The following is a 113,629-nucleotide window of genomic DNA, read 5'->3' as shown; positions in this document are numbered from 1 at the left end:
TGCCCGTCCCGCGGGGGTCCATGCTCTACCTCGGCTGCGGTCGAACCGAACTCCCCCTGCGCGCCGACGCGGACGCGGGCCTGATGCTCCTCGGCGGGGAGCCCTTCGAGGAGGAGATCGTGATGTGGTGGAACTTCATCGGCCGGACCGACGAGGAGATCCGCCAGGCGAGGGAGGACTGGACGACCGGCTCCCGCTTCGGCGACGTGGTCGGCTACGACGGCGCCCGCCTCGACGCACCGGAGGTGCCGACCGCCCGGCTCCGGGCCCGGGGGAGGACACGCTGATCCCGGACCTTCTCCTCGGTGCGACAGCAGGAGCCGGTGCGCTCGGCCGTGCCGTTGACTCTCGTGGGGTCCGCCGCTTGATCGGGTGACACCCGAAGCGGGCGCCGTCTGACACCATCTCCCGGCATCCGCACCGACAACCGTGCGGCGCGGGCTTGACGGAGGCGCGTCCCGGACACGACGCAGGCCGACGAGCGACATGCGGCCTTCGCCGAGAGCGGGCGGCGGCACGTGATCGTGGCGAGCCTGCCGGACCGCCACGATTGCTTTCGGCCAACGTCCCGCGATCCTCGATGACGACCGCGAAGGCGGCGTACAACTCGTGGGTCCGATGTGCACCGGTGTGGGCGTGATGGGAAGGCGACACGTGCTGTCCGACGAAGTCTGGCGCGAACTGCGCGATCAAGGCGTGACCCGGAGGTTTCCGGAGCGGAGCGTGATGCTGCGGCAAGGCGCTCCCGGCACCCATCTCCTCGCTCTCACCTCGGGGTTGGCCAAGGTGGTGTGCCGAGAGCCCAGTGGCGCCAAGACCTGGCTTGCGTTCAGGGGGCCGGGTGACCTGCTCGGGGAGGTCTCGGTCTTCAACGGAACGTCACGCACGGCCGACGTGGTCGCCCTGACCCCCTGTGTTGCGGTTGTCCTGGATGCCCAGCGTTTCGTGAGGTTCGTCGAGGAGCGCGGTCTGGTCATCCAGTTGATGCGTCAGGCACTGGCCAGAATGCGCGAGTCGGACCTCTACCGGGGTGAGTTGCAGAGCTTGCCCCTGGTCGTGCGGTTGGCGCGAACCCTGCTGAGGCTGGCGGTGCTCACCGACAGGGGGACGGAGGGCAACTCCGTCCGGCTGACGGGTCTGAACCAGGAGGAGGTCGCTCAGGCGATCGGCGTGACGCGCAACGCGGTCATCAGCGGGCTGCGGCAACTGCGGGCCGTCGGGCTGGTCGAGACGGCGCGGCGGGTCATCGTCATCAAGGACGTGAAAGCCCTGGAGTGCTGGGCGGCGGCCGACTGAGGACGGCGACAGCGACATGTGATCCGGAACACGCTCCATGCGCCCAGTGGTGTGCACTCGGCGGCGCGTGGCGGATGGAACCTCGAGGCAGCCCGGTTCCGGCTGCCTGCCGGACCATCCAGAAGGGGAATCCGCATGTCTGTCCCTATGCCCGTTCCGTATGCCGACAGCCGTCCGCTGCCGCCGTACCGCGCTCTGTTCGCTGTCGACGCCAAGGACTTCACCGGCCTGCCGGCCGCCCAGCACGGCCCGGTCAGCCAGCTCATCCCTCGCCTGGTGGACCAGGCCCTTGAGCGGGCCGGCCTGCATGAACTGCGTGATGCCCAGCGGTTCCCCGCCAATACGGGGGACGGCGTGGTCTTCGGGTTCGATCCCGTGCACCTGCCCTTCGTCCTCTGGCCCTTCCTGGGCGTTCTGGACGGTGTGCTCGGCACGTACAACCGGCAGGCCGTCGGCCCGCGGATCAGGCTCCGGGCCAGTGTGCACGTCGGCCCGCTGCCCGACGGGGGCGATCCGGGAGACGGCAACGGCACGGCCCGCAACGACACGCACCGGCTCCTGGACTCGCGTCCGGTCAAGGCGATCCTCTCCGCGGCGAGCGAGGAGGTGACCCACATCGTCGCGATCATCTCGGAGAGGGTCTACGAAGACGTCGTACTGGGCGCCTACGCGGGGCTTCATCCGGATCGGTGTGTCGAAGTGCCGGCAACCGTCGAGGGCAAGGGCTTCGCACAGCGGGCCTGGCTCTACGTTCCCTCACCTTCCGGCAACCTCGTGCGCGCGGGCGTTCAGCGGAGCGAGGAGCCCGCGGGCGCGGTCCCGACGGTCCGTGCGGGGGAGCCGGACGACGTGCCCGGAACGGATTGCAGCGGAAGCTCCCAGAGCGTCGGTGAAGGAGCCGCGGTGATGGGCAACGTCGGTCGTGACTTCACCTACACCGCACGCGCGACCACGTACCGCGGAACCAACCAGCACTGGGGCGGCGGAGACAACGTGGCGGGTGACAAGCGGACTGCCGACAGGGACCACCGGTGAACGCCGGACCCGTTCCCGCTGCGGGACCCGACGTCCAGCCGGGTCCCCACGCGCCTGACACGTCGGCGCGACCTGGAGCCGGTCAGCGCAGCGCTCACCGTGAGAGCCACCAGCGGGTGGACAGCGGGGTCGCGTTGATGGGCAACGTCGGAGGCGACTTCACGTACCTGAACATCAGTGCGTGGAACGACGAGGCCACCGAGCAGATTCTCAAGCCTCGCCTGCGTGAGGGCCCCTACCCGGCGCAGGATGTGCGCAGGCGACTCTACGGATTCGTCGAACCCCCCTCGCACGGCCGCTGCCGGAAGGCGCTGGACAGCCGGATCGTGCTGCTCAGGTCGAGGTCCGGAACGGGTGCCGGCACGGCGGCCTTCGCCCTTCTCGCCGAAAGGCACGGGGAGAGGGGAGTGACAGGCCTGGACGCGATGGTGGATCTGTCCTCGTGGCGGCCGGGGTCCGGCCGTGGCTACCTCCTTCAGGGACTGCCTGCGGCATCCGCCCGGTCGCTCGACGACGTGCGGTTGGCGGGCCTGGCCGAGGCCCTGCACGGCGCAGGGGCGCACCTGGTCGTCACCATGGCGCAGGATGCCCGGCTGCCGCCGGACGCCGGCAGGTGGGAAGTGGTGCATGACGCACCGGATCCACACGAGGTCGCGGAGCGGCGGCTACGGCTCGTGGCTGCTGAAGAGCTGCTTGACGGCTCACAACTGGACACGGCACTGGCCGTACTGGCCTCCTCCGCGTTCACCGACTACCTCTCCGCACATCCGCTGCCCGGAGACGCCGTCGAACTTGCGCACGGGGTGGGTCGGGCCGTCGGGACGTCCGCACCCACCGGGCCTGTGCTCAGCGGCCTGCTGACGGGCACCGAGGAGGCAGCCCGGTCCGCGCTCGTTCAGGCTCGGCACAGTGCCGACAAGGTCTCCCTGATGGCGGCCGTGGCTCTTCTCCCGGGACAGGACCGAACGGTGATCGAGCAGTTCGCCGCTGCGATGCGGCCTCTGCTCGGTGAGCGTGCTGCCGGGTCAGGGGAGGCCGGGCCCCAGGAGGACCGGTCGCCAGACCTCCTCGGCGCCTCGCTCGCGGATCGACTGGAAGCCATCGGCGCCCGCCTGCTGGCACCTCGTAGTTCTCCCGCCGACCGGTACCGCTACCCCGTACAGCCGATCGACTTCTTCGGCAGGCACCGCTCGGTCACCCTCCTGCGTCATCTGTGGCTGGACTTCGAAGGCATGCCCGAAGCACTGTGGGGAGCGCTGGAGCAGTTGCGCTACCAGCCGGGGCTCGATGTGGCCGCCGGAGAGGCGATCGGCCGCGTCCTCGCTCACGCCACCGGCCCCGGCGCGCTGACCCAGCTGCACCGCTTCGCTTCCTCCGGGGAGCGCTGGCGCCGACGGCTGGTGGCGGTGGCGCTCGGGGAGATCGTCCAGCACCCTCTGGTGTCCGGTGCGGTCAAGGAGCAGATGCGCCGGTGGAGCCGGTCATCGGTCGTTCTCCGCTGCACGGTCGCGGAGACCTGTGCGGGGAGTTACGGCCTCGCCCGGCCTGCCGCGGCCCTCAAGCTCCTGGACGCCGTCCTCGACGGCTCCTCAACGGAGTTGGACGCGAAGCTGCGCGCTGCCGTCTCCTTCGCGCTGGGCGCCCTCCTCACCGAGGAGGACAACCATGCGGAGGTCCTGGAGGCGGTGACGACGTGGCTGGAAGCCGGACGGGGAACCCCCCGTCACACCCTGGCAGTGCACGTGATCCACTCCCTGTGCCTCTCGACGTTCCCCCGGCCGGGTACCCACGGTGCCGTTCGCATCAGCCTGGCCCGGACTCTGGAACGCCACCCCGCGCAGGGCTTGACCCTCGTCGTGCGGGGTCTCGACGACCCGGCCACGTACGAAGCCGTGGCCGAGGGGCTTGCGCGGGTCGAAGCCGACCCCGACATGTTCCGCAGGACTGCCTTCGGCCAGGTACTGAGCGAACTCTCCCGTACCGCCCGCCACCGTCGGGGAGTCATCCGCTTCCTGCTGGGGCGCCACCGGGATCACACGAACGCGTCAGACAGGAGCGATGTGTCATGAGCAAGCCATTGCTGGTACCGGCCGGGTCGTCACCGGTTCGGCAGCTGCTGCGGCAGCGGTTCAGGCCGTCCGCGGCGCACGCGCTGGTCTTCCTCTCGGACCGGGAGGCGGACCGCCTCGAACCACCCCGAGGGGGAGACAGCCGGGGCTACCTCCGGCCGTCGCTCGGGGAGGCACTGCGCCGGGAGTTCGACGCGATCGGGTGGGTCTCCCTGGCGGAACGCCGGACGGCGGTGGACGTGCCGCGCCGGAGCCCTGCGGAGTCGACCCCTTCACTTGCGCGCTACGAACTCGCCTGGAGCATCAGCGACCCGGTGGTCGCGGCGCGTAGCGGCCTCACCGAGGACACCGTGTGCCGACTGATCGAGCAGGACATCCGCGGAACCGCCGCACGGCCGCCTGGCTCGCATCCCCTTCGACAGCCGCCGACCCTGTACGGGACCGCTCAGGTGGAGCCACCCGGTCAGCCACGGGGCATCGAGGGGACAGGCGTGACCTACCGGTTTCTGGACCCGCCGGCCGGCCTGCTGCCGGCTTCGAGCCGTCCTGCCGAGGTCCTCCTTCCGTCGAGCTTCGGCGAGCCCCACCGCGAGGCGTACCGCTTCTACCGTGAGGTGGTGGCCGGGGGGCCGGTAGGTCTCGCGGCGCTCTGGCTGCTCCACCATCCCGACCAGGCCAGAGAGGTGCTCGACTGGACGGTTGCGCACGGCGAGCTGCTCACCGAGAGGGACGGATGGGAGCGCACACTGGCTGCCACGCTGCAAGGGCTGACGAAGGAGGACCGGAGCTTCGTCGGGGTGAACCTGGCACGTCTTCTCGGCGAGGTCGGTGTGCCCCAGGGCGACGAGGTCCTGCGCAGGATCGGTGACGCGGGTGGATCGCGCGGGGACCTGAACGGCCATCACGGAGGTGCTCCGTGATGCACGCCCTGGCATCCCTGCTGACAACACGGTCCGGACGACGGTCCTCGGGCACGGACGACGCGCTGATTCTGTCACGTGAGCTCATCGCGCAGAACTACATGGAGATCGGACGCGCTGACGGCAAGGCAGCCGTCCTCCTCGCCACGGGCGGAACACTCTTCGGGCTCCTCCTCCTACGGCGTCCCCCCGATGCCGTCGGTGCCATCCCCTTGTGGTGGACGGCAACCGCCGCGACCACCGGGGCGTTGGTCTTCCTCCTCCTGGCTCTTGCGCCGCGCCGCGGGCCGGCCACCGGGGAGCGGCACGGCCTCCTCGCGTACTACGAAGACGTCGTTCGCACGGAGACCCGCTCCGAACTGTCGGCCGGACTCAGGAGGGACGGCGCCGATCCCCAGCCCCGGCTGCTTCGTGCGCTGCGGGAGACGAGCAGGATCGCCCGTGCCAAGAACCGGTGCGTGCGGTATGCCATCGTCATGCTGCTGCCGGCGATCACCACGGCGTTCTTGGCCGTTGCGCTCGGTCGGTGAACCGTCGGTCCGTGAAGCTCGTCAGGGCGGGTCGGCTTCCGGGCAGCGGATCCGCGGTGTGCCATGGACGGGAACCCGACGGCGCTGTGCGCCTTCGCCGCGTGCCGCCACCCTGATGAGGCCGGAACGCGCCGGCGCACTCTCCCGACGGGGTCCCCGGGGCCGGGGCGGTCCGGTCCTGCCCGCCTGCTCCCCGGGGGATGCCGGATCCCGGCGGCGTTCCGGCCGGAATGGCGCCCATCGGACGGCGCCCGCCTCGACGCACCGGAGGTGCCGACCGCCCGGCTCCGGGCCCGGGGGAGGACACGCTGATCCCGGGTCCCGCCCGAGGGCCCGGTGGGCCCGCACCCCCCGGAGGGGGAGCGGGCCGGGCGGGGTCAGAAGCGGCGGATCACCCGCAGTGTGTCCGTGTACAGGTCACTCGGCGTGCCGTCGAGGACCGACCTGCCGCCCAGGTCCGCCATGGTCGGGCCGTCGGGCGTCTTGCGGCTGGAGACGAAGCGCTTCCTGCCGTGCTGGTCCACGCCCAGGTAGATGCCGGTGTGGGAGACGGCGCCGTCGTCGGGGTCGTTCCAGAAGAGCACGTCGCCCACCCGCAGGCCGTCGAGCGGCGGCGGCGCGTCGTCGGCCCGGGCGACGACGACGCCGGGGCTGGAGGCGGCCTGGCGCTGCGAGGTCCGGGGCAGGTACCGGCGCTCGGCGTCCGCCGCGATCCCCAGGGGGATGCCCAGGTGGTGGCCGTAGACCATCCGGACGAAGCCCGAGCAGTCGAGGTTCCCCCGCCACTTCGGGTCCGGGACGGCCGTGACGCTCTCCCCGCTGGGGAAGGTCCAGGGGAGCCCCATGTACTCGTGGAAGTCGGCCCCGACCTCCCGCAGCCCGGCGTCGTTCGGCGCGCTGTACCCGGACTCGCCGAGCACCTGGGCGCCGTCGAGCGCGGGGTCGGTGACGGCAGGGGCGAACGGCCGGTACATGGAGGAGTAGGCGAGGGCGTCCGGTGAGGTGTCGCCGGCCCACGCGCGGACGCGCTGCTCCACCGCGGGCGTCCATGTGCCGTCGAAGGGCTCCGGAAGGACCCGGACCCAGGTGGAGTGGGTCACGACCGGTGGGTCGGCCCAGGCCGCCGCGTCGATCCGGAAGTCGTAGATCCTCGCCTGCGGGACCACGGTGGCCCCGGTGGAGGCGAGGCCCCGCACACCGACCCGCCCGGGGCCGAGGACCGCCTCCGGTGCGTCCCCGGGGTCGCGCAGACGGTGGTGCCACAGGTCCACGGGCTCGTCGTCCACGCCCGTCGTGGCGTGGCGCCAGGCACGGGCGCGCAGGAGGTCCCCGGTCCGGTCCACCCGGACCCACCAGTGGTCGAAGGGCCGGAAGCCGGTACCGACCGTGACGGACTCGCCGAGCGCCGTCGCGGTGTCGGCGAGTTCCTTCTCCAGGACGAGCTGCACCTCTCCCGCGGGGGTGACGATCAGGCGTGCCCGGTAGTGGTTGTTGACGTCCTCGGCGGCGAAGACGAGGCCGAGGGAGGCGGGAGCACCGGACGGCAGCCTGTCGAAGGAGAACCGCGCGGCGGCGTGGACGTCGCCGATCGCGCGGTCGGGGAGGAGGGCGTAGCGGCTCCTGCCGGGGGCGAGGGTGATGGCCGCCCGGCCGCTCTCGACGAAGTAGTCCGCGTCCGCGCCGTTGTGGTGGGACCAGCCTCCGCCCCCGGGGGACATGCCCCAGCCGGTGCCGGGCGGGGTCCGGTCGAAGGCGTCCAGGACCGGCTTCTTCTGCTCGGTGAACCAGCGCCGCGGCCCGCGCAGTGCCACCGTCCTCGCCCCCGTGGTCAGGGTGGCGAGCACTCCCGCGTCGTCCGAGACCTCCAGACCGCCCGGGACCGCACGGGTGGTCAGCGCGCCCGCCGGGTGGGCGGTGAAGTGCCAGGGGTCCGTCGGGTCGACGAGCATCGGGAGCCGGGTGCCGGGAACCCCCGGGCCGGGTGCGGCCGGCGGAGCCGCGGGTGCCGACGCGCGTGCGGCCGGTGCCGACGCGAGCGGCAGGGCGGTGCCCGCCGCCGCTCCCGCCAGGGCGCTCAGGGCGGCGCGGCGGCTCAGAGGGAGTCTCGGGGTGGACATGGTGGGCTTCTCCCGGTGCGGACGGCGCATGATCGAACAATCAGGCCAGGTGGGACCCTATCCGACTCCGCCGCCCGGCCCGTTGCCGGTATCAGGCCGTTCCACCGCCTCCCGTGACACCCCCGTCCCCCCGGCCGAGCAGACTGGTGCCGCGGCCGGCCGACCGGGCGCCCCGCGCGGGGCGCACGCTCGGCCCGGGCGTGAAGCAGCCGCCGCACAGCGCCCTTTCGAGGGCGAGGGGCCGTCCGGCGGTCCTGGACCATGTCCCGCCCGGGCTGCGCCGGGCAGGGGACGAACGGAGGGTGAACAGTGATCGGCACCGTGTTCCGCAGTGCGGACGTCCCGGCGGACGAGAGGCTCGACCGCTGGCGGGAACTGATCGACCGGACCCGGGCCACCGACGCGTCCACCGACCATGCCGTCGACTTCAGCGCCGAGTTGCACCTCATGGAACTGGGCGCGGTGAGCGCCTGGCGGACCTCCTTCCCGCCCGCGCGCCTGCGCCGGACGGCCAGGAGCGTCCGCCGGGCGGAACCCGAGCGCTACCACCTGACCCTGGTGCTCGACGGACGCCTCTCGCTCGTCCGTGACACCGGGGAGACGGCCGCCACCGGTCCCCGCGGTCTCCTCGTCGACGACAACTCCCGGCCGTGCGAGGTGCACGCCCGGGCCGCGGGGAGCGCCGCGGACGGGCAACCGGGTGTCGTCGCCGGAGTGGGGGTGGACATCCCCAAGGCCCTGCTGCCGGCGCCTCCCGCCGACGTGCAGCGGCTGCTGGGACGCGGGCTGCCCATCCGCCACGGCCCGGGGGCGCTGCTGGCCGACTTCCTCACCGGCCTGGACCGCCAGGCCGAGCACCTGCGGCCCGCCGACGCCCCCCGGCTCGGCGCGGTCCTGCTCGACCTGGTGTCGGCCTTGTTCGCCCACACCCTGGAGGCCGAGGCCGGCCTTCCCCCGGAGACGCGGCACGCGGTCCTGGTCCGGCAGGTCCGCGGCTTCGTGCAACGGAACCTGCACGACCCGGAGCTGACACCGGGGGCGATCGCCGCGGCGCACCACGTCTCCCTCAGCCATCTGCACCGCGTCTTCAGCGGGCAGTCGCAGGGCGAGACGCTCGCCGCCTGGGTACGCGCCCAGCGCTTGGAGCGGGCGCGTCACGACCTCGCCGACCCCGCACAGCGCACCGTGCCCATCCACGAGGTCGCCGCCCGGTGGGGCATCCACCGGGCCTCCGACTTCACCCGCTCGTTCCGCGCCGCCTACGGGGTCTCGCCCAGCGAGCACCGGAACCGGTCGCTGGCCGGGAGGGCATGAGACGCGCTGCCAACCGACCGGGCACGCAACGGCAACACGGGGCACCGCCCGCGGGGCATCCTCGGTGGTGCGCAGGGCCGGGGGATCCGGTCACGAGGTTTCAGGCAACCGCACCACGTGCCCTACCCCGGACCGTTTCCCTCGGAAGGCAGTGCACGACGTGACGCAGAGCGACCCCCCGCGCTGCCACGTCGGACCCGCGGTGGCGGGGCCTGCCCGGCGGAGCCGCGGCGCCGCAGCGGCCGCGGCCTCCGCCGCCCTGCGGGGCTCCTCGCGCCCGTGCGGCGCGAGGGGACCGCGGCCCGTGCCCCGGGGGCCCGCCGCCCTGAGGGCGGGGGCTCCTCCCCTTCGGGGGCGGCGGGCACCCGGCGCCCCCGAGGCGCCCCGGCCCGGGGGAGGACGACGGGAGGGGAGTCCCGTCCCCTCGACCGGTGGGATGCGTCCCACCGCCCCGGGGCCGGGGCGGACCGGTCCTCGGCGCCGCGCGGATGCGTGCCACGGGGGTGCACGCACACGCGCGGCCCGAGGACCGTCGCCCGCGTCCGGCGGCCGTGCCCGCCGGCCCGCGGTGCGGCGCGGCGCCGGGTCAGGACCCGGTGGCCGCCGGGGTCTGACGGTCCGTCCCGTCCGCGCCGCCGGTCTCCCCGGCCGGGGCCTCCCCGGCTGCCCCGGGACGGTCCACCCGGCGCAGTCCCCTGATCGCGGGCACGCACAGCATGGCGGCGAGGAGGACGAAGGAGACGGCGGACGAGAAGAGCAGCACCCGGTCCGCGCCGAAGTGGTCCGCCGCCGGGCCCGCGAGCGCCCGGCCGAGCGGGATCACCATGATCGAGCCGGCCACGTCGTAGGCCGAGACCCGGCTGAGGACCGCCAGCGGAATGTGCGACTGCACGCTGGTCGCCCACATCACCCCCCAGAAGGCGAAGCCGCACCCGGCGATCACCCCGGTCACGGCCGTGAGCGTGAAGTTCCAGCCCAGCGCGGGGGCCAGCGGGTTGAGGGCGAAGAAGAACATGGCGCAGGCCCCGGCCACGAGCGGGCGGCGCGGGCGGACCCGCATGCCCAGCAGGCCGCCGACGATGGTGCCCGCCCCGTCCGCCGACGCGATCCAGCCGTAGCCGGTCGCACCGTGCTGCTCCGTGAGCAGTGCCGCTCCGAGCGGCAGCGCGGGACCGAAGACGAACAGGCCGTACACGGCCCACAGCACGATCACGCCCCAGAGCCAGGTGCGGGACCGGAACTCCTGCCATCCGGTGGCGAGCCGCCGCCACATCGGGTCGTCGCTCTCGTCCCGGACGGTGGCCAGCCGGCGCAGGGGCAGCAGCCCGAGGGCGCTGAGCGCGTACGCGGCGGCGATCACCACATAGGACCCGGCCACGTGCCAGTAGGCCACCAGGAAGCCGGCCAGACCCGGGCCGATCAGGGCGCTCATCGCCTCGGAGACCCGCAGCAGCGCGTTCGCCCGCTGGATGTCCTCGGCCACCTGCGGCACGATGCTCGCGAGCCCCGGCTGGAACATCGCGGTCGCGGCGCCGCTGACGGCCATCAGGGCCATGATCTGCCACAGTGCCACGTCGCCGGAGGCCAGCAGGGCAGCCATCGCGAGCATCGCCAGCATGCGGACCACGTCGGCCCCGACCATCATCACCTGGGGGGTGAAGCGGTCGGCCAGCACGCCGCCGAAGAGGACCAGCAAGACGATCGGCGTCATCCACGCGGCGAGGGCGTAGCCGACGCCCCCGGCGCCGTAGCCCGCGCCGAGGACCGCCGTGGTCAGGGAGACCATGAGCATGCCGTCGGCGAGCAGGGAGGTGCTGCGCGCGGTGAAGAAGAAGCGGAAGCGGGCGGACCGCCACGGGCTGGGCAGTGTCCGGGCCCCGCCCCCGCCGGGCGCGTCGTGGGTCGTCATGTCACATCTCCCGGTCGCGGCCGGTTCCTTCCCTGAGAATCGGCCCCGCCGAGGCGGGCTGCTGCGGTGGGCCCTGCACGATCACGTAGCGGTGCGGGGCGAGCACCCCGGGGCGGCCCGGCAGGGCGGCCATCAGCGCCGCATGGGCCCGGGCGGGCGTCAGGCCGCCGTCCTCGCAGGCGATGCGCGCCGTGAGGAGCGGCGCAGCGGGGGCGGCGTCCTCCGCCTCGCACGCCCCGGTGACCTCGACCTCGACGGGGAGCCCCCCGAGAGCCGCGCTCAGCGTCCGGGCCACCGCCTCCGGTTCGACCCAGCAGCCGTCCACCCGCGTCCACCCCGGACCGCGCTCGACCGGACGCACACCGGTGACCTCGGTGAGGTCCGCCAGCGGCACGTCGCCCTCGGCCGCCGCCTCCAGCAGCCGCACCAGGCCGGTCGCGAAGTCCTCCGCGGCACGCCCCGGGAAGAGCGCCGGGTCGGCCCACAGGGCGAGGCGCAGCACCGGGTCCGTCTCGTAGACGAAGCCGAGCAGCCGCGTCGGCAGCGCCTGCTCCGGCCCCCGGACCAGTTCGAGTTCCGGGGTGTCCCCGTCGGGTGCCGCGGCCCCGGCGAGCGTCGCGGGCAGGGCGCTGATGTCGTTGAGGACCACGTCCCGCGCGAAGTGGCTGCCCCGTTCGCCGGTGACCCGGCGGATCATGTCCCACAGGGCGAGCGCGTCGAAGCGGCTGTGCCGGTAGGCGTTCAGGGCCGCTCCCCAGGCGGCGGCGAGGACCGCGTCGAAGGACGGCTTGCGCACGTCGAGGGCGAGCAGCGCGTCCTGGGAGAGGGTGCTCACCGAGCGGGCGAGGGCGGGCCGGAAGCGGTTGGAGGTCGGTACGGCGGTGACGCACTCCTGCTGGCCGGCCCGGTGGGCGGTCAGCAGGCACCAGGCCGTCAGCAGCACCGTGTTGGGCAGTGCCCGGGTGCGCCGGGCGGCGCCGGCCAGCGCCCGGGCGCCTCGGGCGGAGCGCAGGGTCAGGCCCTGTGCGGAGATCTCGGTGCCCACCGCGCCGGGTTCGGCGAACACGGCCTGCGGCCCCGTGCGCAGGATCCGCTCCCAGTGCCGCAGCGCGTCCGCCGACCTGCGCCGCCCGGCCGGGCTCGCCTCCTCGGCGGCCAGGTCGAGCGGGGTGAGCGCGGTGGCCTCGGGCAGTGTCCCGCCGGACAGCAGGGTCAGCCACTCCTCGCGCAGGATGCCGAGTGCGCTGCCGTCCGTCAGGGCGTGGCTGGCCGCCAGGGCCAGGAACACGGGCCGCCCGGCGTGGGTGAGCAGGACGGGGCGCAAGGGGAAGTCGCTCTCCAGCCGGAAGCGCTCCGACCGGGCGTCACGGGCCACCGACTCGGCGTACTCGGCGGCGGGGGCGGGGAGTTCGCCGTGCTCCAGCACGGTGACGGTGAACCGCCCCGCGCCGGCCACGACCTGCTCGCCCGGCACGGTCCCGGGTTCGTGCGGGAAGGTGGTCCGCAGCGCCTCGTGCCTCACGGCGAGGGCGCGCAGCGCGTCGAGGACGGCGTCCTCGGAGGCACCCTCGGGCACCGGCCAGACGTCGTGGATGTTGATGGCGTCCGGCTCGTCCCGCAGGATGCAGCGGATCATGTTCGCCTGGCCCATGGTGACGGGGCCCCGGCGGGCACCGCCGCCGTGGTAGGCGCAGGTCGCGGTCCGCCGGGTGGGTGCGGTGCCGGGCGCGGGGGCGGTACCGCGCGGCGGCGGGGCGCTCACAGCAGGGCCGCCGGTGCTGCGGTCCCGTGGGAGGGGGGCTCGGGGAGGGTCACTGCGGTTCCTTTCGCGTGCGCGGCCAGCAGCGGCCAGGCGTCCAGGAGCAGGGCGAAGTCCGCCATGTCCGCGCGCACCTCGGCGAGCAGGCCGTCCCTGCGGGCGGCGAACCGCTCGGCCGCCGCGGTGTACCGGCCCCCCAGGGAGCGGTAGCAGCGGTCGAGGACGTCCAGCCGGGCGGCGTTGCCGTCGGGACCGCTGCGGGCGGCCTCCCGGACCAGGCGCGCGACGGCGCCGGTGCGCACGCGTCCGGCAGGGTCGAGCAGCGCGTCCCCGGCCGCCGCCATCCGCGCGTGGACCTCGCCCATGGGGCCCGAGGCGAGCAGGAACTTGGCGAAGCGCTCCTGGTAGGCGAGGAACCCGGCGTCGGAGCGCCGTTCCGGGGTGTGGAAGTTGACGATGTGCCGGTTGTGCAGGACACCCGGCAGCCGGGCGCTGCGGACGAGGTGCAGGAGGAAGTAGTCGCTGCCGATGGTGTCCGTCGCGGGCGGCAGCGGCACGGCGCCGTACACCTCCCGGGAGAGGGCGATGTTGCACATGTCGACCCGTGTGGGGCTGACGAGGGTCAGGGTGGTGCGGTCGGCGGTGAACGGCTCGGTCCCGGCGCCCCGGAACGCCTCCTCGACCAGGTTGCGGCGCCAGGGCGGAGGACAGTCCGCGGGCACCGACAGGCCCACGACCTCGTGGTAGACCTCCGGGTCCAGGCGTGCGATCTCGGCCACGTCCACGGACAGCTCGCCGATGAAGGACCCGCCGGCCAGGGCCACCGGCCGCCCGGCGCAGGCGGGGTCGAGCCGCGTGCGGTCGACCCGGCCCGTGACCTCGGCGGCCGGGCGCCCCAGCGTGGCGAGCTCGTGGTGGATCGGGTACACGGGCTCGCCGTGGAGGTGCTGGTAGCGGCTGTCGGAGTCCCTGCGGTGCACCGAGGCGCAACCGAGGGCCTCGGCGAGGAGGAAGGCCCGGTTGGTGCAGGCGCCGTAGCTCACCCCGGTGGGCAGCATCAGGGGGAGCAGCCGCTCCGGCGCGGGGGCGCCGGAGGCGGCGATCACCCGTCGCAGGAAGGCCCGCTGGGCGTCCTCGTCGAGGTGGTGCACCACCACCCCGGGCGACTGCGGCAGCGCGTCGACGGCCCGCCGGTGCGCGGCGCGCACCGGCGGTGCGGACGAGTCCAGCACCAGCAGATGCACCTCTGCCCCGAACTCCCGTGCCCCGTAGGCGGCCTCGGCCGCCATGGCGGTGATCGCCGCAGTGCACTCCCGGTCGGTCGGCAGGGTCAGGCAGACGCGGTGCACACCGGCTCCCCGTTCCGGCCGTCCGCGGTGTCCCGGGCCTCCGTGCCGTGCCAGGAGGCCAGGCCGAGCAGCCGTTCGCCGAGCGGGGTGAGCTCGGCCGTCGGGTAGCGCAGGGACTCGTGGCGCACCATGTCGCCCACGAGGGTGCGGTTCCACCGCGGGGTGCGCAGATGGCGCCAGGACTCCACGCGGGACCTGCGCAGCTTCTCGTGCTCCTCCAGCGCGGGCATCATCGACAGGTACTGCACCGCGCGGACCCCGTTGCGGGAGGTGTTGCGGGCGACCCCGTGGGCGAGCAGCCCGTTCCAGATCAGCAGGTCGCCCGGGCCCAGGTCGGGGCGGACGACGGGGAACCGGGAGCGGTCCACGTCGGGCCTGATCGGGTCGCGGTCGGCGCTCTGGGCGGCGCGCCAGCGCTCGAAGCCGCGGAAGAGCTCGGGGCAGCACTGGAACCCGCCGGTCTCGGGGGCGGTGTCGTTGAGGGCGATGATTCCCTGGACCCGCTGGGGAGGCACGCCCAGCGTGGTGTCGATGTCCCAGTGCAGTTCGATGTCGAAGCCGCGCTCGGTGGGCTCGATGAGTGCCCGGTCGCGGTTGCCGGTGTTGGGCGGGTTGAGGTTCAGCCGGTCCAGGGTGACCCACAGCTCCTCGCAGTCCCAGACGTCGACGAAGGCGTCGTAGACGCGCTGGGCCTGGCGGCTGTCCCACAGCAGCTGGTGGTGGTAGGCCTCGACGAAGCCGTAGACGTGCAGCTGCCGGTCCAGCTGGGACCGGAAGGGGCGGTCCTCGTACCAGCCGTCCGGGCGGTCGGGGTCGAGACCCTGGAAGTCCCAGGTGAAGTCGAGCAGGCGGCGCGCCGCCTCGGCGGGGATCGCCTCGCGGACGACGACGTAGCCGTAGGTCTGCCAGTGGGCGAAGTCCTCCTCGGACAGCACCCTCAGGGGCCGTTCCTTCCTGAGCTCCCGCAGCGTGGTCTGGGCGAGGTAGGACTCGCCGTCCGCGCTGAGGTACGCGCGGTCGCTGGCCGCCCGGTGGAGGCGTGCGCGGCGGGGGGCGGGGGGCGTCGTCAAGGGGTCCCTCCAGGCGGTGGGGCGGCGGGTCGGTTCTGCGGGGGGGACGCCGGGCGGCGGCGTCGGGTGGCGGGGAGGGGACGGCGGGGCCCCCGGCGGCCGTGAAGGAAACGCGGGGACCGGGAACAGAATTGGTGTAGACCAACAGGGATGTCAAGTGCCGTTTCGCGGTTCCGCGGTGGGTCTGATTCCGCTTCCCTGTAAGGGTGTTGACGTTTCCTTTTGGTCTAGACAACCACCCTGCGGCTCGCCTACTGTCCCCATGCGCAGCCCCGGATCCGCCCCCGGCCCGAGCACGGCAGGACGGCCGGCCGCGGCCCTGTGCTGCGCGCCGGTCGACGGCGACCACGGGCGGTACCGGGCATGCCACCGCGTCGCCGACGCCGGTGCGGAGGCCGGGTGCGCCCGTACGACCGACGCCCCGACCGACCGCACACGCCGAGAGGGAACGGTTTCATGAGCACAACCAGCGCCACGGCCCTGCCCGACGGCGGCCTGAAGAACCCCGGCGCGGGACTGGTCACCCTGGACCCGGTGCACACCGCCCTGCTCCGGGGCCTCGACGACCTCCTCGCCGGACTCGCCGCACGGCACGGTGCCCCCGAGGTGACCGGCCCCCCGCTGCTCGCCGCCGAGGGCCTCGCCCGGCTCGACTACTTCCGCAACTTCCCCCATCTCGGCGTCGGAGCCGGGACGTTCGCCCCCGAGTCGCTGGACGGCCTGGCGGGCGGCGAGCCCCCCGCCGGGCTGCCCCTGAGGCCCACCGGCCATCTGCTCCCCTCGGCCACCTGCTACGGACTGCTGCTGTCCCTGGAGGACCGGGACGTCGGCGAGGACGGACTGCGGCTCTCCGCCACCGGCCGCTGCTTCCGCAACGAGACCCACTACGACGGGCTGCGCCGCCTGTGGGGCTTCCACATGCGCGAGGTGCTCTACCTCGGCACCAAGGAGGGCGCCCTGGAGCACCTGGAGCAGGGAGCGGCGTTCGTCCGGGAGACCGCCGGACGGCTCGGGCTGGACCTGACCCGCGCCACCGCCGACGACCCCTTCTACGACCGGGGCGGCTCCCGGGCCCGCCTGATGGCCCTCGACCCCGTCAAGCACGAGTTCAGCGCCCCCGACGGCACCGCGATCGCCTCCGTCAACCGCCACCGCAACTTCTTCGGGGAGCGCCTGGGCATCCGCGCGGGCTCCCACGGCCCCGCCTACAGCGCCTGCGTGGCCTTCGGCGTCGAACGCTGGGTGCACGCCATGATCCTCGCCCACGGCTCCGCCGAGCGGGCACTCGACCGGCTCCGGGCAGCCGCCCGGCCCGCCTGACCGACCCCACCGCACCACGAGGAGTGGAACCGCACCATGGACCGTGTCGCCGCCTGGCTCCACGAGAAGAACCCCGGACTCGACGGGCCGATCGACGCCGACGAGGACCTCGTCGAGGCCCGGCTCATCGACTCCATGGACTTCCTGGAGTTCGTCGACCTCCTGGAGGAGATCTCCGGCACCTCCATCGACCTCCAGGAGGCCACCATCGACGACTTCCGCACCCTCGCCCGCGTCCGGGAGCGCTTCCTCAGCGCCGCCGGCTGAACCGGACCGTGGCGGCGGCGCCCGGCCCCGCCCTCGCCGGGGTGGGCGCCACCCGGGAGGTGCTGGCCCTCCCCGGCCTGAGCGAGGACCTGCTCGCCCCCTGGGAGGCCCGCCGCCTGGCCGCGATCCGCCTGCCGGCGCGCCGGGACGACGTGCTGGCCTCCCGGCTCCTGCTCCGGCTGTGCGTCTCCCGCCTGACCGGGCGCCCGCCCGGGGACACGGAACTCGCCCAGCGCTGCCCCGACTGCGGAAAGCTCGGCCACGGCCGCCCCTACCTGCCCGGCCACCCGGGCCTCGGGGTCAGCCTCAGCCACGCGGACGGGGTGGTCGCCGCCGCGGCGGGGCCCGGACCCACGGGGGTCGACGTCGAGCCGGCCGTCCGCCGCCCGGCGTCCGCCCGGACGCTGCGCCGGCTGCTGACCGAGGCCGAACTGCGGGCGGCGGGCCCCGGGGACGCCGGCAGGCTGCGCGCCTGGGTCCGCTTCGAGGCCCTCCTCAAGGCAGGAGGGCAGGCGCCCGGCGTGCGGGTGTGGAGCGACGCCCGCACCGGCGCGGTCGCCGCCGTCGCCACGGGCGCGCCGGCCGTGGTCTTCTCCCTGCGGCCGCCCCGGGCCCCCCGGGGACCCGAAGAGCCGCGTACGTCCGGTGATCCGCCGCCTCACTCCCCGTGACGGGTGAGGTTCGCGCCGGTCGCCGGATCGAAGACGTGCATGCCCGAGGTGTCCACGTACAGCTCGGCCTCGCGGCCCTCGCGCACCCCCGTCGCCGTACTGAGACGGGTCACGATCTGGTGCCCGTCGCCCCCCGACTCCGCGACCCCCGAGTCCGCCGCCAGCTCGGCCAGTTCGGCGGAGACCGCCGGCTCCCAGCCCTCCTCGGTGAAGTGCGCGAAGACGTCCGAGCCGAGCGACTCGACCACGTCCACGGTGGCCGTGAAGCGGGCCCCCTCCCGGTCCGGGTCCACCAGCGCGGCGTCCTCGAACGCCTCCGGACGCAGCCCCACGATCAGGTCGCGCGGCGCGTCCTGCTCCTCCAGGCGCCGCAGCACCTCCGGCGCCAGGGGCAGGTCGCCCACCGCGGTCCGCAGGACGCCCTCCTCCAGCACGGCGTGCAGGAAGTTCATCGCGGGGGAGCCGATGAAGCCCGCCACGAACAGGTTGTGCGGCTGGTCGTAGAGGTGCTGCGGAGTGCCGACCTGCTGGACCACCCCGCCGCGCATCACCACCACCCGGTCCCCGAGCGTCATGGCCTCCGTCTGGTCGTGCGTCACGTACACGGTCGTCGTGCCGAGCCGCTGCTGGAGGCGGGAGATCTGGGTGCGCATCTGCACCCGCAGCTTGGCGTCGAGGTTGGACAGCGGCTCGTCCATCAGGAACGCCTTGGGGCTGCGCACGATCGCCCGGCCCATGGCGACCCGCTGGCGCTGGCCGCCGGAGAGGTTGGCGGGCTTGCGGTCGAGGTGGTCGGTCAGGTCCAGGATCCGCGCCGCCTCCTCGACCTTGCGCTTCACGGTCTCCTTGTCGGTCCTGGCCAGCCGCAGGGCGAACCCCATGTTCTCGCGCACGCTCATGTGCGGGTACAGGGCGTAGCTCTGGAAGACCATGGCGATGTCGCGGTCCTTGGGCGAACGGTCGTTGACCACCTCGCCCCCGATGCGCAGCGTCCCCTCGGTGATGTCCTCCAGGCCCGCGATCATGTTGAGGGTGGTGGACTTGCCGCACCCGGAGGGCCCCACGAGGATGACGAACTCCCCGTCCGCCACGGTGAGGTCGACGTCCTTCACGGCCAGGGCGCCGTCGGGGTACCTCTTCGTGATGCCCTCGAGAACGATCTCGGCCACAGTGGGTGCTCCTTGCAGAGGGGGGTGTCGCGGGCGGCTGGGGGCGGGGCGTCGGCCGGACCGTGGGCCGGTCAGCCCTTGACGGCTCCGGAGGTCAGTCCGGCGACGATCCGGCGCTGGAACAGCAGGACGAAGACGATGATCGGCACGGTGATGACGGTGGCGGCTGCGGCGATCGAGCCGGTCGGCTGCTGGAACTGGCTGCTGCCGGTGAAGAACGCGATCGCCGCCGGCACCGTGCGCGCCGCCTCCGTCGAGGTCAGCGAGATCGCGAACAGGAAGTCGTTCCAGCAGAAGATGAACACCAGGATCGCCGTCGTGAACACCCCGGGCGCGGCGAGCGGCGCGATCACCAGGCGGAACGCCTGCGCGGGCGTCGCCCCGTCGACCTTCGCGGCCTTCTCCAGGTCCCAGGGGATCTCCCGGAAGAAGGCCGACAGCGTGTAGATGGCCAGCGGGAGCGAGAAGGTCATGTAGGGCAGGATCAGCCCCGGCCAGGTGTCGAAGATCCCGAGCACCCGTTCGATGTTGAACAGCGGGGAGACCAGCGAGATCGGCGGGAACATCGCGATCAGCAGGGACAGCCCGATCAGCAGCCGCTTCCCGGGGAAGCGCAGCCGGGCCACCGCGTAGGCCGCCATGGTGCCGAGGACGACCGCGATGAACGTCGCGATCAGCGCGATGCCGATCGAGTTGACCAGCGCCCGGGTGAACTCCGAGGTCTGGAAGATCCCCCGGTAGTTCTCCCAGGTCCACTTGGTCGGGATGAAGTTCCCGTCGGTCAGCGTGGAGGGGTCCTTGAAGGACAGGGACACGATCCACCACACGGGGAACAGCGCGTACGCCACGACGAGGACGTTGACGACGGTCCACCGGGTGAGGTGCCGCTTTCCTGCGCCGGCCATCAGCGGCCCCCCTGCTCTGATCCGGGGGCAGCCGCCCCGAAGAGTCTGACGAAGACGAAGGCGATCACCGCGACGCAGACGAAGACGAGCACCGAGATCGCCGACCCGATTCCCAGGTTCAGCGCGGTGAACAGGTTGTCGTAGCCGAGGATCGACACCGAGCCGGTCCCGTGCGCGCCCGCGGTCAGGATGAAGATCGAGTCGAAGACCCGGAAGGCGTCGAGGGTGCGGAACAGCAGCGCCACCAGGATCGCCGGCTTCATCAGCGGCAGGGTGACCCGCCAGAACCGCTGCCAGGCACCGGCTCCGTCGACCATCGCGGCACGCAGCGTCTCCTCCGGCACCAGGGCGAGCCCGGCCAGCAGCAGCAGCGCCATGAACGGGGTCGTCTTCCACACCTCCGCCAGGATGATCAGCCCGAGGGCGGGCCACTGCTCCGTCAGCGGCGCGTCCCCCTCCGGCAGCAGCGCGGCGAGATAGCCCGTGTCGGGGGTCCAGGCGTACTGCCAGGAGAAGGCCGCGACGACCGTGACGATGCCGTACGGCACCAGGATGGCGGTGCGCACCGTCCCGCGGCCCACGATGGTGCGGTGCATCACCAGCGCCAGCGCCATGCCGAGCACCAGCTCGACGGTGACCGAGACCACGGTGATGAACAGGGTGACCCAGAACGCCTCCCACCAGAACGGGGAGGAGAGCACCGCGCCGTAGTTGCTCAGGCCCACGAACTCGGCCTGGTCCGGGAAGCGGAGGTCGTAGCGCTGGAGCGAGAGGTAGACCGCGTAGCCGATCGGATAGGCGGTGACCGCGACCATCACCAGGACCGCGGGCGCGCACAGCAGCCAGCCCAGCCGCCGCTCCTGCCGCGCGCCCTCCGACAGGCGTCCCGCCTCGGCGGGGGCCTTCGCGCCCGCCGCAGCGGCCCGGGCGCCCTCTTCCGTACCCGTCCGTCTCACGGGACCAGCCCCTTCGACTCGAGGGCATCCTGGATCTGGGTGGACATGGTCTCGACGGAGCTCTCGGGGTCGATCGCCGAGGGCGGGGAGAGCGTGTGCGAGATGACGATGGACACGTTCTGGTACGCGGGCGTCTGGGGCCGGACACTGGCGTTCTCCAGGGACCGGAAGATGGCGTCCGCGAACGGATAGCTCTTCACGAACTCCTCGTCGAAGTAGAGCTCGCGCAGGGTCGGCGGCAGACCGCCCTTCACCGCGGCGTTGATCTGGTTCTCCTTGTTGCGCAGGCAGAGTGCGGCCTCGAAGGCGAGGTCCGGGTGCCGGGAGTAGGCGCCCACGGCGAGGTCGATGCCGCCGATGGTGGGCCGGGCGGGCCGGGAGGCGTCCACCCGGGGGTAGGGCGCCCAGCGGAAGTGCTCGAACAGCTCCGGGTTGTTGGCCTGCATCGCCGGGTACACGAAGGGGTAGTTCAGCTCGAAGGCCGCCGTGCCCGCCTCCATCGCGAGCCGGTTCTGATCCTCCATCTGGTTCGGCAGCGAGGGGTCGGCCGCCGGGGAGCGCGCCAGGTCCCGCATGATGCCGGCGGCCCGGACGGCCGGCGGGCCGAGGGAGGGGGCGGTGGCTTCGGCGTTGAGGACGGACCCCCCGGCGCTCGCCACCAGGGTGTTGAACCAGACGGTCAGCCCCTCGTACTGGGCGCCCTGGATCTCGACGTAGTGGGGTTTGCCCTCCCCGGCGAGGCGCCGTGCCTCGTCCAGCATCGCGGACCAGGTCTCCGGCGGATCCGCCACGAGGTCGCTGCGGTACCACAGCAGCTGCGTGTTGGTGTTGTACGGGACCGCGTAGAGGCGGTCGTTCCAGGTGCCGGTCCGCAGCGGCACCTTCAGGGTGCCCTCCTCGGCCCTCGTCCGGTCCTCGCCGCTCCACGGCAGGATCCAGCCTGCCTCGGCGAACTCCGGGGTCCAGGTGACGTCCAGGCCCATGATGTCGATCGACCGGTCCTCGGCCGCCAGCCGGCGCACCAGCTGCTGGCGCTGCCCGTCGGCCGTGCGCGGCAGCTTGTTGTATGCGATCCGGTAGCGGCCGCCGGAGCCGCGCGTGCAGTTCTGCGCCGCCTCGGCCAGGGCGCCGGAGTCGTCGGGGAAGTTGTACCAGTTCAGCGTCGGCGGACCGCCGGAACCCCCCGAGCCGCAGGCCGTCAGCAACGACGCCACCAGCGGCAGGACGATCAGACGGCGCAGCCGCTCCACGACCGCCCTCCACAGCTCCGCACCACGGCCCTCACCCGACATGGCACGACCGTAGGGCCCGGGCCGCGGCCGGGGGCGCAGCGCCGGGGCCCGGGGCGGCAAGCTCACCCGGGCGGCGCAGGGCCCGTCAGGAGCCGGTGCCCCAGGCTGCCGTGAGCCCCTCCAGCCAGGCCGGGGGCAGCTCGCCCGCGTCCCATGCCTCCCAGAGTTCCCCCGGGGCGGCCGCGAGCCGCTCCAGGACGGCGATGCTGGTGGGGGAGTGGACCAGCGAGTAGCGGCCGTGGATGGCGATGCCGCTGCCCGGCCCGTAGCGGGCGAACAACCGCTCCAGCTGCTCCCGGTGCTCCGCCGCGAAGCCCGCCAGCCGCCCCGCGTACCCGGCCCGCTCCCGGGCTCCCATGGTGGCGAGGACGGCCGTGAGCACCTGCTCCGACACCTCGGGGTCGAAGTCCGAGACCGTGGTGAACGACAGGTACAGCGGGGTGGCCGCCACCCTCGCCCGCTCCACCTCCATCCGGCGCACCGGGGGCCGCTCCCCGGCGGGGGCGTCCGCGGCGTCGTGGACCAGGGCCGCGCGCACCGCCCGCTCCGCGAGTTCGCCGAGGTCCGCCGTCGCCGCCTGGACACCGTCGAGCCAGCCCGCCCGGTAGAGCGTCTCCTTACCTGCCGGGGCGCCGCGCTGCGCTCCGGCGAGCTCGCGGTGCGCCAGGGAGACGGCCCCGGCCTCGACGAGGCCGATCAGCTCCTCCGCGTCGCCGGGGCCGACCCCGGCCCTGCCCAGGAGTTGCAGGAGGGTGCGCCTGGCGTTGAGGACGCCGACCGCGTCCGGCTGCTGCCGCCCCTCTTCGGCGGATGCCATGGATCTCCTCCGTGCGGTCCGCCCGGTGGTTCGGCGGACCACCGGAAACCACCTCCGCGGGCGCGGGGACGACACTGCTCGGCCTGCGGCGATGGTAGCAGCGGGAGTGATCTCCCCGGGGCAGCTTGCGGGAAGGGGGCGGCCCCCGCGCGCCGCCGGCCCTCGGGCCCCGCGGACCGCCCGCACCACCAGCCGCTCGGCGTGCTCGTCGCCGGGGCGGCCGTCGAAGCCGCCGACCACCTCCACCTCCCCGAACCCGGCCTGCCCGACCGGCCCGCGCGGCTCCACGGCGCTGTGGACGAACCACTCCGGCCCGGCCCGCACGACCCGGTCGCCGCGGACCCGCACCCGGTCGCCGCGCAGCCTCGCCCGGTCGGGCGCGGCCGGGGCGGGTCGGGTGCCGGAGCGCCCGGCCGGGTGCGCTCCACGCCGCTGCGCCGGACACGGGCGGGGCGGGCCCGCGCGGCCGCCGGACCGTGCCTGCCCCGGGCGCCTCGATGCGCCCGGCGGCCGCGCGTGGGGTATCGGTCAGATCCGGGGAGCCGCGGTCGGGCCCCGGCACCTCCTCGGCGCCCTCGCCCGCGTGTGACGTGGGCACGTGCGGCACCGGGCCGGAGCGCCCGGTGCGGGGCGGTCCGGCACACCGTCGATTTTGCGCACTTCGGATGGTCCCGGCAGGTCAACGGGCCCGCAATGCGCCCCCCTGTGCCCCCGCGCGCGGTGTTGCGACCGTGTGGAGTGGGGCAATTGGGAGGAGTGGGCACATGCCTGCGGCGTGCCCGGCGCTGTCGCCGGCGACTCAGGGGGTTGAGGATGGTCCGGGTGCTGGTCGTGCACGATGCGGGGCTGCTCCGCTCGGCTCTGGTGGAACTGCTGCGTACCGACCCGGCGCTGGAGGTGACCTCCACGACGCCCTCCGACTGCCTGCGGCGGACGGGCCACCACCCGGCCGCCGGCTCCGGTGACCCGTCCGTGGACGTCCGCGTGGTGGACGGGGACTGCATGGCCTCCTGCAACCAGTGCGAGGCGGTCCCCGGTGCACAGGGCGGTCCCGGGGGGCGGGAGCCGGGGCTCGTCGTCCTGGCCACACCCGAGCAGCCCGGCCTGCTGCGCCGGGCCCTGGACGCCGGAGCCCTCGGCCTGGTCGACAAGAACGCCTCCCGGCGGCATCTGATCACGGCCGTGCACGCGGTCGCCAAGGGGGAGCGCCATCTCGACGCCTCCCTGGCCTTCGCGCTGCTGGACGCCACCGCCCCGCCGCTCACCCACCGGGAGCTGAGGGTCGTCACGCTCGCGGGCCAGGGCGCGCCGATGGACGAGATCGCGGCGCTGCTGCACCTGTCGCGGGGCACCGTGCGCAACTACATGGCCAGCGCGATACGCAAGGTGGGCGCCCGCAACCGGATGGACGCCATACGGATCGTCCGCGACGCCGGCTGGGCGTGACACCCGCCCGCCCGGGGCGCGGACGGCTCCCGCGCCCCGCCCGCGCCCGCTCCACGGGGCCGTTCCACCGGCTCGACCGCCCCCGCCCAACCCGCCCTTCGCGCGCCCGGCGAGCGGGGTCTTCCGGCCCCGGGTGCGGTGGCCGGACCAGGACTCCTCCCTCCCGGCACGGGGGCGAGTCCCGGCATGCGGGGTGAGCGCCGGTCGCGAGCACATGCGGGCCGCGCGGCGACCCGATCCCGCGACTCGGCGCGAGGGCCCGTCCCGCCGCCTCGGCAGCCCTTCGCCGCACCGGCTCGCCCCACGGCCCCGGTCTCCCACGCGGAGCCCGGGAAGGCTCGGGCGCACGGGAGAGGTCACCGTGGGGCGGGCACGCACCACCGGCACCGACGTGGGATCCGGGTGGCGGTGTCGACGGGTGAGGGCGTCGGGTGGCGCCGGTCCGCCCGGAGACCTCACCGGTCCTGGCGTCAGCAGGCGTCCTTGCGGCCCCCGCACCCGCCGACGCCCGTCAGGCCACCGCGGCCGGGCCGCGAGGCGCGCCGGGCGCCCCCGTCCCGCAGGAGGCTCAGGCCCGGATATGCCGAAGGCGTCCGCCCGGCGCGCCTCGCAGCCGCCACCGCCGCGAGCACCGGCCCTGCCGACCGCTCCACGGGCGGGCGTCGCAGCCCGGGTGGAGCGGGTCGTGCCAGCCCTGGCGCCCGGTGGCAGCCCACGCGGTTCCCGACCGGCCGGCTCCCGACCACGGTTCCCGACCTCGGTTCCGGGCGTCAGTCCGGCGGGCGGCGCTGCGGGTGCGCGGACGGCGGGTGGTCCGCTGCCACGGCCGGTCCAGGAGGGCGGGGCGGCTGCCGCATGCGGCTCGCGCGCTGACCGGCCGCTGGAACCGCGGACACGCCGTCAGCTCGGTCGACGTCATGGCCACCCACTCGTGGTCCGGCACCGGACGGACGCCTCTCGCGCGCCGACGTGCCGGATCACCGCGGGAACCGAACCGGGGAAGCCCGGAACCGAGGAACAGGCGGCACGCTCGGGCCTTCGGCGGGGGTCCGCAAGCGGCAGCGGCTCGGACCTTCCGGGTCGTCCCACTGCCCCGACCGGGCTCACACCGGCCCGTACCGCTCGACGCCCCCGTCCACCATCTGTGGCGGTGCGGCTCGACGCGCGGCTCGCGGCCGCCCGCCCGGGCGGCCGCGACCCGCGCGGTCGGGGTCACTCGGGGCGGCTGAAGCGCCGGGTGGCGTACAGCAGGGCGAGGACGCCCGCGGTGAGGAGGACCCCGGCTTCCAACAGGAGCGGGGGCTGGTGGCCGAACCACTCGATGCCGACCGTGGTCGCCTCGTGGGGCACGCTCAGGCTGATGGAGCGTCGCAGCAGGTCCACGCCGTAGGCGAGGGGGTTCAGGGCGGCCAGTCCGCGTGCCCAGTCGGGGAGGTTGTCGAGGGGGAAGAAGCCGCCGGAGAGGAAGAGCAGCGGCATCATCACCAGGCCGAGGAGCATGTGGAAGAGCTCGGCGCGGCCGAGGCTGACGGCCAGGGCGAGCGCCAGGGCGGTGATGGTGAAGGAGGCCAGGATCATGCCGGTGAGGAGCAGGGCCAGCAGCAGCGGGTCGTAGGGCAGGCCGACCGCGCCGGCCAGGGCGAGCAGGACGGCGCCCTGGACGGTGGCGACCACGGTGCCGCCCGCGCAGTTGCCCAGGAGCAGGGTCGCGCGGCTGACCGGGGCCATCAGGAGTTCCCGCAGGTACCCGGTCTGCTTGTCGGTGATGAGGCGGATGCCCACCATGATGGCGGGGCTCTGGACGGTCATCATCAGCATGCCGGGGAAGAGGTACAGCTGGTAGCCCACACCGAGCGCGGCGGTGGGGATCAGGGCGGCCAGACCGCCTCCGAGGATGAAGAGGTAGAGCACCGGCTGGATCAGCATCAGCGCGGTGTGGGTGCGCTGCAGGGACAGGCGCAGCAGGTCGCGGTGGACCAGGGCGTGGACCGCGCGCAGTTCCCGCCTCAGGCGGCTCGGGGGTGCCGGATGCGGGCCGGCGTGGCCGTCGGGGTTTCCCGGCGCGGTGACGGCGGGGGCGGTCACAGGCCCTCACCCGCCGCCTTGGGTCCCGCGGTGTGGATGCTGCGGCCGGTGTGGTGGAAGAAGACGTCGTCGAGGGTCGGCGGGGTCGCGGAGGCGGCCCGGACGGGGATGCCCTCCGCGGCGAGAGCCGCGCACAGGCGGGGGATCCAGGAACTGCCGTCGGGCAGGCGCAGGCTGATCCCGTCCGGGCCGGGGGTGGTAAGGGTGCCCGGCGGGGCGGCGCGGCGCACGACGCGGTCGGCGGCAGGGTCGTCGTGGGTGCGCAGGACCACCCGGTCGTTGCCGATGGCGGCCTTGAGGGCGGCGGGCGGACCCTGCGCGACCAGGCGCCCGCCGTCGATGATGGCGAGGCGGTCGCAGTTCTCGGCCTCGTCCAGGTAGTGGGTGGTGATGAAGAGGGTGGTCCCCTGCCGCTCGCGCAACTGGCGCAGGTAGTCCCAGACCTGGGCGCGCGCGTGGGGGTCGAGCCCGGTGGTGGGCTCGTCGAGGAAGAGGACCCGCGGCTCGTGGAGGAGGCCGCGGGCGAGTTCGAGGCGGCGGCGCATGCCGCCGGAGAGGGTGCGGACCGGGGCCCGCCGCCGGTCGCCGAGGCCGATGGCGTCGAGGGTCTCGGTGGTGCGCCGGTGGGCGTCGCGGCGGCTCATGCCGTAGAGCCGGGCGTGGACGCGCAGGTTCTGCTGCACCGTCAGCTCCATGTCGAGTGCGCTGTGCTGGAAGAGCATGCCGACCTGGCGGCGGACCTGGCCCGGGTGGGTGAGGACGTCGACGCCTGCCACCGTGGCCGTTCCGGCGGTGGGGCGGGCCAGGGCGCACAGGAGGGAGATCGTGGTGGACTTCCCCGCGCCGTTGGGGCCGAGGAACGCGAAGGTCTCGCCCTGGTGCACGTCGAGGTCCAGGCCGTGCACGGCGGGAGTGACGCCGCCGTCCGGGCCGGGGTAGCTCTTGACCAGGCCGCGGGTGCTGATGGCGTACGGCCCCCGCGCTTCGGGCCGCGCACCCTCCGGGGCCGTGGCGGAGGTCGGGAGGGGCGCCCGTTCGGGGGCATCGGCACCGGCGTGGGGCTGCATGGTCACTCAGGTCCTCGTCTGCTGGGTGGCGTCCACGGACTTGGGCGTGCGGTACGTCGGAGGGGCGGTGTGGTGCTCGGGGGCGGGTGCTTTCGTGCCCCCGCCAGGGCGGGGGCACGATGCTCCGGCCGGTGGCTGCCACGGGGGCGGCCACCGGCCGGAGGCCGGCCGGCTCCCTCGTGCTGCCCTGATCGGCTGGCGATGCGGGTGCACGGGGTGTTGCCGGCCTACGGGTGCCCGGCGTTCAGTGCCTCGTCAACAGCGGAGCGGTCGGCGGGGCCGCCGGGTGGGATCGGATCCGCGCGGGCTGCGGCCTGGTCAGGCGCAGCTGATGCCCACGCAGACGGTGTTGAGGAGCGTGAGCAGGCCGACGCAGGCACACGTGTCGGCGAACGCGGCTCCGTCGGCGCCGATCGGGTCGGTCTCCGGAAGGGCGTGCAGGTGAGCCAGCAGTTCGAGGTCGCGGTTCTCCATGACTATCTCCTTCTCTTCGTGGTGTCGACAGGGGGTCCCTGTCAGCCCGGCTGCTGGATCATCCAGAGCCGGGAGTCCGTGTGGCGGGTCCGCAGGAGGAACGCGAGGATTCCTGCGGACCCGTCGCTCCAGCCCGTCGAGACGTCCCCGTACTCGTTGGGGAAGACGACGTGGCCGTCGCGGTGGATCTGTTCGGCGGTGATGAGGCGGGCCAGGGCCTCGGCCGACGCGCCGTGGGCGGCGTCCCCCGTGGCGGCGGCCATGTCGAGGAGGAAGTCGCCGTTGCCCGCGAGTCCGTGGCACTGGGCGAGGGGGGCCCGGGAGGCACGCTCCACGACGGCCCTGGTCGCACCCCGGGCGAGCTCGCCGTACCGATCGTCGCCGGTGGCCTGCCACAGCCGGAGCAGGAAGGAGCCGATTCCTGCCGAACCGTGGCACCAGTACGGGGCGGTGGGCACGTCACCGGCTCGGGAGGGCCACTGCGCCGCCCCGCCGACCGTCAGCGCGGCGGCGGCCAGCGCGTCTCCCGCCGCCAGGGCCAGGTCCCGGTGCTCCTGACGGCCCGTGACGGCGGAAGCGGCGAGCAGGAAGCATCCGATGCCGGCCGTCCCGTGGGCGAAGCCGAGGTAGCGTTCACCGACGCTCCCGGTGACCACCTCGGGAGGCGCGGGCCAGCTGACGCCGGACGGCTCGGGTGTCGCGGCGGCGACCAGCGCGTCGGCCGCCTCGACGACGCGTTCGGCGAAACGCTGGTCCCCCGTGCGGTGCCAGAGGTGGGCGGCGGCCAGTCCGCTCCCCGCCCGGCCGTGGGTGATGTCGTGGTGGGGCGCCGGTTCCTGGGGGGCCAGGGCCAGGGCCGTCGCATGCTCGACGAGCACGCGGTCGTCGAGGACACGGCCGGCTTCGTACAGCGCCCACGCGGTTCCCCGGCCGCCGAAGTGCAGGCCGGCCCGTGTGGAGCGGGTGTCCGTCCGCGCCGCCATCCAGTGCCCCGCGGTGGAGAGCACCTCCGGCAGGCGCTGGTCGCCGGTCAACTCGAAGTACCGGGTCAGGACCGCGAGGACACCGGCGGCACCCTGCTGCACCGTGCAGGGGTCGGTCTCCCCCGCTCTGACGGACACCGGCCACAGGCGGCGTTCGTCCTGCGGGGTCATCGAGTCGATGAGGTGGTCCACCATCCCCGCCACCGCGCCCTGCGTCGCGTCGGACCGCGGGGTCCGGTCGGCCGGGACCGCGGCGGCCCGGCCCGGACGTCCCCGTGCCGCCCGGCGAAGGGCGGCGCCGGCCCGGTCGGGGTCCCAGCGCTCGGCGGGTTCGTCCGCCATCAGCCCGAGGATCATCTCGATCAGGCCCTCGGGCAGCCGCAGCACGTCGTCGCAGGCGGCCAGCCACCCGGCGAGCCGCTCGTGCGCGGTCCTGGTCGCGGGCTCCTCGGCCTGCAGACCGGGGACCTTGCCCGTGAGGACGAAGCACACGGCGGCACCCAGGCTGTAGTAGTCGGCCGTCGGCGAGACCGGCGCGCCCGCCAGCCGCTCGGGGGCACTGAAGCCGGGAGTCCCCACCGTGGTCGGAAGCGGGACGTCGTCCTTGAGGACGGCGAGCTCCAGGTCGATGAGGCGCAGTTCACCGTCGGGCCGGACCATGATGTTGCCGGGCGTGAAGTCCCGCAGGACGCAGCCCAGGCCGTGGGCCGCGGCGAGGAGGTCCACCAGACGCCCCGCCATGGCCAGGGCTTCGGCGCGGTAGCGCTCGCCGCCCACGTCGCGGAAGCGCTCGGCGACCCAGTTGCGCAGCGGGACGCCCTCGATCTCCTCCTCGGCCAGGAAGAGGTGTCCGCCGTGCTCGAACATCGCCAGGAGCCGCGGCGCCAGCCCCGAGCCGTCGAGGAACTCCAGCACCCGGGCCTCGACGCGCAGCCAGTCCCGCACGTCGGATCCGGAGGCGTCGGCTTCCACGTGCGGCCGGGCCTCCTTGATGACCACCGGCACGCCCGCGGTGACGTCCGTCCCCCGGTAGACGCCGCCCTTGTTCGTGTGGCGGATCGCCTCCCGCACCGAGAAGCGGCCGCCCAGCAGCACCGGGTCCGCCGTGGCCCGCTCCGCGGCCGGCGGGGCGGGCACGGAGGCCGGGAACGGGCTCACAGCCCACGCCGGCGGCGAGTAGCGGCCGGTGCGGACGTCCTCCACGGGGTTGCCGTCCGGGTCCTCCATGTACCACACCAGCAGGCCCGACTCGGAGAGCCGCTGACGGCCGACGAACGCCCCGTAGCGGTAGTGCACCAGGCTGTTCACGGCGTACGGCTGGTCGGACAGGATCCGCGGGCCGGCGAGTCCCGCCGTGGCCCGGTGGAGCTCCAGCGCGATCGCGGCCGCGTCGGCGTCCGAGCGGGGGTAGACGGTGATGAACTTGCCCGAGTTGCCCCTCGGCGTGGCACGGGAGTTGAGCGCGCTCACCTGCTCCAGGGACCGGGCGAACTTGAACATGGATTCCCGGGGCAGCAGCACCTCCAGGCAACGCGCCAGCACCGCGGGAGCGGAAGCGGGCGTGGCCGACACGTGGAGCTTCCAGCCCTGCTCGGGCGGCGCCGCGGAGGCGGGTGTCAGACGGCACCACATCGCGTCCGTGTCCACGGTCCACCGCACGGCCTGCCCCGTGGCGTCCAGCGACCGGTCCAGCAGGTCCTGGAGTTCGACTTCGCTTGCCTGGCTCGTCATGCCCATCCCTCTCCACCGCGAGGACCGCAGATTGGACTATGCCTTCGGAACATGTGGACCGTGCGCGCCCGGCATCACCCGCCGCAGCGGGCGCACGGTGTCGTCGACGCTGCCGAATGGTTTCGACCGGCGCGGAGAACGGAGTGCACGGGAGTGCCTCCGGCGTCGGGTCCCGGGTTCTCCGGACGGTGCGTCGTAGAAGTGGCGGTCCGCGTCTCAGACTCCGGCAAGGCCCTGGTTCCCGCCCGTTTCCCTTCCGGTCGGTGACAGGAGAAACGGTGTCACGGGGCGGACGGGCCGGAACAGTCACCGCTGTCACCACTGCGCCGTGCGGAACGCACGGGTAACCGGTGCACCGGGGAAGCGTGTGCGGCGCGCCGCACACACGGGGCCGCCGACTTCCCCGGCGCGGCACGGGACCGCGGCGCGGGCGGACGGGCCTCCGCCTCCGCGGCGCCCGGACCCCCGGCGGGCGGTGGGGGAGGCGGCGGCCGGGGGCGGTGCGGGCAGGGCGCCGCCGCCCGTGTGCACCGGGGGGAGCACCCCGGACCGGTCCGGTGAGGCGGCGACGGGCCGCCCCGACCGCGCTCCCGCGCGGTGCCCCGGAGGGCCGTCGGCAGCCCCGCGCAGACCTCCGGCGGGCCGCGCCCGCGGCGCGGCCGGGAGCACGCCCCGGGGCTGAGGCGTCGTCACCGCTGCCTGCATGCGGGGCTCCCGCACCGGGCGCCCCCGGCCGCCACCGTCGCACGCGCAGGAGGGCGCCGGCACTGCGGCCACCGGGAGCCGGTGCCCGGGAGGCCCCCGGCTCCCGGCCGTCCCGGCGGCGGAGCCGGGGAGCTGCGGCGCCTTCGGCGGCCGACCGGGCGGTCGATCCGCACGGGTGGGACGCCCGGGGTGCGGGAGCGGCGCCGCTGGGGACTGTCTCTCGGATCCGTCCGTGAGATCGTCGTGCTCGTGATCGAGTCTTGGGTGATCAATGACGACAGCCCTGTCCCCGTATCGTCGGCGGGGGTGGTGGAGGCTCTTCGGTCGAGGATCGACAGCGGGCGGCTTGAGACGTGGCTGACCAGTTCGTCTGGACGTTTGCTGGCCTTCGTGACGAATGCCGAGCGAGCGATGGTGGTGCTGCTCGAAGGCGAGGGTGATCCCGGCGAGCATGCCGTGGACCCCGGAACTGCGGGGGCGAGCGACGGGTTCGTCCTCTCCAACGGGCAGGGCGACGAGTATCCGGATGAGGACACCGTCCCCATCCGTGAGGCATGCAAGCTCGTGGAGCACATCGTTGGCACGGGCTCTCGGCCTGCGGACGCACGGTGGGTGGTCGATCGCTGAGCGGGCTACCGCCGTGCCCGGATGAGGGTCGCGGCGAGGTGGAGTGCGGCCTGGTAGGCGATGGCGAGCTTGTCGGTCCCCATGGCCAGGCCGCGCCATTCCTTGAGCCGGTTGATACAGCGTTCGATTGAGTAGCGCTGCTTGTATGCCTCGGCGTCGAAAGCGGGCGGTCGGCCTCCGGCACTGCCTCTGTCACCCGCTCGTGCGGCAGACCCTTCGCCTTGGCCGGTCGCGACCTACCAGGCCGTCGGGGTGTGCCACCGTACGTCCGCCACCGCGAGCAAGCCGAGCACTGCCGACAGTGCCACCGCGACCATGCCGAGTGAGGGCGTGCGCCGAGCACGCCTGCACCCTGTTGGGTTCCTGGCGGTTACTCCGCTGGGCCAGATGCTCCGCCCGACACGTCAGCGCCATCGTCCAGGCCAATCTGTTCCCCTGCTGACCTGCAACTATTCAGAATGGAATCGACTCAGCGGCAGTACTTCGCAAGCCGTAGTTTCAAGCTCCAGCAAGCCTAATCGCGGCCGTTCCGGTTAATCAGCACGCCTGGATGGCGGATGGGTTCTACCCCATTCGGCCATTTTGAAATTGCAGGCGACAGTGTCGTTCACTCTCTTGGGGCGATTACTTTATCCCGGAGGCGGCTCAGCACTCGCCCTGTTGCCTGCGACTGGAGACCGGGTTAGCTTCGCATTGCTCCTGTGAATCGCTTCGGCCAGCCTGGCTTTCCATGCTCCGAGTTAGGTCACGGGACGTAATTTCGCGAGCGAAGGGAGACTTCTGTGCGTCTGCTATTGACTGCACTTTCCGTAATATCCATGGCTTTACTTGGCCTGCCCTCTGTGGGCGTCGCCGAGGCCGCTCCGCCGAATGCTGCGGTAACTCTGGTTAGCCTCACGCCGTCTCGCGCGGTGGCGGCGAGTCCGACCGCTGCCACGCTCACCGTGCGGGCATCGCGATGTACCACCGTTCGACGCCTGGGAGTGGCGGTCCGCGATCAACGCGGAAGGAACCTGGATTTCCCGGGCGCGAGAGAAAACGTCCGCATATGCCGAAACGGCGTGACGATCACCACTGGAAGGCGAAGCTTTGAGCCCGGTGAATACGTCATGTTCGGCTTCTACGAGATCGCCGGACGATTCTACAACCTGCCGCACGTAAAGCTCTCCGTCACGTCTACACAAGGAGGGCTTCCGCCGAGCGCAGGAAAATCACTGGCCTTCGGAGAGGAATTCGGTCGCATTTCATGGGGGAAGCGATGGAATGGTAGCCGAACGAGCGCGTACGAGTACGGCGACCATAACCCGAAGGACAACAAGCTCGATTGGCTGAGCCCATCCGCGGTGTCGACGCATGCGGGCGTCGCGACTTTCACAGCCAGGCCCTCTCGGCGGATTCTAGAGAACGGTCGGTTGGCATGGGAAACAGGTCTGCTGACGACCGAAAACACCGACGAGGACTTCATGGTCCGCCCAGGCGACTACGCAGAGACGCGAGTTCGCCTGCCCGACGCCCATGGGGCATGGCCGGCGCTGTGGACGTGGAAGGACGGAAACGGCGAAGTCGATGTGTTCGAGTATCACCCGAACAACTTCGACCTACTCGAACTCACCAACCGAGTGAGACCCGCTGGCACCTACTACCGCGACCCCGAGAGCATAGGCCCGGGGCGGTGGATCACGATCGGGGTGCACTTCGGGGCCCACTCTTCCGACTGGTACCTCAACGGGCGCAGGATCTACTCCGACCACACCGGCGTCGGCAACAACTGGTCCGCGCACCTCATCCTGAACCTATCGGTGTGCGCTGGCGCCTACCATCCCCCGCCCGAAGGCCGCACTCCCTTCTCCTTCGCCGTGGACTACCTCCGTGTCTGGAGGTAGAGGGCGAGGCTTCACCTGAACTCCTTCTTGCCGTGGGCCTTGGAGAAGCGGCGTATGGCGCCCCGTGGGTCAACTCGGCAGTGAAGGCGACGAGTTCAGTGCAGCGGTCGGCCATGGCGAGGAAACCTCCCCGACGTGTGCTGCCGGGGAAGAAGACACACAGCGGCTGTGCCGCGTCCAGGAGGTCTCCCTGTCCCGTTCTACCGGTAGCTGAAGGCCGACGGTCCACCCGGTGCGAGTACAGGTGTCGGTCTCGCCCGGCGGACCGGGGAACGCACCTCCACCCACGTCCCTGCCGCACTCGCAGCGGAGGCAGCGGCGCCCCACAGCTGACGGATTCTGGAGATCGCCACAACCCATGATCACTGCCGTGTGACGACGAGCGGTCTACGCAGGCGCTCGGCTGGGGTTTCCCAGCCGAGCGTTTCGCTTGGCCAGCCTTTGCGTTCGGTGGTGACCGTGTTCAGGTGCTCGCGGGTGTTGCCCGTGAGGTCGGTCCTGGGGGAGGGCAGGTCCCAGGAGTCCGGGGCCGCCCGTAGTCGTCCCCGCCGCACCACCCGCAATCGAAGGCGAACTCCACCCGAATCCCTCCCCGCGCCTGCCGGATCGAGGATGCCCGGCGCGCCGGTGCGGTCACCACCCACCCGCCAGCACCCCACAGAAACGGCACTCATAGCCGTTCAAGGAGACAGGCCCTAAGCGTCCTCGACGAGTACGACGGCCCCGACCGGGCAGGCCCGCGCGGCCTCGCGCACGAGCGGGCTGCCCGCGCCGTCCTCGTGGCCCGGTGCCACGGTGCCGAAGCCGTCCTCGTCCTGGGTGAAGACCTCCGGGCAGGTCAGGGCGCACTGCCCCGCGCCGATGCAGGCCCCTCCGTCGACGGTCACACGCACGGGCTGCCCGCCTCCCCTCACCAGGTGACGGGGAGTTCGAGCATCCCCTGGATCGTGTCGCCGGGCTTGAAGGGAACCTCCTGCGGGGGCACCGCGAGCCGCAGCCCGGGCAGCCGGCGCAGCAGCGTGCCCAGCGCGATCTCCAGCTCCGCCCGGGCGAGGTTCTGTCCCAGGCACTGGTGGATGCCGTGGCCGAAGGCCAGGTGGTGACGGGCCGGGCGGGCCCAGTCCAGCAAGTCGGGGGCGGCGTAGACCTCGGTGTCCCGGTTGATGGCGGAGGTGGCGAACACCACGCCCTCACCGGCGCGGATCAGCACTCCGGCGACCTCCGTGTCCTCGCGTGCCACGCGCAGCAGGCCGTCGGCGACGGACAGGAACCTCAGCAGTTCCTCCACGGCGGCCGGGACGAGCGCGGGGTTCGCTCGCAGCTCCGCCATCCGCCGGGGGTGCCGCAGCAGTGTGAAGGCGCCCAGGGAGATCATGTTGGCCGTGGTCTCGTGCCCTGCGACCAGCAGGATCGTGGCCAGCTGGACCAGTTCCTCCCGCTGCGGTGCGCCCGTTTCCAGCTGACGTGCCACCAGGTCGTCGAGCACCCCCTCGCCGGGGTGCGCCCGCTTGCGGTCGACCAGGTCGCCCAGGTACGCCTCCAGTCGCGCGAGGGCGTCCTCGACGTCCGCCCCCGTGGGACCGCGCAGCAGACGGCGCGACTGCGTCTCGAAGAACTCGTGGTCCGCGTAGGGCACCCCGAGCAGCTCGCAGATCACCATGGACGGCACGGGCAGCGCGAAGGAGGCGACCAGCTCGGCGGGAGGACCCTGCGCCTCCACCGCATCCAGCAGCCCGTCGACCACGGTCCGGATGCGGGGCCGCATCCGCTCCGCGCGCTGGAGGGTGAAGCCGCGGATCAGCATCCGCCGCTGTGCGTGGTGCTCGGGGTCGTCGAGCCCGAGCAGCGCCGGGCGACGGCGCCGCCGGAGCGCCGCCCGCTCGGTGGGCACGGGGAAGTCGCGGTGGGTGGAGTCGCTGGACAGCCGCTGGTCCGCGAGGAGCGCCCGGGCGGCGGCGTGCCCGGTCACCAGCCACACGGAGCGTCCGTCCCACAGGGTCACCCGGGAGAGCGGGTGCGTGCGGCGTGACGAGGTGTAGGCGCCGGGCGGGTGGTAGGGGCAGGTGCGGTCCTGGGGGAAGGCTGCGGCTTCGGTCATGGGGGCCTCGCAGACGGTGGCATCGGCGGCTCGGACGAAGGTGGCTCCACGGACAACTACATGCCTCAGGCATCCATCTGGTCAACGCGAGGATCGGCCAACCCCCCGGGCTGGCGCGTTCCCCGCCCCTCGCGCCCTGTGCTCACCTCGCGTGCCGCCCCCTCCGGCCCGCGGTGCGGGGGCCGGAGGGGGCGGCGGCGGTGGCAGGAGCGGTGGGGCTCAGGCGTTGGTCAGGGTGGCGACCGATGTCCCGCGCCGCTGCGCCCAGGTGTCGAGCGTGGTGGCGCAGGCGTGGTCGAGGTGGCGGACCCCGGTGAGGTCCAGCTCGACCGGCCGGTCCTGCGGGATCGCCTCCAGCGCCTCCAGCAGCCGCGGCAGGCGCAGGAAGGTCGCCGAGCCGGTGATGGAGACGATGAGCCGGCCGTCGGTCAGCTCGTGCACGCCGACCTGCACCTGGGAGGTCTCCCAGGCGCACTTGACCACGGCCAGCAGCAGGCCGAGGAGCACGCCCTCGAACATCCCGACGGCGACGATGGCCAGCGCCGTGGCGGCCAGGACCAGCGCCTCGCCCCGGTGCCTGCGCCACAGCGGAAGGAACTCCCCGGTGGGGACGAGCTTGCAGCCGGCGTGGAGCAGGACTCCGGCGAGCGCGGCGAGCGGGATGATCCCGATGGCCGCGGGTAGCAGTGCCGCGAACAGCACCAGCCACAGCCCGTGCAGGACGCGCGAGAGCTTCGTCCTGGCACCCGCCTGGACATTGGCGGAGCTGCGGACGATGACGGCGGTCAGCGGCAGGGCGCCGAGCGCGCCGCACAGCGTGTTGCCCACTCCCTGCGCCATCAGCTCCTTGTCGTACTCGGTGCCCTTGCCGTTGTGCATCCTGTCGACGGCGGCGGCGCTGAACAGGCTCTCGGCCGAGGCGATCAGCGCGAAGGCGAGCACGGTGCCGACCGCGGCGAGGCTTGCCAGGGCGGCGAAGGCCGAAGCGCCGGGGGGCTGTACGGCCGACAGCAGCCCCTGTACCTCGACCCGCGGGACGGACAGGCCCCCGGCGGCGGCCACGGCCGTGGCCAGGGCCACCGCGGCGAGGGGAGCGGGGAGTACCCGGACGCGGGCCGGCAGTCTCTTCCAGAGGACCAGGACGGCGATGGTCCCCAGGCCGAGTGCCGAGGCGGTCAGTGCCTGCCGGGAGGTGAGCACGTCGGCCACCAGCCCGGGCACACCGATGATCTTCTCGAAGCCGGAGCGGGGCTGCTCCAGCCCGGCCATCGTGTAGAGCTGCCCGAAGAGCAGCACCAGGCCGATGCCCGCGAGCATCCCGTGGACGACGGAGACGGAGATGGCGCGGAAGACACGGCCGAACCGCAGGGCTCCCAGGCCGATCTGGAGGAGTCCGGAGACCAGCACGAGGGCGCCCAGTGCGGCGAGGCCGAAGGTCTGCACGGCCTCGTAGACCAGGACCGTCAGTCCCGCGGCCGGGCCGCTGACCTGGAGGCTGCTGCCGGGCAGGGCACCGACCACGAGCCCGCCGACGATGCCGGTGATCAGGCCCAGCTCGGCGGGGACGCCGGAGGCCACGGCGACGCCGACACACAGGGGCAGGGCGACCAGGAACACGACCAGCGACGCCAGGACGTCCCGTCGGACGTCGGAGGTGTTGCCGAGGGGGGATAACATCAGCGGCCTTCCTCGATGTGTGGGGTTGGTGGGGGTTGCGGCCGAAGGGCACGGGCGGTGTGGTTCACAGCGGCCTGAAGGATCCGCTGCCGGTGTCGTAGGTCCGCACGGCGCCCGTGTGGACCTCGTAGTACCAGGCGTGCAGGGACAGGGCTCCCTCCGCGACCCGCCTCGCCACGCTGGGGTGCGCGTGGAGGCGCTGCAGCTGGGTGAGCGCATGGTCCTGCACGGACTCGGCGAGGTCGGGGCGGACTCCCGGGCCGCCCGCGGGGCGCGGGGTCGACCGCTCCAGCCACCCCTGTACGGAGGGGACGGCGGAGAGGTCGTCGGAGCGGACCAGGGCGCCCACCGCGCCGCAGTGCGAGTGGCCGCAGACGACGACGTCGCGCACGCCGAGCACCTCCACCGCGTACTCGACGGTGGCGGCCTCCGCGCAGGGCCGGTCGGCACCGTACTCCGGCACGACGTTTCCGGCGGTGCGGAGTTCGAAGAGCTCCCCGGGCCGCGCGCCGGTGATGAGGGCGGGCACCACCCGGGAGTCGGAGCAGGTGATGAAGAGCACCTCGGGGCGCTGGCCGGCCTCCAGGGCGCGGAACTCCTCGGAATGCTCGGCCACATGGGCCGTGAAGGAGCGTGCCCGGTCGATCAGGGGCTTCATGGGGGGCCTCTCTGGGGAAGGGAGGGAAAGGCGCGGGGGAGGATTCCCCCGGCACCGGGCAGCGGCATATTCACTCGGCAATGGCGTGGAGCGGAGCGGACCGCCCTGTGCGGAGGCGGTGCGCCGGGGCGGCCGGGCGGGGCGCGCATTGCCGTGCTCCGAATACGGGTGGAGTGTTCGGAATTCCCTCGGGATGCGGATGCACGGATTCGATGGATGTCCGAAAACCGCAGGTGTCCGTCGGGTTTCAGCGGGTGCGCGCCAGAGTCGGGCCGAAAAGCATCGCCATCCTCGTGCTTGTGGCCGAATGGAGATGGTGGTGGTACTGCCGGGAGAACGGGAAGTCCGCTTTACCCGCGGATTACCTTGCAGTCCAGGTCAAGGGATCGTCAAGTGCGGAGCGGGCGCCGGGGACTGGTGCCGGGTGTGCGGGCTCCGGCGGGAGGTCCGGCCGTCCGGCTCGCGGGGCCCGCCGCCGACCCCTGCGGCCGCCCCCGTGCCCCGGTGGCGGGCTCTTGGGGTGCGCGCGGTTGCGCCGCTCCTCCCGTGTCGGGGCGGTTTGGCGACGGCGGGGTGAACGGGGGGTTCCGTTGACCTGGGTCGACCCGGGTGCTGTCTCGAATTGCCGCGTGAGAGCGCTCTCGTGTCCTGATAGCGCCATCCGGATTGCCCTTCATTGACAGTGACTTGGTCTGGGCTTTACGGTCTGTCACCGCGCCACAATCAATGGCCGTCGTTCCTATGTTCCTATTCGGAGGGTCGCATGGAAAAGCTGATCGCGAAGATGTCGCAGGACGCCGTCTGGCAGAAGTGGGTGGCCGTCAACTCGGCCCAGGGTTCGGCCAAGTCCGGCTGCATCAGCGCGGCTCCGAAGTCCGGCTGCATCAGCGCCGCCGGAAAGTCGGGCTGCATCTCCTGAACCGCGGCTGACGGGGGAGCGGGATGGGCCGGGCGTGCCTCCAGGGCCCCCGGCCCCTTTCCCGGCAGGGATTCCGCAAGGGACCCCGGCCCTCGCCGGCAGTGAATCCGCAATCCGCCAACCGGTCCACAGGGGGTGCTCGCGTGCACGGTCAACCGCCGGCAGAGTTCGTCGAACAGGTGAGGGACATACCGATCTACCGCGCGTCGGTTGCCGCGGGCAGCTTCCCCGTCCTGGAGAAGCCCGAGATCGCCCGGGGGTTCCCCGGCAACTGGATGACGCCGCGACTGGCTGCCGCGCTCGCCGAGGGCGAGGCGGAGTTCGTGCTCTCCACCGGCACCAACCACGCCAGGATGCAGATCATCCGGCCCCCGTACTTCCTGCTGCACTCCTACTACAGGCTCTGGAGCGAGCACCCGGACATCGCCTTCACCTGGGAGCAGGGCTGCGAGCGCGTCTCCCTGACCACCGTGCTGGCGACGGAGCACGTCGCACGCACCAACGCCGGGAAACGCGGTGCCACGCCCGAACCGGTGCCGTCGCTGCGCGACCGCAGGCTCGACGACCGCACCGTGTACCTCAACCTGCGCCTGGACCCGGCGCAGTGGGAGCGCTCCGACGTCGAACGGATGGTGGCGGAGATCCACGAGGCCCGCCGGGCGCACCCCCGCGGCTGGTACCACCTCGACTGCTCCGGCTACCACCTGGCCCATCTGGTCCTCAAGGCCCGCCGGTGGGGCCTGTGGGAGGACCTCCCGCGGCCCGCCAGCATCGTCCACGCCTACGAGTACACCCCCACCAACGTCCGGCGCTTCCTGACGCGGCACTTCGCCTGCCCGGTCGTCGACCTCTTCGGCAGCACCGAACTCGGCTACCTCTACTACAGCGACCGCCACGGCCGGTACCACCCCCACCTCGACCGGATGAGCGTCGAACTCCTGCCCGTCACCCCGGGAAGCGACATCTACAGCCTGATCGTCTCCAGCGTCCGCAACCCCTACATGCCGCTGATCCGCTACCGCTCGGGCGACTGCGTGCGGACCCTCGACGGCACCCCGGACCCGGAGCGGATCGAGCGCTTCTGCGGACGGGAGAAGGAACTGCTGCCCGCAGGAGCGCTGCGCACCGGCCGCCGGGGCCCGATCGCCCAGGGGGACCTGGACGACTGCGTCGCCGGGATCTCCCCCGCCGTCTTCGTCCACCGGCTCCGCGTCGACGGCGACCGGGACGCCCGTCTGTCGTACACCACCTTCGACGGAGCCCCGCTGGCACCGCCCGTGGCCGGGGAACTGGCAGGGGCCGTCGGCGCCCTCGTCGGACGCCGCTGCGCGCTGGAGCACCGCGACCACGTCCCCATCGGCCGATCCGGCAAGTACGCCTGGCTCGACACGAGCCGCTGACCGCGCCGGGAAACCGGCACCCCACCGCGAGGCCCCGGCGCCGACGCGCCGGCGGCACCGCACCGCACCTCGAGGGAGAGACGTGAGCGCACCACCGCAGACGACGGCCGAGGACCTGCGCACCCTCCTCGGCCACGACCTCCACGAGGAGGTCGTGGCCCACTTCTCCGCCGGGGACGGCCCCCCGAAGGCGTTCGTCGAACGGCAGGTACTCGAATGCCTCCGCTACCTGTACCTGGTCTCGCTCCACCGCGAGCGGCTCTCCGGACTGTTCCTCCCGGTCGAGCAGGCCGTGGACGAGATCTGGCACTACCTGATCCTCCAGACCCGCGAGTACCGGGCCCTCTGCGAGGAGCGGCTTCCCGGCGGCTACCTCATCGAGCACCGCAGCATCGCCTACCAGGACTACCAGCGCGAGCCCGGGCGCGAGGAGGTCGTGGAGGAGGCGCTGCGCTGGATCCCCCTGTACTGCCGGGCGTTCGGGCCGTTCGAGGAGGAGGCGCTGCCGCACTGGACGATCGTCCGCTTCCTCCACCGGCAACTGGACATGTCCCTGGAGGAGATCGCGGAGATCGACCTCCCGGACGGGCCGTAGGCCCCGCGGTTTCACCCCCCGTGGCCGAGGGAAGCGTCCAGGCACCCGGCCCGCCGCGGCGCAGTGCCTCCCTCCGGGCCGGCACCGCACCGCCCGCGTCCGACGCCACCCGACCGCCCCGACCGGAAGGCACCCCGTGCAGCAACCGCCGCCCGCGGCCCGTCTCTTCGACGCGATCGCGGAGGAGTACGAGAGCGCCTTCGCCGCCTCCGAGGGGCGCAGGCAGAGCGTGGCCTGGCTCCTGGGCGAACTGCCGCCCGGGAGCCGGGTCCTCGACATCGGGTCCGGCACCGGCAGGCCCGTCGCCGCCGCCCTCGCCGGATCCGGGCACCGGGTGACGGGCGTCGACGTGTCACCGGTCATGGTCGAGCTGGCCTCGCGCCATGTGCCCGACGCCCGCTTCCTCCTCGCCGACATCCGCACCCACGAGCCGGAGCCGGGCCACTACGACGGCGTCTGCTCCTACTTCAGCCTGCTCCAGATGACCCGCGCCGAGCAGCGCGCCGTCCTTGCCAGGGCGGCCGCCGCGCTGGTGCCCGGCGGCGTCTGCGCTCTCGCCACCGTCCCCCTCGACCTCGACGGAGTCGAGGGCCGCTGGATGGGCCACGAGGTGACCCTCACCAGCTTCTCCACCGAGGCGTTCGTGCACCTGGTGGAGGAGGCGGGGCTGAGCGTGGCCGAGGTCCGGGAGGAGGAGTTCACCCCGGCGACGGAGCTCGCCACGCCCGAACCCCAGCTCTACGTGCACTGCCGCCGCCCGCGCTGACCGGCCCGGATCCGGCCCGCCGGGCCCCGGCGGCGGTCCCGCCCCCCGGCGAGGCACCGCCGCCCGCCCTCCCGCCGCGCCTGCCGCGTCCCCTCGGCCCTTCTGGGCCATTCTGGGACGACGTGCGATGCCGAGCGGGAGGCGGACCGGAGATGACCGAGCACAGTTCCCAGGGAGTGGGCCGGGGCCGGGTCGTGCGGCCCCTGGTGCGGATGACCTCCCGGCGCCCCGACGAGGCGCACCGGGCCGCCACTCCGCTGGAGCTGCTGTTCGACCTGTGCTTCGTGGTGGCCGTCGCCCGCGCCGGGGCCCGGCTCGTCCACGCCGTCGCGGAGGGCGATCCGGCCCACGGCATCGGCGGGTACCTCCTGGTGTTCTTCGCGCTGTGGTGGGCCTGGGTGAACTTCACCTGGTTCGCCTCCGCCTACGACTGCGACGACGTCCCCTACCGGGTGGCCACCCTGGTCCAGATGGCCGGGGTGCTGGTCCTGGCGGCCGGGATCCCCGAGGCCTTCGACGAAGGCGACTACACGGTGGCCGTCGTCGGCTACCTGATCATGCGCGTGGCCCTCACCGCCCAGTGGCTGCGCGCCTCCCGCGGGGAGACCGGCGCGGGGCGGACGACCGCCCTGCGGTACGCCGGGGGCCTGGTCCTGGTGCAGCTCGGCTGGGTGGTGCTGGTGCTGCTGCCCGATGCCGCATGGCTGTGGGGCATCGCGCCGCTGATCGTCGCGGAGCTGGCCGTCCCCGCCTTCGCCGAGCACAGCCGGCGCACCCCCTGGCATCCGCACCACATCTCGGAGCGCTACGGGCTGTTCACCATCATCATGCTCGGCGAGAGCATCGCGGCCACCAGCGTCGCCGTGCAGGCCGGGCTGGACGAGCACGCGCTCGGCGACCTGCTGCCGGTCGCCGCGGGCGGCCTGGTGATCGTGTTCGCGGCCTTCTGGATCTACTTCTCCGTTCCCATCCACGAGTACCTGGTCTCCAGCCGCCAGGCGTTCCTGTGGGGCTACGCCCACTACGTCGTCCTCGGCTCCGCGGCCGCGATCGGGGCCGGCCTGGAGGTGGCGGTGGAGCAGGTCACCCACCACGCCCACGTGTCCGCGACCGGGGCCGCGTTCGCCGTGACCCTTCCCACCGCGCTGTTCATGGTCTCCGTGTGGGCCGTCCACGCACGCCACTTCAAGCGGGACATCGCCGAGCACCTGGTGCTGCCCTGCGGCGCCTTCCTGGTGCTGCTCGCCACCCTGGCCGGGCACTGGGCCGTCCCCCTGGCGGGCCTCGCGGCGGCCGCGACCGTCGCCGCGGGCATCGCCCTGGGCGCTCGCAGCCGCGGCTGAGGCCCGCCGGGCCGCCTCCCTCGCGCCACGGCGCCCCGCACGAGACCCGCACAGGGCGCCGCACCCGGACCGCGGTCCCGGCCTCCGTCCTCTCAGCAGGGGTCGCGCCACACGTCCAGATCCAGGCGCTTGCGCATCGACGACAGCCCCAGGTCCCGGGAGTCCGCACAGAACTCCTCGGTCCGCTCCTCGTACTCCACGTGGAACACCGCCTTCCCCGCCGCGACGAACGGCTCCAGCCGCTCGCACTCGTCGAACTCCGCACACTCCTCGTTCACCGCGAAGTCGAAGTGGTCCACCAGCACCGGGACATGCGCCAGGTCGTTCTTCAGGCCGACCGCCAGGCCGCGGTCGTGCGCGATCTCGGCGATCATCAGGTTGTAGCGCAGCTGGTCGTCGGCGGAGAGCGGGAACCCGGTGTCGTTGGCGTACCCCTCCAGCAGGTCCGGCTCGACGGCGTCGAAGCCCTTGTCCCGGCACATGTCGAAGCGGCGCTCCATCAGCGGCCGCAGGACGTCCGTCCGCCTGATGTCCAGCCACCGCTCGCCGTGCCACCCGTTGGGCGAGCCCAGCAGGGAGCGGGGGAAGTCCTCCTGGTCGGGCCGGTAGTCCTCCCAGGCACCCGCGTTGATGTAGCAGATGACCCGGCGCCCGTCCCGCTTCAGGCGGGCCACGTCGGCCGCGGAGTTCTCAAAGCCGTCGATGTCGTAGACCGGCACGTCCACCGAGGGGTCGACCCGCCCGTCCAACTGCCACTGCCAGGCGAGCCCGGGCCGGGGCTGCCAGCGCCCGCCCGGTCCCGAGGACGCCCCCGGACCGGGCGTACCGGACGTGCGCCCCGGCGACGGTGCGGAGGCCGAGGCGGACGGCGGCGTCCCCGGCGAGGCCGTGCCCGCCGGCGGCCCGGTGGAGGCCGGGGGCCGCGGGGCGGGGGAGGAGCGGTCCGGACCGCGGGCACCCGGTTCGCCGCCGTCCGAGGAGCATCCCGCGGCCGCCAGCACCAGCAGCGCCACGAGCGCGTGGCGCGCCCCGCGCCTCATCGCTCGGCTCCCGCGAGCGCGGGGGTGAGGTCCGCCCAGGGGTTGGGCAGGTCGCCGGTGACCGGACCGGTGACGGCCGCCCCCCGGGTGCGCGCCGTGCGCACCGCCAGCGGCACCAGGGCCTCCGGCACGCCGTACACCAGGTGGCAGAAGCGCTCCGGTGCCTGACGGACGGTCCAGTCGGGTCGGCTGAAAGCGGACACGTAGGTGCTCCAGTGGCCCTCGAAGGTGACGGTGAGGTCGGCGGCCCGCGCGTACCCGGGCGCCGGGTGCACACCCGGGTTGATCACGACCGGCGACGCGCCGAGCCTGCGGACCCTGCGGACCAGGCGCCGGCAGGCCGGGAGTTCCGCCGCGCCCGAGGTCACCTGGTCGAGGAAGCAGCCGTCCGCGGCGTACCACTCGCGGTAGCGGGCGACCTCCTCCGCGACCGTGTCCTCCGTGCGGCGGCCGTAGCCGCTGTCCACGTAGCCGAGGACCCGGGCCCCGCGCGCACGCAGCGCCCTGGCGGCCGCCGCGTACGCCGGATCGGGCTCATCGCCCGGCCCGCTCGCGGGGTTCAGGATCACGGCCCAGGTGCGGCGTGCAGCGGTGATGAGCCGGTGCCAGGCGCCCGGATCGTCGGCCGGGTGGACGTAGAGGGGTATCAGGAGGCTCACGGCGTGCCGTCCGGGACGGCACCGGCGGCCACCGCGGTGCCGTCCTCCCGCCACAGGGCGGCCACCGAGTCCCGAAGGGTGTGCGCGGGCCGCCAGCCGAGCGCCTTCTCGGCGGCGGCGATGTCGGAGCACTGCCAGGACACCCCGCCGGAGCGGGCCGATCCGCCGTTCTGCTCCACCACCCGGCCCCGGAACCCGGCCGCCCGCGCCAGCCCCTGCACCAGGTCCCGCACGGGGACCGCCCCGCCGCCGCCGACGTTCAGCACGCCCGGGAGCGGTCCGGGGACCGTCGCCGCGAGCAGTGAGGCCCGGGCGACGTCGCGCACGTCCACGAAGTCCCGGTACGGGGAGAGGTCCCCGAGCCGGAGCTCCGCATCGGGGCCCCCGCCGGCCGACCGCAGCAGCCGGACCACCCGCCCCGGAAGACCCGCGGCCGGAGCCCCCGGGCCGACCGGATTGCCCACCCTCAGCACGACCGCGTCCAGTCCCGACGCGGTCACCGCCGCCGTGCCGGCGAGCTTCGTGGCGCCGTACGGGGTGGCGGGAGCGGCCTGGGCCGTCTCCGCCACCCGTACCCCCTCGGTGCCCGGGCCGTACTCGGCCGCGGAACCGAGGTGGACCAGCCGGGCCCCGGGGGCCGCGGACCGCAGGGCCGCGGCCAGCACGGCCGGGCCCCGGGCGTTCACCTCCGCCAGGGTGACGGCGTCGCCGCCCACCGCCCCGGCGCAGTTGACCACCGCGTCGGGTGCGACGTCGGCGAGTGTCCCCGCCAGGCGGTCGGGGGAGACGGTGGCGAGGTCGACGCCGACGTCGGCGGCGGGCGAGCGCCCGCCGCCGATCACGGCCACGTCCGGCGTGCGGCGCAGCAGGCCGGTGACGTGTCCGCCCAGATATCCGGTGAAGCCCAGGACGAGGATGCGCATGACGGGGGTTCAGGCTCCCTTGAGCAGCAGTGACTTGCGGCTGGTGAACTCGGCGTTGGCCCGGTCGTAGTCGTCGGGGCGGCCTATGTCGAGCCAGTAGCCGTCGAACTCGTACGCGTGCGGGGGGTTCTCCTCCTTCAGCAGGTCCAGCACCAGCTCGTCGAAGCCGAGCGGGAGGCCGGGCGTGTAGCTGTCGAGTGTGGCCCGGGAGAGGCCGTAGACCCCCATGGAGACCCGGTAGTCCAGGCTCGGCTTCTCGGTGAACCCGACGACCCGCCGGTCGTCGGTGGTGAGCACACCGAAGTCGATGCGGACCTGGCGGCTGTAGGTGGCGATGGTCAGCGGTGCACCGGAGTCGGTGTGCCGGCCCAGCACGTCCGCGTAGTCGAGGTCGGTGAGGACGTCGCCGTTCATGACGAGGAACTGCTCGGGCAGGCGGTCGCGCAGGTTCAGCAGCGGACCCATGGTGCCCAGCGGGCTCTCCTCGGTGGCGTAGTCGATGGCCATGCCCCACTGGGACCCGTCGCCGACGTAGGCCCGGATGATCTCCCCCAGGTGCCCGATGGCGAGGGTGCAGCTGCGGAATCCGGCCGCGGCGAGCTGGCGCAGCACGATCTCCAGGATCGCGTGCTGGTCGCCGATGGGGACCAGCGGCTTCGGCAGCGCGGTGGTGTACGGCCGCAGCCGGACACCCTTGCCTCCCGCCAGGATCACTGCATGCACAGGCTTCTCCTTCGTGGTGTCCGAACGGTCAGATGTTGTAGATGTCGGTCTTGTAGCGGGCGAGGTTCGCCGGGTCGCGGAAGAACTCCACGGTGTGGGCGAGCCCCTGCTCCAGGTCGTGAGCCGGGGCCCAGCCGGTGGTCTCGCGCAGCCGCGTGGCGTCGGCCACCAGGCGCATCACCTCGGAGTCGGCCGGGCGTACGCGCTCGGCGTCCGTGCGGACGTCGACCGGGGTGTCCATGACCTTCCCGATGAGCGACACCAGGTCGCCGACGGAGATCTCGCCCCCGGTGCCGGCGTTGAAGGTCCGGCCGACGACCCGCTCGGCCTCGGCCGTGCCGACCGCGAGGAAGGCCTGCGCCGTGTCCCGGACGAAGGTGAAGTCGCGGGTGGGACGGAGGTCGCCGAGCGTGATGGTCCGCGCGCCCGCGGCGAGCTGGCCGATCACCGTGGGGATCACGGCCCGCATCGACTGCCGGGGGCCGAAGGTGTTGAAGGGGCGGAGCGTGACCACCGGGGTGCCGAAGCTCGCGTGGTAGCTGTCCGCGAGCCGGTCGCCGCCCGCCTTCGAGGCCGCGTACGGGGACTGGGTGTTGATCGGGTGGTCCTCGGTGATGGGGACCGTCTGCGCGGTGCCGTAGGTCTCGCTGGTCGAGGTGTGCACCAGGCGGGGCGTACCGAGGGCGCGCACCGCCTCCAGCACGTTCAGCGTGCCGGTGACGTTGGTGTCCACGTAGCTGTGCGGCGCCTGGTACGAGTACGGGATCGCGATGAGCGCGGCGAGGTGGTAGACGCACTCCGCCCCTTCGGTGAGGGCGCGGACCGAGCCCGGGTCCCGCACGTCTCCCAGGACGATCTCCACCTCCGCGAGCACATCGGCGGAGAGGGTCTCCAGCCAGCCGTAGGAGGAGAAGGAGTTGTACTGCGCCATGGCTCTGACGCGGTAGCCCGCGGCGACGAGCGCCTCGGTCAGATGGGAGCCGATGAATCCTTCGGCTCCGGTGACGGCGGCGAGCGGTGCGGAGGTCAACACGTGTCCTTTCGGTCGGTGGTTCGCGGAACGGTCGTGAGGGTGCGGTGCGGGCCGCGGCCCGCCGGTGCGGGGACCGCCGCGTCGGTGCCGGCGGTCCCGGTGCGCGGGTCAGGTGTGGGCGGCCGGTCGGCCGAGGCGGCTCAGTACCCAGGCGGCCAGCACGAGCGAGGCCGCCCCGCAGCTCGCGGGGAGCAGCAGCGGGTGCGGAGGCGCCGAGGCCAGGGCAGGGACCGCCACCGCGGACGCCGCCGCCAGGCACACCAGGGCCGGTGGCCAGGCGATCCCGAACGCCTGCAGGAGCAGGGCGCACCACAGCGTGGCGCCGAGCGCCAGCAGGGTGGCCGGGTCGGCGCCCACCAGCAGGGCGCCCGGGAGCAGGGGCAGCAGGTAGCCGGCCAGGCAGAGCATCAGGATGCCCGCCGAGCGGCGGCGGAACCCGGACGGCGTGGCGGCCGACCGCAGCGCCGCGACGGACAGCCCGCGGTAGCGGTAGAGCAGCCACTCCGCCGGGCCCATGCTCACGGTGAGCACGATCACCGCGAAGGGCTCCGCGCGGCCTTCGCTCAGCACCAGGGCGCCCGCGGCGAGACCGAACAGGCCGTAGGGGACCGACAGCAGGGCCCGGGGCCGTGCCGCGTGCGCGGCCGCCGGTGCCGCCAGTGCACGGGACAGCGCGAACCCCGCGGCGGCGACCGTGGCGGCCACCGTCGCCAGGGGCACCGCGATCCGCACGGCGGCGCCGGCGTCCCACCACACCAGGGCTGCGGCTCCGGCGATCAGCGGGGCGAGGGCGGCCAGGAGCAGCTTCTCCCGGCCCAGGACGAGGAGCACGCCCGCGCAGGCGAGGTAGACCGACTGCGCGGCCGCGAAGGCGGCGGCCGGTCCCGGCCCGGCGACCGCGAGCCCCGCCGCGGTGGCCAGGGCCGCCCCGGCCAGCGCCCCGAGCAGCAGTGTCCGGCCGGCCTCCCGGCGGCCGTCGGCGAGCCGCAGGTAGGCGCGGTGGCCCAGGGCCTGGCCGAAGGCCCAGGACACGAGCCCGGCCGTGACCAGCGCGGGGACGGCGTCGGTGCCCTGCCACAGCGGGGCGGTCAGCAGGTGCGCGAGGCCCGGCAGCGCGAACAGCGCACCGCGCAGGGCGCAGCGCAGATGGTCCGGGCGCCACGGGTCCCCCGGCGCCTGCGGTTCCGGGAAGGCCCGCGGCACCCGCTGGTAGAGGGCGTCCGCGAGCGCGAACAGGTCCTTCTTGCCGTACCGTTCGCGGATCACGTCCGCCGTGAGTCCTTCGGACTCCAGCATCGCCGCGATCTCGTAGGAGTGGACGGCGGGGCCCAGCGCCTCGGTCATCTCGGCGGCGAGGCGGTCTATCTCCTGCTCGCGCCCCCGCATCCGGGGCAGGCGCAGGGCCAGGGTGCGCTGGTCGCCCAGGCGCAGGGCCAGGGTGTCCTCCCCGGTGCGGGGCTCCAGGGGCAGCGGTCCGCTCATCCGGCCATGCCCGCCGTTCCGGCGGCGGGTATCCGCTCCCGCCCGACGGCCGCGAGCAGCGCGACGGGCTCCGCCGCGGTGCGCTGGCGTGGCAGGAGCCCGCGGCGGTCGGCGAGTTCCTGGTAGATGTCCCGGAAGGCGTCGATCGTCTGGCGCAGGGTGAACTGCTCGATGACGCGCAGCCGTGCCGCCTCGCCCATGCGCCGTCGGCGCCCGGGATCGCCGAGGAGCTCCAGTGCCGCGTCCGCCATCGCCCGCGGATCGCGCGGGGGGACGACGAGCCCGGCCTCCCCGACGGCCTCGCGCACGCCGCCCACGTCGGTGGAGACCGTGGCGCGGCCGCAGGACATCGCCTCGATCAGGGTGAAGGGGAAGCCCTCGCTGATGCTGGACAGCATCACGACAGAGCCGGCGGCGTAGGCGTCGGTGATGTCCTCCACCCGGCCCTCGAACCGGACGGCCTCGGCGTGTCCGAGTGAGGCGGCGAGCGCCTCGCAGCGCTCGCGGTAGGCCTCGCCGCCGCGGGGAGTCCCCCCGAAGAGCCGCAGGGTCACCTCCGGCTGCTTCTCCCGGACGAGGGCGAAGGCGCGGATCAGGGTCTCCAGGTCCTTGATCGGGTCGACCCGGCCCGCCCAGCTGAGCACCGGGCCGTCGGGTTCCGGCCCGGCCGGCGGGAAGGCCGAGGGGTCCACGCCGTTGTAGACGGTGCGGATCAGGCGCGGGTCGGCACCGCCCTGCTCCTCCCACAGCCGGTTGTACCGGTTGCCCGGGGTGATGAGTGCCGCCCGGCGGTAGGTCTCCTCCGCGAGCAGCCGGAAGAAGCCGAGCACCACGGCCTTGACCGGCCAGCGGTAGGGGGCCGTGCGGTACCCGAGGTAGCGCTCGCGGAGGTAGACGCCGTGCTCGGTGAGCAGAAGCGGCACACCGTGGCGTTCGAGCCCGGCGAGACCGGGCAGCACGGCGACCCCGCCGCTGACGGCGTGCGACACGCCGTGCCGGGGCGCCTCGGCCGCCAGCGGCCGAAGGGCGTGCTCCAGCAGGCTGGTGGCGGTCAGCGCGTCGTGCAGGTTGGGGCGCGCCTCGCGGACTATCAGGCCGGGGCGGTTCCAGACGGAGGCCAGGACGCCGATGGCGCGGTCGCTCCGGAGGAAGGGGCTGAGCAGCCCGTCCGCCGCGGCGTCCGCCAGGGTGTAGAGCGCCGGGGCGAACCCGTCCTCCGCGCAGGGGTCGAGCAGCGCGGTGGCGAAGCGCTCGTAGGCCTGGGCGATCCGGCGCTCGCGCCGTCCCGAGGGGGGCCGACCACCGGGGGCCGGGCCCCACATGGGTGCCGAGCGGACCCGGGTGACGTGCGGGGGCAGCTCCCACACCACCGGTTCGCGGCCGGTGCCGGTGACGGCCAGGACGTCGAAGGCGACGTCCGGCATGCCGGTGACGATCTGGTCGCACCAGACGCTCACACCGCCGTGGCTGTGCGGGTAGGTACCTTCGGTGAGCAGGGTGACGTGCGTCGCGCCGGAGTGGCGCGCGCCGTGGATAGCGTGCATGGGTGTGCTCCGCCGTCGAGGGCTGGACAGAGGCGTGCAGGTGGCGCGGGCGCCCCCGAGGGGCGCCCGCGGCACGCTCAGCTCTCGGGCGAGTAGGGCACCTGCCGGGTGACGCCGGCGGGTACGGGGACGTCCGGCGCGGTGCCGGAGGGCTCCGGGGAGGAACCGCTCTCGGGGGCGGCGGCCGGGGCGGCCGCCCCGGGGACGTCCAGGGTGAGGGACCCGGCCGTGCCGGTGGCCCAGCCGGAGACCTGCCCGGCGTAGGGACTGCCGAAGGCGGCGGTCCCGCTCTGCGTCCCGGCGGGCATGGTCGCGGTGACCGCGAGGCCCGCGGGGGTCTCCACGGTGACGGTGTCGCCGGTCCGGTAGGCGCTGACCTGCCCGGCGGCGACGGCCGCGCGCCATGCGGCACGGCGCTGCTGCTCGATGCCGATGTCCTTCATCCGCAGGTTGACGACCGGGGCGCTGTCCGCGAACAGGCCCGCGTAGGTGTCGAGCACGCCGTCGAGCACGGGGTAGGCGATGCGGTCCTCGGCGAGGTTCGACTGGTGGATGAAGTGGGGCTTGGGGTCGTTGGCGATCACGTGGCCGAGGGCGATCCGGGTCTCCAGCGGGACGATGTAGTCGCCGTAGCCCGTGGAGAGGTCGAGCGGAGCCGGGAGGCAGGTGGTCGTCTCGGGGTAGTCCTCGCAGATGCCGCTGCCGCCCTGGGCGCGGCTGGTGTAGATCCAGTTGTACTCGTCGACCTGCTCGGCGGCGCGGCCCGCGTTGTAGAAGACGTTCATCGGGTAGCGCGCGACGGTGAGCGCCGGGCCGACCTGGCGCAGCTGCGGGTCGCGCGAGTTGTCGGACGCGAGCCAGGTGACGGCGTTGTCGCCGAGGGCGGGGGCCAGGTTCGGGTTGTCCTGCGGCTGCTGCGGCGTCACCTTCAGGCCGGAGTGCTCGCCCGTGACCAGCTCGTCGTCCTCCAGCGGAAGGCCGGCGACGTCGCCCCAGACGCGGTTGGTGGCGATCTCGTCGGAGATGTCGTTGCGGCTCACCCAGACGGTGTCGCCGCCCGGAGTGGTCTCGCACCGCCACGGGACCACGGTGGTGTCCTGCACGCAGCCGAGGAAGGCGTGGGTGTAGGTGTGGTTGATCCACCGGAACTCGTCGCGCTCGGCGATCAGGCGGTCGGCCAGGGCGTCCTCGCCGTTGTTGTCCTCGCGGTGGTCGACGCTGCCGGCGCCGTTGTAGGCGAGGTCGAGGGTGAACTGCTTGGCGTCCTGCCACGCGGTGGCGTGGTCGACGTCGGCGGCGGTCATCCGGATCGGGTCCGGCTGCACGCTGCTGTCGGTGCAGTCCACGTCTCCGGGAGTGCAGTTGAGCTCGGAGTTCCAGCGGTCGTCCGCGGCGAACACGTCGTCGACGTGGACGGCGAAGTAGTTGCGGGAGGCGCCCAGGTGCACGCCGTCGGTCATCCATTCCACGATGCCGCGGGCGAGCAGGCGGAACTGCTGCTGGTACTGGTTGTAGACGAAGGTGACGACCAGTTCGCGCCGCCCGTCGTGGCGGTACTCCCCGACCAGGGAGCCGCGGGTGGCCCGGCCCGGGATCGGTGCGTCGACGTAGGTGGTGAAGTCGGCGCCGGCGACGGGGGTGGAAAGGAAGGCGTAGCTCTCGCCGACGTCGGGCGAGTTGTCCTCGAAGGGCACCGCGCCGTCGAGGTAGGCGAAGGGGCCGGTCGCGCCCGCCGGCGTGACCTGCGCCTCGACGCCGTCCATGCTGCCGGAGTAGCCGCCGAAGACGGGGTACTGGAGCCCGGCCTCGGGCCGGGCGTAGGTGTAGGCGTCCACCTGCGGGATGTCGTAGGTGCGCTCGTAGTCGGCGAGGGCCGTCATCTCGGCGGAGCCCGCCGGGAAGGGGTTGTCGTTCGGCAGGACGACGGCCTGGAACCTGGCGCGCGGAACACCGGCCACGGTGTCCGCCAGGAAGGCCGCGTCGATGACGGGTCGGCCCGCCTGCTGGAGGTCCACCTCCGTGTAGGGGGTGCCCGCGGTCTCGAGTTCCGCGGCGATGGCGTCCACCGCGGGCCCGCCGTCGGAGACCACGAGGACCCGTAGGTCGATGCGTACCGGGTCGTCGGCGTGTGCCGTGCTCACGGGCAGGCACAGAGAGGCCAGCAGGGCGCCGGCCGTGCACAGAGTCGTGCGAATACTCCGCTTCATGCGGTTATGTCCCCTCCCCAAGGACGGGATGAAGACAGCCCCGTGCGGAGCGGACGTCACCCCCGTGCGGACGCCGCCGCCCCCTCGGGCGGCTGGTCGCTCACATCCGTCTCGTCACATAGTGATGCGTGTGTGGACCTTTTGTGTTCCCACCGCGAAAGCTGGCGGAAAACGACAGGTGACGAACTGTGCTCTGTTGGGGGCGTGTTGTGGGGGCGCGAAAGCGCCTCCAGGATGTGCGCTCCCCTGCTCAGCAGGCGGTTGCGGCCTTCTCGGGAGGGGGTCCGGAACGTCGGTGCCCGGATCGCCGCCATTGGTCTAGACCGATGTAGCTATCGTCAAACGTCGATTTTCAGCCAACGTGTGTCGCCGCCGCGCCGCCGGGTCGGCAGGGGCGCGGCGGCGACCGTCATACGGGCTCGCCCGGGTGTGCGGTCAGGCGCACAGGACGCGGGTCTCGGGCGTGTAGACCGGGCCCCCGCTGAGGTTGCTGCTGTCGCTGAACTCGGCGTAGAAGTAGGAGTAGAAGCCGATGTTGCCGTTGCAGCCGGAGTCGGCCGCGACCTGGAGCGTCAGGGTCACGGTGCGGCTCTGGCCGGGCGGGATGGTCGTGCCGTAGTTGCCGCCGAGGTCCGCGGGGCCGGTGCCCGAGCACGGCACGCTGCCGCCGGTGGTGGCCAGCGCGCAGCCGGTGAAGCTGTACTTGAGGTCGGGGCGCTGCGTCGTCAGCCAGGTCGGGTCGATGGTCTGGTAGATGAACCAGATGTCGTAGGTCTGGTTGTTGGTCATGGTCATCGACAGGTTCACCGTGCCGCCGGGGGTGGTGGTGGCGGCGTCGGTGCTGAAGGTCAGCTCGGCCGGCGCGGGATCGGCCGCGTGCGCGGCGGGCGCCAGGCCGAAGACGGCGAGGAAGAGGGCGAAGACGGAAGCGAGGCCCATGCGCCTCATCTGAGTACGTCGCATGGAGCGGAACGCTACGAGAGCGGGGTGCCCGCCGTCCGTCACTCCGGGTCAGCGCTCGTACACGCGACCGAAAGTGCGCTGCGTGTGAAGCGCTTGTGACGCCGTCTTCACCGTGTGACGGTGGGGTCGTTTCCGCACGGCAGGGGCCCCCGGGGCGGTTCGGGGGGCGGCTCGCCGCCCCGCGCGGACGCAGCGCCGCCGCGCGTCCGCCAATGGCCTGTACCGGTCACCGGGGAAGCCGGTGGGCAGGGCGCGGCGCGTCCGGAGTGCGGACGGCCCCGTGGGCCGCGCACCGGAACCGGGTGGGGGCGGCTCCCGGGGGTCTCACCGGCCCGCCTGCCGCCGGGGGGTTCGGCCCTCCCGTGACCGCGGGTTCCCCCGGATCCTCCTCGCACACCCGTGCACCGCAACGGACGGGTGATGGCGGGTGAACGGTTCCCGACGGGCCGGGAGGGCCGACGCGGGCCGCGGCGGGTTCCCGGCCCGGACGCGGACGGGGGTCCCGGCGCCGGTCCCACCGGTCCGGGGCCGCTCGGGCGCGGCACCCGGACGGCGGTGCCGTCCCGCCCCCGTGGCCCCCGCCCGTCGGGATCAGCCCTCGGGGTCCATCCCGCTGGCGCGGGCGATGCCCTCCAGCGCGTCGTCGACCGCCTGCCGCTCGGTCATCCAGGTGTGCACCTGGTCCCGGATCTCCGCGAGCGCCTCGGGGTCGCCCGCGACCTCGGGGGTGACGACCGCGTAGCCGGCGCTCCCGTCGGGGCCCGGCATGTCGACCACCTCGTGGTCCATCCGCCCGGTCGAGACGATCGCCATCACGACGAGGAACTCGCGCTGGACGTCCCCGGCGAAGTTCTTGGCCGACCCCGCTTCGAGGAAGCCCTCGTTGCCCTCCGCCATCAGCCGGGTCATCTCCTCCACGGCCGTATGGAGCGTCGAGAAGTCCTCCGGGTCCATGCGCGCCTTGACGGACTCCAGGTACAGGGCGGCCATGGCCATCCGGTCCTGCGGGCTGTCGTCTGGTGTGTGGTCGTCCATCACCACCTGCTACCCGCGAACGCCCTCCCCGCACACCCCCGTCCAGGGCCATCCGGGCTACTGCCGCCCGCCGGCCCACCGCGGGCGCGGGGCGTCGCCCGTGCCGGGAGCCCGGGTGCGGGCCCTCCGTCAGGAGCCCCCACCGTGCTCCGGTGCGGGCGGGGGCTGCTGCGCCGGGCCGCGCTCCGCGGCGATCCGCCGCAGGCGCTCGGCGTCGCCGGTGCGCGGGCACGTACCGCACGCCTCCGCGGGGCGCAGTGTGTAGTAGAGGCAGCATCCGGCCCGGTCGCGCGTCGGACGGCGCCGGCCGTCCGCGTCCTCCAGCCACCGGAACGCGGCGCCCGCCGGGAACGGCGCCATCGGCCCCGGCAGGAGCCGTTCGGCCTCTCCCACGGCCCGCTCCTCCTCGCCCAGCATCCGGCCCAGGTACCAGATGCCCGAGACGAGGTCGTCCTCGACCATGCCCCACAGGGCGCGCGGCCCCCGGCGCAGCCGCGGGGAGAGGGCGCCGCACAGGGGCCGGGCCAGGGTGGCGACGGCGTGCAGCAGCGCCTCGGCCGTCTCCCGCTCCCCGGACAGCACCCGGACGCCGGGCAGGCCCGCCGCGGGATCGCCCGGCAGGCAGGCGAAGGCCCCGGGGACCACCTGGTGGCCCTCGCCGCGCAGGGCGAGGCGTACGTCCTCGGGGCGCAGCAGCGGCACCCGGCGCTCCAGGTACCAGGGGCCGCTCAGCAGAAGGCACAGGGACCACAGGTGGCCGTGCAGGAAGCGGGAGGCGGTGACGTCGGGGCGGGGCGCGCGGCCGTGTTCCGCCCTGATCCGGTCGGCCCCGTCGGCGAGGAGGGCGTCCAGCAGCCCCGGGCGCCCGACGAGTTCCGTGCCGTCGACCCAGCCCGGCCCGGCGGGCGTCCTCGGCGCGCAGACCGCGACCTCCAGTGCCGGGCACAGCGCGGCCAGGCGCCGGTAGGCGGCGGCCGTCAGGGCGGAGCAGCTCTCGGCGGGGCGGCGTGGCGCCGGTGCCGGGGCGAGGATCACGGGAGCTCCCGGGAGGGGTGGATCGGCAGAGGGGCGGACGCGGTCCGGCGCGGGACGGCCACCGTCCGCGGGTCGCGACCTGAGGGAAGGCTCACCTTACTACCGGGTCGGGCCTCCTCGGCCCAACGCGGCGCGGCGCGCCGCCAGTTGGCGCCATTAGGCTTGCCTAACCTAAGCTCGGTCCGTTCTCCGGTCCGGGCCGTCCCCGCCTCGGTCCCGACTCCCCGCTCCGCGCTCCCCGCCGCGCTCGACCGCCGGAAGTGGTCCGCCCCATGCAGCTCTACCTGCTCGCCCTGAACCCGACCGACTCGGTCCTCGACGGGTTCCTCCCCGCCGCCGGCCGCCTGGGCCTGTCCGTCACCCTGCTCACCGACCGGCCCGGCCCCTGGGGCGAAACCGGCCCCCTGGGCGACCACGTCCGGGTCGAGGGCTGCGACGTCCGCGACCACCGCGCCGTGATCAGCCGCATCGCGGGCGGGCGCCGGGCGGACGGCGTCTTCACCAACAGCGACCACCTCCAGATGCAGGGGGCTCTCGCGGCCGCCTACTTCGGCCTCCCCGCGAAGGACTGGCGGGCCGCGCTGCGCACCAAGGACAAGGCCGAGATGCGCCGCCGCCTCGACGCCGCCGGGGTGGAGCCGGTGCGGTCCGCGGAAGTGCTCCCCGGCCAGGACCCGGCGGCCCGTGCCGAGGCCGCCGCCGTGCCCTACCCGTGCGTCCTCAAGCCCCGGGAAGGCGTGGCCAGCGAGGACGTCGTGCTCGCCGGGGACGCGGCCGAGCTGCGGCGGCTCTGCGATCGGATACGGGTGCGCCGCCCTGCCGACGCCCTGCTGGTCGAGGAGTACCTTCCCGGTGGACTGCACACCCTGGAGACCCTCGGCGACGGGCGGCTGCTGCACCTGCTCGGCGGCTTCCGCACCCGGCTGTCGCCGCCGCCGCACTTCATCGAGGAGCGGATGACCTACGTCCCGCACCACCCCGCGCCGGTACGCGAGCAGGTGCTCGCGCGCCTGGCGGCCCTCGGCGTCGGGTTCGGCGCCTGCCACACCGAGTTCGTGCTCCACGAGGAACGGGTCCGCCTCGTGGAGGTCAACTACCGTGCCGCCGGCGACCAGTGCGACCTGCTCCTCGCCGACCTCCTCGGCATCCCCCTCTTCGACCGCATCCTCTCCGTCCACCTCGGCCGCGCACTGCCCGCCGCCCCGGAGCTCCCCGCGGACCGGGCCGCCCGGATCGACTACCCCTGCGCGGACCGCTCCGGGACCCTCGTCGCCGCCCCGGAGCCGATGGACCGCCGGGAGAACGGACTGCACCAGACCTACCGCCCGCTGCGGCGCCCCGGGGAGCACCACCCGCTGCACCGCACCAACCGCGACTACCTCGGAGTCCTGCGCACCATCGGCCCCGGGGCCGCCGAGGTCGACCGGGCGGCGGACGCCTTCCTCGCCGGGGCCCGCTGGGAGATCGCCCCGTGACCGGCGCACCCGCCCGCGGGACCGGCCCGGCGCTCCCCGGCCCCGACACGGCCCCCGCACGCACCGACCCGGCAGCCCGGACGCAGCTGCTGCGGGTGCTCGGCGCCCTGCTGAGGGAGGACGTCGGCGGGCTGCGTACCCGCAGCACGCTGGTCGTCCTGTCCGACGGCCCCTGGCTGCGGCTGCCCACCGGAGAGGGCCGGGCCCTGCTCCTGCCCGTGCGCGAGGACGGCTTCCAGAGCCGCTGGACCGCGCGGCTGCCATTGCTGCGCCAGGAGCCCGGCGGCCGGGACCTGGCCTCCACCGGCGCGGTCCTCGACGCGCTCGCACGCCTCGCCGCCCCCGGGGACGCCCCCGGGTACCGCGCCTTCGCCGAGGAGTGCGACCAGGACCTGCTGGCCCGGCGCCTGCACTCCGCGACGGACGCGGCCGTCCTGGCCCGCCTCGCCGAGGTCCACGGGCCCGACCCCGCGTACTGGCACGGCCACCGGGGCAGCCTCGCCCACGACACCCTGGCCGCCCGCACCGACCACCCCGTCCACCCCGTCGCACGCGGCAGACGGGGCATGGGGGCGGACGAACTCCGCTCCTGGGCACCGGAGTTCCATCCCGGGTTCGCGCTGCGCTGGCTCGCCCTGCCCGCCGAGCACGTCGTCCACGCCCCCGGCGCCGCCGGGCGGCCGGGGGAGGGCTGGCCGACCCCGGCGGAGGCGGGCCTGCCCGACCGGCTCCACGACAGCCACGTACTCCTGCCCGTCCACCCGATGACCTGGTCCGGCCCCCTGCACGATGCCCTCGCCGCCACGGGACTGGCCGACCGGGCCGTGCCCGTCGAACGCCCCCTGCTGGACGTGGTGCCGACCCTGTCGACGCGGACCGTCGCGCTGGCCTCCCGGCCCGCGGAACACCTCAAACTGCCGCTGGCCACCTCCACCCTGGGGCTGCTCAACCGGCGCACCATCACCCCGGCCTCGCTGCGCGACGGCGCGGCCGGACAGCGGCTGCTCGCCCGGGTCCTCGCCCGCACACCCCGCTTCGCGGGACGGATCCTGCTCGCCGACGAGACCCGCTGGGCCCACGCCGGGCACGAACTGCTCGCCGTGCTGCGCCGCGTCCAGCCCGCCGGCCTGGAGCAGGCCGTCGTCCTGCCGCTCGCCGCTCTGCCGGCCCCCGCCCCCGACGGGCGCCCGGTGGCCGCGGCCCTCGCCGACCGCTTCCACGGCGGCGACGTCACCGCCCTGGTGGACGCCCTGCTCACCCTCCTCTTCGACTGGCAGACCACCCTGTTCGCCCACGGCATCGCCCTGGAGTCGCACCAGCAGAACGTCTCGCTGGTCCTCGGCGGCGCCGAAGGGCCGCGGCTGCTGCTCAAGGACAACGACGGCCCGCGGGTCAACACCCGCCGGCTGACCGCGGCGCTCGGCGGCGGCGAGTGGAACGCCGACCGGCTGGGCTTCGCCGACCGGCGGGTGTGCGTCACCGGTGACGGGCCCGTCACCGACCTGTTCACGGCCATCACCGTCCACCTGTGCGCCGGAGCCCTCGCCTTCGGCCTCGGCGCCCGCGGCGCCGCCCGCCCGGACGCCCTGCTGGCCCTGGTACGCGACAGGCTCCGCGAGTCACTGGACCGGACGGCCGCCGCGTACCCGGCCGCCGACGGCCTCCCGGCCGCGGCCGAGGTGCTGCGCGCCCGCCTCCTCCACGCCCCGGAGCTGCCGGTCAAGGCGATGGTCACGGCGGGCACCCTGCTGACCAAGGCCCGCTCGGGGGCCACCGACATCAACAAGCACTACACCACCGGCCCCAACTACCTGCTCCGGAAGGCATGACCACCCCGATGCCCAGCACCACCACGTCCCGCCGGCGGTCCGGCGCGCCCCCGCGCCTGCCCACCGCGGACGAGGCCGTCGCCCACACCCTGCTCAACTGCCTGCTGCGCGAGGCCGTGGCGCCCGGGGACCGGGTCCTCGCCGACGGCCGCCTGCTGATGCGGCTCACCCACCGCGACATCCGGCTGGGCGTGGCGCTGCGCCGCACCTCGCTGATCGGCGCCCACCGCTTCACCGGACCCGTCAGCGCGCTGGAGCCCCCGTCGGGCGGCGGGTGGCGGGACGTCGGCTGGCGGCGGCTGGCCGAGCTGGTGCACGCCGAGCTCTGCTCCCGCACGGGCACGGCCAACGAGGAGTTCCTCGACCAGGTGGCAGCCAGTCACCGGGCCGTCGCCGGCACCCTCGCCCGCCGCTCGCCCGCGGAGGCCCCCGCCGTCCCCGGCGGCGACCCGCTCGGCGCCTACCTCGCCTCCGAGCAGTCCCTGCTGCTCGGCCACCGCTTCCACCCCACCCCCAAGGCGCACGGCGCGGACCCCGCCGCCTGGGCCGCCTACGCGCCCGAGGAGGGCGCCCGCTTCCCGCTGCGGCTGCTCGCCGTCCGCGCGGACCTCACCGCCGAGGACACCGCCGCCCCCGGCGGCCTCGGCCCGCTCGACCGGCTCGGCGGGGCACCCCCCGGATACCGGCTGCTTCCGGCGCACCCCTGGCAGGCCGGCATGCTCGGCTCCCACCCGGTCCTTGCCGCCGCCCTGGAGCGGGGCGACGTCCTCGACCTCGGCGCCACCGCCCACCCGGTCGCCCCGACCGCCTCGGTGCGCACGGTCTACGACGGCAGCGCGTTCCTGAAGTTCAGCCTGGACGTGCGCATCACCAACTGCGTCCGCAAGAACGCCCACTACGAGCTCGCCGGGGCCGTCGCCCTCACCCGCCTGCTCGCCCCCGCCTTCGCGGACCTGGAGCGCAGCCACCCCGGCTGCGCGGTGCTGCGCGAGCCCGCCTACCGCTCGCTCGCCCTGCCGGGGCGGGACGGCCGCCCCGACCGCCGCCTGCTGGAGGGCTTCGGCGTCATCGTCCGCGACGGCCTCGCCCCCGTCACCCCGCCGGGGGCCGTGCCCCTGCTCGCCGCGGACGTGGCGGGGGAGTACCCCACGGGCCCCGGACACGTCTCCCGCCTGCTGGCGGGCGCCGACCGGCGCCGGACCGCCGAATGGTGGGCCCGCTACACGGAGCTGCTGATCCCGCCGGTGCTCACCGCCTACGTGCGCCACGGGATCGTGCTCGAACCGCACCTTCAGAACGTCGTCGTCTGCGTCGGGCGGGACGGCATGCCCCTGCGGGTCCTCTTCCGGGACCTGGAGGGCGTCAAGCTGCTCCCCGGGCACCACCGCGAGGCACTGGCCGCGCTGCCGGGCGACGTGGCCGGACCGCTGACCTACGACGCGGCGCGCGGCTGGGACCGGGTGGTCTACTGCCTGCTGGTCAACCACGCCGCCGAGGTCCTCGCCGCCCTCGCCGACCTGGACCCCGGGCTGGAGCCCGCGCTGTGGGGGCAGGTGCGCCGCGTCGTGGCCCGCGCCTCCCGCGCCCTGGGCGACCCGCCGCCGACGGCGGCGCTGCTCGCCGGTGCGCCGCTGCCGGCCAAGGCGAACCTGCTGACCCGCTGGCGGCGCGAGGCCGACCGCGACGCCGCCTACGTGCGGCTTCCCTCCCCCCTGACCCCCGGAGGCGCCCTGTGACCCCCGAGCCCGGCGGCGTGCCCGCCACCGAGGACGAGCCGTCGGCGGCCGAGCTGCTGACCCCTTCCGTGCGCGCCGCCGCCGGGGCGCTGCGCCCGGGGGAACTGCCGTGCTACGTCTACGACCTGACGGCCCTGCGCACCCACGCGGCCTCGGTCCGCCGCGCGCTGCCGCCGGCGGTGGAGCTGTACTACGCGGCGAAGGCCAACCCGGAGCCCGCGATCCTGGCCGCTCTGGAACCCTTCACCGACGGCTACGAGGTGTCCTCGGGCGGCGAACTGGAGCACGTCCGCGCGGCCGCCCCCGGCCACCCGCTCGCCTTCTCCGGCCCCGGAAAGACCCCCGCGGAACTCTCCGCCGCCCTGGGGGCGGGGGTGGAGCGCATCCACGCCGAGAGCCTCCACGAGGTGCGGATGCTCGCGGCGCTCGCCGCCCGCACCGCCTCGGCGGGACGGCCGCCGGTGCGGGTGCTGCTGCGTGTCGACGTGCCGGTCGACCACGGGGTGCTGAGCGGCAGCGCCCTGACCATGGGCGGCCGCCCCTCGCCCTTCGGCATGTCCCTGGAGGAGGCGTCCGAGGCCCTGCGCCTGCTGGCCGGGGACTGCCCGGGCCTCGTCCCGGCCGGGATCCACGCCCACCTGGCCAGCGGCCTGGACGCACCCACCCTGCTGCGGGTCGCACGGGCCGTGGCGCGGGCAGCGGCGGACCTGGCCGCCCGCCACCGGCTGGCCGCGCCGGAGGCCGTCGTGGGCGGCGGCATGGCCGTGGACTACGGCCGGCCGGGCGGGCGCTTCGACTGGGAGGGCTACGGAGCGGGCCTCGCGCGCCTCGCGCGCACCCACCCGGGGCTGCGGCTGCGTATCGAGCCCGGCCGCTCCCTGACGGCCTACTGCGGCTGGTACGTCACGGAGGTGCTGGACGTCAAACGCAGCCACGGCGAGGACGTGGCCGTGGTGCGCGGGGGCACCCACCACCTGCGCACTCCCGCGGCCAAGGGCCACGACCAGCCCGCGGCCGTGGTCGCCGTGGAGGAGTGGGGGCACCCCTGGCCCCGGCCCGCGGCCGCGGGCGGGCACGTCACGGTGGCCGGTCAGCTGTGCACGCCGAAGGACGTGCTGGCCAGGGCGGTGGCGGCGCCGGGGCTGAGGGCGGGGGACCGGGTGGTCTTCGCGATGGCGGGCGCCTACGCCTGGAACATCTCCCACCGCGACTTCCTGATGCACCCTCCGCCCGGCTTCCGGTTCGTCTGACGGCGCGGCGACGGGGGCCGGAGCCCGGGGGAGCGGGCGGTGGCGGGGAGTCGTATCCGGGGTGCTAAGTTAGGCAAGCCTAACCTAAGGAGTTGGAATGGCCCTCGCCCCTGCCCGCGTCGCCGAACCCTCACGTGCCGAGCGGATCCGCTCCGTCGTCGCGGCCGCCGGCTCACTCGGCCTGGCCACCGCCGGGACCTCCTACGACCTGGTGGCCATGCACGCCGTCGAGCGCGGGCGGCTGCTGCTGCGCGTACCCGGCGACACCCCGCTCGCGGCCGAGGCGGCGTGCTCCCCGCGCGGGGCGCTCGCGGCCCTGGCGGAGTTCACCGACATCGCACCCGTGCGCGCCCGCGACCGGGTGCGGGCACGGGTCGCGCTGTTCGGCCAGCTCTCCCCGGCCGTGGTGCAGGACGATCCGGGGGTGCTGGTGCTCAGGCTGGACCTCGCGCGGGCGAGCCTCCAGCGGGACGGGCGCGTGGAGCCCGTCGGTCCGAGCGAGGTGCAGTCGGCCGCGCCCGACGGGCTCGCCCTCCAGGAGGCCGCCCTGCTCGGCCATCTCGACCGGGACCACCAGGACGTCGTCCGCGACCTCGGCCGCCTGGCGGCGCCGGGGGTGCGCGAGGGGAGGGCCGCGGTGCGCCCCTACGCGCTGGACCGCTTCGGCTTCACCCTGCGCTTCGAGTACGCCCGCGGCCACGAGGACGTCCGCCTCCCCTTCCCGGAGCCCGTGTGCTCGGCCGCGGAGGTCGGCGCCCGGGTGGAGGCCCTGCTCGCCCGCGGCCGGCGCTGCCGGCGGGCCGGGCGCGCCTGAACCCGGCCGGTCGCGGGTCCGGCCGCCCCCGCAGGGCGCGGCTACCAGTCGGTGGCGGCGTGCCAGGTGCTTCCGCGCACCGAGGTGATGTCGGTGTGCTCCGGGACGTACGCGGCGCACTCGGGGTTGTGGCACGGCCCCGCGACCCATACGGGGACGGTCACGCCCATGGACTTGCGCCGTTCGATCACGTCGCTCACGGGCCGGTGGCAGGCGGGGCAGTGGTGCCCGCTCCGGCTCTCGGTGGCTCGCTCGTTCTTGGACATATCGCAACTTTACTCTCTTTTGGTGACGAGGTGGGGTGGCCTTTGCCCGGGTGCGCGCCCCCCGCCCCGGGCGCTGCCTCAACCGGGAGGGTCGCCGTCGCGGGACGCGGGCCGCCGGGCATCGCCCTCCGCCGGAGCGGAGGGCTTCGGCGGGTGCAGGATGCTGACGGCCACGGACACCGCCAGAACCACCACGATGACGGCGAGGCTGACCGGCGAGGGGATCTCGGGGACGGCGGTGCTCACCGTCTCGTGCGCCGCCTGGAGGACCAGCTTGACCCCGATGAAGCCCAGGATCACGGCGAGCCCCTTGTTCAGGTACTCGAAGCGGTCGAGCAGCCCGGAGAGCAGGAAGTACAGGGCGCGCAGGCCGAGGATCGCGAAGGCGTTGCTGGTGTAGACGATGAAGGCGTCGCTGCTCACCGCGAGCACCGCGGGCACGCTGTCGACGGCGAACACCAGGTCCGCCGCCTCGATCGCGGCCACGACGGCCAGCAGGGGAGTGGCCACCCGGCGGCCCTGCTCCCGCACGAAGAAGTGCGCTCCCTCGTAGTCGTCGCGCACCGGGACCACCCTGCGCAGCGCCCGGACCGCCAGGCTCCGGCCGGGGTCGAAGCCCTCGTCCTCGCCCCGCAGGATCTTGAAGGTGCTGTAGAAGAGGACGGCCGCGAAGAGGAACAGGACGGCGGTGAAGCGGCTGACCACGGCCACGCCGGCGGTGAGGAAGATCCCCCGGAAGACGAGGGCGCCGAGGACGCCGAGGAACAGGACGCGGTGCTGGTAGGCGCGCGGCACCCGGAAGTAGCCGAAGATGAGGGCGAAGACGAAGAGGTTGTCGACCGACAGGCTCTTCTCCAGCAGCCACGCCGTCGTGTACTCGACCCCCGCGCCCGTGCCCACCACCAGGAAGACCAGCGCGCCGAAGGCCAGGGCCAGGCCGACCCAGACCGCGCTCCAGGCGGCGGCCTCCCGGAAGCCGATGACATGCGCCTGCCGGTGCGCCAGCAGGTCGACGGCGAGCGACACGAGCACGGTGGCGGCGAACACGATCCACAGCCACAGCGGCACATCATGCATGGACCCGACCTCGCAGGGCGGTGGACGGAGGCTGTCCTACGAGTCTGGCCCATGGGGGCGGTGCTGTCCTGCCTGGGCGCGGCGGCGGCGCCCCGGCCCGCGAGGGCCGCACCCGGCGCGGGCGGGCGGGCCGGTTTGCGTGCGCGGCCCGCCAGGCGGCAGGGTGCGTCGGTGGCCACTTTGCTGATCGTCCATCACACCCCCTCGCCCAACTGCCAGGCGCTGCTGGAGGCCGTCGTCTCCGGCGCGGGCGCCGACGGGATCGAGGGTGTCGACGTCGTCCGCCGCCCCGCGCTCGCCGCCACGGCCGGCGACGTGCTCGCCGCCGACGCCTACCTGCTCGGCACCCCCGCCAACCTGGGCTACATGTCGGGGGCGCTCAAGCACTTCTTCGACCAGGTCTACTATCCCTGCCTCGACGCCACCCGCGGCCGCCCCTTCGGCGTGTACGTCCACGGCGGCAACGACGTGACCGGCGCCCTGAGGGCGATCGACGCGGTGACCACCGGCCTGGGCTGGCGCCGGGCGGCCGAGGCGGTCGCGGTGACCGGGGAGCCGGACAGGGCCGACCTGGAGCGCTGCTGGGAACTGGGGGCCGTGCTCGCGGCCGGTCTCGTCGGCTGAGCCGCCCCGCGCCGCGCCGCGGGGCGGGGCGGCGGACGGTGGCCGGGCCCGCACCCCGGCCCCGGCGGTGTCGGCCATACTGTGCCGCGCGTGGCGCCCCGGGCGCCCGCGGCGGCGACGGTGCCGCCGGACCCCACCCAGGCCCGGAAGGACCTCCATGGCGACTGCGCCCGGCATGCCGGACCAGGGCTCGATAGCGGCACGGCTCGAACGGCTCCCCCACTCCCGGTGGCACGTCAAGGTGCGGGTCCTGATCGGAGCCGTCACCTTCTTCGAGGGCTTCGACATGCTGCTCGCCGCGTCCGCGCTGCCCGTGCTGACGGTGGAGTGGGGGCTGGGCGCGGGCCAGGCCACCGTGCTGCTGGCCGCGGCGTCCGTCGGCATGCTGGTCGGCGCGCTGGCGGCGGGGTGGCTGGGCGACCGTATCGGGCGGGTCCGCACGGTCGCCCTGGGCGTGGCCGTCACCGGGCTGGCGGGCTTGGGCGTCGCGGCCTCGGGCGGCGTCGAGGAGTTCGCGCTCTTCCGCTTCGTCCAGGGACTGGGCATCGGCGGTGTGGTCCCCGTCGCGGCGACGTACATCAACGAGATCGCCCGGGCCGACCGGCGGGGGCGCTTCGTGCTCCTCTACGAGATGGTCTTCCCCGCGGGGCTCGCCGTCGCGGCCCTGGTCGCCGTCTGGGTGGTGCCCCATGCTGGCTGGCGTGCCATGTTCGTCCTCGGGGCCCTGCCCGCGGTGCTCGCCGCCCTGCTGCCCCGCCACGTGGAGGAGTCGCCCAGGTGGCTGCTGGCGCGGGGCAGGGGAGCGGAGGCCGAGGCGGTCCTCGCGCGGATCGAGGACCGGGTCGCCGCGTCCTCGGGCGGGGCGCTGCCGCCGCCGGTCGCACGCGCCAGCGCGCAGCCCGTCGGCCCCGGCGGGCTGCGCGCTCTCTTCCACGGCATCTACCTGCGGCGCACCGCCGTGCTTTCCGGCCTGTGGTTCACGGCCTTCTACGTCAACCAGGGGATCTCCGTCTGGCTCCCGTCCCTCTACGCCGGGCACTTCGGCCTGGACCTGGGCACGGCACTCGCCTACACCCTCCTCGCACACGCCACCGGTCTGCTCGGCACCCTCGCGGCCGCCCTGCTGGTCGACCGCGTCGGGCGCAGGCCCGCGCTGGCGACCGCGCTCGGCGGGGCCGCGGTCAGCCTGGGGGTCCTCGCCGCTTCGGGCGCGGACTCGGGCGCCGAGGTCGCCGTCTTCGCCTCCTGCGCCACCTTCTTCCTGTACGCGATCAACGCGGGCCTCTACCTGTACGCCCCCGAGCTCTACCCCACGGCCCACCGCGCCACGGGCGCCGCCTTCGGCGGGCTGTGGAACCGCCTCGGGGTGATCGCCGGTCCGGTGGCGGTGGGGGCGATCCTCGGCGCGGGCGGGGGACTGCCCCTGGTGTTCGCGCAGCTCGGTGCGGTGGCCGCGGCGGGTGCGGCCCTGGCCTGGTGCGCCGAGGAGACCCGCGGCAGGACGCTGGAGGAGCTCAGCCCCTGACCGGACCGCCCCGGCGCGCCCGCTCCGGCCGTGCGCGGGGCCGCCGCCTGCGCACGTCCACGCTATTGACAGAAGGTCAACAAGCCACCTTACTGTTGAGTAACTCTCAATAGGGCGTCCGGCCCACTCCCGGCGGAGGAGCACCCATGAGCCACGACACGCACGACGACCTGGTCCTGCACCCGCGCGACGTCCGTTTCGACTGGGGCCGGCTGCCCATGCACTGGGTCCCCGGACGGCCGACCGCCACCCATGTGATCAACGTGCTCCACCTGCTGCTGCCCGAGGGGGAGCGCTGGTTCGTGCGGACGTTCCAGGAGGCGCTCCCGCTCGTCCGGGACGAGGAGCTGAAGGAGGCGGTCCTGGGATTCACGGGCCAGGAGGCGATGCACGCCGAGGCGCACCAGGGCGTGCTCGACCACCTGCTCGCCGCCGGGCTCGACCCCGCGCCCTACATCCGGCAGGTGGAGTTCGTCTTCCGGCGCGTCCTGGGAGAGCGCCCGCAGCCGACCGCCGCCCGGGCCCGGGAGCACGTCGTCGAGCGGGTGGCCGTCATCGCCGCCGTCGAGCACTTCACCGCCTTCCTGGGCGACTGGGTGCTCAACGCCGAGGCCCTGGACCGGGCCGGTGCCGACCCGACCATGCTCGACCTGCTCCGCTGGCACGGCGCGGAGGAGGTCGAGCACCGCAGCGTCGCCTTCGACCTGCTCCGGCACCTCGACCCCGGCTACGCGCGCCGACTGCGCACCTTCCTGATCGGCGGTCCCGTGCTGGTGCACCTGTGGATCCGCGGCGTCCGCTTCCTCATGGCCGCCGACCCCGCCCTGCCGCCGGGGGCCGGGCCCACCTGGCGCGCCTACCGGGAGGCCGCACGCGAGGGGCTGCTCCCCGGCCTGGGCCGGATGGCCCGCTTCGCCGTGCGCTACCTTCGGCCCGGCTACCACCCCTCCCAGGACGGATCCACCGCCCAGGCCGTCGCGTACCTCGCCGCGTCCCCCGCGGCCCGCGCCGCCGACCACTGACCCGAGCACCGAGGAACGCACCGATGAGCCGCCCGCCCGTCCCCGCCGACATCCCACCGGACCTCTACGGCCGGGACCGCCCCGACCGCCTGATGCGGTTCCTGGACCGCGCCGCCCGCGCCCTCGTGCCCGTCCTCGCCCGGTCCGCGGGTGCCGTCCCGCCCCCGCGCCCCGCCCCCGCGCCCCGCAGGTTCCTCGTCAGCGCCCGGGAGGAGGCCGCCGACGACGTCGTGGCGCTGACGCTGACGGCCGCCGACGGCTCCCCGCTGCGCCGCTGGCAGCCGGGGGCCCACGTCGACCTGTGCCTTCCCTCGGGCCGGGTGCGCCAGTACTCGCTGTGCGGCGACCCCGCGGACACCGGCGCCTACCGGATCGCCGTGCGACGCGTCCGCGGCGGCGGAGGCGGATCCACCGAGGTCCACGAGGACCTCGCCCCCGGCACCCCGGTCGGTGTCCGAGGCCCCCGCAACGCCTTCCCCTTCGTCGCCGAGGGGCCGGTCCTCCTCGTCGCCGGAGGCATCGGCATCACGCCCCTGCTGCCGATGGCCCGCGAGGCCGCACGCCGCGGCCTGGACTGGCACCTGGTCCACACCGGCCGCACCCGCTCCTCCATGCCGTTCAGCAACCGGCTCGCCGACCGCTTCCCGGATCGCGTCGAGATCCTGCCCGACGACGAGGGAGGGGTACGCGGCGCCGTCCGCCTGCTGCGCGGCGCCGCCCCCGGAGGCGCGGTCTACTGCTGCGGCCCCGCCCCGATGCTCGACGCGCTGCGCGAGGCCTTCGAGTCGTGCCCCGCCGCGGCCCTGCACACCGAGCGCTTCACCGCGCCCCCGATCAGGGACGGGCGGCCGTTCACCCTGCGGCTGCGCCGCAGCGGCACCACCCTCGCCGTCCCGGCGGACCGCTCCGCCCTGGACGTGCTGCGGGCCCACGACCCGGCCACCCCGTACTCCTGCCGCCAGGGCTTCTGCGGCGTGTGCACCGTCCGGGTGACCGACGGGACGATCGACCACCGCGACCGGCGGCCCGGGGAGCGGACCCCGGGCGCCATGCGCGTCTGCGTCTCCCGGGCGCCGGAAGGCGCCTGCCTGGAACTCGACCTCTGAGCCCCCTCCCGCCCTCCCGCCCGCTCCCGCGGCGGCGGCCCCCGGCCGCGCCCGGGGGAGCCCGACCCCCACGAGGCAGCCATGACGAACCGAGCCCTGCGCCGCAGGACCGCCCACCCTCCCGCCTTCCCCTACGACGCCCAGGACCTCGACCGCTTCCGCGAACTCCAGCAACTGGCCTACCGCTGCGCCCAGCGCGTCGGCGCCTGGCTCGGCCCCGGGGTGACCGAGCGCCAGGCGGCCGCGCGGCTGCGGCGCGAACTGGCCGCCGAAGGAGTCCGGGACTTCTTCCACATCCCCTTCGCCTGGTTCGGTGACCGCACCGCCTTCCGCGACTTCCGCACCCCGCTGCAGTTCTTCGCGGGCAACCGCCGACTGGCCGAGGGCATGCCCTACATCCTCGACTGCGCGCCGGTCGTCGACGGCTACACCGCCGACATCGGCTACGCGGGCCGGATCGGGGAGAACGAGGTCTGGGACCGGATCGCCGCCGACCTGCGCGAGTACCGGGAGCTCATCCTCGCCGAGGTGCGGGACCGCAGGCCGCTGGCCGACATCTACGCCTCCGTCGACGCGCTCACCGCCCGTCACGGATACGACAACCGCCACAAGGTCTACCCCGGACGGGTCATCGGCCACCAGGTCACCCGGACCACCGCCCGCGGCCCCGCGGGGGTGACCCTCTTCGGCTTCGGCGTCCGCACCCTCCAGACGCTCGGCAGGGAGTTCGTCGGCGAACGCCTGCGGGGCCGCTCCCCGCTCTGGGCCGACGGCCGCGCCTCGCGCCATGCCCCCACCCCCGGCCTGTGGGCCGTCGAGCCCCACATCGGACTGGGCGACGTGGGCCTGAAGTTCGAGGAGTTGCTCGTGGTCACCGAGGACGACGCATACTGGCTCGACGACGACCTCCCGCACGTGCGCCGCTGGCGGCAGGAGTCCGAGTGACCGCCGGGCGCGCCCCAGCCGCCGCCCGGCCCCCGGCGGCGGCCCCCCGGCCTCGCCGCCGCTCCCGACCCGAGGAGGAACCCATGCCGAAGCCCCCCGAACCGGGCACCCCCGCACCCGACTTCGCCGCCCCCGGCACGGTGCGCACCGACTCCGGTCCGCTGCGCGGCACCTACCGGCCCGGCGAGAGGCGGGGCAGCCCGCTGGTCCTGGTCTTCTACCCGGGAGACAACACCCCGGTGTGCACCCGGCAGCTGTGCTCCTACACCTCCGAACTGGAGCGGTTCACCGACCTGGGTGCCACCGTGTGGGGCATCAGTCCCCAGGGGCTGGACAGCCATGAGCAGTTCGCCGCGCAGCACGACCTGCGCTTCCCCCTCCTGGCCGACACCGACCGGGCGGTGGCGCGCGCCTACGGCGTGGCCGTGCCCGGGCTCGGGCTGCGGCGCTCGGTCTTCGTCCTGGACGCCGGGGGCGTCGTGCGGTGGCGCCATGTCGCCGTCACCGGGCTGACCTTCCGCAGTGTGGACACCCTCACCGAGCAGATCCGCTCGGCGGTCGCCGAGCGCCCGCGCGGGGTCGCGGGAGGCGATCAATAGAATCCCCGTATGACCCGCCCCAAGCGCCTGCGCCTGTCGCCCGAGGAGCGCAGGGCGCAGATCCTCGACTCGGCGCTCGCCCTGCTGGAGCGGCGCGACATCGAGGAGGTCTCGGCCGAGACCGTGGCGGCGGAGGCCGGCGTGACCCCGGGGCTCCTCTTCCACTACTTCGGCTCGCAGGCCAACCTCAGGCTGGCCGTGCTGCGCGCACTGACGGAGCGCATCGTCGCCAGCGTGCGGCCCGACCCCTCGCTGTCCTACGCAGGTCAACTCCGCGAGGGGCTGGCGGCCTTCGTCGACCAGACGGCCCGCCACCCCCGTGCCTTCCTCGCGGTCGTCCGTCTCTCCACCGGAGGCGGGGCGGAGGTGCGCTCCCTGCGGACCGACGTGCGCAGGGTCCTCGCCGACTGGATCCTCGCCCGCCTGGTCGCCGCGGGCGCGCCCGAGACGCCCTTCCTCGCCATCGGCGTCCCCGCCTGGCTCTCGTTCGTCGAGGAGGCGCTGGTCCAGTGGCTCGGCGGCAGCGGGCTGAGCCAGCAGGAACTGGTCGACCTCCTGGAGGAGAGCGGCTACCGGCTGCTCGGCCTGACGGTGGACGACCCGGAGCTGCGGAGCGGTGTGCTGGACCGCATCCGCCGCGCACCGGGAGGGGCGGCCGGCCCGGCCTGACCGCCCCTGCCGCCGCTGCCCGTGCGGAGGGCCCCGTGGCGGCTCCCCGCGCCGTCCCCCGCCCCCGGAGGAGCCGGGCACGTCCCCTCCGCGCGGCTGCGCCGCGCCGTCCGTCCCCTCGTCCTGCGCGGCGGTCGGCCACCCGTCGTTGAGCGTTTCTGTTTGCAGCGCGGCCTCAGCGAGCATCTATTGACATGTAGGCGTCATCGCCGCCAGAGTCTTCCCCGCCCCTGCCGCACCACGGACCGAGGAGCGATGCACATGCCTGGAATCCCCGCAGTCCCGCGCCGGTTACTCCTGGGCGGCGCCCTCGCCGCCACGGGCGCCCTCGCCTCCGGAGAGGGCACGGCCGCGGCCGCCCGCCGCGAGCCGGGGACCCCGGCGCCCGCCCCCGCACCGCGCCGCCGGAAGGGCCAGAGGCCGATGATCGGCGTCCCCTACGAGCGGCACCCCGTCGTCCGGGTCGGCGTCATCGGACTCGGAAACCGCGGCGCCGGCATGAGCGAGGGGTGGGCCGCCGTCCCCGGCTGCACGGTGACCGCCGTCTGCGACGTCCGGGCCGACCGCGCCCGCCGCACCGCGGACCGGCTGGTCGCCCGCGGCCGCCCCCGCCCCGCCGAGTACGGCGGCTCCGAGGACGCCTACCGGCGGATGCTCGGCCGGGACGACATCGACCTCGTCTACATCGCCACCCCCTGGGAGTTCCACCACGGGCAGGGCAGGGACTCGCTCCTCGCCGGGAAGCACGTGATCGTGGAACTGCCCATCGCCACGGACCTGGACGAGCTGTGGGACCTCGTGGACACCAGCGAGCGCACCCGCCGCCATCTGGTGCTGGCCGAGAACTGCAGCTACGGCCGCAACGAACTCGCGATGCTGAGGATGGCGCACGCAGGCCTGTTCGGGGACCTCACTAACGGCCACGGCGGCTATCTCCACGACCTGAGGGCGCTGCTCTTCTCCGACACCTACTACACCGACGCCTGGCGCCGGCTGTGGCACACCCGCAGCACCGCCTCGCTCTACGCGATGCACGGGCTGGCCCCGATCGCCGCCGCCATGGACATCAACCGCGGCGACCGGATGACCGTGCTGCGGGCCACCGCCACCGCCCCCCGGGGGCTGGCGGACTACCGGGAGCGCTTCGTCGCGCGCTCGCACCCCTCCTGGCGGGAGACCTACGTCAACGGTGACCTCGTCACCTGCCTGATCGACACCGCCCGGGGCCGGGTCATCCGGGCCGAGCACGACGTCAGCTCGCCCCGCCCCTACAGCCGCATCAACACCCTGGCCGGCAGCCGAGGCATCTTCGAGGACTACTCCGGCACCTCGGCCACCGGCGGCCGGGTCTACCTCGAACCCGACCACAGCGGCCACGCCTGGCGGGACTTCGGCGCCTACCGCAAGGAGTTCGACCACTGGCTCTGGGTGAAGGCCGGCGACGACGCCGCCGGCAACGGGGGCCACGGCGGCATGGACTACGTCATGCAGTGGCGGACCGTGCAGCAGATGCGCGCCGGGCTCGTCCCCGACATCGACGTCTACGACTCCGCCGCCTGGTGCTCGCCCGTGCCCCTGAGCGCGGCGTCCCTGGCCCGCCAGGGCCGTCCCGTGGCCGTCCCCGACTTCACGAGGGGGGCCTGGGTGAACCTGCGGACGGGCCTGGACTCGCGGACGACCGAGATGCCCCCGGTGCTCTGACCCGCCGTTCCACCACCCCGCGAAGGAGGGAGCGGCGGAGAGCGGCGCGACGGCCACCGCACTCTCGGCGGCGCCCGGGGAGCCGCGGAGACGGAATCCCTCGCGGGACTGCCGGACGGCGGGAGCGGACTGCTCCCGGTTCCCGCCCGCGCCGTCTCCGGTGCGGATAACGGCCTGCGCACGGAAGCGGCGTCGTGGAACGATCAGGCGATGACCGAACCGAGCAGTGACGACGGGCGCGTCCTCCGGCGCGAGACCGAGCGGGTCGTCAACGAGATCGCCCAGGGGCTCCGGGCGCTGGACGCCGGTGCGGAGTGGTTCTCCGGCCTCGCCCCGACGCTCCGGCAGCAGGTGCTGGACGACGTCGCCGGCTATGCGATGCAGGCGCACGTCACCGCTGCGGACGGCCGTGAGGGGGTGGCACGGTCCGGTGTGAAGCCCACGGCGAACCCTGCGGTGATGATCTGCATGGACCCGCCCCGCTACGGGTTCTCAGACCTCCCCTCCGCCGAGCACCCCAAGGCGTTCCGCGTCCTCGTCTCCGTGTTCGCGGTCGCCGACACCCGTCGCCGCGAGAGGTACTGCAAAGGCGACTGCGGACACGCGTGGCACAACCTGCCGCCGGCAAGCGGACAGCCGTAGCATCGGCCGCTCCGGCCCCGGCCCCCTGGTCCCCGGCGGCCCTGCCGCCCGGCAGGCCCGCCCCGCGGGACGGGCCTGCCGGGCGGTGCGCGGTCACCGCGGCACGCGCTCCCAGATCCCCGCCAGGTCGGCCCCGCGCGGCAGGGTCCCGAAGGCCGCCCCGCCCTCGCCGCCGAGCCGCGTCGCGCAGAACGCGTCCGCCACGGCCCCGGGCGCGTGCCGGACCAGCAGCGAGCCCTGGAGGACCAGCGCCATCCTCTCCACCAGCCGCCGCGCCCCGAGGGCCGCGTCCCCGGGGTCGGACGGCGTCCCCAGCTCGCCCAGCAGCGCCCGCCACGCGGTGTCCAGCCGCGTGTCCGCGCCGGCCGCCGCGTCGACCTCCGCGCGGAAGGCGTCCAGACAGCCGGGCTCCCGCGTCAGCGCCCGCAGCACGTCCAGCGCGTTGACGTTCCCCGAGCCCTCCCAGATCCCGTTCAGCGGCGCGTCCCGGTACAGCCGCGGCATACCGGAGGCCTCGTCGTAGCCGTTGCCGCCGAGGCACTCCAGTGCCTCGGCGACCGCGGCCGGCTGCCGCTTGCACACCCAGTACTTGGCCACGGCCGTCGCCAGGCGGAGGAAGGCGCGCTCACCGGCGTCCCCGCGCTGCGCCCGGTCCGCCGCCCCGGCCAGCCGCAGGGCCAGCGCGGTCGCGGCCTCGGACTCGACGCCCAGGTCGGCGATCACGTTGCGCATCAGCGGCTGGTCGGCCAGGAGGGCGCCGGACACCCGCCGGTGGCGCACATGGTGGGCCGCCTCCGCCAGCGCCGCCCGGGTGCCGGAGGCGGAGCCGAGGACGCAGTCGAGGCGCGTCATGGTGACCATCTCGATGATGGTCCGCACCCCCCGGCCCTCCTCGCCGACCAGCCAGCCCACGGTGTCGTCGAACTCGGGCTCGCTGCTGGCGTTCGAGCGGTTGCCCAGCTTGTCCTTGAGCCGCTGGATGCGGAAGGTGTTGCGGGTGCCGTCCGGCAGCACCCGCGGCACCAGGAAGCACGACAGCCCGCCGGGGGCCTGGGCGAGCACCAGGAAGAGGTCGTTCATGGGAGCGCTGGTGAACCACTTGTGCCCGCGCAGCCGCCAGGTGCCGTCGCCCCCCGGGACGGCCGCCGTGGTGTTCGAACGGACGTCCGTGCCGCCCTGCTTCTCCGTCATGCCCATCCCGGCCAGCAGCCCCCGCTTGCCCGCCGGCGCACGCAGCCCGGGATCGTAGACGCGGCTCGTCAGCAGGGGCTCGTAGACGGCGGCGAACTCCGGGGCGGAGCGCAGCGCCGGGACCGCGGCGTAGGTCATGGACACCGGGCAGCCGTGCCCCGCCTCGGCCGAGCTCCACACCATGAAGCCCGCCGCGCGCGCCACATGGGCGCCGGGACGCGGGTCGGCCCAGGGCGCGCCGCCCAGCCCCTCGCCGACGGCCACCTCCATCAGGGAGTGGTACGCCGGGTGGAAGTCGACCTCGTCCACGCGGTTGCCGTAGCGGTCGTGGGTGCGCAGCACCGGCCCGTGGGCGTTGGCCTCCTGCGCCCAGCGCTGCACCTGCTCGGACCCGGTGAGGCGGCCGATGCGGTGGAGGTCCCCGGCGTACCAGGCGGCCCCCTCGCGGGCCAGCCCCTCCAGCAGGACCGGGTCGTCCGCGGCGTCGTGGCCCACCCGCGGCGGCGGCTGGTTGGTCACTTCGTGGGTCCGCCCGGCGGGGGCGCTGCGCGGCGTTGCGGCGATGGCGGTCATCGGAGTCCTTCGTCGTCGGAGGGGCAGGCCGGGCGGGCGGCCGGTGCCGGGGGCGGCGCGCCCGCACAGCGCAGGGACATGGCGAGCAGTTCGGCCACCAGGGCCCCGGCGGCGTCCTCGCCGGGGCCGGCCAGCGGGTCGACGAGGACCTCGCCGATCGCGCCGGTGAGCGCGGCCGCGGTGACGTCGGCGTCCTGGGAGGGCAGCAGTCCCTCGGCGACGCCCTCGCGGACCACCCGGGCGAACGCGGCCCGGTAGCGGCGCCGGTACTCCAGGCGCTCCCGGCCGACGGCCGCGTCCGCGGGCGCGGCGAGCAGGGCATGGGCGAGTCCCCGGTTCTCCAGGGCCCGGCGGGCGAAGACCTCCACCCCGTGCGCCAGGCGCTCCAGCGGGTCGCCCGTACCGTGGGCCAGCACCTCGGACAGCACGCGGACCTCCCGGCCGGACGCCCTGCGGAAGACCTCGACGGCGAGTGCGGACTTCGAGGGGAAGTGCTGGTACACGGAGCCGACGGACATCCCGGCCGCGGCCGCCACGACCGTCACCGAGGCGCCCGACCAGCCCGCCTCGGCGACCACGGCGGTGGCGCTGTCCACCAACTGCTCCCGGGCCGCGTCCAGCCGGCCCTGGACCGAGGGGGTCTTGCGATAGGCCATACGAAGAAGTGAACCACCGTTCAGACCTTCGCGCCAGGGTCCGCGCCGCCCGTCCCGCCCGGTGACGCACCGCCCCGTCGGCCCGCACCACCGCTCCCGGGGCGACGAACCGTCGTCCCGGGGGCCGCGCGGCGCGACACCCGGACCGATGCGGCGCCCCGCCCGCGGGCCTAGCCTTCCGTCCATGACCGACGCCACCGCCTTCGCCGTGCACATCCCCGACGCCGACCTCGAGCCGGATCCGCTCGACCCCGCGCAGATCGTCTCCGGCACTCCGGAGGTCTCCGGGCGCGTGCTGTGGGAGTCGCCGGACGGGCGCCAGATCCGGGGGATCTGGCAGATCACCCCGGGAGTGGTCACCGACACCGAGGCGGACGAGCTGTTCGTGGTCGTCAGCGGCCGCGCCACCGTCGAGGTGGCGGGCGGCCCGGTGCTGGAGGTCGGCCCGGGAGACGCGTGCGTGCTGCGCGAGGGCGACCGCACCACCTGGACCGTCCACGAGACGCTGCGCAAGGCGTACCACATCAGCCTGCCCTGAGGCGCGGGGCGGCCGGTGCCGCCCCGCGCGCACCCCTACCGCCCGCCGAGGGCCGCGGAGACCACCCCCCTCGCCTCCTCCTGCACCCTGGCCAGGTGCTCCGGTCCGAGGAAGGACTCGGCGTACACCTTGTACACGTCCTCGGTGCCGGAGGGGCGGGCCGCGAACCAGGCGTCGGCCGTGGTCACCTTGACCCCGCCCAGCGGCGCCCCGTTCCCGGGCGCCTCGGTGAGCACCGCGGTGACCGGCTGGCCGGCCAGCGTGTCGGCCGGGACCTGACGCGGCGACAGCCGGGCGAGCACGGACTTCTCCTGCGGGGTGGCGGGGGCGTCCACGCGCGCGTAGGCCGGCTCGCCGAAGCGGGCCGTCAGCCCCGCGTAGTGCTCGCTCGGCGACAGGCCCGTGACGGCCAGGATCTCGGAGGCGAGGAGCGCGAGCAGGATGCCGTCCTTGTCGGTGGTCCACACCGAGCCGTCGCGGCGCAGGAAGGAGGCGCCCGCCGACTCCTCCCCGCCGAAGGCGATGTCGCCGCGGGACAGCCCGTCGACGAACCACTTGAAGCCGACCGGTACCTCGACCAGCCGCCGCCCGGCGTCGGCGGCCACCCGGTCGATCATCGAGGAGGACACCAGCGTCTTGCCCACGCCCGCGTCCGCGGGCCAGCCGCCGCGGTGGCGGAAGAGGTGGCCGATCGCGACCGCGAGGTAGTGGTTGGGGTTCATCAGGCCGCCGTCCGGGGTCACGATGCCGTGTCGGTCCGCGTCGGCGTCGTTGCCCGTGGTCAGGGCGAAGCGGTCGCGCTCCTCGATCAGCGAGGCCATCGCGTACGGGGAGGAGCAGTCCATCCTGATCCGCCCGTCCCAGTCCAGGGTCATGAAGCGCCAGGTCGGATCGGTCAGCGGATTGACGACCGTGAGGTCCAGCCGGTGCTCCTCGGCGATCCGCCCCCAGTACGCCACCGACGCCCCGCCCATCGGGTCCGCCCCGATCCGCAGGCCCGCCGCCCGCACCGCGTCCAGGTCGAGCACCGAGGGGAGGTCGCCCACGTAGGCGCCCAGGAAGTCGTGGCGGGCGGTCGAGTCGGCGGCCAGGGCCCGCGCGTAGCCCAGGCGCCGCACCTCCTTCAGGCCCCCGGCGATGATCTCGTTGGCGCGGTGCTGGATCCAGCCCGTCGCCTCCGAGCCCGCGGGCCCGCCGCTCGGCGGGTTGTACTTGAAGCCGCCGTCCGAGGGCGGGTTGTGGGACGGCGTCACCACCACGCCGTCGGCGAGGCCGGTGCCGCGGCCCCGGTTGTGGGCCAGGATGGCGTGCGAGACGGCCGGGGTGGGGGTGTAGCCGTCGGCCGCGTCGAGCAGCAGCAGCACGCCGTTGGCCGCGAACACCTCCGTCGCGGTCGCCCGGGCTGGCTCGCTCAGGGCGTGGGTGTCCGCGCCCAGGAACAGGGGGCCGTCGGTGCCCTGGCGCGCCCGGTACTCGCAGATCGCCTGGCTGGTGGCCGCGATGTGGTCCTCGTTGAAGGAGCGGCGCAGGGAGGAGCCGCGGTGCCCCGAGGTGCCGAAGGACACCTGCTGGTCCGGTTCGCCCGGCTCGGGGTGCAGGGCGTAGTAGGCGGTGACCAGCCGGGCCACGTCCACGAGGTCGTCGGGCCGGGCCGGGAGCCCCGCGCGCTCGTTCGCCATCGTCCACTCCTTGGTGTCGTGCCGCCGATGAACGCGGAACCCGCCGGGGTGTCGCTATCGGCGGGGACCGCGCCGTGCCGGACCTGATCCTTCCCCCGCGGGCCCGCCCCCGCCCCCGCTTCGGGCGCACCGGCCGTGCGGGCCTCGTCACACTCCGCCGCCGGGGCGGCCGCCGGATGCGCTCACCCGTTCGAGGGATGTCCCGTGCGCGGGGAACTCGCCGGGAGGTGCGGCGCGTTGGCAGGGCGCCGGGCGAGCACGCGCGGCACACGACGGGCACAGGCGAAGTCGAGGTGGCACACGTGGCGATGTGGGACAAGCTCAAGGAGCAGGCCAAGGGGCTCCAGCAGCAGGCGCAGGGCGCGCGGGGCGGCGGTCCGGCGCGGCCCGGGGGGTCGGGCGGCGGCTCCGGCGGCGGCTCCAGGGCCCAGCTCGTCGGGGCGCTGAAGTCGCAGCTCACCTCGCTCAAGGCGGAGCTGAAGAGCGGCGCCTTCCGGGACGCGAGCATGGCCGTGTGCGCCCTGGTGGCCGCCGCCGACGGGCATGTGGACCCTGCTGAGCGGCAGCACGTCGAGTCGCTGATCGTCTCCAACGACGTCCTGCAGAACTTCCCCGCGGGCCAGCTGCGCGAGCGCTTCAACCGGCACGTGGACCAGCTCGCGGCGAACTTCGCGCACGGCAAGGCGCAGGCGCTCCAGGAGATCGCCAAGGCGGCCAAGAAGCCGGTGGAGGCGCGCGCGGTGGTCCAGACGGGCCTGGTGGTGGCCGGGGCCGACGGCTATGTCGCCCCGGCGGAGGAGCAGGTGCTGCGCGAGGCGTGCGCCGCGCTGGGCCTGTCCCCGACGGAGTTCGGCCTCTGAGGCGGACACCCTCCGGTGCCCGGTCGCCTCGCTCCGTGGTCCCCGGCGCGCAGGACGGGCGCCGCGGCGCCCCGGGGGCGACGATGGAAGGGGTGATGGCTGCCATGGAGTTTCCCGAACACTACGAACTCGTCTTCCAGGCCCCCGCAGTCGCCGACGACGTGGTCGTCGTGCACCGCACCGACCGCACGGGAGCCGGAGGCTGCCCGGTCTACCAGGACGCCACCGGGATCGTCCGTGCCGAGATCAGCGAGCGGGGAGAGGTCCGCATGCTGGCCAGCGGGGCCCACCAGGTGCATCCCCTCCCGGTGGTGGCCCGCGTCCTGACGGGCTGAGCGGCGGCCTCTGCCGCGATCCGGCCGAGCCTCCGCGGGCGGGGCGGCCGGGCGCTTTCCGGTGCCCGTGCCCGGGCCCGCCGCGCTCGGTGGCGCGATTCCGGGGCGGGGACGTGCGCCGGGGCGTCCCGGTCCCGGCCGCCGCCGCGGGGTGCGCGCCGTCCGTGCTCGGACGCCCGGCGGCCCGCGGAGCCCGGCGTCCCCGGCGGTCCGGGCCCGGAGCGTTGTCCCGGTCGGCCGGACGACCCGCCAGGGGCCCGGTGGGGCGCTCGCCGGTGCCCCGAGCGGCCCGGCCCCGGGCGTGCTCCGCCCGGCTGCCCGGCCCCGGACTCCGCCCGCCACGTCCCGCCCCGCGCCAGGCCCGGGCAGGGCGGCGCACCTGACGAAGCCCGCCCGCCGGCGTTGCGCGGGGCCCGCTGCGCTATACTGAGCCCCTCGCCTTCGGCCCGCACACGCGGTGTCCGGAGGCTTTTTTCATGCCTTCTGACGCCCTTTCACCCCACCCTGCCCAGCCACCCCGCACGGGATACCGCGCTCTGCTGCGCCACCGCGAGTTCGCCGGCCTCTACACCGGTTTCACCCTGGCGGTCGCCGCGAGCACCCTCGCGGGCTTCGCCCTCGCCACCCTCGTCGACCGCCAGACCGGCTCGCCCCTGCTGACCGCCCTCAGCATGTACGGCGCCACCTTCGCCACCGTGCTCGGAGCCCTGACGCTGATGTCGGTCGCGGACGGGCACCGGCCCCGGCGGACGCTCACCGCCCTCCAGTGCGTCTCGCTCGCGGTCACGGCCGCGCAGGCCCTCCCCGGGCTCCCTCTCGCCGTGCGCTTCGCCCTGCTCCTGGTGCTGGGGTTCTTCCAGTCCCTGATGACGGGCGCGCGCATGGGGCTCCTCGCCGAGGTGGTGCCGACCGCCTCCTACGCGACGGCGCGCTCGCTGATGAACATCACCGCGGGCGCCACGGCCGCCCTCGGGTACGCCGCCGGGGCCGCGCTGCTGGGCCACCTGCACCCGTCGGGCGTGTTCACCGTGGCCGCCGTCCTCACCGCGACCGCCCTGGCGGTCACCGCGGCCACCGTGCGGGAGCACTCGGTCCGTCCCACCAGCCGCCCGGGACTGGGCCGGACCCGGACGGCCAACCGGGCCCTGTTCTCCCGTTCCGGCCCGCGCGTGCTCCTGCTGAACCTCTGGGTCCCGGGCGGCCTGATCGTCGGCTGCGAGGCCCTGTTCCTCTCCTACGCACCGGACCTGGCGGGGGCGCTGCTGGCGGCCGTGTCGGCCGGCATGCTCCTCGGGGACCTGGTCGTCGGGCGGCTGCTGACCGCCGGGCAGCGGCGCCGCGCCGCCTTCCCGCTGCGCCTGCTGCTGGCCGCCCCGTTCCTGCTCTTCGCCGCCGATCCGCCCCCCGGGGCGGCGATCGCCGCGGTGTTCGTCGCCGGTGCGGGCTTCGCCGCCACCCTTCCGCTCCAGGAGCGGCTCCTCGCCCTGACGCCCCCGGCGATCCGGGGCCAGGTCCAGGGCGTGGACTCGGCCGGCCGGATGACCTGCCAGGGGCTCGGTGCGGCGCTCGCCGGGGCCGCCGCCCAGTTCGCGGACCCCGGAACGGTCATGACCGCCCTGGCCGCCCTCTCGCTCACCGTCACCCTGGCCTCCCGGCCCCTCGTCTCCCGAGCCGGCGGCCTGCCCCACGACCTCGGCACCCCCGACCGCCGGGAGGACCGTGCCGCTCCGTGACCCGCGGCCTCCCTCCGCACGTCGCCCCGCCCCGGGCCGCCTCGCAGCGGGCCCGGCCCGGGCGGATCCTGTAAGCACAAGCCCCGAGCGGCCGGGAGAGCGGCGATGACCAGGACACTGCAGTGGAACGTCGACGTGGCACTCGTCGAGGACGAGGGCACCACGAAGGCACGGGCCCGTCTGCGCACGGACACGGGAACGATCACCGGCTACGGCACGGCCCATCTCAGCCCGCAGGACGTGGACGTGCCGAAGATCGGCGAGGAACTCGCCGCGGCCCGTGCGATGCACAGCGTGGTGCGCCAGTTGATGCGGGCGGCGGACCGGGACCTCCAGGCCGTGGGCGCCGGTCCCTCGGGCCCGCCGGAGCCCGGCTACGGATGGCCCTACAGCGCGCCCTGAACCCGCCCGGAGCGGGCCCGCTCCGCCCGGCGGCCCGGGTCCGCCCCGGCCGCCGGCGGGTGAGGCGCCGCGGCGCCTCACCCGCCGGCGGGGCCGTGGGCCACCACCGCCACGGGGACGGTGCAGTGGTGGATGGCGGCGTGCGCCACCGGCCCGATGTGCGGCACCACGGGCGCATGCCGGACCCGTCGGCCGACCACCACCAGCGCCGCCCCGTCCGCCTCGGCCACCAGGATCCGGGCGGGCGGGCCGACGGCCACCCGCTGTTCGACGGTGACCTCCGGGTGGCGCAGCCGCCAGGGCCCGAGCGCCAGCGCCAGGGAGGACAGCCCGTGCCGCTCGGCGGCCGCCCGGTGCTCCGGCGAGCGCCCGTGGAGGACCGGCGGGCGGGCGACGTGCACCGCCCTGAGCAGTCCGCCGCGCAGCCGCGCCGCCTCGAAGGCGAAGTCGAGGACCGCCGCGTCGACGTGCTGCGGGCCGCCGCCGTGGTGCAGCTCCACCCCGACCACCACGTCCCGGGCCCGGTCGTCCCCGCCCGTGCGCACCACGACGACGGGCCGCTCACTCGCCCCGATCACGGCCTGCCCGACGGAGCCGAGCAGGGCACCCGTCACCGTGCCGAGTCCCCGCGACCCCAGGACCAGCAGCTCGGCCCGGGCCGCCGCCGCGGCCAGTGCGGCCGGAGCCCGCCCCGAGAGCCTGCGGGTGGCCAGGGCCACCCCGGCGTGGGCGCCGCGGACCTCGGCGGCCGCGTCGGCCAGGAGGCCGTCCGCCCACCGGCGGTGGTCGTCGCGGTTCACCGTCGGGACCGCGACCGCCAGCGGCAGCGGCCACTCCTCGACGTGGACCAGCAGCAGCGGAAGGCCGCGGCGCCGCGCCTCCTCCGCGGCCCAGTGGGCCGCGGACAGGCTCTCGGGTGTGCCGTCGACACCGGCGGTCACCTGACGGGACACGGGAACCTCCTCGGGCGTGTGCACGGCCCCGTCCTCCAGGGTCGCGCGCGCCGCTCCGGCCCGCCACGGGCCTCGGCAGGCGGTCCCGCGGGCGCACGGCCATCCTGGTGGCGAGGGCCCGCCCGACCGGTGACCGCCCCGCCGGGCCCGAGGAGAACGCCGACCGTGCGCGGGGCGGACCGGACAGGAGCCGCCGCCATGCCCGAGGGGAGCGAGCCCGGCCGCCGCCGGGCCGTACCGGCGGCCCCGGTCGCCCCCGACCCGGTGTGCGCGGCCGCGCCGCCGGGCGCGCGCCGGCTGCGGCCCGGAGGTGCGCGGACCTGCGGTCGGGAGCGGCGATGAGCGGCTGGAGCTGGGAGTACGAGGGCTACGACCCCGGTGCCGAACGCCTGCGGGAGGCGCTGTGCACCCTGGGGAACGGCTACTTCGCCACCCGCGGCGCCGCCCCCGAGTGCACCGCCGACGACCTCCACTACCCGGGCACCTACGCCGCGGGCTGCTACAACCGCCTCACCTCCACGGTCGCGGGGCGCCGGGTGGAGAACGAGGACATGGTCAACCTCCCCAACTGGCTGCCCCTGCGGTTCCGTCCCCGCGGCCCGGACGGCCCCGAGCCCTGGCTCGCCCCCGACACCCCCGCCCTGCGCGACCACCGGCAGCGGCTCGACCTGCGCACCGGCACCCTGACCCGCACCTGCCGGTACACGGCCGCCGACGGGCGCCCCCTGACGGTCCGGCAGACACGCCTCGTCCACATGGGGGACCCCCATCTCGCCGCGTTGCGGACCGAGTTCACCGCGGAGGGCTGGGACGGGGAGATCGAGGTCGAGTCCGCGCTCGACGGCAGGGTGACCAACAGCGGTGTGGAGCGCTACCGGGGGCTCGACGGCCGGCACCTCGTCCATGTCGGCACGGGTGACGCCTCTCCCGGAGTCGTCTGGCTGCGCTGCCGCACGAGCGCCTCCGACATCCGGATCGGCCTGGCGGCCCGCACCACCACCGACGCCCCCGGAGAGCACGGCAGGAGCGCGCACGAACCGAAGCGCGCCGTGCGGGTGCTGCACCTGCCGCTCACCCACGGCCGGCCCGTGACGGTCGACAAGATCGCCGCCCTGCACACCTCGCACGACAGGGCCATCGGCGACCCCCTGCACGCGGCGTCCGACCGCGCCCGGCGCGCGCCGGGCTTCGAGGAGCTGCTGGAGTCCCACCGCGGCGCCTGGCGGCGGCTGTGGAGCCGGGCCGACCTCGACGTACCGGGGGAGGCGGGCCGGATCCTGCGGCTCCACCTCTTCCACGTCCTGCAGACCCTCTCCCCGCACACGGCCGACCTGGACGTGGGCGTGCCCGCCCGCGGCCTGCACGGGGAGGCCTACCGCGGCCATGTGTTCTGGGACGAGCTGTTCGTGCTGCCCTACCTCAACCTCCGTTTCCCCGAGGTCTCCCGGGCCCTGCTGACCTACCGCCACCGCCGTCTGGAGCGCGCCCGGCTGCTGGCCCGCGACTGCGGCCACCGAGGTGCCCTCTACCCCTGGCAGAGCGGCAGCGACGGGCGGGAGGAGACCCAGGAGGTGCACCTCAACCCCCGCTCGGGGCGCTGGCTGCCGGACCACTCGCACCTCCAGCACCACGTCGGGTCGGCGATCGCCTACAACGTCTGGCAGTACTGCGAGGCGAGCGGCGACACGGAGTTCCTGCACACCAGGGGTGCCGAGATGCTGGTGCGGATCGCGCGCTTCTGGGCCGACTCGGCGGCCTACGACCCCGGGCTCGGCCGCTACCGGATCCGCGGGGTCGTGGGCCCCGACGAGTACCACGACGCCTACCCGGGCTCCGACCGCCCGGGGATCGACGACAACACCTACACCAACGTCACCGCCGCCTGGGTGCTCGCCCGCGCCCTCGAACTGGCCGCTGGCCTGCCCGGCCCGCGCCGTACCGAGCTCTTCGGCCGCACCGGCCTCACCGGCACCGAGCTGGCGCACTGGGAGGAGGTGTCACGCAGGCTGTACGTGCCCTTCCACGACGGGGTGCCGAGCCAGTTCCACGGATACGGCGACCTGGCCGAGCTCGACTGGGAGGGGCTGCGTGCGCGCCACGGGGACATCCGCCGCCTCGACCGCGTGCTGGAGGCCGAGCACGACACGGTCAACCGCTACAAGGCGTCCAAGCAGGCCGACGTGCTGATGCTCGGGTACCTGTTCTCCCCTGACGAGCTGCGCGGCTTGCTCCGCCGCCTGGGCTACGCCATGGACGAGGACGTCTGGCACCGCACCGTGGACTACTACCTCCACCGCACCGCCCACGGCTCCACCCTCAGCGGACTGGTGCACGGCTGGGTCCTGGCCCGGGTGCGCCGCAGCGAGGCGTGGGCGTACTGCCGCGAGGCCCTGGAGGGCGACATCGCCGACCTCCAGGGCGGCACCACCGAGGAGGGCGTGCACCTCGGAGCCATGGCCGGCACGCTCGACCTCGTCCAGCGGGGACTGAGCGGCATGGAGACCCGCGCGGGCGCCCTGTGGTTCGACCCGGTGCCGCTGCCGCAGCTCGCCCAGTACGGGTTCTCGTTCCGCTACCGCGGCCACTTCGGGGTGCGGGTGCGGGTGCGGCCGGGTGAACTGAGCATCGGCGTGCCGGCCTCCTCGCAGGGCCCGCCCGTGGAGGTGCGCCTGGGCGGGGCGGCGGTGACCGTGGACCCGGGAACCGTGCGCACCCTGCCGATCCCGCCTGCCTGACACGGCCCCCGCCCAGGCGTCCGCCGCCCCTGGGCGGGCCGGGGGCCGCTCGGTGCCTCTCAGGCCCCCGGGGCGGGCACGTCGTCGCTCGCGTAGTCCAACCGGTCGACGACGTCGACCACACCGTCGATGCTCTCGCACAGCCGCACCACGATCCGCACCAGCGAGCGCCGCTCCAGGGTGCCGCTGAGCGTCACGCGCCCGTCGGTCACCTCCACCCCCACCGCGGCGGGGGAGGCCCCGAGCGTGCCGGCGAGCACGTCCTCGACGATCTCCTCCTGGATGGCGCGGTCGCGCCGCAGGAAGAGCTGGAGCAGGTCGCTGCGGCTCACGACGCCGACGAGCCGTCCGTCGTCCGCGACCACGGGGAGCCGCTTGATGCGGCGGTCCTCCATGACGCGGGCCGCCTGCACGGCGCTCCAGCCGGGCCGGGCGACCACGGCGGGGCTGCTCATCAGGCCTTCGGCGGTGTCGGCGCCGGTGCCGCCGGTGTGGCGGCGCAGCAGGTCGGCCTCGGAGACGACCCCCACGGGCCGCCCCTCGTCGTCGACGACGGGAACGGCGGTGATGCCGTACTCGTCGAGCAGCCGGGCGATCTCCTTGAAGGCCGTGCCGCGCTGGGCGACCACCGCCTGCGGGGTCATCAGGTCGGCTACCGAGCGGTGTCTCATCGTGCACCAGTCCAGGGGGTCATCGTGGCGCCTCCAGTCCGTGTCCTCTTGTGGACAGTATTTCCGAGTCTGTCCCCGGTCGGCCGGGAGGGTGGCGGAAGCCGGGCCCGCCGTGCGGGTCGGGCGGGCGCTGGCTACCGTGGGCGAGGGGCGGGGCACGTGCCGCGACCGGACCGCCGACAGGAGAAGGTGCCGACATGCCCGGACAACCGCAAGCGGACTCAGGCGGCGCGGGCCGGGACCGCGCCGGCAGCGACATCGGCCGCCGCGTGGCCGCCCGCCGCAGGGATCTCGGGCTCTCGCGGGAGGAGGTCGCCCTGCGGGCGGGCTCCGCGCCCGGGTACCTGCAGTACCTGGAGGAGAGCCCGGCCGCGCCCGGGATGGGCTTCCTGCTCCGGCTGGCGGACGCCCTGGAGACCACCGTCACGGCGCTGACCGGTGGGGACGCGGACCTCCCGGCCGGTGCGGGCCGTGCGGGGTACCACCCGGAGCTGGTGGAGCTGGGGGCCGAGGAGTGCTGGGACCTGCTCGGCGCGCACGGTGTGGGCAGGGTCGCGGTCGCCACGCAGGAGGGGCCGGCGATCCTCCCGGTCAACTACCTGGTCACCGAGGGTGAGGTGGCCTTCCGCACGGGGCACGAGTCGCTGCTGGGCCGGTCGGCGGGGGGTGAGGCCGCCTTCGAGGTGGACCACATCGACGAGGCCTTCAGCCAGGGGTGGAGCGTGCTGGTCGTCGGCGCGGCACGCCGGGTCACCGACGAGGAGGAGGGGCGGAGGCTGGACCGCGAGGCCTACTCCGCGCCCTGGGCCGGGGGTGGGCGGGAGCTGTGGATCGCGGTCGCCCCGACGCGGATCACGGGGCGTCGGATCCTGGTGCGCGGCGCCCCCGGGCAGTCATAAGCATCATTTCGGACATATGTGAATATTCTCCAGGCTGGAGGCGGTGCCGCTTCCGTCTCGCCATCGTGGCCTAATGTCCGAATTTGGCCGCCAATGAATTCATTGGCGGCCTTTGCTCCGTCGCTGGTGACATCGGTCACCCGGCCTGCCCCGCGCAGTGGATCTCCCCTGCCCTTCTCCGTATTCGGCAAAGGGAACTGACGGAGCGAAAGTCGATCTCGGACGTCCTCTCCCGGTGCTGTCGGTGCCCTGCGCGTTGCGTGTGTGAATTGCGGGCTTGTTGTGCCGCCGGTGCCTCGCCTACGGTCACGGCATTCCGGACGGGACGCCGAATCCTGCCGCTGTCCGGTATTCCGACCAGATCACCCGAACTCGGCAGGAGCGGGGGAACCAGGTAAGCCGCCGGACCGGCATCCGCCAAGGACGCCGGGACGGCTCGGGGTGAAGCCGTGCGCTCGCACGGCCGGGCATCTCCAGCCCGAACCCGACAGCTCACCTCGCAGGCGACGGAGAGGAACTCACCATGCCTGCACAGGGTAAGCACCGCCGTCCCCGCTCCCGCCGCATCGCCCTCGGCCTCGTCGCCGTCGGGACGGGAGGCGCAGCCCTCGCCCTCCCGCTCCTCGGGGCGACGACCGCCAGCGCCGCACAGCCCGCCCACGCCCCCGCTGCCCCGGCCGCCGCCGTGGCCGCTCCCGCCGTCGCGCAGCAGAGCGCGCCCGTGACGTACTCCGTGGTCGCCGGCGACTCGCTGTCGGCCATCGCGGTGGAGCACTCGGTCGACGGCGGCTGGCAGAAGCTCTACCAGGACAACCGCGAGGCCGTCGGCGACAACCCCTCGCTGATCCACCCCGGTCTGGAGCTGACCATCGGCGCCGGGCGCGCCGAGGCCGACCGTGCGGACCGCTCCGCCGAGCGCGCCCCCGCCGCCACCGGCACCGCGGGCAAGTCCGCCCCGGCCGCGCAGACCGCCGCCGTCACCTACCCGGACAACCTGGACGGCTGGATCCGCGAGGCGCTGTCCATCATGAAGAAGCACGGGATCCCCGGCAGCTACGAGGGCATCCACCGCAACATCATGCGCGAGTCCTCCGGCAACCCCCTCGCGATCAACAACTGGGACATCAACGCCCAGAACGGCGTCCCCTCCAAGGGCCTGCTCCAGGTCATCAAGCCGACCTTCGACGCCTACCACGTCCCGGGCACCAAGCACGACCAGTACGACCCGGTCGCCAACATCGTCGCCGCCTGCAACTACGCGGCCGACCGCTACGGCTCGATCGACAACGTCAACGGACCCTACTGATCCCGGGTGCCGCCCTGCCGACGGGCGGCACGCAGCCTCCGCCGCCGGGCGGTGGACCCGCGCTGCGGGCCCGCCGCCCGGCGTGCGCGTTCCCCGGCCCGGGCCGGGGAACGGCCACCTCGGCCCCGAAGGCGCGGCGGCAGCCACGCGAGCTGCACGGCCTGCTGGAACTCGCCCCCGCCCTCGTGGTCGTTGAACGGGTAGACCTCGATCCGCTTCTCGCCGCCGCCGTAGGCGTTGAACGCGGCGAAGACCGTCGACGGCGGGCAGGTCATGTCCTGGAGGGCCGCGGAGAACAGCGCCGGAGCGCGGCACCGCGCCGCGAAGTGGACGCCGTCGAAGTAGGCCAGGGTCCGCTCCGCCTGCCGCGCCCGGCCCCGGTGCGCCCCCAGGTACACGGCGACCTCCCGGTAGGGGTCGCGGTCGGTCAGCGTGGTGGCGCGGGGGAAGTCGCACAGGAAGGGCAGGTCCGGGGCGAGCGCCGCGAGGTCCGGCACCAGGGCGCCCACCGCCAGCGCGATCCCGCCGCCCTGGCTGACCCCGGCGACCGCCGTGCGCGCCGGGTCGACCGCCGGGTGGGCGCGTACCGCCTCCACGGCCCGGACGCCGTCGGCGAACACGCGGCGGTAGTAGTACCCGGCGGGGTCCTCGATGCCCCGTGTCAGGTAGCCGGGGGCTGCGGGGCCGTGCCCCACGGGGTCCGCCGTGCCTCCGTCCGTCCATGCCGCACCCTGCCCGCGGGTGTCCATCACGAAGTGCGCGAAGCCCGCCGAAGCCCACAGCAGGTGGGTGTGCGCCAGCCCCCGGCCGCCTCCGTAGCCCAGGAACTCCACCACGGCGGGCAGCGCCCGCTCCGCCCCGGCCGGTACGGTCAGCCAGCCCCTGACCGGGTGCCCCCCGAACCCGGCGAAGGCCGTGTCGTACACCTCCACGGAGGACAGGCCCGTCTCCACCCGCTCGAAGCGCGCGTCCAGGGGGCGGCTGCGCGTGTCGCGGAGCGTCGAGGCCCAGAAGTCGTCGAAGTCCGCCGGTTCGCGGGAGGCGCTGCGGTATTGGCGCAGCTGGTCGAGGGGGAGGTCGAACTGGACCATGCGGGGCCGCCTTCGCTTCGGGGACGTGCCGACCTCCAGCATGATCGCAGCGTGCCCGGCGGCACCCGGTCCGTCGTCCGCGCCGGGCGGGCCCTGCGGCTCCCGCGACGGGTGCCGCGCCGCGCCGTTCGGGCCTCCCCGGCCGACGGACCGGCCGGGCTGACGGACCGTATGCTGCCGCCATGAGCGATCACACACCCGAGCAGCTCGCGGAGATGCCCGCGGACTGGAAGCGCGCGCTGGCCGTCGTCGCCCATCCCGACGACCTGGAGTACGGCTGCGCGGCCGCCGTGGCGGCCTGGACGGACCAGGGCAAGGAGGTCGCCTACCTGCTCGCCACGCGGGGCGAGGCGGGCATCGACTCCATGGCCCCCGAGGATGCGGCGCCGCTGCGCGAGCGCGAGCAGCGGGCGAGTGCCGCGGTGGTCGGCGTCTCGGCGGTGGAGTTCCTCGACCACCGGGACGGCGTCATCGAGTACGGGACCTCCCTGCGGCGCGACATCGCCGCCGCGATCCGCCGCCACCGCCCCGAGATGGTGGTCACCCTCAACCACCGTGACACCTGGGGCGGAACGGCCTGGAACACCCCCGACCACCGCGCGGTGGGGCGGGCGGCACTGGACGCGGCGGCGGACGCGGGCAACCGCTGGATCTTCCCCGAGCTGGTGGACCAGGGGCTGCTGCCCTGGAACGGTGTCCGCTGGGTGGCCGTGGCCGGCTCCTCCGCGCCGACGCACGCCGTCGAGGCGGGACCCGGTCTGGAGCGGTCGGTGCGCTCGCTGCTGGAGCACCGGACGTACATCGAGGCGCTGACCGACCAGGAGCCGGAGACCTACTGCCGCACCCTCCTGACCTCCCTCGCGGAGGCGGCCGCCCCGCGCTTCGCGGGCCGCCCGGCCGTCGCCTTCGAGGTCTTCCCGCGCTGAGGCGCCCTCCCTCGGTGCCGTCCCGGCCCCGCCCCCTTCGGCGCGGCCCTTCCCGGTGCGGCCGGTCCGTGTGCTGACTTGACACGTGGGTTTGCCGTTTCTGCAATGTGTCCATGGTTCGAGAAGACGAGGACGAGCGCCTGGGCGCCGTGCTGAACGAGGTCGGCCCCCGGCTGCGCAGGATCCGCAAGGAGCGGGGGGCCACGCTGGGCGCCCTCTCGGAGGCCACCGGGATCTCGGTGAGCACGCTCTCGCGGCTGGAGTCGGGAGGCCGCCGCCCGAGTCTGGAGCTGCTGCTGCCCATCGCCAGGGCGCACCAGGTGCCGCTGGACGAGCTGGTGGGGGCCCCTCCGGTGGGGGATCCGCGGGTACGCGCCAAGCCGGTGGTGCGCGGCCACCGCACGATGTACGCGCTCACCAGCCGCCCGGGCGGGCTCCAGGCGTACAAGGCCGTCTACCAGCCGTCCTCCGAGCCGCCCGAGCGCCGCACCCACGAGGGCTACGAGTGGCTCTATGTGCTCTCCGGGCGGCTGAGGCTGCTGCTCGGGGACCACGACGTGGTGCTCACGCAGGGGGAGGCCGCGGAGTTCGACACCCGGGTTCCGCACTGGTTCGGGGCCGCGGGCGACGAGCCGGTCGAGTTCCTGAGCCTGTTCGGGCCGCAGGGCGAGCGGATGCACGTGCGGGCCCGGCCGCGGCGCAGCTGAGCGCCCCGTGGGCACCGTGGTCGCAGGCCATGGCCTGCGTCCCTTCCATCGGAGGCAAGCGACCGCTTAGTATGCGGGCTGGCACAGTTCTGCCCGTACTGCCCTACGGCCGGTGGGAGGCCCCGAGATGCAGGCATGGCGAGTACACCGCAACGGCGAACCGGGCGAGGTGATGCGGCTCGACGAGGTCGAACGGCCCGAACCGGGGCCCGGCCAGGAACTGCTGCGGGTCCGGGCCGCCAACGTCAACTTCCCCGACGCCCTGCTGTGCCGCGGCCACTACCAGGTGCGCCCGCCGCTGCCCTTCACCCCGGGTGTCGAGGTGTGCGCCGAGACCGCCGACGGCCGCCGCGTCATCGCGACCCCGGCCCTGCCCCACGGCGGTCTCGCGCAGTACACCGTCGCCGACTCCGCCGCCGTGCTGCCCGCCCCGGAGGCGCTGGACGACGCCGAGGCCGCGGCCCTGCACATCGGCTACCAGACGGGCTGGTTCGGCCTCCACCGCAGGGCCGGCCTGCGCCGGGGCGAGACCCTGCTGGTCCATGCCGCGGCCGGGGGCGTCGGCAGCGCGGCCGTCCAGCTCGGCAAGGCGGCGGGCGCCACCGTCATCGGCGTCGTCGGCGGAGCCGACAAGGCCCGGGCGGCCCGCGAACTCGGCTGCGACGTGGTGGTCGACCGGCGCACCGAGGACTTCGCCGCCGCCGTCAGGGAGGCGACCGGCGGCCGTGGCGCCGACGTGGTCTACGACCCGGTCGGCGGCGCCGCCTACACCGGGTCGACCAAGTGCATCGCCTTCGAGGGGCGCATCGTCGTCGTCGGCTTCGCGGGAGGCGAGATCCCCGCCCCCGCCCTCAACCACGCCCTCGTCAAGAACTACTCGATCCTCGGCCTCCACTGGGGCCTGTACGCGCGCAAGGACCCCGGTTCCGTGGCGGAATGCCACCGGGAGCTCAGCGAGTACGCGGCCAAGGGCCTCGTCAAACCGCTGATCAGCGAGCGGGTCCCGCTGTCCGGCGCCGCCTCGGCCGTGCAGCGCGTCGCGGACGGCGCGACCACGGGCCGCCTCGTCGTCCTCCCCGGCGCCGGTGAGGGGGAGCGGCGGTGACCGGCCCCGAGGACCTCCGCCGGCGGGTCGCCGACCTCCTCGCCGCCCACCCCCCGGCCGAGACGGGGCGCACCGACTTCCTCCGGGCCCGGTTCGACGCCGGTCTGGCCTGGGTGCACTACCCCGAGGGCCTCGGCGGGCTCGGCGCACCGCGCACCCTCCAGGCGGCCGTCGACGCCGCCCTCGCCGAGGCCGGGGCCCCGGACAACGACCCGCGCCGGATCGGCATCGGCCTCGGGATGGCCGCCCCCACCCTGCTCGCCTACGCCTCCGACACGCTCAGGCAGCGCTTCCTGCGCCCGCTGTGGACCGGCGAGGAGGTGTGGTGCCAGCTCTTCTCGGAGCCCGGTGCCGGCTCCGACCTCGCGGCCCTCGCCACCCGGGCCGTCCGCGACGGCGACACCTGGGTCGTCGACGGGCAGAAGGTGTGGACCTCCAGCGCCCACGCCGCCCGCTGGGCCATCCTCCTCGCCCGCACCGACCCGGACGTGCCCAAGCACCGCGGCATCACCTACTTCGTGTGCGACATGACCGACCCCGGGGTCGACGTGCGCCCGCTGCGGCAGATCACCGGCGAGGCCGAGTTCAACGAGGTCTTCCTCACCGGAGTCCGCATCCCCGACGCCCACCGCCTCGGGGCGGTCGGCGACGGCTGGCGCGTCGCGCAGACCACCCTGATGAACGAGCGCGTCTCCATCGGCGGCCACCGCGTACCGCGTGAGGGCGGCATGATCGGCCGCCTCGCCGCCACCTGGCGCGCGCGTCCGGAGCTGCGCACCCACGACCTGCACCAGCGGCTGCTCGCGCTCTGGGTCGAGGCCGAGGCCGCCCGGCTGGCGGGGGAGCGCCTGCGCCAGAAGCTCGCGGCCGGGCAGCCGGGACCCGAGGGCAGCGCGGCGAAACTGGCCTTCGCCCGCCTCAACCAGGAGATCAGCGGCCTGGAGGTCGAACTGCTCGGCGAGGAGGGGCTGCTGTACGACGACTGGACCCTGCGCCGCCCGGAACTCGTGGACTTCACCGGCCGGCAGGCGGGCTACCGCTACCTGCGCGCCAAGGGCAACTCGATCGAGGGCGGCACCAGCGAGGTGCTGCTCAACATCGTGGCCGAGCGCGTCCTGGGCCTGCCCGCCGAACCGCGCAGTGACAAGGACACCCCGTGGAAGGACCTGGCCCGATGACGGACCTGCTGTACGGCGAGGCCGAGGAGGACCTGCGCGCCTCCGTCCGCTCGCTGCTCGCCGCCCGCTCGGCCCCGGCCGCGGTGAGCGCGGAGCGGGAGGAGGCCGGCCACCCCTACGACCCCGACCTGTGGCGGGCGCTCGCCGGCGGTGCCGGCGCCGCCGGACTGCTCGTCCCCGAGGAGTACGGCGGGCAGGGAGCCGGTCCGCGCGAGGCCGCCGTGGTGCTGGAGGAACTGGGGCGGACCGTCACCCCGGCCCCCTTCCTCACCAGCTCGGTGGTCGCCACCACCGTGCTGCTCGCCCTGGACCCGGACCACCCGCCCGTCGGCGGGCTGCTGGAGGACCTCGCGGCCGGTGGGCGCACGGCCGTGCTGGCCCTGCCGCTGTCCACCCCGCCCGGTGCCACGGCGGCCCCGCCGCAGGGCCGCGCCACCGCCGTCGCGGACGCCGTCGCCGCGGACGTCCTCCTCGTGCCGAGGGCCGACGGCCTGTACGCCGTCGATGCGGCGGAGGCGCGCGTCGAGCCCTGCACCCCGCTCGACCTCACCCGGCCGCTCGCCGCGGTGAGCGCCCCGGACGGCACCGGCACACGGATCGCCGCCCCCGGGCCCGCCGCGGACGCCGTCGGCGGGGGCCTGCTCGCCGGGGCCGCCCTGCTCGCCTCCGAGCAGCTCGGCCTCGCCGAGTGGTGCCTGGAGGCGGCGGTGGCGCACACCCGGGAGCGGCACCAGTTCAACCGCCCCGTCGGGTCCTTCCAGGCGCTCAAGCACCGCATGGCCCGGCTGTGGCTGGAGCTCGTCTCCGCGCGGGCGGCCGCCCGCGCGGCCGCCGACGCCCTGGCCACCGGTGCCGGGGACGCGCCGCTCGCCGCCGCGGTGGCCCAGGCGTACTGCTCCCCGGCAGCCGTGCGCGCCGCCGAGGAGTGCGTGCAGCTGCACGGAGGTATCGGCATGACCTGGGAGCACCCGGCACACCGGTACCTGAAGCGGGCCAAGGCCGACGAGATCGCCTTCGGCACCCCGGGCCGCCACCGGCAGGAGGTGGCCCGGCTCGCGGGTCTGGACGCCCCCTGACACCCGGCGGGCCGCGCCCGTGCCCGCACACCCCACCGGTAACACCCCCTGTTCCGTCCCGGCCTTTACATACTGTTTAATTGCGAGCGTTTTGCAACAACAGTCGATCTTCAACAGGGGTTTCATCATGACGGGCCGATCCCTACGGGCCGCCTCCGCCGCGGCCCTGGCCGCCGCGCTGCTCCTCGGCGCGGCGGCCTGCACCGCGCCGTCCGGCGGCGGAACCCGGGCGGCGGACGGCGGCACCGCGGTCGTCGGCATCGCCTACGAGCCCGACACCCTCAGCCCCCTCCTCGGGTACGGCAAGGACGGCAACTCCAAGATCTTCGACGGGCTGCTCGCCCACGACGCGGACATGCGGCTGCGCCCGGCCCTCGCGGCCGAACTCCCGGAGGTCAGCCCCGACGGGCTCACCTACACGTACACCCTCCGCCGGGGCGTGACCTTCCAGGACGGAGAGCCCTTCGACGCCGAGGACGTCGTCTTCACCTACCGCACCATCCTCGACGAGAAGACCAACAACCCCTCCCGCGCGGAACTCGACGCCCTCAGGGGTGTCCGCGCCGAGGGCAGCCACACCGTCGTCTTCACCCTCGCGTACCCCTACGCCCCCTTCGCCCAGCGGACCGTGCTCCCCATCGCCCCCGAGCACATCGCCGGCCGGCAGGACGTCAACACGGGGAAGTTCACCACCGAACCGATCGGCACCGGGCCCTACATCCTCACCGGCTGGTCCAGGGGAGAGAAGCTCAGCTTCAAGGCCAACCCCCACTACTGGGGCGGCGAACCGCAGGTCGAGCGGTTCACCATGGCCGTCATCCAGGACGACGACGTCCGCGCCACCCGGCTGCGCGCCGGGGACCTCGACGGCGCCGTCCTGCCGCCCGCCCTCGCCGAGGGCTTCGCCCGCGACAGGAACCTGCGCACCCACCGGGCCACCAGCTACGACTACCGCACCGTCACCCTGCCCACGGGCAACCCCGTCGCGGGCGACACCGCCGTACGCCGCGCCCTGGACATCGCCGTCGACCGGCAGGCCATGGTCGACGGCATCCTGAACGGCGCGGGCAGGCCGGCGTACGGGCCCGTCCCCACCGGCAGCCCGTGGTTCACCGCAGGCACCGAACGCCGCCACGACCCCGAGGCCGCCCGGCGGATCCTCGACGAGGCGGGGTGGAAGCCCGGCAAGGACGGGATCCGCACCAGGGACGGCGTCCGCGCCGCCTTCCCGCTCTGGTACGTCACCGGCGACAAGCTCCGGCAGGACCACGCCCTGGCCTACGCCTCCGACGCCCGCAGCATCGGCATCGACATCACCACCCAGGCCGGGAGCTGGGAGGTCATCGAGCCGCGGATGAAGGACGACGCGGTCCTCGCCGGCGGAGGAGCGCCCGGCGACCCCGACTTCGACCAGTACCTGCTCCTCCACTCCGACCACGCGGGCGACGGCTTCAACAACATGGCCCGCTACGACAACCCGGCCGTGGACGAGGCCCTGGAGCAGGGCCGCCGGGCCGGGGACGAAGCCGCCCGCAGGCGCGCCTACGACACCGTCCAGCGGGAACTGGCGAAGAACCCCGGCTACACCTTCCTCACCCACATCGACCACGTCTACGTGCTCGCCGACACCTGGGACGGCCTCAGCACCCAGGTCGAGCCGCACGACCACGGCCTGGCCTCCGGACCCTGGTGGAACGTCGAGACCTGGACCCCCAAGGGCGCGGCGCGGTGAAGCGGCGCGCTCCCTGGGGCGCCATGGCCCGCATGGCGGGACGGCGGGTCCTGCTCGCCGTCCCCGTCCTGCTCCTCGTGACCTTCGGCGTCTTCGCCGTCGCCGCGGCCTCCCCCTTCGACCCCGTCACGGCGTACACCGGCACCGCGGGGCTCACCGCCTCGCAGGAGAACCTCGACCAGATCAGGGCCAACCTCGGCGTCGACCAGCCGTTCACGGCCCGCTGGGCGGACTGGATCGCCGGCGCCCTGCGGGGGGACCTCGGCGACTCCGCCGTCCTGCGGATGCCGGTCGCGGACGCCGTCGCCGAGCGGCTCGGATGGTCGGTCCTCCTGGCCGCCGCGGCCTTCGCTCTCGCCGTACTCCTCGGCACCGCGTTCGGCGTGCTCGCCGCGCGCCGCCCCGGCGGGCCGCTCGACCGCTGCGCCACCGCGATCGCGTACACCCTGGAGGCCGCTCCCGCCTTCTGGCTGGGGCTCCTCGCCATCTGGCTGTTCTCCCTCCAGTGGGGCGTGCTGCCCGCGGGCGGGCTCACCGACACCGCCAGCGACACCGTCACCGCCGGTCAGGTCGCCCGCCACCTGGTGCTGCCCGCGGCCGTGCTGGGCATCAGCCAGCTGCCGTGGTTCTACCTCTACGTACGCCAGGGAGTCGGCGACGCCTTGGACGAGGACCCGGTGCGCGGCGCCCGCGCCCGCGGACTGGCCGAGCGCACCGTCCTGCTCGGACACGCCCTGCGCTCCGGCATGCTGCCGATGCTCACCCTCATCGGCTCCCGCGTCCCCGAACTCATCACCGGAGCACTGCTCGTGGAGACCGTCTTCAGCTGGCCGGGCATCGCCGCCGCGACCGTCCAGGCCGCCACCGCCGTCGACTTCCCGCTGCTCGCGGCCCTCACGGTGCTCGCCACCGCGGCCGTGCTCCTCGGAAACCTCCTCTCGGACCTGCTCTACGGCCTCGCCGACCCCCGGGTGGGCTTCGATGGCTGACCGGCGCCCCGTCCCCTTCGCCGCCCCGGCCGTGTGGCGCAGCCGCGGCGGCACCCGGCGCTCGACCCGCACCCTGCGGATCGCCGCCTCGGCCGCCGTCCTCGTCTGCGTGGCCCTCGCGGTGCTCGTCGTGCCCCCCGCCGTCGACCTCGACCAGCAGGCCGTCGATCTGCCGAGCAAGCTCCTGCCGCCCTCCGCGGCGCACCCCTTCGGCACCGACGACGTCGGCCGCGACCTGCTGCTGCGCTGCGTCTACGGACTGCGCGTCTCGCTCGTGGTCGGCCTGGTGGCCGCGCTCGCCGCGACCGTGATCGGCACCGCCGTGGGCGCCGCGGCGGCAGCCCTCGGCGGCTGGACCGACCGCCTGCTGATGCGCCTCGTGGACACCTTCTCCTCCGTGCCCCACCTGCTGCTCGGCATCTTCGTCGTCGCCATGTTCCGGCCCGGGCTGTGGCCGGTCGTGGTGTCCGTCGCGGTCACCCACTGGCTGTCCACGGCCCGCATCGTGCGGGCGGAAGTACTGTCGCTGCGCTCGCGCCCGTACATCGACGCCGCCGTCAGCGGCGGAGCGGGCCGCCTGCGCGTCGCCGTCCGCCACCTGCTGCCCGGCGTCCTGCCGCAGGCCGGCCTCGCCGCCGTGCTCATGGTCCCGCACACCATGTGGCACGAGTCGGCCCTGTCGTTCCTCGGCCTGGGACTGCCCACCCACCAGGCGAGCCTCGGCAACCTCGTCCAGACCGCCCGCGGCTCCCTGCTGGCGGGCCACTGGTGGCCCACCCTCTTCCCCGGCCTGTTCCTGATCGTCCCGACCCTCGCCGTCGCCGGCCTCGCCGGCGCCTGGCGGGAACGTCTCAACCCGCGCCGGCGAGCGGAGCTGACGCTGTGACCGAGCCCTCCGCGACCCGCCCGAGCACCCCCGCCCACCCGTCCGCCGACCACCCACCCCTCCTGGAGGTCCGCGGCCTGTCCGTGCGCTTCCGGATGCCCGGCGGGCGGCACGTCGCCGCCGTCAGCGACGCCGGCTTCACCCTGGAGGCCGGACAGTGCCTCGCCCTCGTGGGCGAGAGCGGCTGCGGAAAGTCCGTCCTCGCCTCCGCCCTGCTCGGGCTGCTGCCCGCCAACGCCCAGACCGCCGGCACCGCCCGCACCGCCGGCACCGAGCTCCTCACCGCCGACGAGGCCGTCCTGGCCCGCACCGTCCGCGGACGCCTCGTCGGCCTGGTGCCCCAGAGCCCCGCCGCCCACCTCACGCCCGTACGGACCGTCGGGGCCCAACTGGCCGAGACCGCGAGGGCGCTCACCGGCCTCAGGGGGGAGGCCGCCGCCCGGCACGCCGCCGGGGCCGCCGAGCGCGCCGCCTACCCCGCGGACCACCTCGACCGCTACCCCCACGAACTCTCCGGCGGCCTCGCCCAGCGGGCCGCCACCGCGCTGGCCCTGGTGGGCGACGCGCCCCTGCTGCTGGCCGACGAGCCCACCACCGGCCTCGACCGCGACCTGGTCGAGCACACCGCGGACGAGCTGCGCCGCCAGGTGGACCGGGGACGCGCCCTGCTGCTGATCACCCACGACCTCGCCGCCGCGCAGCGCACCGCCGACCGGGTCGCCGTGATGTACGCCGGCCGCATCGTCGAGATCGCCGAGGCCGACCGCTTCTTCGGCGACCCCGGGCCCCGGCACCCCTACGCCCGCGGCCTGCTGAACGCCCTCCCCGAGCGGTCCTTCACCCCGATACCCGGACTGCCGCCGGAACTGGGCGACCTCCCGGCGGGCTGCGCCTTCGCCCCGCGCTGCTCCAAGTCCGACGGCCGCTGCGCCTCGCAGCGGCCGGTCTTCGCCGGGGGCACCGCCTGCCACCACCCCGAGGGGGCCGCACCGTGATCGAGCTGGACGGGATCACCGCCGGATACGACCGCCGCACCCCGGTGGTGCGCGGCGCCTCCCTGAGCCTGGCGCCGGGCGAAGCGGTCGGTCTGCTCGGTCCGAGCGGCTGCGGGAAGTCCACGCTGGCCCGCGTGGTGGCCCTGCTGCACCGCCCCGAGGCAGGCCGCCTCGCTGTCGACGGGGAGCCGGTCTGCGCCTGGCGCCACCGTGCGCCGCGCCGTCTGCGGACCGCGATCGGGGTCGTGTTCCAGCAGCCCCGCCTCGCCGCCGACCCCCGGCTGCGCCTCGTCGACCTCATCGCCGAACCCCTGCGGGCGACGGGCCGCCGCGAAGGCGCCGCGCGGCGGGCGGCGGAACTCGCCGAGACCGTGGGGCTGACGGGTGAACTGCTGCGCCGGCGCCCCCACGAGGTCAGCGACGGCCAACTCCAGCGCGCCTGCCTGGCCCGAGCCCTGGTGCTGCGCCCCCGGCTGCTGGTCTGCGACGAGATGACCGCCATGCTGGACGCCTCCACCACGGCCGCCCTCGTCGCCGCGGTGGAGTCCTACCGGGCCGCCAGCGGGGCGGGCCTGCTGGCCGTCGGACACGACCGGGTGCTGCTGGGACGCTGGTGCGACCGCACGGCCGAGTGGGAGGACGTGGCGACCGGCTGAGCGCCGGCTGCGGTCGCGGCCGCACTGACGCCGAGCGGTGCACCGGCCCTCGTGCGGGGGCTGCGGGGCACCGCCGGGCCGCCAGCCGCGCGAGAACCGCGCGTGCCGCGTGGCCGGAAGGCGTGCCGGGGGCGGCCGCCGGGGCTCAGGGGGCGGGGATCATGCCGGTGCGGGGCCGTCGGGGGTGCGCAGCATCGCGGCCAGGGTGTCGGTGGCGAGGCGCTCCGGGGTGTCGTCGAGGCCGAGCTTCGCGAACCCGCCGTTGAGGTGCAGCACGGCCAGGCCGTGGACCGCTGCCCAGACGGAGCGGGCCAGGACCAGTGGCGAGGAGCCGGAGTCCAGCACACCGCGGCGCTGCGCCTCGGTCACCGCGTCGATCAGGGGCTGGAACGACGCGGGGCCGGTCGGGGACTGCCGGTGGGTGCCGCGGCTGCGGAAGAGGATGCCGAACAGGGCCGGGTTGTCCTGCGCGAAGCGCAGATAGGCGGCGCACATGCCCACCAGGGTGTCGGCGGGGCCGTCCGCGGCTGCGTCCGCACGGAGCAGGCGCCGGCGCAGCTCCTCGTAGCCCAGGTCGCCGACGGCGTGCAGCAGGGCGTCGCGGTCGGCGAAGTGGCGGTAGGGGGCGGCGGTGCTGACACCGAGGCGCCGGGCCAGCGCGCTGAGGCTGAAGCCCTCCTCGCCGCGTTCGTCGAGCAGTTCGCGAGCCCCCGTCAGCAGTGCCTCGCGCAGGGCTCCGTGATGGTAGGAGTCGGGGTTCTTCGCCCCGGACCCGGTGTCCGGTCTCGCTTTCGACGCCATGTTGACCACATTAACATTCGTGGCTATGTTAAAGGCCCTCACAATGTAAGAGCGAGTCACATGAGGGTGGGGGTGCTTCCGCCCTGCCCTCTCCGCCCGCCCGTCCCCGCCCCAGCACCGGGTGCGGGGAGGGCGAGCGGTCGGCGACCAGCCGTACTCGCATCCGCCGCCACCCGCTGGAGGGGCCGTGTCCGATTGCCGAAGCGACGAGGGAACCGCCGCCCCGGCTCCCCAGCCGTCCGCGTCCGGGGGGACCGCGACCCTTGCGGGATCCCGGAGCGCGCCGCCCCCGCCTCGCCGTCCTCCAGCCCGCTCCCGCACGGGTTGGACGCTGGTCCTGCTGAGCTCACTGGCCGTGGTCGCCTTCTCCGTCGGCACCTATGCCGCAGGGTCCCTGGAATCCCTCGCCGAAGACGGGGCCGGCCTTTCCGAGGCGTATGCCGCCGCACCGGCCTTCGCCCAGGCCCTCCTGTACGTCCACATCGCCACCGCTGCCCTGGCGCTGCTGCTGGGCCCGTTCCAGTTCTCCCGCGCACTGCGTCGGCGCTCGCCGCAGGCGCACCGCGCGGTGGGCCGTGTCTACCTGGTCTCGGTCCTGCTCGGGGCGGTGAGCGGTGCGCTGGTCACTCCCTGGAACTCGGCCGGCATGGCCGGCTTCTTCGGCTTCGGAGGCCTGTCCGTGCTGTGGGCGCTCACCGCGGTGCGCGGCTACAGAGCCGCCCGCCGGGGCGACATCGCACACCACCAGGCCTGGATGATCCGCAACTTCGCCTTCACCTACGCCGCACCCGCGCTGCGCCTCTGGCTCGGAGTGCTGATCCTCGTCCAGGCGCCCTTCCACGACATGGACACCGAGTTCGACGTGGTGTTCGACAACGCCTACCACGCCGTGCCGTTCCTGGCCTGGGTGCCGAACATGTTCATCGCGGAGTGGCTGATCCGCCGCCGCAACCTGCCTTCCTACCGCCTGCCGCCGCCCGCCTCCGCCCGGCGCGTCCGCTGACCGCGGCCGGCCGGCCGGCCGCGGTCAGCGGACGCGCCGGGCGGCCCTCCGCCGGTTCCGGCAGGGGGGCCGACGGACGCCGCAGCGGAGCCGAGCGGACGGTCAGGCGGACCGGGAGCCCCCGCGCGGTCGCTGTCGAAGGCCATGTCGACCAGATCGAGATGCTCAAGCGCCGGATGTCAGGCCGCGCCGGCTGCTCACTGCTGCGTAGGTGGGTTCTTCCTGATGCGTGAGGAAAGCCGGTGCTGTCAGGGACCTCAACGGTTCTCGGATCTGCGGATGGTCACCACGGAACCGAGCGGGTCGGCAGGCGGCGCCAGCTCACTGGAGGAGACCTCTACCAGGTGCGCCGGAGCATCGCCGTGCTGCAGGGCGGTCACGTATTCGATGATCTGGGCGTGGGAGAGCGCTGGCACCTTTCGGCGCAGGGTGTGCATGGCATGAACCCTCCCGCGGGCGTCCGCCACGGCCCGGACCTCGTCGTGCAGATCGTCCGCTGCGGTCCGCGTGACCTGCCCTCGAACACGGACTCGGTAGTCCGTTTCCCATGCGTCCGCTACTGCGGAGACCACGCCGATCTGGTGCAGGCTTCCGTCGGCGCGGTCAACAAGGTACGGCCCATTCCCGGCCAGTGCGAAGTCTGGATTCCGGGTGCGCAGATACTCCTCGGCTGCCCAGGAAACGATCCATGCCAGCTCATGCTGCTCTACATGCGACACAGCCATGCGGATCGGGTCGAGCCCAAGTGCCAGCTCCTGCTGGTAGTCCCGTTCCAGCTGTTCCTCGACGATCTGAACCGCGGCATCTCGCTCGATCACTCTGTGAGCATCCCGTAGGGCATGGATGGCTGCCACCAGGTTTCCTGCTCGCTTCGCGTCTTCGCAGACCACCGTGGACACACGTGAGCGGCGCCAACCGACGCTGCTGATCCTCCGCGCGACGGGGTACCAGACGCTCACTCACGGTGGCCCTGGCACAGAAGTCGGGCCAGACCCGCTGCCCGTGAACAAGAGCCACCCGCCACGGCGCACGAACGGAGCCTGCGAAGCCCTGTTCCGGCCTCCGGCGCGCATCGGCGCGACAGGCGTCCTCTCGCGCCGATGCGTGCACGGCAGGGCCACCGGACCCTCGCGGCCTCGGCACCCCCTGCTCAACGGGGTTCCGGCGTGCCGGGAGCCCGGTGGTCAGTGGGCCGAGTGACCTGCGCCCCCTGCCACGGCCACGTCGGCGCCGCTGATGTACGAGGCCATGGGTGAGGCCAGCAGGGCGATGACGGGCGCCACCTCCTCAGGGCGGCCCATCCGCCCGAGCGGCACTCCGCGGCGGGCGACGGATCCGGCGGCCCACTGCTGGTAGGACTCGGCACTGCCGGACGCCGCATGGACCGCCTGCTGCCGCTCCGTGTCGATCATGCCCAGGCTGACGGTGTTGACCAGGATCTCGTCGGCCGCCAGCTCGGTGGCCATGGAGCGGGCGAGGTTGGCGAGCGCGGCGCGGGCCGCACTGGCCGTGACCAGGCTCGGCTCCGGCTCGCGTGCGATCAGGGCCCCGATCAGCACCACGCGGCCCGCGTCGGAGAGCCGAAGCCAGGGCAGTGCCGCCCGCACCGGGAGCACCGCGCCGAGCACCTTGCCCTCCAGCTCGGCCAGCCAGTCCTTGGGCGTGGCATCGGCGAAGGTGCTCGGGAGCCCTTCCCCGGCATTGGCCACCACGGCGTCGATCCGGCCGAACCGTCCGGCCGTCGCGCGGACGAAGCCCTCCATCGCCGCCTCCTCGCGCACATCGCCCGCATGGAGGTACAGCCGGTCCTGCTGGTGCGCCCACACCTGCTCCAGCCGTCCGGCGTCCCGGGCGCAGGTCGCCACCTGGGCGCCCTCACCCAGGAGCAGTTCGACAGCGGCCCGGCCCACGCCGGAACTGCCACCGGTCACCACGATCACACGCCCTGCCAGCTTCAGATCCACAAGATCGCAGGCTAGCCACGCGGCACGTCGGGCACCACAGGTCCGCGCGCCATTCGTGGGCGGCCCCGCGGGCCGCCCACCGGCACCGCCATCAGGCCCCCCGCGCGGGAATGCTCCACCCGCCCGCGCATCACCGCTGGCAACGCCCCTGCGCACGGACGGGATCGGACGAGCCGGGCCGACCACCGGCATGCGGGACGGCGGCACGCTCCCCGGGCTGCGCGATGCGGACGAGGCCGAATCCGATCACACCCCCGCCGCGGGCCCGGGGACCTGGCCGTCCGCGCCGCGCGGCGTACCTCGGGGGCACCGGACCGGGTCCGTGGAGGCGTTCGGCGCCCACCGGCGCAGAAGGCCGGCGGTGGGTCCGGAGTTCGAGGCCGCGAGCCGCGGTGAGCCGGGGGCGCTGCCGGGCCCGGCCCGTGAAGCGGCCCTGCGCGCCGCAGCGAAGGCCGGGCGCGAGACCACCCTGCCCCCCGCCCCGGAGCTCTGACGACGCAGCGTCGGCAGGTGTTCCGTCCCGCGAGGTGCGGGAACGGCGTGTGCCCGGCTGAATGACCCTGGCAGGGTGACGCCACGTGTGGGCACGGGCCGCCCCACTGCTCGCCAGGGGGACGCGGCTGCGTACGTGTGTCGTGCCGTGCTGACGGCGGGCGGGGCGTGAGACTCGTCGCGTGGGTGAGGAGAGGGCTTCCCGGGACTACCGGGAGAGGGCGGGGCACGTGATGATGCTGGCAGTCGTGCTCGCGTTGCCGGCGCTCAAGCTGGCCTGGACACTCGGCGGCGGGGACGCGGCCAGGGACGCGCTGATCGCTATGGGGCCGGGCAACTGGGCCGACATCCTCATCGGCATGTTCCTGAACGAGGCCCTGCTGGCCACCGTGCTGGCCGTGACCGTCTCGCGCGCCAGCTACGCCCACTTCGCGGCCAGGGGCGGCGCCCTCAGACATCGGGACACCCCCATGGCGGTGACCGCTGCCACCGCCGCCGTGGTCCCGGCCGCCCTGGGGACAGTGGTCGGTGCGTTCAACGGCCTGGGCTGGGGCCTGACCGCCGGACTGGCCTCCTACGTCATGCGGGTGGGGGTCATGGTCGACTACAGGACCGGCCGTCGCGAGCACACCACGGGCCGCCGCACCGGCACGCAGGCCGAGACGGTTCCGCAGCGTGCCGCCGACGTCCTGTGGATCGCCGGACTGCTGCTCGGCATCGTCGTCCTGCCCGCCGTGGCGGTCGCCGCCGCCCTGGACGGACGCTCCTGGACCAGTGTCGAGACCTGTGACGTGAACACCGGCAGCGGAACCCATCGCGCTCGCCTGGTGGAGCTGACCCGGAAGGGCAACGGCATCGTCGGCTGGGACCTGGGCGACTCGGAGGTCGTCCACGGCGTCAACTGCGCCGCCGACACCGACGAGAGCATCCGGCCCCCGTGGTGGCGCGATGCCTGACAGCGACTCATCGGCCACGTTCCGGGGCTTCGATGACGCGGAGTACGCGGTCCTGGCGGATCCGTGCCCGTGAGCAGGGGCCGCGGGTGTCGCGGCCGGGGCGGCGCCGGCGATGATGCCGTTGAGGGCGTCGGACCGGGCCGCGAGGCGTCTCGGTGCTTGCGCACGAGCGCCGCGATCCGCACGAGAGCGGGCACGGCGAGGTCGGACAGGCTGCGCTCGACGTGCGCCCGTACCCGCTTCCACCGGGTTCGGATCACGCGCCGACGCGGCAGCGGGAACCCCGTCGACCGGACGCGCGCGGCCGGCAGCCCACGTGCGGCGCGAGTGGCACGGCGGCCGAGCCGGTCCCGTACCGGCACCGTCGGCGCCAGGGGTCTCCCGTGATCCCCGGCGGGCGCGCGACGGCGGCCGCGGCGTTCGCCCTGGCTCGCGGGCGGTGGCACGGGCGGGGGTGCGTGGCCGGGACGCGTCGTGATCGGCCCGGCTGCGGACAGGAGCCGGAGCGTCCCCCGCTCACCGTCGTTCGCCAGGAGTCAGCGGTAGTCGGGGTTCGGGAAGTCGGAGCGGCAGCCCGCGTCCCACTCCGAGCGCTGGTTTCCGTGGGCCGGGATGCCACCGGTCTGTTTGAGCATCGCGGCCAGGTGCATCAGGTTCCAGGTCATGAAGCTGGTGTTGCGGTTGGTGAAGTCGTTCTCCGGGCCGCCGGACCCCGGATCGAGGTAGGAGGGTCCGGGGCCGGCCTCACCGATCCAGCCCGCGTCCGCCTGCGGTGGAATGGTGTAGCCGAGGTGCTGGAGGCTGTAGAGGACGTTCATGGCGCAGTGCTTCACGCCGTCCTCGTTGCCGGTGATCAGGCACCCGCCGACACGTCCGTAGTACGCGTACTGGCCCCGGTCGTTGAGCTGCGAGGACCCGGCGTAGAGCCGCTCGATGACCTGCTTCATGACGGAGCTGTTGTCCCCGAGCCAGATCGGTCCCGCGAGTACCAGGATGTCGGCCGCCATGACCCGCTCGTACAGCGACGGCCATGCGTCTGTGGCCCATCCGTGCTCGGTCATGTCCGGCCATACGCCGGTGGCGATGTCGTGATCGACGGCTCGTACGAGTTCGGTGCTCACACCGTTCGACTCCATCACCGAGCGGCTCTTGTCGATCAGCCCCTGGGTGTTGCTGACGTGGGGTGACCGCTTGAGCGTGCAGTTGATGAACATCGCGTGGAGACCGTCGTGTGCAGGGGCCTGCGGGGTGTTCACAGAGAGCTCCCGATGTGTACGGCCGTTCCGACGGCCGTGGTGTTCCCAGCGGTGACGCGTCCCATCGTGCGGGCTGAACCCCTCGCCGTCCCCGTGTCGGTGCGCAGGGGGCCGTGACGACCACTCGGGTGGCCGAACCGCTCCGAGCACCTGGCGGCGGTGCTGCGGTGCAAGATCGACGAGGACAACGTCCCGTAGCCACCGGGGACGTTCGCGGTCGACCTCCCACGGCTTCGGCCGAGCTACTCCAGCCCCCGGGTCGTCGGCCGTCGAGTGATCCGACGACCTTGAAGACCACGTCACCAGGATTCCCGGCAGCGCGGGTCTGCCCGTTTCGGCGGGTGTCCGGTCACGGCGTCGGCGGGTTTGCCGGTGTGGCTCGCTGTGGGTGGATCGTCTCGTGCCGGGCCAGCATTGCCACGTACTCGGCGATCTTCCGGGTGCGTGTCTCGGCCCGCTTGACGGCGTTGACCCGGTTGATGAGGGCGAATCGGTTGGTTCTGGTGAGCACGTCGAACATCGCCTGTGCTGCCGGGTCCGCGGCGATCGCGTCCCGGAGGTCGGGCGGTACCTCCGCTTCCGATGACGGTGCATAGGCGGCTGCCCACCGTCCGTCGGCCTTCGCCGCGTCCACTGCGGCGCGGCCGGCGGGCAGCATCAGGCCGGCTGCCTCCAACCGGGCCACGTTGTCGACGTTGCGCCGGGACCAGACGCTGCGGGGCCGGCGCGGGGTGAAGCGCCTCCAGGAGCTCCCCTCGTCGCGTTTGCGGGCCTGCCCGTCGATCCAGCCGAAGCACAGGGCCTCGTCGACCGCCTGCTGCCAGGTCAGGGTGGTGACGGTGCCGCCCTTCCTGGTCAGGGCGAGCCACACGCCAGGAGAGGTGGTGTGGTTGTCCAGCAGCCACGCGCGCAGCGCCGCCGCGTCGGCGACGATCAGCTCGTCCAGCTCGGTTCCGGTCATCACCGCAGGCTAGTGCCACGATCCGGTGTTGCGTCCTGCCGGGGTGGCGCGTTGAGCCCGCGGCGCCGTCGTCTGCCTGGCCCGCCCTCCCCGACGCCACCGTGCAAGGCGGCCGGCTGCACGTCGCCCCCGGTCCCTCGGATTCGGCTACCTGCCGCACGAACAGGGGGCCGAGCACAGCGGGGACGCGGCCGGGCGGCCAAGTCGTTCTGGCCGAGGCCGGGTTCGGGCACGGCGAGACACGGAGACGGCACCCACCCCCTGATGCCGGCCCGGCCCCGCCTCCGTCGGCTGCCGGAAGCGGTACGGAGACGCCGGCGTCGACGCGGTTCGCCCGACGCGTTGCCGAACCCGACCCTGCGGCACATGGAACCCTCGCTCGAGGCCGGAGAGAGCACTGCCACCGGGCACCGCGAGAACTCGGACGCGCCGACCCGGTAGGCCCACGGGCCCTGGTTCGGCTCGCCCCGGTCCTGCTGCGTGGTCCGCCTCAGCGCACCGTCAGGAGGGACCGCGCCGCCTGACGGGCCTCGGCCGCCGGTCGTGTACTGCCCGTGACCCCCGCCGTGACCATGGCACCCTCGGCCAGGAGATGGAGCGGCCCGGTCAGTGCGTCGGGCAGCTCGGCCCCGGCCACCAGTGAGCCGAGGTAGTCCCGGAACGCCTGCTTGTGAGCCCGCACCTGGCCTGCCACCCGGTCGGACCGGGCGCCCAGCTCGCCGTAGGCGTTGATCCAGGCGCACCCGCGGAACTCCTCGTCGCCGAACCACTCCTGAAGCCAGTCGAAGACGGCGATGATCCGCTGCTTGGGATCCTGCTCCCGTGCCACGTACGCGGCGAGTTCACCGCGCCAGCGCACGTCGCGGCGCTCCAGGTACGCCTCGACCAGCTGCTCCTTCGCCGGGAAGAGCTGATAGAGCCGCTTGAGTGAAACCCCGGACGCCCCCCTGATGTCGTCCATGCCGACGGACTGGATACCGCGGCCGTAGAACAGCCTCTCGGCGGCGTCCAGTGCCTGTTCCCGGGCGGTTGCGGTGTCCATGCGCGGCCTCTCCTTGACGCGAGAACGAACGTTCTCCTACGGTAGCAGCCCACGGGAGAACGTTCGTTCTCCCGTGTCTGCTCATCGATCCACTCCCTGGAGGAAGACATGACCGACCGGCCGCCGCTACCCCCGTTCACCCGTAAGAGCGCGGCCCGGAAGGTGCAGGCCGCCGAGGACGCGTGGAACACCCGCGACCCGCACAGGGTGGCGCTCGCCTACTCGGAGGACTCGGTATGGCGTAACCGCGGCACCTTCATCACCGGCCGTGCGGAGATCGTCGGGTTCCTCGCGGCGAAGTGGGCGCGAGAGAGGGCGTACGCACTGCGCAAGGACCTGTGGGCCTTCGACGGCAACCGCATCGCTGTTCGCTTCCGGTACGAGTGCCAGGACGGCGACGGCCGGTGGTGGCGGTCGTACGGGAACGAGCTGTGGGAGTTCGACGGGCGCGGGCTGATGACCCGGCGTGAGGCGAGCATCAACGATGTGCCGATCGAGGAGAAGGACCGCCGAATCTTCGGCCCGCGATCGGAGGGCGAGCGCGGACTGGCCTTCCGCCTGCACGAGGCCTGACGGAGCGCCGGGCCGGGCACCTGCTGCCCTCCGGCGCCGGCTTCGGATCCGCTGCCGGGTGGGCTGGCGGGAGCGCGGTACCCGCGCGGGCGCTGCTGGGTCCCTGGGGCCGCCCACGTCGAGAGTGGGTCGGCCCCGGGACGGCCTCACGCCGCGTATGTGTGGCCCGTGGTCAGGGGGAGGTGAGGGTGTCGAGTCGTGCGGTGAGGTCGGGGTGGGCGGTGGCCAGGTGGGGGCGGGTGGCGGTCAGGGGGCGGATCAGGGCGGCGGGGTCGTCGTCGGCGAGGGCGGCGTGGAGCGCTGCGACCGGGCGGCGGGCCGCGGGGGCCAGGTCGGTCAGGGCGGTGATCTGGCCGGCGAGGCGGCGCAGGTCGGCGGCGTTGTCGCGGGCCCGGGCGGCGGTGGTGCGTTGTGTGGCGCGGGCTTGGCGGGTGGCCGTCACGCGTTGCTCGCCGGTGGTCCCTTCGGGGCCGGGGCGGCCGCGCAGGTAGCGGCGTTCGGCGGCCTGGCGGCTGGCGACGCCGAGGGGGTGGGCGAGGTCTGCCCAGCTGGCGCCGGCGTCGCGGGCGGTCTCGATCAGGCCGGTCTCCCATCCGGCGAGTTGCTCGCGGACCTGCCGCAGCAGCAGGAGCGAGGCCAGTGCCTGCTCCGGGGCCGGCGCGGGGGAGGGGGTGTCGGGGTCGTCGTGCCGGGCGGTGTGCAGGGCGTCGTCGATGGCGTCGAGGGCGGCCGCGGCGGCGAGGAACGACGCCGGGCCGCAGGTGTCGGTGCTGATCGGGGGCGGCTGTTCGGCCGGGGTCATGGGCGCCTCCCTCGGGGTGTCATCCTTCTGACGACATCGTCTTTGTCATCCATCGGATGACATGCTACAACGGTGTCAGTGAGGCGCATTGGCAGCAACTGCCCGAACCTCTGGAGGTGTTTTCCATGTTGATGCGCACCGACCCGTTCCGTGAGCTGGACCGGCTGGCCCAGCAGCTCATGGGCCCGGGAACCTGGTCGAAGCCGTCGGCGATGCCGATGGACGCCTACCGCGAGGGCGACGAGTACGTGGTGGCCTTCGACCTTCCCGGCGTCAGCGCCGACGCGATCGACATCGACGTCGAGCGGAACATGCTGACGGTCAAGGCCGAGCGCCGGCCCGTCACGAGGGCCGACGACGTGCAGATGGAGCTGACCGAGCGGCCGCTGGGCGTCTTCTCCCGCCAGATCGTGCTCGCCGACACCCTCGACACCGAGCACATCCAGGCCGACTACGACGCGGGCGTGCTCACCCTGCGCATCCCGATCGCCGAGCGCGCCAAGCCCCGCAAGGTCTCCGTCGGCGTCGGCTCCGGCCGCAAGGAGATCTCCGGCTGACACGGCCGGATACGGTGCGGAGGACGGAACACCCGGTCTCCCCCCTCTCACCCCCGTCCTCCGCACCCCGTGGGCAGCCCGATGAAGACGAGACAGGACGGGGTGGCGGACGAGATGACTCTGCGACGCGAAGCGTTCCTCGACCACGTCAAGGAACGCGGCGAGTACGGCACGGCAGAAGAGGCGGAGCGCGCGGCCCGCGTGGTGCTCGCCCTGCTGGGCGCGCACCTGGTCGGCGAAGTCCGCGCCCGGCTCGCGGCACGTCTGCCGGAGGAGTTCGCGCTGATCCTGCTCAACCCGCTCCAGAGCGCCGAGCCGCTGGCACCGGAGCGGTTCGTGCGGGCGACCGCCGCGTGGATCGAGGGCGCCACCGAGCAGACCGCGACCTGGGACGTCGGCGCCGTCCTGTCCACGGCCGCCGACGCCGCCGGCGACGACCTGCTGGAGCAGATCCTGTTCCAACTGCCCGCCGGCTACGACCTCCTCTTCGGCCGCCCGCAGCCCATCTGACCCCCGCCTCGGTGCCGCTGCAGGCACCGTCCCGCCCCGCCCACGAGAAAGGCATGCACCGCAGTGATCACCGACGTCCGCGCACCGCTCGAGCGCCCGCAGCCCTACGGGGCGGCGTACGAGCAGATGCTGGAGAAGGTCCGCTACGAAGGCGCGTACCCCACACGCGAGAGGGCCGACGAAGCCGTCCGCCTGGTCCTCGCCGGACTCGGGCGCCAGCTCACCGGCGACGAACGCGAAGCCCTGGCCGCCCGCCTGCCCCGGGAGGCCGCACGCATCCTCACCGCCCCGAATCCCGACGCCCGGCCGCTGACCGGCTGGGCCCTGGTGAAGGACCTCGCCGCCCGCTCCGGCGCCTCCCCGGCCACCACCCGCTGGGACACCGGATCCGTCTTCGCGGCCGTCGCCGCCTGCGCCGGCCCCGACATGATCACCCGCATCCTGCACCGGCTTCCCACCGGATACGCGCTGCTGTTCGGCCGCGCCGACCTCACCCCCGCCGCGTAGAGCGGCGGTGTCCGTGCTCAAGCGCAGCACGAGACGAGCCCCGCCGCGGCCGTCACGGCGCGTCCCATGGGGCCCGCACCCGAGGAGCGCACCGACCCGCCGGTGGTCCGGCACGCCGAGGGGGCCGGTGACTCGGCCCGGGTCTGCCGACGGCGTCGCACCCGCCCGGTGCGCCTGCACGTGTCCCGGGTTCTCCGCCCCTCTGGGCAGAGCGGGGGAGCGAAGGAGGCGGCGCATTGCGCTCTGCGAGAGGCTCCCGGTCTCCGCTGCGTCGGCGATGACGGCGCACCCCCGGCCTGCTCCCTGCGCCCGGCGACGCCGACGCGCCCGCCGGGAGGTTCGGCGTCTACGGCGTGGCCCACGTCGCCGCGTGGTCCAGGTGCTGGGATGACGTGTCCAGGAGCCGTGAGTGGTGTCCTGTACGAGTGAGATCACAAGTGAACGACGGGTCCCCGGGAGCAGGTTCGCGCGTGAAGCGGTCCTGCCCGGCCGCTTCCGGTCGGTCCGGGCGGACGCCGGCGCAGGACGAGTGGCCGACGGCAGGCGCGGGCCTTCGGCTCTCGTCGTGGCCTGGCCCGGGAAGCGCGCCGTGCGCCGCGGCGGTGTGATCGTCGCCCGCGACCTCACCCGGAGGCGTTCCGCACGGTCGGGGCGGGGCCGCGCGGCTGCGGGTGCCCCCGCGTACGCGCTCACCTGCCGGCAGGCGGTCGCTCCCGGCGCCTTCCCGGGGGCCTCACCTCGGTGCGTCGTGCGAGCCGTCGCAGAGAGCGCGCAGTGCGGTGAGGCCGGCGGCGACCGCGGGCTCGTGCGCCGTACCGTGCCGGACGGCGGTCTCGATCGTGCGCGCGAGGGTGCTGTCCGTGACCGGTCGTGCCGCCAGCACCGGTGGCAGGTGGGCTGCTGCCAGGTGCGGGATGAGGGCGGTGTGGCCGCCGCCTGCGGCGATGGCGATCATGGCGGAGAAGTCGGTGCAGGTGTGGCGGACCCGCGGAGTGAAACCGGCCGACCGGCAGGCTTGCAGGACCGCGTCTCCGCAGGCTGTGTGGGGCGGGGCGGTGATCCACTCGGTGTCCGCGAGCTCTCGCAGGTCGACCGCGCCCCGCCCGCGGCGGGCTGCCGGATGGTCGTTGCGCAGGACCGCGACCAGCGGATCGGTCCGCAGGGCGTGGGTCTCGACGCCGGCGTACGGGGGAGTGGCGAGGTTGGTGTAGCGGTAGAGCAGGGCGAGGTCGACGCGACGCTGGAGCAGCAGCCGCACGGCGGCTTCCGGTTCGGCTTCGGTCAGGTGCAGGCGCAGGTTCCCGTGGGCGCTCTCCAGGGCTTCGCCGAGGGGGGCACCCACCGGTGCGAACGCACTGGGGAAGCAGGCGACGCGGAAGGGGCCGGTCGGCTCCCCCCGGCCGGCCTGCAGCCGGTCCTGGGCCCGTTCGAGCGCGGTGAGCACGTGCTCGGTGTCGTCGGCCAACTGCCGCCCGGCGGCGGTGAGGTGGACGGAGCGGCCGGTGCGCTCCAGAAGACGGGCGCCGGTCTCGACCTCCAGCAACCGCAGCTGCTGCGAGACGGCGGAGGGCGTGACGCCGTGGAGCTCCGCCACAGCGGTCACCGTGCCGTGGGCGTCCAGATCACGCAGGAGGATGAGCCGCCGAAGATCGAGCATCAGTTCATCTTAAACAGAGGCTGTAGAGAATGTAGCTGGACACGAGAACATGTGTACGGCGACCCTGGCTGCTCCGCCCAGGCCCCGAGCAGTCCCAGGAGACTTCCGTGCGCGCTACCGTGATCCACGGCCCTCACGACATCCGGATCGAGGACGTACCCGACCCGGTGGTCCGGCGGCCGACCGACGCCGTGGTTCGGGTGGTCAACGCCTGCATCTGCGGCAGCGACCTGTGGGCGTACCGCGGTGTGGCCTCCCGGGCGGCAGGGCAGCGGATCGGACACGAGTTCCTGGGCGTCGTCGAGGACACCGGCTCCGAGGTGACCGGCTTCACCCGCGGCGACTTCGTGGTGGCCCCGTTCGTCTGGTCCGACGGCACCTGCGACTACTGCAGCGAGGGCCTGCACACCTCCTGCCCCGAGGGCGGCTTCTGGGGCGAGGCCGGCTCCGACGGCGGCCAGGGCGAAGCCGTCCGTGTGCCGTTCGCCGACGGCACCCTGGTCAAGCTGCCGAAGGAGGCAGCCGGCGAGGAGAAGCTGCTCCCCGCCCTGCTCGCCCTCTCCGACGTGATGAGCACCGGCCACCACGCCGCCGTCGCCGCCCGGATCCGCCCCGGCTCCACCGTCGCCGTGGTCGGCGACGGCGCGGTCGGCCTGTGCGGTGTGCTCGCCGCCCGGCGCCTCGGCGCCGAAAGGATCATCGCGCTGGGCCGGCACGAGCAGCGCACCGCCATCGCCCGCGGCTTCGGGGCCACCGACGTCGTCGCCGAGCGCGGTGAAGCCGCGGTCGAGGCCGTCAGGGAACTGACCGGGGGCCAGGGGGCGCACGCCGTCCTGGAGGCCGTCGGCACCGAGGAGTCCCTGCGCACCGCCGTCTCCATCGCCCGGGACGGCGGTGCGGTCGGCTACGTCGGCGTGCCCCACGGAGGCTCCGCCGGCGTGGACATCGCCCAGATGTTCGGCCGCAACGTGACGCTGGCCGGCGGCGTCGCCCCCGCCCGCGCGTACATCCCCGAACTGCTGCCGGACGTGCTCTCCGGCGCCATCGACCCGGGCCCGGTCTTCGACCGCACCGTCGGCCTCGACGGGGTCCCGGACGGCTACCGCGCCATGCACGACCGCGAGGCGCTGAAGGTCCGCATCGCCTTCTGATGCACCGGCCGGCCGTCCGGCCGCCGCGAGGCGCCCCGGCCTGGCCGCGGCAGACCCCGGAGAGGGGGGCGGGACCCGCCGGCGGCCGGGGCGCCGAACCAGGTATCCATGACGTCCGCGGGGATGGAATGCCTGCCGAGACCGTGGTCGAGTGCCGAGGCAGGATGACACGGCCCCGCGGACGTCGGGTACGGCTTGCGCCCCCCGACCCCCGCCCGACCGCCCGACCGAGCCCTTGAGCCGGGAACAGGGGCCGACCGCGCGCCATGAGGTCGTTTGCGTGGGGAGCTTCTGCTCCGCCGCCGTCTCCAGGGCGTCGAGCCAGGCCGCGAGCGAGTCGTCCGGCGCGGCGGCGAGGTTGCCCCGGTCGGCGCCGTCC

103 protein-coding genes, 1 pseudogene and 1 riboswitch (1 of these 105 cut by a window edge) are annotated in these 113,629 nt (G+C 74.4%); of the genes and pseudogenes, 58 read left to right on the top strand and 46 right to left on the bottom strand.

Annotation, left to right across the window (positions count from 1 at the left end; all coding sequences use genetic code 11):
* The 6 genes from NPS70_RS24240 to NPS70_RS24215 form a co-directional block, all read left to right on the top strand.
* Positions 1-287: the end of a pirin family protein gene (locus NPS70_RS24240; RefSeq protein ID WP_256526511.1), read on the top strand. The gene continues 679 nt to the left of window position 1, outside the view; the window shows 287 of its 966 coding nt (coding positions 680-966); its start codon lies beyond the left edge, outside the window; its stop codon occupies positions 285-287.
* Positions 288-654: 367 nt separating this feature from the next.
* Positions 655-1,296 (top strand): Crp/Fnr family transcriptional regulator, encoded by a 642-nt coding sequence (locus NPS70_RS24235; RefSeq protein WP_256526510.1) that lies wholly within the window; start codon positions 655-657, stop codon positions 1,294-1,296.
* A gap of 135 nt (positions 1,297-1,431) precedes the next feature.
* Positions 1,432-2,331 (top strand): hypothetical protein, encoded by a 900-nt coding sequence (locus NPS70_RS24230; protein WP_256526509.1) that lies wholly within the window; start codon positions 1,432-1,434, stop codon positions 2,329-2,331.
* Between the two features lie 116 nt (positions 2,332-2,447).
* Positions 2,448-4,400, top strand: a complete 1,953-nt coding sequence (locus tag NPS70_RS24225; protein ID WP_256526508.1) for a hypothetical protein — start codon at positions 2,448-2,450, stop codon at positions 4,398-4,400.
* Positions 4,397-5,320: a hypothetical protein gene (locus tag NPS70_RS24220; RefSeq protein WP_256526507.1), complete on the top strand. Its 924-nt coding sequence runs from the start codon at positions 4,397-4,399 to the stop codon at positions 5,318-5,320. The genes NPS70_RS24225 and NPS70_RS24220 overlap by 4 nt, the downstream gene beginning before the upstream one ends.
* Positions 5,320-5,850: a Pycsar system effector family protein gene (locus NPS70_RS24215; RefSeq protein WP_256526548.1), complete on the top strand. Its 531-nt coding sequence runs from the start codon at positions 5,320-5,322 to the stop codon at positions 5,848-5,850. The genes NPS70_RS24220 and NPS70_RS24215 overlap by 1 nt, the downstream gene beginning before the upstream one ends.
* A 377-nt stretch (positions 5,851-6,227) precedes the next feature.
* Here NPS70_RS24215 and NPS70_RS24210 read toward each other — a convergent pair whose 3' ends face one another.
* Positions 6,228-7,967, bottom strand: coding sequence for an NlpC/P60 family protein (locus NPS70_RS24210; RefSeq protein ID WP_256526506.1), 1,740 nt, complete (start codon positions 7,965-7,967; stop codon positions 6,228-6,230).
* A 309-nt stretch (positions 7,968-8,276) separates the two neighbouring features.
* Here NPS70_RS24210 and NPS70_RS24205 point away from each other — a divergent pair, with 309 nt between their 5' ends.
* Positions 8,277-9,281, top strand: a complete 1,005-nt coding sequence (locus NPS70_RS24205; protein ID WP_256526505.1) for an AraC family transcriptional regulator — start codon at positions 8,277-8,279, stop codon at positions 9,279-9,281.
* A 586-nt stretch (positions 9,282-9,867) separates the two neighbouring features.
* Here NPS70_RS24205 and NPS70_RS24200 read toward each other — a convergent pair.
* From NPS70_RS24200 to NPS70_RS24185, 4 genes are read right to left on the bottom strand one after another with little or no spacing between them, the layout of a single operon-like run.
* Positions 9,868-11,190, bottom strand: coding sequence for an MFS transporter (locus NPS70_RS24200; protein ID WP_256526504.1), 1,323 nt, complete (start codon positions 11,188-11,190; stop codon positions 9,868-9,870).
* Between the two features lies 1 nt (position 11,191).
* Complete coding sequence (locus NPS70_RS24195; protein WP_256526503.1) at positions 11,192-12,952, bottom strand: condensation domain-containing protein; 1,761 nt, start codon at positions 12,950-12,952, stop codon at positions 11,192-11,194.
* A complete protein-coding gene (locus NPS70_RS24190; RefSeq protein ID WP_256526502.1) occupies positions 12,949-14,298 on the bottom strand; it encodes a DUF6271 family protein in 1,350 nt (449 codons plus the stop codon). Before NPS70_RS24190 ends, NPS70_RS24195 begins: the two co-directional genes overlap by 4 nt.
* The gene (locus NPS70_RS24185; protein ID WP_256526501.1) at positions 14,280-15,368 is read right to left on the bottom strand and encodes a phytanoyl-CoA dioxygenase family protein; all 1,089 of its coding nucleotides are present in this window, start codon (positions 15,366-15,368) and stop codon (positions 14,280-14,282) included. The genes NPS70_RS24190 and NPS70_RS24185 overlap by 19 nt, the downstream gene beginning before the upstream one ends.
* A 456-nt stretch (positions 15,369-15,824) precedes the next feature.
* Here NPS70_RS24185 and NPS70_RS24180 point away from each other — a divergent pair, with 456 nt between their 5' ends.
* From NPS70_RS24180 to NPS70_RS24170, 3 genes are read left to right on the top strand one after another with little or no spacing between them, the layout of a single operon-like run.
* Positions 15,825-16,688, top strand: a complete 864-nt coding sequence (locus NPS70_RS24180) for a hypothetical protein (protein WP_256526500.1) — start codon at positions 15,825-15,827, stop codon at positions 16,686-16,688.
* A gap of 36 nt (positions 16,689-16,724) precedes the next feature.
* Positions 16,725-16,955 carry an acyl carrier protein gene (locus tag NPS70_RS24175; protein ID WP_256526499.1) on the top strand — a complete coding sequence of 77 codons (231 nt, stop codon included), beginning with the start codon at positions 16,725-16,727 and terminating at the stop codon, positions 16,953-16,955.
* 8 nt (positions 16,956-16,963) lie between these two features.
* On the top strand, positions 16,964-17,626 hold the full coding sequence (locus NPS70_RS24170) for a 4-phosphopantetheinyl transferase (RefSeq protein ID WP_256526498.1): 663 nt from the start codon (positions 16,964-16,966) through the stop codon (positions 17,624-17,626).
* Here NPS70_RS24170 and NPS70_RS24165 read toward each other — a convergent pair.
* The 5 genes from NPS70_RS24165 to NPS70_RS24145 all read right to left on the bottom strand — a co-directional run bounded on the left by NPS70_RS24165 (position 17,614) and on the right by NPS70_RS24145 (position 22,765).
* Positions 17,614-18,795 carry a sn-glycerol-3-phosphate ABC transporter ATP-binding protein UgpC gene (locus NPS70_RS24165; RefSeq protein ID WP_256526497.1) on the bottom strand — a complete coding sequence of 394 codons (1,182 nt, stop codon included), beginning with the start codon at positions 18,793-18,795 and terminating at the stop codon, positions 17,614-17,616. The genes NPS70_RS24170 and NPS70_RS24165 overlap by 13 nt on opposite strands.
* A gap of 71 nt (positions 18,796-18,866) precedes the next feature.
* Positions 18,867-19,700 carry a carbohydrate ABC transporter permease gene (locus NPS70_RS24160; protein WP_256526496.1) on the bottom strand — a complete coding sequence of 278 codons (834 nt, stop codon included), beginning with the start codon at positions 19,698-19,700 and terminating at the stop codon, positions 18,867-18,869.
* A complete protein-coding gene (locus NPS70_RS24155; protein ID WP_256526547.1) occupies positions 19,700-20,581 on the bottom strand; it encodes a carbohydrate ABC transporter permease in 882 nt (293 codons plus the stop codon). Before NPS70_RS24155 ends, NPS70_RS24160 begins: the two co-directional genes overlap by 1 nt.
* A 71-nt stretch (positions 20,582-20,652) precedes the next feature.
* The gene (locus NPS70_RS24150; RefSeq protein ID WP_256526495.1) at positions 20,653-21,948 is read right to left on the bottom strand and encodes an ABC transporter substrate-binding protein; all 1,296 of its coding nucleotides are present in this window, start codon (positions 21,946-21,948) and stop codon (positions 20,653-20,655) included.
* Between the two features lie 85 nt (positions 21,949-22,033).
* On the bottom strand, positions 22,034-22,765 hold the full coding sequence (locus NPS70_RS24145) for a hypothetical protein (protein ID WP_256526494.1): 732 nt from the start codon (positions 22,763-22,765) through the stop codon (positions 22,034-22,036).
* Positions 22,766-23,578: 813 nt separating this feature from the next.
* Between NPS70_RS24145 and NPS70_RS24140 the strand changes: the two genes are divergently transcribed.
* Positions 23,579-24,211: a response regulator transcription factor gene (locus NPS70_RS24140; protein ID WP_256526493.1), complete on the top strand. Its 633-nt coding sequence runs from the start codon at positions 23,579-23,581 to the stop codon at positions 24,209-24,211.
* Between the two features lie 1,212 nt (positions 24,212-25,423).
* Here the strand turns inward: NPS70_RS24140 and NPS70_RS24135 are convergent.
* From NPS70_RS24135 to lanL, 4 genes are all read right to left on the bottom strand, one after another.
* The gene (locus NPS70_RS24135) at positions 25,424-26,296 is read right to left on the bottom strand and encodes an ABC transporter permease (RefSeq protein ID WP_374212052.1); all 873 of its coding nucleotides are present in this window, start codon (positions 26,294-26,296) and stop codon (positions 25,424-25,426) included.
* Positions 26,293-27,363, bottom strand: coding sequence for an ATP-binding cassette domain-containing protein (locus NPS70_RS24130; protein ID WP_256526492.1), 1,071 nt, complete (start codon positions 27,361-27,363; stop codon positions 26,293-26,295). Before NPS70_RS24130 ends, NPS70_RS24135 begins: the two co-directional genes overlap by 4 nt.
* A 318-nt stretch (positions 27,364-27,681) precedes the next feature.
* The gene (locus tag NPS70_RS24125) at positions 27,682-27,837 is read right to left on the bottom strand and encodes a VenA family class IV lanthipeptide (protein ID WP_164877874.1); all 156 of its coding nucleotides are present in this window, start codon (positions 27,835-27,837) and stop codon (positions 27,682-27,684) included.
* A 41-nt stretch (positions 27,838-27,878) separates the two neighbouring features.
* Positions 27,879-30,551 carry a class IV lanthionine synthetase LanL gene (lanL, locus tag NPS70_RS24120; RefSeq protein ID WP_256526491.1) on the bottom strand — a complete coding sequence of 891 codons (2,673 nt, stop codon included), beginning with the start codon at positions 30,549-30,551 and terminating at the stop codon, positions 27,879-27,881.
* Positions 30,552-31,499: 948 nt separating this feature from the next.
* On the opposite strand from lanL, the gene NPS70_RS24115 reads away from it, so the two are divergent.
* Positions 31,500-31,883: a hypothetical protein gene (locus NPS70_RS24115; protein WP_256526490.1), complete on the top strand. Its 384-nt coding sequence runs from the start codon at positions 31,500-31,502 to the stop codon at positions 31,881-31,883.
* Positions 31,884-31,888: 5 nt separating this feature from the next.
* Here NPS70_RS24115 and NPS70_RS24110 read toward each other — a convergent pair.
* Positions 31,889-32,074 (bottom strand): annotated as a pseudogene (locus NPS70_RS24110) (IS5/IS1182 family transposase); the annotation flags it as partial.
* Between the two features lie 870 nt (positions 32,075-32,944).
* Between NPS70_RS24110 and NPS70_RS24105 the strand changes: the two are divergent.
* Positions 32,945-33,766, top strand: coding sequence for a beta-glucanase (locus NPS70_RS24105; protein WP_256526489.1), 822 nt, complete (start codon positions 32,945-32,947; stop codon positions 33,764-33,766).
* A 695-nt stretch (positions 33,767-34,461) separates the two neighbouring features.
* On the opposite strand, the gene NPS70_RS24100 is transcribed toward NPS70_RS24105, so the two are convergent.
* The 4 genes from NPS70_RS24100 to NPS70_RS24085 all read right to left on the bottom strand — a co-directional run bounded on the left by NPS70_RS24100 (position 34,462) and on the right by NPS70_RS24085 (position 38,199).
* Entirely contained in the window at positions 34,462-34,659 is a 198-nt protein-coding gene (locus NPS70_RS24100) for a ferredoxin (RefSeq protein ID WP_256526488.1), read from the bottom strand.
* Between the two features lie 17 nt (positions 34,660-34,676).
* Positions 34,677-35,864 (bottom strand): cytochrome P450, encoded by a 1,188-nt coding sequence (locus tag NPS70_RS24095; protein ID WP_256526487.1) that lies wholly within the window; start codon positions 35,862-35,864, stop codon positions 34,677-34,679.
* Between the two features lie 219 nt (positions 35,865-36,083).
* Positions 36,084-37,541, bottom strand: a complete 1,458-nt coding sequence (locus tag NPS70_RS24090; RefSeq protein ID WP_256526486.1) for a SulP family inorganic anion transporter — start codon at positions 37,539-37,541, stop codon at positions 36,084-36,086.
* Between the two features lie 64 nt (positions 37,542-37,605).
* On the bottom strand, positions 37,606-38,199 hold the full coding sequence (locus NPS70_RS24085) for a carbonic anhydrase (protein WP_256526485.1): 594 nt from the start codon (positions 38,197-38,199) through the stop codon (positions 37,606-37,608).
* A gap of 763 nt (positions 38,200-38,962) precedes the next feature.
* Here NPS70_RS24085 and NPS70_RS24080 point away from each other — a divergent pair.
* The 5 genes from NPS70_RS24080 to NPS70_RS24060 all read left to right on the top strand — a co-directional run bounded on the left by NPS70_RS24080 (position 38,963) and on the right by NPS70_RS24060 (position 43,222).
* Entirely contained in the window at positions 38,963-39,118 is a 156-nt protein-coding gene (locus NPS70_RS24080; RefSeq protein WP_256526484.1) for a hypothetical protein, read from the top strand.
* A gap of 143 nt (positions 39,119-39,261) precedes the next feature.
* Positions 39,262-40,518, top strand: coding sequence for a hypothetical protein (locus NPS70_RS24075; RefSeq protein ID WP_256526483.1), 1,257 nt, complete (start codon positions 39,262-39,264; stop codon positions 40,516-40,518).
* Between the two features lie 82 nt (positions 40,519-40,600).
* Positions 40,601-41,113 carry a hypothetical protein gene (locus tag NPS70_RS24070; RefSeq protein ID WP_256526482.1) on the top strand — a complete coding sequence of 171 codons (513 nt, stop codon included), beginning with the start codon at positions 40,601-40,603 and terminating at the stop codon, positions 41,111-41,113.
* 136 nt (positions 41,114-41,249) lie between these two features.
* Positions 41,250-41,879 carry a class I SAM-dependent methyltransferase gene (locus NPS70_RS24065; protein ID WP_256526481.1) on the top strand — a complete coding sequence of 210 codons (630 nt, stop codon included), beginning with the start codon at positions 41,250-41,252 and terminating at the stop codon, positions 41,877-41,879.
* A 152-nt stretch (positions 41,880-42,031) separates the two neighbouring features.
* Positions 42,032-43,222: a low temperature requirement protein A gene (locus tag NPS70_RS24060; RefSeq protein ID WP_256526480.1), complete on the top strand. Its 1,191-nt coding sequence runs from the start codon at positions 42,032-42,034 to the stop codon at positions 43,220-43,222.
* 92 nt (positions 43,223-43,314) lie between these two features.
* Here the strand turns inward: NPS70_RS24060 and NPS70_RS24055 are convergent, their stop codons facing one another.
* The 11 genes from NPS70_RS24055 to NPS70_RS24005 form a co-directional block, all read right to left on the bottom strand.
* A complete protein-coding gene (locus NPS70_RS24055; protein ID WP_256526479.1) occupies positions 43,315-44,262 on the bottom strand; it encodes an endo alpha-1,4 polygalactosaminidase in 948 nt (315 codons plus the stop codon).
* Positions 44,259-44,921, bottom strand: a complete 663-nt coding sequence (locus tag NPS70_RS24050; RefSeq protein WP_256526478.1) for a spherulation-specific family 4 protein — start codon at positions 44,919-44,921, stop codon at positions 44,259-44,261. The genes NPS70_RS24055 and NPS70_RS24050 overlap by 4 nt, the downstream gene beginning before the upstream one ends.
* Entirely contained in the window at positions 44,918-45,844 is a 927-nt protein-coding gene (locus NPS70_RS24045; protein WP_256526477.1) for an NAD(P)-dependent oxidoreductase, read from the bottom strand. Before NPS70_RS24045 ends, NPS70_RS24050 begins: the two co-directional genes overlap by 4 nt.
* Positions 45,845-45,853: 9 nt before the next feature.
* A complete protein-coding gene (locus NPS70_RS24040) occupies positions 45,854-46,567 on the bottom strand; it encodes a sugar phosphate nucleotidyltransferase (protein ID WP_256526476.1) in 714 nt (237 codons plus the stop codon).
* Between the two features lie 28 nt (positions 46,568-46,595).
* Positions 46,596-47,597: an SDR family NAD(P)-dependent oxidoreductase gene (locus NPS70_RS24035; RefSeq protein ID WP_256526475.1), complete on the bottom strand. Its 1,002-nt coding sequence runs from the start codon at positions 47,595-47,597 to the stop codon at positions 46,596-46,598.
* Positions 47,598-47,708: 111 nt separating this feature from the next.
* Entirely contained in the window at positions 47,709-49,082 is a 1,374-nt protein-coding gene (locus NPS70_RS24030) for a hypothetical protein (RefSeq protein ID WP_256526474.1), read from the bottom strand.
* Positions 49,079-50,626: a GT4 family glycosyltransferase PelF gene (pelF, locus tag NPS70_RS24025; RefSeq protein WP_256526473.1), complete on the bottom strand. Its 1,548-nt coding sequence runs from the start codon at positions 50,624-50,626 to the stop codon at positions 49,079-49,081. The genes NPS70_RS24030 and pelF overlap by 4 nt, the downstream gene beginning before the upstream one ends.
* 77 nt (positions 50,627-50,703) lie before the next feature.
* Positions 50,704-52,833 (bottom strand): hypothetical protein, encoded by a 2,130-nt coding sequence (locus NPS70_RS24020; protein ID WP_256526472.1) that lies wholly within the window; start codon positions 52,831-52,833, stop codon positions 50,704-50,706.
* Positions 52,834-53,268: 435 nt separating this feature from the next.
* A complete protein-coding gene (locus tag NPS70_RS24015) occupies positions 53,269-53,796 on the bottom strand; it encodes a hypothetical protein (protein WP_256526471.1) in 528 nt (175 codons plus the stop codon).
* Between the two features lie 591 nt (positions 53,797-54,387).
* The gene (locus NPS70_RS24010; RefSeq protein WP_256526470.1) at positions 54,388-54,831 is read right to left on the bottom strand and encodes a hypothetical protein; all 444 of its coding nucleotides are present in this window, start codon (positions 54,829-54,831) and stop codon (positions 54,388-54,390) included.
* A gap of 129 nt (positions 54,832-54,960) precedes the next feature.
* Entirely contained in the window at positions 54,961-55,866 is a 906-nt protein-coding gene (locus NPS70_RS24005; RefSeq protein WP_256526469.1) for a (2Fe-2S)-binding protein, read from the bottom strand.
* Positions 55,867-56,138: 272 nt separating this feature from the next.
* Here NPS70_RS24005 and NPS70_RS24000 point away from each other — a divergent pair, with 272 nt between their 5' ends.
* The 5 genes from NPS70_RS24000 to NPS70_RS23980 all read left to right on the top strand — a co-directional run bounded on the left by NPS70_RS24000 (position 56,139) and on the right by NPS70_RS23980 (position 62,970).
* On the top strand, positions 56,139-57,341 hold the full coding sequence (locus NPS70_RS24000; RefSeq protein WP_256526468.1) for an acetyl-CoA carboxylase biotin carboxylase subunit family protein: 1,203 nt from the start codon (positions 56,139-56,141) through the stop codon (positions 57,339-57,341).
* On the top strand, positions 57,338-59,170 hold the full coding sequence (locus NPS70_RS23995) for an IucA/IucC family protein (RefSeq protein ID WP_374212051.1): 1,833 nt from the start codon (positions 57,338-57,340) through the stop codon (positions 59,168-59,170). Before NPS70_RS24000 ends, NPS70_RS23995 begins: the two co-directional genes overlap by 4 nt.
* An 8-nt stretch (positions 59,171-59,178) precedes the next feature.
* Positions 59,179-60,906, top strand: coding sequence for an IucA/IucC family siderophore biosynthesis protein (locus NPS70_RS23990; protein WP_256526467.1), 1,728 nt, complete (start codon positions 59,179-59,181; stop codon positions 60,904-60,906).
* Between the two features lie 53 nt (positions 60,907-60,959).
* Positions 60,960-62,156 (top strand): alanine racemase, encoded by a 1,197-nt coding sequence (locus NPS70_RS23985; protein ID WP_256526544.1) that lies wholly within the window; start codon positions 60,960-60,962, stop codon positions 62,154-62,156.
* 97 nt (positions 62,157-62,253) lie between these two features.
* The gene (locus tag NPS70_RS23980) at positions 62,254-62,970 is read left to right on the top strand and encodes a DUF2470 domain-containing protein (RefSeq protein ID WP_256526466.1); all 717 of its coding nucleotides are present in this window, start codon (positions 62,254-62,256) and stop codon (positions 62,968-62,970) included.
* Between the two features lie 41 nt (positions 62,971-63,011).
* Here NPS70_RS23980 and NPS70_RS23975 read toward each other — a convergent pair whose 3' ends face one another.
* Positions 63,012-63,236, bottom strand: coding sequence for a hypothetical protein (locus tag NPS70_RS23975; RefSeq protein ID WP_256526465.1), 225 nt, complete (start codon positions 63,234-63,236; stop codon positions 63,012-63,014).
* Positions 63,237-63,314: 78 nt separating this feature from the next.
* A complete protein-coding gene (locus tag NPS70_RS23970) occupies positions 63,315-64,313 on the bottom strand; it encodes a TerC family protein (protein WP_256526464.1) in 999 nt (332 codons plus the stop codon).
* A gap of 171 nt (positions 64,314-64,484) precedes the next feature.
* Here NPS70_RS23970 and NPS70_RS23965 point away from each other — a divergent pair, with 171 nt between their 5' ends.
* From NPS70_RS23965 to NPS70_RS23925, 9 genes are all read left to right on the top strand, one after another.
* The gene (locus tag NPS70_RS23965; RefSeq protein ID WP_256526463.1) at positions 64,485-64,937 is read left to right on the top strand and encodes an NAD(P)H-dependent oxidoreductase; all 453 of its coding nucleotides are present in this window, start codon (positions 64,485-64,487) and stop codon (positions 64,935-64,937) included.
* A 157-nt stretch (positions 64,938-65,094) separates the two neighbouring features.
* Entirely contained in the window at positions 65,095-66,462 is a 1,368-nt protein-coding gene (locus NPS70_RS23960) for an MFS transporter (RefSeq protein WP_256526462.1), read from the top strand.
* A gap of 146 nt (positions 66,463-66,608) precedes the next feature.
* On the top strand, positions 66,609-67,484 hold the full coding sequence (locus NPS70_RS23955) for a metal-dependent hydrolase (RefSeq protein ID WP_256526461.1): 876 nt from the start codon (positions 66,609-66,611) through the stop codon (positions 67,482-67,484).
* A 23-nt stretch (positions 67,485-67,507) separates the two neighbouring features.
* Complete coding sequence (locus tag NPS70_RS23950; RefSeq protein WP_256526460.1) at positions 67,508-68,590, top strand: PDR/VanB family oxidoreductase; 1,083 nt, start codon at positions 67,508-67,510, stop codon at positions 68,588-68,590.
* 81 nt (positions 68,591-68,671) lie between these two features.
* Complete coding sequence (locus tag NPS70_RS23945; protein ID WP_256526459.1) at positions 68,672-69,535, top strand: M24 family metallopeptidase; 864 nt, start codon at positions 68,672-68,674, stop codon at positions 69,533-69,535.
* 83 nt (positions 69,536-69,618) lie between these two features.
* Entirely contained in the window at positions 69,619-70,134 is a 516-nt protein-coding gene (locus tag NPS70_RS23940) for a peroxiredoxin (RefSeq protein WP_256526458.1), read from the top strand.
* 9 nt (positions 70,135-70,143) lie between these two features.
* Positions 70,144-70,803 carry a TetR/AcrR family transcriptional regulator gene (locus NPS70_RS23935; RefSeq protein WP_256526457.1) on the top strand — a complete coding sequence of 220 codons (660 nt, stop codon included), beginning with the start codon at positions 70,144-70,146 and terminating at the stop codon, positions 70,801-70,803.
* Positions 70,804-71,064: 261 nt separating this feature from the next.
* Positions 71,065-72,504, top strand: coding sequence for a Gfo/Idh/MocA family protein (locus tag NPS70_RS23930; RefSeq protein WP_256526456.1), 1,440 nt, complete (start codon positions 71,065-71,067; stop codon positions 72,502-72,504).
* A 210-nt stretch (positions 72,505-72,714) separates the two neighbouring features.
* On the top strand, positions 72,715-73,146 hold the full coding sequence (locus NPS70_RS23925) for a DUF5958 family protein (RefSeq protein WP_256526455.1): 432 nt from the start codon (positions 72,715-72,717) through the stop codon (positions 73,144-73,146).
* A 93-nt stretch (positions 73,147-73,239) separates the two neighbouring features.
* Here the strand turns inward: NPS70_RS23925 and NPS70_RS23920 are convergent, their stop codons facing one another.
* The gene (locus tag NPS70_RS23920) at positions 73,240-74,910 is read right to left on the bottom strand and encodes an acyl-CoA dehydrogenase family protein (RefSeq protein WP_256526454.1); all 1,671 of its coding nucleotides are present in this window, start codon (positions 74,908-74,910) and stop codon (positions 73,240-73,242) included.
* On the bottom strand, positions 74,907-75,566 hold the full coding sequence (locus NPS70_RS23915) for a TetR/AcrR family transcriptional regulator (protein WP_256526453.1): 660 nt from the start codon (positions 75,564-75,566) through the stop codon (positions 74,907-74,909). Before NPS70_RS23915 ends, NPS70_RS23920 begins: the two co-directional genes overlap by 4 nt.
* Before the next feature lie 184 nt (positions 75,567-75,750).
* Here NPS70_RS23915 and NPS70_RS23910 point away from each other — a divergent pair, with 184 nt between their 5' ends.
* Positions 75,751-76,104 (top strand): cupin domain-containing protein, encoded by a 354-nt coding sequence (locus tag NPS70_RS23910; protein WP_256526452.1) that lies wholly within the window; start codon positions 75,751-75,753, stop codon positions 76,102-76,104.
* A gap of 35 nt (positions 76,105-76,139) precedes the next feature.
* Here NPS70_RS23910 and pgm read toward each other — a convergent pair whose 3' ends face one another.
* Positions 76,140-77,783 (bottom strand): phosphoglucomutase (alpha-D-glucose-1,6-bisphosphate-dependent), encoded by a 1,644-nt coding sequence (gene pgm / locus NPS70_RS23905; protein WP_256526451.1) that lies wholly within the window; start codon positions 77,781-77,783, stop codon positions 76,140-76,142.
* A gap of 302 nt (positions 77,784-78,085) precedes the next feature.
* Here pgm and NPS70_RS23900 point away from each other — a divergent pair, with 302 nt between their 5' ends.
* The 4 genes from NPS70_RS23900 to NPS70_RS23885 all read left to right on the top strand — a co-directional run bounded on the left by NPS70_RS23900 (position 78,086) and on the right by NPS70_RS23885 (position 81,113).
* Positions 78,086-78,643, top strand: coding sequence for a tellurite resistance TerB family protein (locus NPS70_RS23900; RefSeq protein WP_256526450.1), 558 nt, complete (start codon positions 78,086-78,088; stop codon positions 78,641-78,643).
* A gap of 104 nt (positions 78,644-78,747) precedes the next feature.
* Positions 78,748-78,978, top strand: a complete 231-nt coding sequence (locus NPS70_RS23895) for a DUF6296 family protein (RefSeq protein ID WP_256526449.1) — start codon at positions 78,748-78,750, stop codon at positions 78,976-78,978.
* Positions 78,979-79,454: 476 nt separating this feature from the next.
* On the top strand, positions 79,455-80,711 hold the full coding sequence (locus NPS70_RS23890; RefSeq protein ID WP_256526448.1) for an MFS transporter: 1,257 nt from the start codon (positions 79,455-79,457) through the stop codon (positions 80,709-80,711).
* A 105-nt stretch (positions 80,712-80,816) separates the two neighbouring features.
* On the top strand, positions 80,817-81,113 hold the full coding sequence (locus tag NPS70_RS23885) for a DUF1876 domain-containing protein (RefSeq protein ID WP_256526447.1): 297 nt from the start codon (positions 80,817-80,819) through the stop codon (positions 81,111-81,113).
* A gap of 77 nt (positions 81,114-81,190) precedes the next feature.
* Here the strand turns inward: NPS70_RS23885 and NPS70_RS23880 are convergent, their stop codons facing one another.
* Positions 81,191-82,066, bottom strand: a complete 876-nt coding sequence (locus NPS70_RS23880) for a universal stress protein (protein WP_256526446.1) — start codon at positions 82,064-82,066, stop codon at positions 81,191-81,193.
* Between the two features lie 338 nt (positions 82,067-82,404).
* Here NPS70_RS23880 and NPS70_RS23875 point away from each other — a divergent pair, with 338 nt between their 5' ends.
* Positions 82,405-84,801 carry a glycoside hydrolase family 65 protein gene (locus tag NPS70_RS23875; protein WP_256526445.1) on the top strand — a complete coding sequence of 799 codons (2,397 nt, stop codon included), beginning with the start codon at positions 82,405-82,407 and terminating at the stop codon, positions 84,799-84,801.
* A 59-nt stretch (positions 84,802-84,860) separates the two neighbouring features.
* Here the strand turns inward: NPS70_RS23875 and NPS70_RS23870 are convergent, their stop codons facing one another.
* Positions 84,861-85,472 (bottom strand): CBS domain-containing protein, encoded by a 612-nt coding sequence (locus NPS70_RS23870; protein ID WP_256526444.1) that lies wholly within the window; start codon positions 85,470-85,472, stop codon positions 84,861-84,863.
* Between the two features lie 197 nt (positions 85,473-85,669).
* Here NPS70_RS23870 and NPS70_RS23865 point away from each other — a divergent pair, with 197 nt between their 5' ends.
* A complete protein-coding gene (locus tag NPS70_RS23865; protein WP_256526443.1) occupies positions 85,670-86,371 on the top strand; it encodes a pyridoxamine 5'-phosphate oxidase family protein in 702 nt (233 codons plus the stop codon).
* A gap of 344 nt (positions 86,372-86,715) precedes the next feature.
* Positions 86,716-86,890, top strand: a riboswitch (cyclic di-AMP (ydaO/yuaA leader).
* 4 nt (positions 86,891-86,894) lie between these two features.
* On the top strand, positions 86,895-87,677 hold the full coding sequence (locus NPS70_RS23860) for a transglycosylase SLT domain-containing protein (protein WP_256526442.1): 783 nt from the start codon (positions 86,895-86,897) through the stop codon (positions 87,675-87,677).
* Here NPS70_RS23860 and NPS70_RS23855 read toward each other — a convergent pair.
* The gene (locus tag NPS70_RS23855; RefSeq protein ID WP_305886279.1) at positions 87,671-88,768 is read right to left on the bottom strand and encodes an acetylxylan esterase; all 1,098 of its coding nucleotides are present in this window, start codon (positions 88,766-88,768) and stop codon (positions 87,671-87,673) included. The two genes, NPS70_RS23860 and NPS70_RS23855, sit on opposite strands and share 7 nt — an antisense overlap.
* 182 nt (positions 88,769-88,950) lie before the next feature.
* Between NPS70_RS23855 and NPS70_RS23850 the strand changes: the two genes are divergently transcribed.
* The 10 genes from NPS70_RS23850 (at position 88,951) to NPS70_RS23805 (ending at position 99,018) form a co-directional block, all read left to right on the top strand.
* Positions 88,951-89,694 carry a PIG-L deacetylase family protein gene (locus tag NPS70_RS23850; RefSeq protein ID WP_256526441.1) on the top strand — a complete coding sequence of 248 codons (744 nt, stop codon included), beginning with the start codon at positions 88,951-88,953 and terminating at the stop codon, positions 89,692-89,694.
* Between the two features lie 113 nt (positions 89,695-89,807).
* Positions 89,808-90,401 (top strand): helix-turn-helix domain-containing protein, encoded by a 594-nt coding sequence (locus tag NPS70_RS23845; RefSeq protein ID WP_256526440.1) that lies wholly within the window; start codon positions 89,808-89,810, stop codon positions 90,399-90,401.
* Positions 90,402-90,528: 127 nt separating this feature from the next.
* Positions 90,529-91,506 carry an NADPH:quinone oxidoreductase family protein gene (locus NPS70_RS23840; protein WP_256526439.1) on the top strand — a complete coding sequence of 326 codons (978 nt, stop codon included), beginning with the start codon at positions 90,529-90,531 and terminating at the stop codon, positions 91,504-91,506.
* On the top strand, positions 91,503-92,684 hold the full coding sequence (locus NPS70_RS23835) for an acyl-CoA dehydrogenase family protein (RefSeq protein ID WP_256526438.1): 1,182 nt from the start codon (positions 91,503-91,505) through the stop codon (positions 92,682-92,684). Before NPS70_RS23840 ends, NPS70_RS23835 begins: the two co-directional genes overlap by 4 nt.
* Entirely contained in the window at positions 92,681-93,760 is a 1,080-nt protein-coding gene (locus NPS70_RS23830; RefSeq protein WP_256526437.1) for an acyl-CoA dehydrogenase family protein, read from the top strand. Before NPS70_RS23835 ends, NPS70_RS23830 begins: the two co-directional genes overlap by 4 nt.
* A 127-nt stretch (positions 93,761-93,887) precedes the next feature.
* Positions 93,888-95,492, top strand: coding sequence for an ABC transporter substrate-binding protein (locus tag NPS70_RS23825; protein ID WP_256526436.1), 1,605 nt, complete (start codon positions 93,888-93,890; stop codon positions 95,490-95,492).
* A 23-nt stretch (positions 95,493-95,515) separates the two neighbouring features.
* Positions 95,516-96,481 (top strand): ABC transporter permease, encoded by a 966-nt coding sequence (locus NPS70_RS23820; protein WP_256526543.1) that lies wholly within the window; start codon positions 95,516-95,518, stop codon positions 96,479-96,481.
* Positions 96,474-97,367, top strand: coding sequence for an ABC transporter permease (locus NPS70_RS23815; protein WP_256526435.1), 894 nt, complete (start codon positions 96,474-96,476; stop codon positions 97,365-97,367). The genes NPS70_RS23820 and NPS70_RS23815 overlap by 8 nt, the downstream gene beginning before the upstream one ends.
* A gap of 95 nt (positions 97,368-97,462) precedes the next feature.
* Positions 97,463-98,362: an ABC transporter ATP-binding protein gene (locus NPS70_RS23810; protein ID WP_308315041.1), complete on the top strand. Its 900-nt coding sequence runs from the start codon at positions 97,463-97,465 to the stop codon at positions 98,360-98,362.
* Positions 98,359-99,018, top strand: a complete 660-nt coding sequence (locus tag NPS70_RS23805) for an ABC transporter ATP-binding protein (RefSeq protein WP_256526433.1) — start codon at positions 98,359-98,361, stop codon at positions 99,016-99,018. Before NPS70_RS23810 ends, NPS70_RS23805 begins: the two co-directional genes overlap by 4 nt.
* A 159-nt stretch (positions 99,019-99,177) precedes the next feature.
* Here the strand turns inward: NPS70_RS23805 and NPS70_RS23800 are convergent, their stop codons facing one another.
* Positions 99,178-99,819, bottom strand: a complete 642-nt coding sequence (locus tag NPS70_RS23800; protein ID WP_256526431.1) for a TetR/AcrR family transcriptional regulator — start codon at positions 99,817-99,819, stop codon at positions 99,178-99,180.
* A gap of 355 nt (positions 99,820-100,174) precedes the next feature.
* Here NPS70_RS23800 and NPS70_RS23795 point away from each other — a divergent pair, with 355 nt between their 5' ends.
* A complete protein-coding gene (locus NPS70_RS23795; RefSeq protein ID WP_256526430.1) occupies positions 100,175-100,822 on the top strand; it encodes a DUF2306 domain-containing protein in 648 nt (215 codons plus the stop codon).
* A gap of 257 nt (positions 100,823-101,079) precedes the next feature.
* Here the strand turns inward: NPS70_RS23795 and NPS70_RS23790 are convergent, their stop codons facing one another.
* Both NPS70_RS23790 and NPS70_RS23785 read right to left on the bottom strand, forming a co-directional pair.
* Complete coding sequence (locus NPS70_RS23790; RefSeq protein WP_256526429.1) at positions 101,080-101,640, bottom strand: YrhB domain-containing protein; 561 nt, start codon at positions 101,638-101,640, stop codon at positions 101,080-101,082.
* A 366-nt stretch (positions 101,641-102,006) separates the two neighbouring features.
* Positions 102,007-102,786 (bottom strand): SDR family oxidoreductase, encoded by a 780-nt coding sequence (locus NPS70_RS23785; RefSeq protein WP_256526428.1) that lies wholly within the window; start codon positions 102,784-102,786, stop codon positions 102,007-102,009.
* A gap of 361 nt (positions 102,787-103,147) precedes the next feature.
* Here NPS70_RS23785 and NPS70_RS23780 point away from each other — a divergent pair, with 361 nt between their 5' ends.
* Both NPS70_RS23780 and NPS70_RS23775 read left to right on the top strand, forming a co-directional pair.
* On the top strand, positions 103,148-103,279 hold the full coding sequence (locus NPS70_RS23780; RefSeq protein ID WP_256526427.1) for a hypothetical protein: 132 nt from the start codon (positions 103,148-103,150) through the stop codon (positions 103,277-103,279).
* Positions 103,280-103,460: 181 nt separating this feature from the next.
* Positions 103,461-104,234, top strand: coding sequence for a hypothetical protein (locus tag NPS70_RS23775; protein WP_256526426.1), 774 nt, complete (start codon positions 103,461-103,463; stop codon positions 104,232-104,234).
* Between the two features lie 536 nt (positions 104,235-104,770).
* Here NPS70_RS23775 and NPS70_RS23770 read toward each other — a convergent pair.
* From NPS70_RS23770 to NPS70_RS23760, 3 genes are all read right to left on the bottom strand, one after another.
* Positions 104,771-105,448 (bottom strand): flavodoxin family protein, encoded by a 678-nt coding sequence (locus NPS70_RS23770; protein ID WP_256526542.1) that lies wholly within the window; start codon positions 105,446-105,448, stop codon positions 104,771-104,773.
* A gap of 391 nt (positions 105,449-105,839) precedes the next feature.
* The gene (locus NPS70_RS23765; RefSeq protein WP_256526425.1) at positions 105,840-106,454 is read right to left on the bottom strand and encodes a YdeI family protein; all 615 of its coding nucleotides are present in this window, start codon (positions 106,452-106,454) and stop codon (positions 105,840-105,842) included.
* Positions 106,455-106,941: 487 nt separating this feature from the next.
* The gene (locus tag NPS70_RS23760) at positions 106,942-107,493 is read right to left on the bottom strand and encodes a TetR/AcrR family transcriptional regulator (RefSeq protein ID WP_256526424.1); all 552 of its coding nucleotides are present in this window, start codon (positions 107,491-107,493) and stop codon (positions 106,942-106,944) included.
* A gap of 108 nt (positions 107,494-107,601) precedes the next feature.
* Between NPS70_RS23760 and NPS70_RS23755 the strand changes: the two genes are divergently transcribed.
* The gene (locus tag NPS70_RS23755; protein WP_256526423.1) at positions 107,602-108,066 is read left to right on the top strand and encodes a nuclear transport factor 2 family protein; all 465 of its coding nucleotides are present in this window, start codon (positions 107,602-107,604) and stop codon (positions 108,064-108,066) included.
* A 172-nt stretch (positions 108,067-108,238) separates the two neighbouring features.
* Here the strand turns inward: NPS70_RS23755 and NPS70_RS23750 are convergent, their stop codons facing one another.
* A complete protein-coding gene (locus tag NPS70_RS23750) occupies positions 108,239-108,868 on the bottom strand; it encodes a type III effector protein (protein WP_256526422.1) in 630 nt (209 codons plus the stop codon).
* 125 nt (positions 108,869-108,993) lie between these two features.
* On the opposite strand from NPS70_RS23750, the gene NPS70_RS23745 reads away from it, so the two are divergent.
* From NPS70_RS23745 to NPS70_RS23735, 3 genes are all read left to right on the top strand, one after another.
* The gene (locus NPS70_RS23745) at positions 108,994-109,425 is read left to right on the top strand and encodes an Hsp20/alpha crystallin family protein (protein ID WP_256526421.1); all 432 of its coding nucleotides are present in this window, start codon (positions 108,994-108,996) and stop codon (positions 109,423-109,425) included.
* Positions 109,426-109,539: 114 nt separating this feature from the next.
* A complete protein-coding gene (locus tag NPS70_RS23740) occupies positions 109,540-109,935 on the top strand; it encodes a DUF2267 domain-containing protein (RefSeq protein ID WP_256526541.1) in 396 nt (131 codons plus the stop codon).
* Positions 109,936-109,998: 63 nt separating this feature from the next.
* Positions 109,999-110,442: a DUF2267 domain-containing protein gene (locus NPS70_RS23735; RefSeq protein WP_256526419.1), complete on the top strand. Its 444-nt coding sequence runs from the start codon at positions 109,999-110,001 to the stop codon at positions 110,440-110,442.
* A gap of 733 nt (positions 110,443-111,175) precedes the next feature.
* Here the strand turns inward: NPS70_RS23735 and NPS70_RS23730 are convergent.
* Positions 111,176-112,099, bottom strand: coding sequence for a LysR family transcriptional regulator (locus NPS70_RS23730; RefSeq protein ID WP_256526418.1), 924 nt, complete (start codon positions 112,097-112,099; stop codon positions 111,176-111,178).
* Positions 112,100-112,206: 107 nt separating this feature from the next.
* Here NPS70_RS23730 and NPS70_RS23725 point away from each other — a divergent pair, with 107 nt between their 5' ends.
* Positions 112,207-113,250, top strand: coding sequence for a zinc-dependent alcohol dehydrogenase family protein (locus NPS70_RS23725; protein ID WP_256526417.1), 1,044 nt, complete (start codon positions 112,207-112,209; stop codon positions 113,248-113,250).
* Positions 113,251-113,629: the final 379 nt, after the last annotated feature.

It is taken from the genome of Streptomyces sp. C10-9-1 (assembly GCF_024497955.1).
Taxonomy (GTDB): domain Bacteria; phylum Actinomycetota; class Actinomycetes; order Streptomycetales; family Streptomycetaceae; genus Streptomyces; species Streptomyces sanyensis.
The sequence above is the reverse complement of the archived record's forward strand: the minus strand, read 5'-3'. Positions and strand labels throughout refer to the sequence as shown.

Coding starts and splice junctions, on each gene's coding strand:
- NPS70_RS23730 (WP_256526418.1), bottom strand. CDS start 112,099: ATGCTCGATCTTCGGCGGCTCATCCTCCTGCGTGATCTGGACGCCCAC.
- NPS70_RS23845 (WP_256526440.1), top strand. CDS start 89,808: ATGGTTCGAGAAGACGAGGACGAGCGCCTGGGCGCCGTGCTGAACGAG.
- NPS70_RS24160 (WP_256526496.1), bottom strand. CDS start 19,700: ATGGCCGGCGCAGGAAAGCGGCACCTCACCCGGTGGACCGTCGTCAAC.
- NPS70_RS23950 (WP_256526460.1), top strand. CDS start 67,508: ATGAGCCGCCCGCCCGTCCCCGCCGACATCCCACCGGACCTCTACGGC.
- NPS70_RS23990 (WP_256526467.1), top strand. CDS start 59,179: ATGCCCAGCACCACCACGTCCCGCCGGCGGTCCGGCGCGCCCCCGCGC.
- NPS70_RS24045 (WP_256526477.1), bottom strand. CDS start 45,844: ATGCGCATCCTCGTCCTGGGCTTCACCGGATATCTGGGCGGACACGTC.
- NPS70_RS23750 (WP_256526422.1), bottom strand. CDS start 108,868: ATGACCCCGGCCGAACAGCCGCCCCCGATCAGCACCGACACCTGCGGC.
- NPS70_RS24200 (WP_256526504.1), bottom strand. CDS start 11,190: ATGACGACCCACGACGCGCCCGGCGGGGGCGGGGCCCGGACACTGCCC.
- NPS70_RS23815 (WP_256526435.1), top strand. CDS start 96,474: ATGGCTGACCGGCGCCCCGTCCCCTTCGCCGCCCCGGCCGTGTGGCGC.
- NPS70_RS23935 (WP_256526457.1), top strand. CDS start 70,144: ATGACCCGCCCCAAGCGCCTGCGCCTGTCGCCCGAGGAGCGCAGGGCG.
- NPS70_RS23860 (WP_256526442.1), top strand. CDS start 86,895: ATGCCTGCACAGGGTAAGCACCGCCGTCCCCGCTCCCGCCGCATCGCC.
- NPS70_RS23760 (WP_256526424.1), bottom strand. CDS start 107,493: ATGGACACCGCAACCGCCCGGGAACAGGCACTGGACGCCGCCGAGAGG.
- NPS70_RS24030 (WP_256526474.1), bottom strand. CDS start 49,082: ATGAGCGGACCGCTGCCCCTGGAGCCCCGCACCGGGGAGGACACCCTG.
- NPS70_RS24180 (WP_256526500.1), top strand. CDS start 15,825: ATGAGCACAACCAGCGCCACGGCCCTGCCCGACGGCGGCCTGAAGAAC.
- NPS70_RS24020 (WP_256526472.1), bottom strand. CDS start 52,833: ATGAAGCGGAGTATTCGCACGACTCTGTGCACGGCCGGCGCCCTGCTG.
- NPS70_RS23910 (WP_256526452.1), top strand. CDS start 75,751: ATGACCGACGCCACCGCCTTCGCCGTGCACATCCCCGACGCCGACCTC.
- NPS70_RS24125 (WP_164877874.1), bottom strand. CDS start 27,837: ATGGAGAACCGCGACCTCGAACTGCTGGCTCACCTGCACGCCCTTCCG.
- NPS70_RS23810 (WP_308315041.1), top strand. CDS start 97,463: ATGCCCGGCGGGCGGCACGTCGCCGCCGTCAGCGACGCCGGCTTCACC.
- NPS70_RS24085 (WP_256526485.1), bottom strand. CDS start 38,199: ATGAAGCCCCTGATCGACCGGGCACGCTCCTTCACGGCCCATGTGGCC.
- pgm (WP_256526451.1), bottom strand. CDS start 77,783: ATGGCGAACGAGCGCGCGGGGCTCCCGGCCCGGCCCGACGACCTCGTG.
- NPS70_RS23885 (WP_256526447.1), top strand. CDS start 80,817: ATGACCAGGACACTGCAGTGGAACGTCGACGTGGCACTCGTCGAGGAC.
- NPS70_RS24095 (WP_256526487.1), bottom strand. CDS start 35,864: ATGACCGAAGCCGCAGCCTTCCCCCAGGACCGCACCTGCCCCTACCAC.
- NPS70_RS24090 (WP_256526486.1), bottom strand. CDS start 37,541: ATGTTATCCCCCCTCGGCAACACCTCCGACGTCCGACGGGACGTCCTG.
- NPS70_RS24140 (WP_256526493.1), top strand. CDS start 23,579: ATGGTCCGGGTGCTGGTCGTGCACGATGCGGGGCTGCTCCGCTCGGCT.
- NPS70_RS23980 (WP_256526466.1), top strand. CDS start 62,254: ATGGCCCTCGCCCCTGCCCGCGTCGCCGAACCCTCACGTGCCGAGCGG.
- NPS70_RS23970 (WP_256526464.1), bottom strand. CDS start 64,313: ATGCATGATGTGCCGCTGTGGCTGTGGATCGTGTTCGCCGCCACCGTG.
- pelF (WP_256526473.1), bottom strand. CDS start 50,626: ATGCACGCTATCCACGGCGCGCGCCACTCCGGCGCGACGCACGTCACC.
- NPS70_RS23895 (WP_256526449.1), top strand. CDS start 78,748: ATGGAGTTTCCCGAACACTACGAACTCGTCTTCCAGGCCCCCGCAGTC.
- NPS70_RS23870 (WP_256526444.1), bottom strand. CDS start 85,472: ATGAGACACCGCTCGGTAGCCGACCTGATGACCCCGCAGGCGGTGGTC.
- NPS70_RS24000 (WP_256526468.1), top strand. CDS start 56,139: ATGCAGCTCTACCTGCTCGCCCTGAACCCGACCGACTCGGTCCTCGAC.
- NPS70_RS23770 (WP_256526542.1), bottom strand. CDS start 105,448: ATGTTCATCAACTGCACGCTCAAGCGGTCACCCCACGTCAGCAACACC.
- NPS70_RS23955 (WP_256526461.1), top strand. CDS start 66,609: ATGAGCCACGACACGCACGACGACCTGGTCCTGCACCCGCGCGACGTC.
- NPS70_RS24055 (WP_256526479.1), bottom strand. CDS start 44,262: ATGAGGCGCGGGGCGCGCCACGCGCTCGTGGCGCTGCTGGTGCTGGCG.
- NPS70_RS24175 (WP_256526499.1), top strand. CDS start 16,725: ATGGACCGTGTCGCCGCCTGGCTCCACGAGAAGAACCCCGGACTCGAC.
- NPS70_RS23975 (WP_256526465.1), bottom strand. CDS start 63,236: ATGTCCAAGAACGAGCGAGCCACCGAGAGCCGGAGCGGGCACCACTGC.
- NPS70_RS23745 (WP_256526421.1), top strand. CDS start 108,994: ATGTTGATGCGCACCGACCCGTTCCGTGAGCTGGACCGGCTGGCCCAG.
- NPS70_RS24215 (WP_256526548.1), top strand. CDS start 5,320: ATGCACGCCCTGGCATCCCTGCTGACAACACGGTCCGGACGACGGTCC.
- NPS70_RS24145 (WP_256526494.1), bottom strand. CDS start 22,765: ATGGCATCCGCCGAAGAGGGGCGGCAGCAGCCGGACGCGGTCGGCGTC.
- NPS70_RS23960 (WP_256526462.1), top strand. CDS start 65,095: ATGGCGACTGCGCCCGGCATGCCGGACCAGGGCTCGATAGCGGCACGG.
- NPS70_RS23800 (WP_256526431.1), bottom strand. CDS start 99,819: ATGGCGTCGAAAGCGAGACCGGACACCGGGTCCGGGGCGAAGAACCCC.
- NPS70_RS23755 (WP_256526423.1), top strand. CDS start 107,602: ATGACCGACCGGCCGCCGCTACCCCCGTTCACCCGTAAGAGCGCGGCC.
- NPS70_RS23855 (WP_305886279.1), bottom strand. CDS start 88,768: ATGGTCCAGTTCGACCTCCCCCTCGACCAGCTGCGCCAATACCGCAGC.
- NPS70_RS23925 (WP_256526455.1), top strand. CDS start 72,715: ATGACCGAACCGAGCAGTGACGACGGGCGCGTCCTCCGGCGCGAGACC.
- NPS70_RS23740 (WP_256526541.1), top strand. CDS start 109,540: ATGACTCTGCGACGCGAAGCGTTCCTCGACCACGTCAAGGAACGCGGC.
- NPS70_RS23890 (WP_256526448.1), top strand. CDS start 79,455: ATGCCTTCTGACGCCCTTTCACCCCACCCTGCCCAGCCACCCCGCACG.
- NPS70_RS24230 (WP_256526509.1), top strand. CDS start 1,432: ATGTCTGTCCCTATGCCCGTTCCGTATGCCGACAGCCGTCCGCTGCCG.
- lanL (WP_256526491.1), bottom strand. CDS start 30,551: ATGACGAGCCAGGCAAGCGAAGTCGAACTCCAGGACCTGCTGGACCGG.
- NPS70_RS23940 (WP_256526458.1), top strand. CDS start 69,619: ATGCCGAAGCCCCCCGAACCGGGCACCCCCGCACCCGACTTCGCCGCC.
- NPS70_RS23830 (WP_256526437.1), top strand. CDS start 92,681: ATGACGGACCTGCTGTACGGCGAGGCCGAGGAGGACCTGCGCGCCTCC.
- NPS70_RS23865 (WP_256526443.1), top strand. CDS start 85,670: ATGCCCGGACAACCGCAAGCGGACTCAGGCGGCGCGGGCCGGGACCGC.
- NPS70_RS23825 (WP_256526436.1), top strand. CDS start 93,888: ATGACGGGCCGATCCCTACGGGCCGCCTCCGCCGCGGCCCTGGCCGCC.
- NPS70_RS23945 (WP_256526459.1), top strand. CDS start 68,672: ATGACGAACCGAGCCCTGCGCCGCAGGACCGCCCACCCTCCCGCCTTC.
- NPS70_RS23915 (WP_256526453.1), bottom strand. CDS start 75,566: ATGGCCTATCGCAAGACCCCCTCGGTCCAGGGCCGGCTGGACGCGGCC.
- NPS70_RS24080 (WP_256526484.1), top strand. CDS start 38,963: ATGGAAAAGCTGATCGCGAAGATGTCGCAGGACGCCGTCTGGCAGAAG.
- NPS70_RS23820 (WP_256526543.1), top strand. CDS start 95,516: ATGGCCCGCATGGCGGGACGGCGGGTCCTGCTCGCCGTCCCCGTCCTG.
- NPS70_RS23840 (WP_256526439.1), top strand. CDS start 90,529: ATGCAGGCATGGCGAGTACACCGCAACGGCGAACCGGGCGAGGTGATG.
- NPS70_RS24130 (WP_256526492.1), bottom strand. CDS start 27,363: ATGCAGCCCCACGCCGGTGCCGATGCCCCCGAACGGGCGCCCCTCCCG.
- NPS70_RS24010 (WP_256526470.1), bottom strand. CDS start 54,831: ATGGACGACCACACACCAGACGACAGCCCGCAGGACCGGATGGCCATG.
- NPS70_RS24150 (WP_256526495.1), bottom strand. CDS start 21,948: ATGTCGGGTGAGGGCCGTGGTGCGGAGCTGTGGAGGGCGGTCGTGGAG.
- NPS70_RS24210 (WP_256526506.1), bottom strand. CDS start 7,967: ATGTCCACCCCGAGACTCCCTCTGAGCCGCCGCGCCGCCCTGAGCGCC.
- NPS70_RS23850 (WP_256526441.1), top strand. CDS start 88,951: ATGAGCGATCACACACCCGAGCAGCTCGCGGAGATGCCCGCGGACTGG.
- NPS70_RS24060 (WP_256526480.1), top strand. CDS start 42,032: ATGACCGAGCACAGTTCCCAGGGAGTGGGCCGGGGCCGGGTCGTGCGG.
- NPS70_RS24015 (WP_256526471.1), bottom strand. CDS start 53,796: ATGCGACGTACTCAGATGAGGCGCATGGGCCTCGCTTCCGTCTTCGCC.
- NPS70_RS24220 (WP_256526507.1), top strand. CDS start 4,397: ATGAGCAAGCCATTGCTGGTACCGGCCGGGTCGTCACCGGTTCGGCAG.
- NPS70_RS23920 (WP_256526454.1), bottom strand. CDS start 74,910: ATGACCGCCATCGCCGCAACGCCGCGCAGCGCCCCCGCCGGGCGGACC.
- NPS70_RS23875 (WP_256526445.1), top strand. CDS start 82,405: ATGAGCGGCTGGAGCTGGGAGTACGAGGGCTACGACCCCGGTGCCGAA.
- NPS70_RS23930 (WP_256526456.1), top strand. CDS start 71,065: ATGCCTGGAATCCCCGCAGTCCCGCGCCGGTTACTCCTGGGCGGCGCC.